The organism is Paenibacillus sp. FSL R7-0652, assembly GCF_038595045.1.
Lineage (GTDB): Bacteria > Bacillota > Bacilli > Paenibacillales > Paenibacillaceae > Paenibacillus.
In genome coordinates this window covers 4,680,972-4,796,314 of sequence record NZ_CP152001.1, presented here as the reverse complement: position 1 = coordinate 4,796,314, position 115,343 = coordinate 4,680,972, and the positions used below count along the sequence as shown (strand labels likewise).

The 115,343-nt window shown below is 44.5% G+C and carries 103 protein-coding genes and 1 other annotated feature (2 of these 104 cut by a window edge); of the genes, 83 read left to right on the top strand and 20 right to left on the bottom strand.

All coding sequences use genetic code 11. The features are described 5' to 3' along the window. The 5 genes from MKY97_RS20975 to MKY97_RS20955 all read left to right on the top strand — a co-directional run. A protein-coding gene (locus MKY97_RS20975) for a type 2 lanthipeptide synthetase LanM family protein (protein ID WP_342552207.1) crosses the window boundary here: on the top strand, nt 1–3,136 show its 3' portion. 29 nt of this gene lie to the left of the window's left edge; only the last 3,136 of its 3,165 coding nucleotides appear in the window; its start codon lies beyond the left edge, outside the window; the stop codon is at nt 3,134–3,136. A 98-nt stretch (nt 3,137–3,234) separates the two neighbouring features. Continuing rightward, entirely contained in the window at nt 3,235–5,379 is a 2,145-nt protein-coding gene (locus MKY97_RS20970; RefSeq protein WP_342552206.1) for a peptidase domain-containing ABC transporter, read from the top strand. Then, nucleotides 5,348–6,100 (top strand): response regulator transcription factor, encoded by a 753-nt coding sequence (locus MKY97_RS20965; protein WP_342552205.1) that lies wholly within the window; start codon nt 5,348–5,350, stop codon nt 6,098–6,100. The genes MKY97_RS20970 and MKY97_RS20965 overlap by 32 nt, the downstream gene beginning before the upstream one ends. Nucleotides 6,101–6,102: 2 nt before the next feature. Next, nucleotides 6,103–7,047 carry a HAMP domain-containing sensor histidine kinase gene (locus MKY97_RS20960; RefSeq protein WP_342552204.1) on the top strand — a complete coding sequence of 315 codons (945 nt, stop codon included), beginning with the start codon at nt 6,103–6,105 and terminating at the stop codon, nt 7,045–7,047. Nucleotides 7,048–7,894: 847 nt separating this feature from the next. Beyond that, the gene (locus MKY97_RS20955; protein WP_342552203.1) at nt 7,895–9,448 is read left to right on the top strand and encodes an acetamidase/formamidase family protein; all 1,554 of its coding nucleotides are present in this window, start codon (nt 7,895–7,897) and stop codon (nt 9,446–9,448) included. Nucleotides 9,449–9,656: 208 nt separating this feature from the next. Here MKY97_RS20955 and MKY97_RS20950 read toward each other — a convergent pair whose 3' ends face one another. Further along, complete coding sequence (locus MKY97_RS20950; RefSeq protein ID WP_342552202.1) at nt 9,657–14,630, bottom strand: discoidin domain-containing protein; 4,974 nt, start codon at nt 14,628–14,630, stop codon at nt 9,657–9,659. A 592-nt stretch (nt 14,631–15,222) separates the two neighbouring features. Between MKY97_RS20950 and MKY97_RS20945 the strand changes: the two genes are divergently transcribed. Then, nucleotides 15,223–15,906 carry a hypothetical protein gene (locus MKY97_RS20945; protein WP_342552201.1) on the top strand — a complete coding sequence of 228 codons (684 nt, stop codon included), beginning with the start codon at nt 15,223–15,225 and terminating at the stop codon, nt 15,904–15,906. A 255-nt stretch (nt 15,907–16,161) separates the two neighbouring features. Here MKY97_RS20945 and MKY97_RS20940 read toward each other — a convergent pair whose 3' ends face one another. Both MKY97_RS20940 and MKY97_RS20935 read right to left on the bottom strand, forming a co-directional pair. Continuing rightward, nucleotides 16,162–17,007 carry a sulfurtransferase gene (locus tag MKY97_RS20940; protein ID WP_342552200.1) on the bottom strand — a complete coding sequence of 282 codons (846 nt, stop codon included), beginning with the start codon at nt 17,005–17,007 and terminating at the stop codon, nt 16,162–16,164. 131 nt (nt 17,008–17,138) lie between these two features. Further along, a complete protein-coding gene (locus MKY97_RS20935) occupies nt 17,139–18,083 on the bottom strand; it encodes a DMT family transporter (protein ID WP_342556409.1) in 945 nt (314 codons plus the stop codon). A 290-nt stretch (nt 18,084–18,373) separates the two neighbouring features. On the opposite strand from MKY97_RS20935, the gene MKY97_RS20930 reads away from it, so the two are divergent. From MKY97_RS20930 to sigK, 8 genes are all read left to right on the top strand, one after another. Continuing rightward, nucleotides 18,374–19,276, top strand: a complete 903-nt coding sequence (locus MKY97_RS20930) for a polysaccharide deacetylase family protein (RefSeq protein ID WP_342552199.1) — start codon at nt 18,374–18,376, stop codon at nt 19,274–19,276. Nucleotides 19,277–19,406: 130 nt separating this feature from the next. After that, nucleotides 19,407–20,063: a YkyA family protein gene (locus MKY97_RS20925; RefSeq protein ID WP_342552198.1), complete on the top strand. Its 657-nt coding sequence runs from the start codon at nt 19,407–19,409 to the stop codon at nt 20,061–20,063. 230 nt (nt 20,064–20,293) lie between these two features. Beyond that, a complete protein-coding gene (locus tag MKY97_RS20920; RefSeq protein ID WP_342552197.1) occupies nt 20,294–21,187 on the top strand; it encodes a hypothetical protein in 894 nt (297 codons plus the stop codon). Nucleotides 21,188–21,713: 526 nt separating this feature from the next. Beyond that, nucleotides 21,714–22,658 carry an ADP-ribosylglycohydrolase family protein gene (locus tag MKY97_RS20915; protein WP_342552196.1) on the top strand — a complete coding sequence of 315 codons (945 nt, stop codon included), beginning with the start codon at nt 21,714–21,716 and terminating at the stop codon, nt 22,656–22,658. A gap of 106 nt (nt 22,659–22,764) precedes the next feature. Beyond that, nucleotides 22,765–24,048: an MFS transporter gene (locus MKY97_RS20910; RefSeq protein ID WP_342552195.1), complete on the top strand. Its 1,284-nt coding sequence runs from the start codon at nt 22,765–22,767 to the stop codon at nt 24,046–24,048. A 395-nt stretch (nt 24,049–24,443) separates the two neighbouring features. Next, on the top strand, nt 24,444–25,391 hold the full coding sequence (locus MKY97_RS20905; RefSeq protein ID WP_342552194.1) for an alpha/beta hydrolase-fold protein: 948 nt from the start codon (nt 24,444–24,446) through the stop codon (nt 25,389–25,391). Between the two features lie 298 nt (nt 25,392–25,689). Further along, nucleotides 25,690–25,869 (top strand): hypothetical protein, encoded by a 180-nt coding sequence (locus MKY97_RS20900; RefSeq protein ID WP_342552193.1) that lies wholly within the window; start codon nt 25,690–25,692, stop codon nt 25,867–25,869. 165 nt (nt 25,870–26,034) lie between these two features. Beyond that, complete coding sequence (gene sigK / locus MKY97_RS20895) at nt 26,035–26,733, top strand: RNA polymerase sporulation sigma factor SigK (RefSeq protein WP_090915017.1); 699 nt, start codon at nt 26,035–26,037, stop codon at nt 26,731–26,733. Between the two features lie 100 nt (nt 26,734–26,833). Here the strand turns inward: sigK and MKY97_RS20890 are convergent, their stop codons facing one another. Beyond that, complete coding sequence (locus tag MKY97_RS20890) at nt 26,834–26,995, bottom strand: hypothetical protein (RefSeq protein WP_342552192.1); 162 nt, start codon at nt 26,993–26,995, stop codon at nt 26,834–26,836. A 453-nt stretch (nt 26,996–27,448) separates the two neighbouring features. On the opposite strand from MKY97_RS20890, the gene MKY97_RS20885 reads away from it, so the two are divergent. After that, complete coding sequence (locus tag MKY97_RS20885) at nt 27,449–28,804, top strand: amino acid permease (protein WP_342552191.1); 1,356 nt, start codon at nt 27,449–27,451, stop codon at nt 28,802–28,804. A gap of 90 nt (nt 28,805–28,894) precedes the next feature. Here the strand turns inward: MKY97_RS20885 and MKY97_RS20880 are convergent, their stop codons facing one another. Then, nucleotides 28,895–29,554 (bottom strand): ArsR family transcriptional regulator, encoded by a 660-nt coding sequence (locus tag MKY97_RS20880; protein WP_342552190.1) that lies wholly within the window; start codon nt 29,552–29,554, stop codon nt 28,895–28,897. 241 nt (nt 29,555–29,795) lie between these two features. Here MKY97_RS20880 and MKY97_RS20875 point away from each other — a divergent pair, with 241 nt between their 5' ends. After that, on the top strand, nt 29,796–30,101 hold the full coding sequence (locus MKY97_RS20875; RefSeq protein ID WP_342552189.1) for a helix-turn-helix domain-containing protein: 306 nt from the start codon (nt 29,796–29,798) through the stop codon (nt 30,099–30,101). A 27-nt stretch (nt 30,102–30,128) separates the two neighbouring features. Continuing rightward, nucleotides 30,129–30,488: an iron-sulfur cluster assembly accessory protein gene (locus MKY97_RS20870; RefSeq protein ID WP_342552188.1), complete on the top strand. Its 360-nt coding sequence runs from the start codon at nt 30,129–30,131 to the stop codon at nt 30,486–30,488. A 71-nt stretch (nt 30,489–30,559) separates the two neighbouring features. On the opposite strand, the gene MKY97_RS20865 is transcribed toward MKY97_RS20870, so the two are convergent. Together MKY97_RS20865 and MKY97_RS20860 are read right to left on the bottom strand one after the other, a co-directional pair. Then, nucleotides 30,560–31,381: an alpha/beta hydrolase family protein gene (locus tag MKY97_RS20865; RefSeq protein WP_342552187.1), complete on the bottom strand. Its 822-nt coding sequence runs from the start codon at nt 31,379–31,381 to the stop codon at nt 30,560–30,562. Nucleotides 31,382–31,433: 52 nt separating this feature from the next. After that, nucleotides 31,434–31,784, bottom strand: a complete 351-nt coding sequence (locus MKY97_RS20860) for a MarR family transcriptional regulator (RefSeq protein ID WP_342556408.1) — start codon at nt 31,782–31,784, stop codon at nt 31,434–31,436. A 477-nt stretch (nt 31,785–32,261) separates the two neighbouring features. On the opposite strand from MKY97_RS20860, the gene MKY97_RS20855 reads away from it, so the two are divergent. The 17 genes from MKY97_RS20855 (at nt 32,262) to MKY97_RS20775 (ending at nt 51,817) form a co-directional block, all read left to right on the top strand. Next, nucleotides 32,262–32,501 (top strand): helix-turn-helix transcriptional regulator, encoded by a 240-nt coding sequence (locus MKY97_RS20855; protein ID WP_342556407.1) that lies wholly within the window; start codon nt 32,262–32,264, stop codon nt 32,499–32,501. Continuing rightward, a complete protein-coding gene (locus MKY97_RS20850) occupies nt 32,491–32,820 on the top strand; it encodes a hypothetical protein (RefSeq protein ID WP_342552186.1) in 330 nt (109 codons plus the stop codon). The genes MKY97_RS20855 and MKY97_RS20850 overlap by 11 nt, the downstream gene beginning before the upstream one ends. Before the next feature lie 15 nt (nt 32,821–32,835). Then, a complete protein-coding gene (locus tag MKY97_RS20845; protein ID WP_342552185.1) occupies nt 32,836–33,762 on the top strand; it encodes an ABC transporter ATP-binding protein in 927 nt (308 codons plus the stop codon). After that, complete coding sequence (locus MKY97_RS20840) at nt 33,746–34,489, top strand: ABC transporter permease (RefSeq protein WP_342552184.1); 744 nt, start codon at nt 33,746–33,748, stop codon at nt 34,487–34,489. Before MKY97_RS20845 ends, MKY97_RS20840 begins: the two co-directional genes overlap by 17 nt. A gap of 431 nt (nt 34,490–34,920) precedes the next feature. Beyond that, nucleotides 34,921–35,127: a plantaricin C family lantibiotic gene (locus MKY97_RS20835; RefSeq protein ID WP_342552183.1), complete on the top strand. Its 207-nt coding sequence runs from the start codon at nt 34,921–34,923 to the stop codon at nt 35,125–35,127. A gap of 59 nt (nt 35,128–35,186) precedes the next feature. Next, a complete protein-coding gene (lanM, locus tag MKY97_RS20830) occupies nt 35,187–38,210 on the top strand; it encodes a type 2 lanthipeptide synthetase LanM (protein WP_342552182.1) in 3,024 nt (1,007 codons plus the stop codon). Between the two features lie 102 nt (nt 38,211–38,312). Then, nucleotides 38,313–40,463: a peptidase domain-containing ABC transporter gene (locus MKY97_RS20825; protein WP_342552181.1), complete on the top strand. Its 2,151-nt coding sequence runs from the start codon at nt 38,313–38,315 to the stop codon at nt 40,461–40,463. Nucleotides 40,464–40,622: 159 nt separating this feature from the next. Beyond that, nucleotides 40,623–40,802 (top strand): class II lanthipeptide, LchA2/BrtA2 family, encoded by a 180-nt coding sequence (locus MKY97_RS20820; protein ID WP_342552180.1) that lies wholly within the window; start codon nt 40,623–40,625, stop codon nt 40,800–40,802. 114 nt (nt 40,803–40,916) lie between these two features. Continuing rightward, nucleotides 40,917–43,757, top strand: a complete 2,841-nt coding sequence (lanM, locus tag MKY97_RS20815) for a type 2 lanthipeptide synthetase LanM (RefSeq protein WP_342552179.1) — start codon at nt 40,917–40,919, stop codon at nt 43,755–43,757. A gap of 39 nt (nt 43,758–43,796) precedes the next feature. Continuing rightward, nucleotides 43,797–45,932, top strand: coding sequence for a peptidase domain-containing ABC transporter (locus MKY97_RS20810; RefSeq protein WP_342552178.1), 2,136 nt, complete (start codon nt 43,797–43,799; stop codon nt 45,930–45,932). Between the two features lie 81 nt (nt 45,933–46,013). Next, the gene (locus tag MKY97_RS20805; protein ID WP_342552177.1) at nt 46,014–46,682 is read left to right on the top strand and encodes a ribonuclease H family protein; all 669 of its coding nucleotides are present in this window, start codon (nt 46,014–46,016) and stop codon (nt 46,680–46,682) included. Between the two features lie 210 nt (nt 46,683–46,892). Next, a complete protein-coding gene (locus MKY97_RS20800; RefSeq protein WP_342552176.1) occupies nt 46,893–47,762 on the top strand; it encodes an alpha/beta hydrolase in 870 nt (289 codons plus the stop codon). Nucleotides 47,763–48,102: 340 nt separating this feature from the next. Further along, a complete protein-coding gene (locus tag MKY97_RS20795) occupies nt 48,103–49,092 on the top strand; it encodes a serine/threonine-protein kinase (protein ID WP_342552175.1) in 990 nt (329 codons plus the stop codon). Nucleotides 49,093–49,273: 181 nt separating this feature from the next. After that, the gene (locus MKY97_RS20790) at nt 49,274–49,855 is read left to right on the top strand and encodes a hypothetical protein (RefSeq protein ID WP_342552174.1); all 582 of its coding nucleotides are present in this window, start codon (nt 49,274–49,276) and stop codon (nt 49,853–49,855) included. 44 nt (nt 49,856–49,899) lie between these two features. After that, a complete protein-coding gene (locus MKY97_RS20785) occupies nt 49,900–50,805 on the top strand; it encodes a nucleotidyl transferase AbiEii/AbiGii toxin family protein (RefSeq protein WP_342552173.1) in 906 nt (301 codons plus the stop codon). A 16-nt stretch (nt 50,806–50,821) separates the two neighbouring features. Beyond that, nucleotides 50,822–51,262, top strand: coding sequence for an Imm48 family immunity protein (imm48, locus tag MKY97_RS20780; RefSeq protein ID WP_342552172.1), 441 nt, complete (start codon nt 50,822–50,824; stop codon nt 51,260–51,262). A gap of 18 nt (nt 51,263–51,280) precedes the next feature. Beyond that, nucleotides 51,281–51,817, top strand: coding sequence for an RNA 2'-phosphotransferase (locus MKY97_RS20775; RefSeq protein ID WP_342552171.1), 537 nt, complete (start codon nt 51,281–51,283; stop codon nt 51,815–51,817). A gap of 161 nt (nt 51,818–51,978) precedes the next feature. Here MKY97_RS20775 and MKY97_RS20770 read toward each other — a convergent pair whose 3' ends face one another. Continuing rightward, nucleotides 51,979–52,836, bottom strand: coding sequence for an SDR family oxidoreductase (locus MKY97_RS20770; protein WP_342552170.1), 858 nt, complete (start codon nt 52,834–52,836; stop codon nt 51,979–51,981). Nucleotides 52,837–53,353: 517 nt separating this feature from the next. Here MKY97_RS20770 and MKY97_RS20765 point away from each other — a divergent pair. From MKY97_RS20765 to MKY97_RS20750, 4 genes are read left to right on the top strand one after another with little or no spacing between them, the layout of a single operon-like run. Continuing rightward, the gene (locus MKY97_RS20765; RefSeq protein ID WP_342552169.1) at nt 53,354–55,687 is read left to right on the top strand and encodes an FtsX-like permease family protein; all 2,334 of its coding nucleotides are present in this window, start codon (nt 53,354–53,356) and stop codon (nt 55,685–55,687) included. Nucleotides 55,688–55,699: 12 nt separating this feature from the next. Continuing rightward, nucleotides 55,700–56,467, top strand: coding sequence for an ABC transporter ATP-binding protein (locus MKY97_RS20760; protein ID WP_342552168.1), 768 nt, complete (start codon nt 55,700–55,702; stop codon nt 56,465–56,467). Between the two features lie 60 nt (nt 56,468–56,527). Next, complete coding sequence (locus MKY97_RS20755) at nt 56,528–57,169, top strand: TetR/AcrR family transcriptional regulator (protein ID WP_342552167.1); 642 nt, start codon at nt 56,528–56,530, stop codon at nt 57,167–57,169. 31 nt (nt 57,170–57,200) lie between these two features. Continuing rightward, the gene (locus MKY97_RS20750) at nt 57,201–58,529 is read left to right on the top strand and encodes an MFS transporter (RefSeq protein ID WP_342552166.1); all 1,329 of its coding nucleotides are present in this window, start codon (nt 57,201–57,203) and stop codon (nt 58,527–58,529) included. Nucleotides 58,530–58,594: 65 nt separating this feature from the next. Here the strand turns inward: MKY97_RS20750 and MKY97_RS20745 are convergent, their stop codons facing one another. The 4 genes from MKY97_RS20745 to nirB all read right to left on the bottom strand — a co-directional run bounded on the left by MKY97_RS20745 (nt 58,595) and on the right by nirB (nt 63,130). Next, nucleotides 58,595–59,227 carry a YfbR-like 5'-deoxynucleotidase gene (locus MKY97_RS20745; RefSeq protein WP_342552165.1) on the bottom strand — a complete coding sequence of 211 codons (633 nt, stop codon included), beginning with the start codon at nt 59,225–59,227 and terminating at the stop codon, nt 58,595–58,597. 244 nt (nt 59,228–59,471) lie between these two features. Continuing rightward, on the bottom strand, nt 59,472–60,257 hold the full coding sequence (locus MKY97_RS20740) for a formate/nitrite transporter family protein (protein WP_342552164.1): 786 nt from the start codon (nt 60,255–60,257) through the stop codon (nt 59,472–59,474). Between the two features lie 58 nt (nt 60,258–60,315). After that, entirely contained in the window at nt 60,316–60,642 is a 327-nt protein-coding gene (gene nirD, locus MKY97_RS20735) for a nitrite reductase small subunit NirD (RefSeq protein ID WP_342552163.1), read from the bottom strand. A 58-nt stretch (nt 60,643–60,700) separates the two neighbouring features. Then, complete coding sequence (nirB, locus tag MKY97_RS20730; protein ID WP_342552162.1) at nt 60,701–63,130, bottom strand: nitrite reductase large subunit NirB; 2,430 nt, start codon at nt 63,128–63,130, stop codon at nt 60,701–60,703. 281 nt (nt 63,131–63,411) lie between these two features. Here nirB and MKY97_RS20725 point away from each other — a divergent pair, with 281 nt between their 5' ends. Beyond that, nucleotides 63,412–64,119: a metal-dependent hydrolase gene (locus tag MKY97_RS20725; RefSeq protein ID WP_342552161.1), complete on the top strand. Its 708-nt coding sequence runs from the start codon at nt 63,412–63,414 to the stop codon at nt 64,117–64,119. Nucleotides 64,120–64,513: 394 nt separating this feature from the next. Here the strand turns inward: MKY97_RS20725 and MKY97_RS20720 are convergent, their stop codons facing one another. Both MKY97_RS20720 and MKY97_RS20715 read right to left on the bottom strand, forming a co-directional pair. Continuing rightward, nucleotides 64,514–64,723, bottom strand: coding sequence for a hypothetical protein (locus tag MKY97_RS20720; protein ID WP_342552160.1), 210 nt, complete (start codon nt 64,721–64,723; stop codon nt 64,514–64,516). Between the two features lie 197 nt (nt 64,724–64,920). Continuing rightward, a complete protein-coding gene (locus tag MKY97_RS20715; RefSeq protein WP_342552159.1) occupies nt 64,921–65,994 on the bottom strand; it encodes a M42 family metallopeptidase in 1,074 nt (357 codons plus the stop codon). Between the two features lie 645 nt (nt 65,995–66,639). Between MKY97_RS20715 and spoVAC the strand changes: the two genes are divergently transcribed. The 17 genes from spoVAC to leuS all read left to right on the top strand — a co-directional run bounded on the left by spoVAC (nt 66,640) and on the right by leuS (nt 83,571). Next, a complete protein-coding gene (gene spoVAC / locus MKY97_RS20710; RefSeq protein WP_342556406.1) occupies nt 66,640–67,092 on the top strand; it encodes a stage V sporulation protein AC in 453 nt (150 codons plus the stop codon). Next, on the top strand, nt 67,089–68,105 hold the full coding sequence (gene spoVAD / locus MKY97_RS20705) for a stage V sporulation protein AD (RefSeq protein WP_342552158.1): 1,017 nt from the start codon (nt 67,089–67,091) through the stop codon (nt 68,103–68,105). Before spoVAC ends, spoVAD begins: the two co-directional genes overlap by 4 nt. A gap of 5 nt (nt 68,106–68,110) precedes the next feature. Continuing rightward, nucleotides 68,111–68,461: a stage V sporulation protein AE gene (gene spoVAE / locus MKY97_RS20700; RefSeq protein ID WP_090914950.1), complete on the top strand. Its 351-nt coding sequence runs from the start codon at nt 68,111–68,113 to the stop codon at nt 68,459–68,461. 180 nt (nt 68,462–68,641) lie between these two features. Further along, on the top strand, nt 68,642–69,598 hold the full coding sequence (locus tag MKY97_RS20695) for a MoxR family ATPase (protein ID WP_342552157.1): 957 nt from the start codon (nt 68,642–68,644) through the stop codon (nt 69,596–69,598). A gap of 66 nt (nt 69,599–69,664) precedes the next feature. Next, entirely contained in the window at nt 69,665–70,849 is a 1,185-nt protein-coding gene (locus MKY97_RS20690) for a DUF58 domain-containing protein (protein ID WP_342556405.1), read from the top strand. After that, entirely contained in the window at nt 70,846–73,059 is a 2,214-nt protein-coding gene (locus MKY97_RS20685) for a transglutaminase domain-containing protein (protein WP_342552156.1), read from the top strand. The genes MKY97_RS20690 and MKY97_RS20685 overlap by 4 nt, the downstream gene beginning before the upstream one ends. Nucleotides 73,060–73,168: 109 nt before the next feature. Next, complete coding sequence (locus MKY97_RS20680; protein ID WP_342552155.1) at nt 73,169–73,696, top strand: YqeG family HAD IIIA-type phosphatase; 528 nt, start codon at nt 73,169–73,171, stop codon at nt 73,694–73,696. Continuing rightward, on the top strand, nt 73,693–74,820 hold the full coding sequence (yqeH, locus tag MKY97_RS20675; RefSeq protein ID WP_342552154.1) for a ribosome biogenesis GTPase YqeH: 1,128 nt from the start codon (nt 73,693–73,695) through the stop codon (nt 74,818–74,820). Before MKY97_RS20680 ends, yqeH begins: the two co-directional genes overlap by 4 nt. 59 nt (nt 74,821–74,879) lie before the next feature. Then, nucleotides 74,880–75,755, top strand: coding sequence for a shikimate dehydrogenase (gene aroE / locus MKY97_RS20670; RefSeq protein ID WP_342552153.1), 876 nt, complete (start codon nt 74,880–74,882; stop codon nt 75,753–75,755). 68 nt (nt 75,756–75,823) lie between these two features. Then, nucleotides 75,824–76,117 carry a ribosome assembly RNA-binding protein YhbY gene (yhbY, locus tag MKY97_RS20665; RefSeq protein ID WP_342552152.1) on the top strand — a complete coding sequence of 98 codons (294 nt, stop codon included), beginning with the start codon at nt 75,824–75,826 and terminating at the stop codon, nt 76,115–76,117. A gap of 14 nt (nt 76,118–76,131) precedes the next feature. Next, on the top strand, nt 76,132–76,722 hold the full coding sequence (locus MKY97_RS20660) for a nicotinate-nucleotide adenylyltransferase (RefSeq protein WP_342552151.1): 591 nt from the start codon (nt 76,132–76,134) through the stop codon (nt 76,720–76,722). Then, nucleotides 76,706–77,272: a bis(5'-nucleosyl)-tetraphosphatase (symmetrical) YqeK gene (gene yqeK, locus MKY97_RS20655; protein WP_342552150.1), complete on the top strand. Its 567-nt coding sequence runs from the start codon at nt 76,706–76,708 to the stop codon at nt 77,270–77,272. Before MKY97_RS20660 ends, yqeK begins: the two co-directional genes overlap by 17 nt. Before the next feature lie 17 nt (nt 77,273–77,289). Next, nucleotides 77,290–77,637, top strand: coding sequence for a ribosome silencing factor (gene rsfS, locus MKY97_RS20650; protein ID WP_342552149.1), 348 nt, complete (start codon nt 77,290–77,292; stop codon nt 77,635–77,637). Continuing rightward, the gene (locus MKY97_RS20645; RefSeq protein WP_342552148.1) at nt 77,634–78,539 is read left to right on the top strand and encodes a S1-like domain-containing RNA-binding protein; all 906 of its coding nucleotides are present in this window, start codon (nt 77,634–77,636) and stop codon (nt 78,537–78,539) included. The genes rsfS and MKY97_RS20645 overlap by 4 nt, the downstream gene beginning before the upstream one ends. A 216-nt stretch (nt 78,540–78,755) precedes the next feature. Beyond that, nucleotides 78,756–79,526, top strand: a complete 771-nt coding sequence (locus MKY97_RS20640) for a class I SAM-dependent methyltransferase (RefSeq protein ID WP_342552147.1) — start codon at nt 78,756–78,758, stop codon at nt 79,524–79,526. Between the two features lie 202 nt (nt 79,527–79,728). After that, the gene (locus MKY97_RS20635) at nt 79,729–80,685 is read left to right on the top strand and encodes an aminoglycoside phosphotransferase family protein (RefSeq protein WP_342552146.1); all 957 of its coding nucleotides are present in this window, start codon (nt 79,729–79,731) and stop codon (nt 80,683–80,685) included. 115 nt (nt 80,686–80,800) lie between these two features. Further along, nucleotides 80,801–81,053 (top strand) — a binding site (T-box leader). Between the two features lie 73 nt (nt 81,054–81,126). After that, entirely contained in the window at nt 81,127–83,571 is a 2,445-nt protein-coding gene (gene leuS / locus MKY97_RS20630) for a leucine--tRNA ligase (RefSeq protein WP_342552145.1), read from the top strand. Here the strand turns inward: leuS and comER are convergent. Beyond that, the gene (gene comER, locus MKY97_RS20625) at nt 83,552–84,397 is read right to left on the bottom strand and encodes a late competence protein ComER (RefSeq protein ID WP_342552144.1); all 846 of its coding nucleotides are present in this window, start codon (nt 84,395–84,397) and stop codon (nt 83,552–83,554) included. The two genes, leuS and comER, sit on opposite strands and share 20 nt — an antisense overlap. Nucleotides 84,398–84,580: 183 nt before the next feature. Here comER and MKY97_RS20620 point away from each other — a divergent pair, with 183 nt between their 5' ends. The 3 genes from MKY97_RS20620 (at nt 84,581) to MKY97_RS20610 (ending at nt 88,921) form a co-directional block, all read left to right on the top strand. Beyond that, the gene (locus MKY97_RS20620; RefSeq protein WP_342552143.1) at nt 84,581–85,240 is read left to right on the top strand and encodes a helix-hairpin-helix domain-containing protein; all 660 of its coding nucleotides are present in this window, start codon (nt 84,581–84,583) and stop codon (nt 85,238–85,240) included. Nucleotides 85,241–85,285: 45 nt separating this feature from the next. Continuing rightward, nucleotides 85,286–85,807: a cytidine/deoxycytidylate deaminase family protein gene (locus MKY97_RS20615; protein WP_342552142.1), complete on the top strand. Its 522-nt coding sequence runs from the start codon at nt 85,286–85,288 to the stop codon at nt 85,805–85,807. Between the two features lie 183 nt (nt 85,808–85,990). Then, the gene (locus tag MKY97_RS20610) at nt 85,991–88,921 is read left to right on the top strand and encodes a ComEC/Rec2 family competence protein (protein ID WP_342552141.1); all 2,931 of its coding nucleotides are present in this window, start codon (nt 85,991–85,993) and stop codon (nt 88,919–88,921) included. A gap of 101 nt (nt 88,922–89,022) precedes the next feature. Here the strand turns inward: MKY97_RS20610 and MKY97_RS20605 are convergent, their stop codons facing one another. Both MKY97_RS20605 and MKY97_RS20600 read right to left on the bottom strand, forming a co-directional pair. Continuing rightward, nucleotides 89,023–89,229 (bottom strand): DUF5316 family protein, encoded by a 207-nt coding sequence (locus tag MKY97_RS20605; RefSeq protein ID WP_342552140.1) that lies wholly within the window; start codon nt 89,227–89,229, stop codon nt 89,023–89,025. 209 nt (nt 89,230–89,438) lie between these two features. Continuing rightward, a complete protein-coding gene (locus tag MKY97_RS20600) occupies nt 89,439–89,741 on the bottom strand; it encodes a hypothetical protein (protein ID WP_110898026.1) in 303 nt (100 codons plus the stop codon). Nucleotides 89,742–90,091: 350 nt separating this feature from the next. On the opposite strand from MKY97_RS20600, the gene MKY97_RS20595 reads away from it, so the two are divergent. The 3 genes from MKY97_RS20595 (at nt 90,092) to holA (ending at nt 93,205) form a co-directional block, all read left to right on the top strand. Then, nucleotides 90,092–90,640, top strand: a complete 549-nt coding sequence (locus tag MKY97_RS20595) for a sigma-70 family RNA polymerase sigma factor (RefSeq protein ID WP_342552139.1) — start codon at nt 90,092–90,094, stop codon at nt 90,638–90,640. Beyond that, nucleotides 90,637–91,932: a zf-HC2 domain-containing protein gene (locus tag MKY97_RS20590; protein WP_342552138.1), complete on the top strand. Its 1,296-nt coding sequence runs from the start codon at nt 90,637–90,639 to the stop codon at nt 91,930–91,932. The genes MKY97_RS20595 and MKY97_RS20590 overlap by 4 nt, the downstream gene beginning before the upstream one ends. Nucleotides 91,933–92,188: 256 nt before the next feature. Then, complete coding sequence (holA, locus tag MKY97_RS20585; protein ID WP_342552137.1) at nt 92,189–93,205, top strand: DNA polymerase III subunit delta; 1,017 nt, start codon at nt 92,189–92,191, stop codon at nt 93,203–93,205. 194 nt (nt 93,206–93,399) lie between these two features. Here the strand turns inward: holA and rpsT are convergent, their stop codons facing one another. After that, nucleotides 93,400–93,672, bottom strand: coding sequence for a 30S ribosomal protein S20 (rpsT, locus tag MKY97_RS20580; RefSeq protein ID WP_090914815.1), 273 nt, complete (start codon nt 93,670–93,672; stop codon nt 93,400–93,402). 174 nt (nt 93,673–93,846) lie between these two features. Between rpsT and gpr the strand changes: the two genes are divergently transcribed. From gpr to MKY97_RS20550, 6 genes are all read left to right on the top strand, one after another. Beyond that, nucleotides 93,847–94,848, top strand: a complete 1,002-nt coding sequence (gene gpr / locus MKY97_RS20575) for a GPR endopeptidase (protein ID WP_342552136.1) — start codon at nt 93,847–93,849, stop codon at nt 94,846–94,848. Between the two features lie 173 nt (nt 94,849–95,021). After that, the gene (locus MKY97_RS20570; RefSeq protein WP_342552135.1) at nt 95,022–96,314 is read left to right on the top strand and encodes a stage II sporulation protein P; all 1,293 of its coding nucleotides are present in this window, start codon (nt 95,022–95,024) and stop codon (nt 96,312–96,314) included. Nucleotides 96,315–96,363: 49 nt separating this feature from the next. Beyond that, nucleotides 96,364–96,723 (top strand): DUF3679 domain-containing protein, encoded by a 360-nt coding sequence (locus MKY97_RS20565; RefSeq protein ID WP_342552134.1) that lies wholly within the window; start codon nt 96,364–96,366, stop codon nt 96,721–96,723. A 147-nt stretch (nt 96,724–96,870) separates the two neighbouring features. Next, a complete protein-coding gene (lepA, locus tag MKY97_RS20560) occupies nt 96,871–98,685 on the top strand; it encodes a translation elongation factor 4 (RefSeq protein WP_342552133.1) in 1,815 nt (604 codons plus the stop codon). Nucleotides 98,686–99,105: 420 nt separating this feature from the next. Continuing rightward, nucleotides 99,106–100,290 (top strand): radical SAM family heme chaperone HemW, encoded by a 1,185-nt coding sequence (hemW, locus tag MKY97_RS20555; RefSeq protein WP_342552132.1) that lies wholly within the window; start codon nt 99,106–99,108, stop codon nt 100,288–100,290. 117 nt (nt 100,291–100,407) lie between these two features. Then, nucleotides 100,408–100,878, top strand: coding sequence for an N-acetyltransferase (locus MKY97_RS20550; protein ID WP_342552131.1), 471 nt, complete (start codon nt 100,408–100,410; stop codon nt 100,876–100,878). Between the two features lie 258 nt (nt 100,879–101,136). Here MKY97_RS20550 and MKY97_RS20545 read toward each other — a convergent pair whose 3' ends face one another. Continuing rightward, nucleotides 101,137–101,442, bottom strand: coding sequence for a hypothetical protein (locus MKY97_RS20545; RefSeq protein WP_342552130.1), 306 nt, complete (start codon nt 101,440–101,442; stop codon nt 101,137–101,139). Nucleotides 101,443–101,467: 25 nt separating this feature from the next. Between MKY97_RS20545 and MKY97_RS20540 the strand changes: the two genes are divergently transcribed. The 15 genes from MKY97_RS20540 (at nt 101,468) to MKY97_RS20470 (ending at nt 115,230) form a co-directional block, all read left to right on the top strand. Further along, on the top strand, nt 101,468–102,061 hold the full coding sequence (locus MKY97_RS20540) for a hypothetical protein (protein ID WP_342552129.1): 594 nt from the start codon (nt 101,468–101,470) through the stop codon (nt 102,059–102,061). A 263-nt stretch (nt 102,062–102,324) separates the two neighbouring features. Continuing rightward, nucleotides 102,325–103,050 carry a response regulator transcription factor gene (locus MKY97_RS20535; RefSeq protein WP_342552128.1) on the top strand — a complete coding sequence of 242 codons (726 nt, stop codon included), beginning with the start codon at nt 102,325–102,327 and terminating at the stop codon, nt 103,048–103,050. Next, on the top strand, nt 103,047–104,399 hold the full coding sequence (locus tag MKY97_RS20530) for a HAMP domain-containing sensor histidine kinase (RefSeq protein WP_342552127.1): 1,353 nt from the start codon (nt 103,047–103,049) through the stop codon (nt 104,397–104,399). The genes MKY97_RS20535 and MKY97_RS20530 overlap by 4 nt, the downstream gene beginning before the upstream one ends. A 173-nt stretch (nt 104,400–104,572) precedes the next feature. Next, the gene (gene hrcA / locus MKY97_RS20525; protein ID WP_342552126.1) at nt 104,573–105,604 is read left to right on the top strand and encodes a heat-inducible transcriptional repressor HrcA; all 1,032 of its coding nucleotides are present in this window, start codon (nt 104,573–104,575) and stop codon (nt 105,602–105,604) included. A gap of 12 nt (nt 105,605–105,616) precedes the next feature. Next, nucleotides 105,617–106,210 (top strand): nucleotide exchange factor GrpE, encoded by a 594-nt coding sequence (gene grpE, locus MKY97_RS20520; RefSeq protein WP_342552125.1) that lies wholly within the window; start codon nt 105,617–105,619, stop codon nt 106,208–106,210. A gap of 148 nt (nt 106,211–106,358) precedes the next feature. Next, complete coding sequence (gene dnaK / locus MKY97_RS20515) at nt 106,359–108,197, top strand: molecular chaperone DnaK (RefSeq protein ID WP_342552124.1); 1,839 nt, start codon at nt 106,359–106,361, stop codon at nt 108,195–108,197. A 132-nt stretch (nt 108,198–108,329) separates the two neighbouring features. Continuing rightward, complete coding sequence (gene dnaJ, locus MKY97_RS20510) at nt 108,330–109,448, top strand: molecular chaperone DnaJ (protein WP_342552123.1); 1,119 nt, start codon at nt 108,330–108,332, stop codon at nt 109,446–109,448. A 191-nt stretch (nt 109,449–109,639) separates the two neighbouring features. After that, nucleotides 109,640–110,008 carry a hypothetical protein gene (locus MKY97_RS20505; protein WP_342552122.1) on the top strand — a complete coding sequence of 123 codons (369 nt, stop codon included), beginning with the start codon at nt 109,640–109,642 and terminating at the stop codon, nt 110,006–110,008. A 22-nt stretch (nt 110,009–110,030) separates the two neighbouring features. Then, entirely contained in the window at nt 110,031–110,210 is a 180-nt protein-coding gene (locus MKY97_RS20500; protein ID WP_123062588.1) for a YfhD family protein, read from the top strand. Further along, complete coding sequence (locus tag MKY97_RS20495) at nt 110,203–110,595, top strand: hypothetical protein (protein ID WP_342552121.1); 393 nt, start codon at nt 110,203–110,205, stop codon at nt 110,593–110,595. The genes MKY97_RS20500 and MKY97_RS20495 overlap by 8 nt, the downstream gene beginning before the upstream one ends. Nucleotides 110,596–110,789: 194 nt before the next feature. Next, complete coding sequence (prmA, locus tag MKY97_RS20490; RefSeq protein WP_342552120.1) at nt 110,790–111,755, top strand: 50S ribosomal protein L11 methyltransferase; 966 nt, start codon at nt 110,790–110,792, stop codon at nt 111,753–111,755. A gap of 2 nt (nt 111,756–111,757) precedes the next feature. Further along, a complete protein-coding gene (locus MKY97_RS20485) occupies nt 111,758–112,441 on the top strand; it encodes a site-2 protease family protein (protein ID WP_342552119.1) in 684 nt (227 codons plus the stop codon). Between the two features lie 135 nt (nt 112,442–112,576). Then, complete coding sequence (locus MKY97_RS20480) at nt 112,577–113,341, top strand: RsmE family RNA methyltransferase (RefSeq protein ID WP_342552118.1); 765 nt, start codon at nt 112,577–112,579, stop codon at nt 113,339–113,341. 2 nt (nt 113,342–113,343) lie between these two features. After that, complete coding sequence (mtaB, locus tag MKY97_RS20475) at nt 113,344–114,690, top strand: tRNA (N(6)-L-threonylcarbamoyladenosine(37)-C(2))-methylthiotransferase MtaB (RefSeq protein WP_342552117.1); 1,347 nt, start codon at nt 113,344–113,346, stop codon at nt 114,688–114,690. Between the two features lie 102 nt (nt 114,691–114,792). Then, the gene (locus MKY97_RS20470) at nt 114,793–115,230 is read left to right on the top strand and encodes an NUDIX domain-containing protein (RefSeq protein ID WP_342556404.1); all 438 of its coding nucleotides are present in this window, start codon (nt 114,793–114,795) and stop codon (nt 115,228–115,230) included. A gap of 65 nt (nt 115,231–115,295) precedes the next feature. Here the strand turns inward: MKY97_RS20470 and MKY97_RS20465 are convergent, their stop codons facing one another. Then, nucleotides 115,296–115,343 carry the 3' end of a Na/Pi symporter gene (locus MKY97_RS20465; protein WP_342552116.1) on the bottom strand. The gene runs 954 nt beyond the window's last position, so 48 of the gene's 1,002 nt are visible here — the last part of the coding sequence; its start codon lies beyond the right edge, outside the window — the gene reads right to left on this strand; the stop codon is at nt 115,296–115,298.

The window sequence follows — 115,343 nt, the reverse complement described above, 5'->3', positions numbered from 1 at the left end:
TATTAGGGAGAGAGAATACAGCGGAATTTCATACAAACCAGACCATCAAGCATATGATTATTGGGAGAATATTTTAGGACAGGAGCTCATCACTTACTTAAAGGATGATGAGAAATTAGATATAGATATGCTGTACAGCTCAGAAGATTATTGTGTAAACCTTCCGAACTATTTTGAAGAATTAAATGAGATTTATAATGCTTATATGATGGACGAGCATCAAGAAATGCAGCTTTCATCTTCTTTTTTAGAAAGTACTGATATTGTGTTTAAACCTTTGTTCGGGGATTTACTTAAACTAGGGTTGTATTGGTTTAATAAGAAACTTGATTTATCCCATATACAATTTTTGAATCGAGTGGTAGAGGAGAGCTTTCTCGGTACTCTCTTTGCAAAACTATCTAATGTATGTACAAGAACACTTATATTAGAAATGTATATCAGTAAAGAAGAAGGGATGCTTCAGGGGGATAATTCAAGTGAGGAGTATGAGTATTACTTAAACAGGTATCTGAGCGATAAGAGCTACATTTCTCAATTGTTATCCTTCTATCCTTGCTTGTGCAGATTAGTACTTGAAAGTATTAATATAGTTGTTATTAATTATGTTACTATATTACAACGTTTACAGCAGGATAGAGATCTTATTATTGATGAAATATGTGGGGGGGAAAGCTTTAACCAAATTGATAAAATGAGTTCTAGTGTATCTGATTCACATAAAGGTGGCAGTGCAGTATATAAATTTGAATTAGATAATAAAATCAAATTAATCTATAAGCCTCGTTCTCTGAAAGCAGAGGAAGCGTATCAAACCTTTGTCAGTGATTTGGCACATAACTGCAATATGATGATGCTTAATTACAAAATTATTAATATGGAGCAATATGGTTGGGTAGAGCAGGTAGAGTATAGCTCATGTTCTTCAATAGAAGCACTACAGCGTTACTACTATCGGTTTGGAATTACAATTTTTGCGAACTATATCCTGCATACAAGTGATATTCATTTAGAAAATATTATAGCCTCTAATGAATTTCCTGTTCTTGTTGACTTAGAAACGATCATGGATAATCGACCAGAAACACTAGATAAAACAGCACTAGATGCTGTTTATTCTCAACTATCTGATTCGGTGCTGCATTCAGGTATGCTTCCGCATCATAGCTGGGGGAAAAATGGAGAAGACGGCATTGATCTAAGCGCAATTAATGGAGTTGAGAACCAAGCACTTCCTATAAAGGTTCCTCGACTTGTTGATCTGCAAACTTCATCGATGCGATATGAGTATGTTAATCCTACAACATCAACCAATAAAAATTTAGCTAAGCTTGAGGATGAATTTATCCCACCCTCTAAATTTATTAAGTACATCATTGAAGGATTTAGAGCAGCGTACATATACGCAATGGAGAACAAAGGTACGCTTCTAGAAAAATCAGTTTTATTTGAAGAGATTGAACTGCGCCATATTGTGAGGGAAACGCAGCATTATGCAATGATGCTTCATGCTTCCTATCATCCTGACTTTTTACAAAATGGACATGCCAGAGAACTTTTTTTAAAAAGCTTGTATAAGTATATTGATGTAACTGACAAAAGAATGATTGAAATTACTAAATACGAACTCCAGGATCTTTTAGGAAATGATATTCCTTATTTTTATTACAATTCTTCTGAAAGAACACTTTATAGTTCTGCCCATGATGGAATTAAAGATTATTTCGAATACAGCAGTATGGATAAGCTGCATGATAAAATCGCGAAATTAAGTGAAGACGATCTTAAGCAGCAAACTCTTTATATCGTACTTTCATTATATACTCAAGATAAATCGAAAGATTTAACAGGCAATCATCATTACAGCTTATCAAGCTGCGCACAAGAAACAGATCAAGTCCTTGATAATTCAATCTATATTGAAGCGGCACAAACGGTTGCAAGGGATATTATGAAGAAGGCGATTTATAACAGAGATGGGAAGGATGTAAGTTGGATTAATATTTCACTGATGGGCACATCTAATACAATGTGGAATATAGCTCCGATGACTTTTTATCTGTATGAAGGGATTGCTGGTATTGCGGTGTTTATGAATGCACTCAAAATGATGACACACGACGGTGAGTATGATTCGATATGTGAAGCGCTGGACCAAACTATATTTAATTACTCTGATACAGTAACAGAAAATCTAGTTATGCTGCCGAGCCAGAGTAACGGTGCATTTTCTGGTGAAGCTTCGTTGATGTACACTTTTGAATTGCTATTTTCAATAACAGGTAATAAAAAATATTTAGATTATGCCCAAAAACATTTTAAAATTGTAGATTTTCTAATTGAATCTGATGAGAGTTTCGACATAATGATGGGAAGCGCAGGTACGATTCAAGTTCTTTTGAATCTTTATGAAATGACAAACGAACAAAAATATCTTGATTCTTCGATTCGAGCTGGAATGCAGTTATTGAAGCATAAAATTCAGCTGCCCGAAGGAATAGGATGGCTTCCGTCAGAAGCAAGTAATCCTTTAGGAGGATTCTCGCATGGTTCTACTGGAATTGCAATGTCTTTGCTGCGATTATGGAAATTCACCCTTAATGAAGAGTTCCTTCAGGCGGCGATGCAAACAATAGATTATGAAGATGCATTATTTAATCCACAAGAACAAAATTGGGGAGACAAGCGAGTATTCGATGGTCAATCCAATGATGAGTTAGGTTTGTATCCTGTTGCTTGGTGTCATGGCGCAAGTGGAATCTTATTAGGCAGAATGCAGATATTAGAACTTGTACCTCCTTCGATTAAAGATAGGATTGAAAAGGATATAACAACTTCTGCTAACACTACGATTTCGAAAGGGTTTTGTGGAGATCATTCTTTGTGCCATGGCGATTTAGGTAATTTGGAGATTTTACTTCAGTATGCAAGCTATTATAATAAATCTGATTTAATGAAGTTATGTGAAAATGTAAGTAAAGAGATTGCAGTCATGGTTAAACAAGGGCATTGGAGGTGCGGGTTGCCTGACTCTCATGAGAATACCAGCTTTATGGTGGGTACTTCTGGTATAGGCTATTCTTTATTAAAAATGGTTAAGCCATCGCTGCCATCTGTAATTTCAGTTGGGGTTTAATTAAATACGTGAATAAAATGGTTATATGACGACCAGTCTCATGGATTTCTTGAGCAGGTCGTCTTTAATCTATAATAATTCAGGGGCGTGTGATTATAATGATGAAAAAAATGAGGCTAATTCGGCAATTAGGAATGACCGATTGCGGAACTGCTTGTTTAACCATGGTATTTAATTATTATCACTATCGTTCAGATTTAACAGCAATATCTTCACTTGCTAATGTAGGTAGAGATGGGATTTCGTTGGAAGATTTGAAGCGAATAGCCGAACAGCATTTTTTTCAATTTAAAGCTTATAATTATGCCAACAATGAACAAAATCTAATTGATAATTTACCCGTTATTATGTGCTCCAATAAGAATCATTATATTGTAATAGAGAAGAAAACCAGACATGGATTCCAAGTGTTAGATCCTGCAAAAGGAAAAAGAGTACTTTTATTTTCAGAAATTGTTGAACAATTTTTAAGTATCATTGTGGTGATTCGACCAAGCAAAGCTGTAAGGGAAATTCCTCTACAGAAATCAGCTAATATAAAATTTAAATTAGATTGGGTTAAAATACTTATTAGTATCTTACTAACAGTTGCCGCCCAGTTAATCGTATTGATTATCCCCAGCATCATACAGAATATAATAGATATTTTAAGCATAGACAATGCAGCGTTTAATGTTAGCAATATTCTAGGTGCTGTTTTACTTATTGCTGTGACATATTTCGGCGTTGCTTGGTTACGAAAACGTTTAATTCTTATGATTCAAAACTTGCTCTATAAAGATGTTATTCTTCAAATGTTGAAAAAGGTGTTTAAAATAGATACACGTTTTTTCGAAAGCCACACATCCGGGGACATTGTGAACAGATTCAATAACATCAGTATGATAAATGAGTTTTTATCTAGTGTTGTGGTTACTGTCTGTATAGATGTTGTAACAGCGATTGTTTGTGGAATAGCCATGTTTAATCTATCAACATCGTTATTACTTGTTGTATGCATTGTAACATTAGCGCAGCTTACTATCATTCTGCTGCTCAATGGGGTAGTGCAAAAAAAGACCAGTACATATATGGCTAACCAAGGGCTTCTACAAGGTGAATTATTTAATTTGGTAAACAATATTATTCAGATTCGAAACATGGGAATCGAAAAGATCATGTTTGATAATCTTAATCAAGGTTATTCTAAAGCGATACTTCTTCATAAGGAACGGACACAAACCAGTGATCTTATGGAGTCGGCCATTAGTTCTATAAATATAGTAACGTCACTGTTATTGTATGCGGTAGGAGGGGGCTTAGTTGCTTCTGGTAACTTGTCGCTTGGACAACTAGTAGGGTTTATTGCTTTGTCTGCTTTTTTTATCAATCCAATTCGCGCATTATCAACTATGCTTCCTCAACTTAATACGCTAAAAGAGGTGTTCATACGTGTCAAAGAATTGCTTAATTACAGTGATATTCCACCCTCAGGTTCTGTAGAAGTAAATACATTTGAAATCATGGAGTTTTCAAATGTGAATTTTAGTTATTCACGTAAAGAGGATCGTAATTTGCGTAATATTAATTTAAAAGTAATAGCCGGACAAAAGGTTGCGATTGTCGGTAGTTCAGGCAGTGGAAAAACAACAATAACCAAACTAATTATGAATGCACTACACAATTATGAAGGAATAATAACAATCAATCACTATAATATTGTTGAAATTAATAAAGAGCATTTCTACCAAAAAGTTGCCGTCGTGACACAGACACCTTTAGTAATTAATGGTACAATTAGAGAAAATATAGATTTCACAGGAAAAATGTCTAACGAACAGATATATGCTGCGTTGCAGAAGGTTGAAATGGAAGAGTACGTTAAATGTCTGCCATTGCAGCTAGAAACGGTCATGGGTGAAAATGGACAGAATCTTTCTGGAGGACAGAAACAGAGAATTGCAATTGCAAGGGCTCTTGCTTCAAAACCTTCAATAATTATTTTTGATGAAGCTACAAGCAATCTAGACCCAATTACAGAAAGAAAAATATTCGCTAATTTAGATAATGAACCAGTCACTTTACTAATGATCACACATCGACTTAATGTTCTTCAAAAAGCGGATCATATTTACGTGCTGGATCATGGAGAAATCGTGGAGAATGGGACGCATAATGAGTTAATGGATAAAAAGATGTTTTACTATAAAAGTTTTTATGGAATCATTTCTGATGAAGTTAATGAAGCTGTACTTACGAAGTAGAGGGGGATCTCCCATTAAACAAAATCGAATTTTAATTATAGATGATGATGTAGAGCTATGTCAGCTCCTTAAACGCTGTATGGATAATAACGAGCATACACAAGCAGATTACTGCCATGATGGATCAAAAGGCTTAATTATGTTGAATGAACAGGACTATCAACTCGTTGTACTTGATGTCATGCTGCCAGAAATTGATGGCTTTGAAATTCTTACAGAAATCAGGAGAGCGAGCAGTGTTCCGGTATTAATGCTCACAGCTAGAGTAGAGGAAAGCAGCAAGGTGTACGGTCTTAGACTAGGTGCCGATGATTATTTGTCTAAGCCCTTTAGTATTAATGAATTTTTAGCTAGAGTTGATGCACTTGTACGCCGATATACAGCGCTAAACTATGCAATCAAACCAGAGACCATGCAGTTAACCTTTAAGGGTGGACTGCTCATTGATATGCTGGCAAGATCAGCTTCTATTCATGGAAAAGCTATAACATTAACACCGAAGGAATTTGATTTATTGTACTATCTTGCAGCTAACAAAGGAAAAGTGTTTACTAAAAAACAATTGTATATTCAAGTTTGGCATGATCAATATGCTTTTGATGATGGAAACATAATGGCGTATACAAGTAAAATCAGAAAAAAGTTAGAAGCTGCAAATAAAGAAATCAATTATATTGAAACAATTTGGGGAATAGGTTACAGGTTTAATCCGGAGGTATGATAATGGTACTCATGTCGCTAACAAATGTAGTTATAATGGTTTTGGCTCTGATCGTAACGTATCTGTTCTTCTATATCTATCGTTTACGAAGCAATTTATCTGAAATGATGCTAGTCCTTGAAGATATTATTCGGGGGAATACGAATCGAAGATTGCTTATACCTCACCATGATATTTCAACTCAAATTTGTTATAAAATAAATGAAATTGTAAAAATTAATAATGAAAAGCTATCAGGCTTAAAAAAGGCAGAACAATCGAATAAACTCTTAATGACAAGCCTCTCCCATGATATAAGAACACCACTTACCTCATTACTGGGTTATTTAGAAGCTATAGATAAAGGCATTGTTGATGGAGTGGAAAAAGATGAATATATACAAATTGCAAGGGCTAAGGCACAGGACTTGAAGGAATACATAGATATTTTGTTTGAATGGTTTAAACTAGATGCTAAAGAACAAACTTTTCATTTTGAAGAGGTGGAAATTTATGAGTTAACACGTAATATTGTGGCAGGATGGATTACGGTTTTTGATAAGCACCATTTCCAATATAAACTTGATATTCCGAGTGATGAATTGTGTATGTACGTGGATAAAAATGCTTACAGTCGTATCGTCAACAATCTGATTCAGAATGTGATTACACATAGTGGTGGAAACTTAATCGAGCTGGCAATGAGCTATAGGGAAGAGCAAGTGAAAATTACAATTACAGATAATGGACGTGGGATTTCTGAAAAGGATTTACCCTTTGTATTTGATAGGTTATATGTATGTGATCCATCTAGAAAATCCAAGAGCAGTGGGCTTGGGTTGTCCATTGTCAAGGAGCTTGTCAAAGGGCATAATGGAAAAATCTTTGCTGAAAGTCGATCTTCTCAATATACACAATTTATTGTTATACTTCCGCTAAATATAGAGGAAGCAGAACGGAGGTCGTAGAAAACACGAATGGCTAGATGAATTTCATCCTCGGACACTTCAAAGTCAACCCCGTGTTGGTGGTAGGCATTTTCCCATTTTACAGATATAAAAATCCCGATTCCATATTTGGAAACGGGATTGGATCACAGATGTTTTTCCTCGTGTTAATTGTGAGATATAGTAAGCGCTGCGCAAATTAGTGCTGCTTTCGAATACCAGGACTTTACCTTCCACCTCGTACCAGCGTACCATTGGTCCTCCAGTCTTGGTTGCATTCGGTGTTCCATAGACTGCAATGACGTGCATCAGTTTATCTAAAGCAGCCCCCACGTAAGACTGTCAAAGTTGTATCTCGAATCTGCCTGCATGAGGAGCGAATTGGCGACCATGAGTTTTTTATGCTGGACCATATAAATATCTTCAAACCTATCATTTCAAACGAATTTTACGAACTATGCCGAAAAAACAAGCTCAACCTGAATGTTACAGAAGTAAGTGATGTAAGTATCTAAAAATGGTGCATCAATATAATGCAAGCACAGAGAAGCCCTCGCATGACGTGGGCTCTTTAGTCTTTATTCTACCCCGTCGCCACCGTATTTTCCTCATAACTGATCCAGTCGCTTCAGTTCAATATTTCGATTGTGCAAATTTCTGAAGGTCCTTAAGTTTAGTAAATGTATTTAAATCACGTCGCTTTTTTATGTCAGGTATATTGACGTAAATTTGAATTCATAGGTTTTTTTCTTGGTTTATATCTTTTAATGTGATTTTTATTTACATAAATGTATTGTTGTTCATATACTTATATGGTAATGTGTTTTTATGAGTTACATAATATAACATTATATAGAGGGGGGACGTCATGTTTATTAACCGAGCTGTTAGGAGATTTGGAGTTTCAATAGGGATTGTTGGTATATTTACATTTGCTCTACCTTCAGTGGGCTTGAGTATGCCGCTGCAGCCAACAACCCTTGATAAGGTAGAAGGTGATTATTATGTAACGTCTGCGATTGAGAACATTCGCTGGGGGTCACTGCCTAATCGAGATAGCTCTCCTATTCTTACAGTACCATCAGGAAGTGCTGTAACATTTGACACGGTATCGCATGAGGGACTGATCGAGGATCAAGGGAGAAATCCAGTGGAGTACTTCGGCAAATTTGGTATCTCACCTGATGGAGTGTTGGATGATGCGAAGGTAATTGCGACTTCTGAGATTAAACATGATTATGTAAAAGACGGACCTCATATTATCACTGGACCAGTAGCGGTTGAGGGAGCGATGCCAGGAGATGTCCTTAAAGTAGAAGTCCTTTCGCTGCAGACTCGAGTTCCCTATGGTGTTATTTCTAACCGTCATGGTAAAGGTGCCCTCCCTAACGAATTTCCAGAAAATACAGGTCCACAAGAGGGAGCTGGCGCGGCAAAACCGGAATTATATAATAATGTATCTATCTTTACGCCTATTGAAGAAATCAACGGCAATTGGTATGGTTTATTACCAACAAAAGCTGGCAAGAATGTACGTTTCCCAATTAACCCGTTTCTCGGTGTTATGGGGGTTGCGCCAAATACCAGTGAAGTTGTGAGTTCTATCCCGCCTATTGAAACAGGAGGGAATATGGATATTAATGAGTTAGGTGTTGGTTCAACTATTTATTATCCGATTCAAGTTAAAGGCGGGCTATTCTATACTGGAGATCCACATTTTGCTCAAGGAGATGGAGAAGTAGCATTAACTGCATTGGAAGCATCCTTAAGAGGTACAGTTCGGTTAACAGTGTTAAAGAAAGGTGATCCATCAATACCACATCGTGGAGAATTCACGCAGCCCTTTGCTGAAACAGAGGATTATTGGATCCCAATTGGACTGGATCCTGATTTGGATGAAGCCATGAAAGAATCAGTACGTGAATCGATTCAATTTTTATCCGATAAGCTTGATATGGATAGAAGTGTGGCTTATGCATACCTATCGGCCGCAGCGGATTATGAAGTATCTCAGGTCGTAGACCGAACCAAAGGGGTTCATGGACTCATTCGAAAGACTGATTTTCTTGAATATGTTGACGCTGCAATGAATGTAGGTGGTACCTTAATCAAGCCGGTTGTTCATAACGATGAGTTCTACGTACCGATTCGAACCATTTCGGAGCTGTTGGGCGGAACAGTAGAATGGGATATTAAGACGCGTACAACGAAAATCAAATTAGGTTCCAAAAATATAAATGCTCAAATTGGTTCAGATGTATATTCAATTAACAATAAATTAGTGTTTAATACTAAAGTACCTAAGCTTTTAAATGGCGAAACCGTAGTTCCAGTTTCTATTATTAATGAAATACTAGGTGCTTATGTAAACTGGACGACGATCGACAAGACCCTAACAGCAAATGTTTCGTTAAGTAAATAGCAATAATGTTTCTTTATTCAACCGTGGTGGACAGGTCCATCACGGTTTTTGGTTATCATGAATCCAACAATAGAAGCGGGTTATTACCAAAAACCACCCCTGTCCCGCAAAATTAAGGGAGAGGGGTGGTTGGCTGCATGAACGATATTTAAATCTTAGATTCATGTTTTTTAATTCGCGCAAGATGGATGCTTTATAATTCAGCGTATCATCGGTACAGCTTCAACTCAGCAATAGACCACCACCATTCAGCATTGTCCGAAGTCAAAGCAATTTTGACATATCGTGCCTGCTGGTTCGTGAACATCGCGGAGATTAGAGGATCGGTTCCCAAAGCATCTGAAACTAAATTCCATTGCTCTCCATCCGTTGAAGTGAAGATTGTAAAACTACGGGCATAGTCATTCGTACTGCTGCCTGAGTCCATAGTTAACCGGCTAAAATTTTGGATGCTCCCCAAATCAATCTGAATCCACTGGTCTGTTTGCTGTCCGGACGCAGAGGTCCAGCGTGTGTTCAGATCATCATCGAGCAGTGCGCTAACGTCTTCAGACGTGGAAGCTGTAACTGTCCAAGACGTCCGATCCAGTTCGGTAGGCAGCAGCTCATCCTGTTCTCCAGGTGTCCATGGCGTCTGATCAGAGGTATAAACCGCAATTTCAGATACAGACCACCAGTGAGAATCCGTTCCGGTCTGAACGATCTTGATATAGCGAGCCTCATGGGGAGCGAAAGCAATAGAAAGTACGGCATTTTCCCCTTCACCCGCAGCTGCAGCTTTACCCCAATCCATGCCATCCAGTGAGGTGAATACTTCATAGCTGCGAGCATAATCCTCACTGCTATGAGCACTATCCAGTACAATCCGGTTCACCGTCTGTGAATGGCCCAGATCCAGCTGAAGCCACTCACCACCTATTTGTGTCTGACCGGAAGTCCAGCGTGTTTGGTCCGAGCCATCCAGTATCGCCGCTGCAGCTTCATCACCAGAAGACGCTGTGACGGACCATCCATCTGGCAGGAGACGTTTTTGTTTTCCTGTTCCATAGTGCTGAACGAACAACTCAGAAACCGACCACCATTGGTCGGATTCACCCGTCTGCATAATCTTCACATAACGGGCTTCCTGCTCAGGGAAGGTGATGGAGAGACGTCCTGTCACGCCTTCGCCTCCAGCAATAGATGTTCCCCAGTTCTGCCCGTCATCGGAAACGAAGATGCGATACTGTCGTGGATAGTCATCCTTGGCGTTCCCCGGGTCCAGTTCTACCGCATCAAAAAGACTCGTTTGCCCAAGATCAATCGTGATCCACTGTCCTTTGGATTGCTTTCTCCCGTTCGTCCATAACGTCTCGTTTTTTCCATCCAGCATATGAGCCGTGATATCCGTTCCTTGTGTGGAGGAAGCAGTCACGATCCAAGTTGACCGATCGGGCAGCGGGGCTGGATTTGGATGTTCAGGTGCTTGAGCCAATTTACCAAATCGGGCGAGCTTGAGTTCCGAGATGGACCACCAGCTGTCTGCGGGAGCAGTCAATACAATTTTAATATAACGTACACTCTGCATCCCCAAATCGACGGACATGCTCGGAGATGAGCCTGTTCCCTGTGCAATCGGCTTGCTCCAATTCTCATCGTCCTTCGAAACGTAAACTTCATACCCGTGGGCATAATCACCCCCGCTGCTGCCGGAGTTCATGAAAAGGGTGTCCATCATCTGCTCGCTGCCCAGATCAATATGGAGCCAGTCTCCAGGCTGCTGCGTTTGTCCAGATGACCAGCGGGTGGCCAAATCTCCATCAATCATGCGTTTCACTGCTTCCGAACTGGAAGAGGCGGTGATCGTCCATGCGCTGCGATCCAGATAAGTGACGCCTTGTGAAGCATCCGGCTGCTTAACTACCGTATGCTCCAATGGATTGACCTTCACTTGAGCCTTCGCATAGACGGCAGCCGAACCCAAAGCCCCGCTCGCATTAAAGAAGCGAACCGTCTTGGTGGTATCCGACGGATTCCAGATTTGTGCCGTGTAGACGCCATCCTTTTCGTAGACAGTTACTGCCGGAGAATCAGCCCAAATATCCATTGTACGTGTTCCTGTGGATGCCATACTATGCATGAACCAGTAGGCGTTAAAGACTTCGTTTTGCTGCATGTCTTTTGTATTCCATTTCGCAAGAGCAGCCTGCGGGTCCCCGATGGATTGGAAGGGCCAAATGATGTGCTGCCATGTGCGCTCCTGCTGACCACCAAGATCCTTGATCATCCCGTTGTATAGTGCGGCAGTATTCTTCGGATCACGGCCGTAATAGGTCATCCACTCCGCCGGCGGCAGCCAGTGAATGCCGTAAATATGTTCTGCGTCGTTGGAGAAGTACGTGCCATACAGGTAAGCACTGCCGTATACATGCCCTACGGTAGCGTGTTTGTATCCTTCCAGCCAGTTGTCCCCATCATAGTTGAACCAATACTGCTCGGCCGCTTTTTCTTCGGTGACGAAGCCCCAGATGCCTGTATCACGATAGGCTTTATTCCCTGTTACTTCGCCCCACATATATTGTCCGACCCAACTGAACAGAGCTTCACCTGCCGCTTCCTGATTGTTTCCGCTGCGATTGTCGGCATAACCTCCTGCCCAGGAATGACCTGAATAAGGATCAAAATTACGCATCCATGGGAATTGATTGTCTGTACGCGAAGGATTGGCATAATCCCGGATCAGCAGTTCAACCATATCGCCATAATCTTCTACAAACGTTGGATCATACATGGCCAGCACCGCAGATGCAAAAACGTAATAGCCATACGTAAAATGATGATCCGTCAGTCCGGTGTTGACACCAAACCCGCTCCCATAAGGGAAGATCGTTCCCCATTGATCCGAGTAATAAAAATAATAGGAGTGCAGACGTTCATCCGGTGAAAAGGTGTACCAGTCGGTCAAAATGGTTCTTAACAGGGACAGGTAGTGGTCCCGACGTTCGTGATCCCCAAGCTGATCGCTAATGAGCACACCCAGTGCAAGCGGATGAAGCTTTTTCCCCTGCCAGTATGGATCTTCGCTCATTAAATTACCCGACGTATCTGCATCAAGCTGATCCAGATAACTGATTAATTGCGCGCGTGAGTATGTCGGATCGTCCGGCTCTACAAATTGCGGAATAATACCGTAGAAACGATCCTTTGTCGTAAAGCTATTGCCTTCGCTCACTTTCATCATCCCACGAATGGAAGGATACGTGAGCTCCGTGAGTGGAGTAGTTGCAAGTTTCCACTGATGAGGGAACAAAGCCATTAATGTGTTCGCAGAGAAGTTGGCACGCTTCGTTTGTGTAACGGAGCTGAAGGTCGTTGTAACTTGGGAAGTGCTCTCGTTATAGTCGTAATCGACCTTCGTATCCGTTACAAAAGCATAGGCATGCTGGTAATAGTATGCTAATTCTGATGCATTCGGCAGGGTGGCTAGCGATAAATAATTTTCGCCTGATCCCAGCTTGATCTTAAGTGTATTGCCAAGCTTTATAAATGTGGTTCCTTCAGGCGCATAAAGGCCGTAGTTTCTTGTAAAGGTTTGCGGCGAAGGAGCCCTGTCTTGATTGGTGACTTCTACACCGATATGATCGCTTGTCCATGATTCCCCGTCCTGCAGCACAATCTCGCGGTCTTGATCATCAAAGAGACGTGTGATGTTCGGTGAACGGAGCAGGATCGTGTCCGGGTTCTCGAACGTGTTGTACAGGAAAGGGGAGCCTTTGACAAAGGTTGTGTTGACCTTCGCCGTGTCATCATCACTCATGGTGATGTTTGCGGAGTAATCCCCGTACCCTGCCACCTTGGTATTAACCTTGGCTGGGTTCATACTGCTTGTTGTCAGGATAAGGTCAGCTTCACCATCGGCATCCATAGAGCTGCCGTCAGCAGAAACGTATCCAGCACCAGGGTTCAAAATATGAAGCCCCTGCTTGGTGTATCGGTTTTTGAACGGCAGCGTGACCAGACTGTTTCCATCTCCTAAATCCGAAACAAGAATCGACTGCCACCAGTCATTAGATGGAATCGGGGCAGTGATGTCAGCTGTACGATTCTTTGGGTTTTTCGGCTGCAGCATTGTAATGTCGTTAATGGCATAACTGCCAGCCCCAACCTGTACTGAGCTCATCTCAGGGATAGCCGGAATGGTGTAGACCGGCTTTTCATCACCTTGAATATACTCATATACATCAAAAGCATAGAGCGAATATCCGTTGGTTGTACCTCTGCCAAGCCCTGCGAACTTTACATATCTGGCTTCTGCATATACAGCAATGTCATCTCGTCCGCCGTTACTGTGTATCTCCCGGTACAGCGTAGTCCACTGCTTTGCATCGTTGGATACCTGAATGTCATAAGCACGTCCAAACGCATTCTCCCATTGTAGAGAAATTTCTCCGATTTCATGACGCTTTCCAAGGTCCACAACAATCCATTCCTGATCCTTGTATATGGAAGACCAGCGTGTGCCTGGATCACCATCCGTCACATTGCGCGCCTCATAATTGCGTTTCTCCATTTTGGCCTTGTCTTCGGCGGAGCGGCTGGGTTCATCAATCTCTTCTGATGATGCCATGACCGATTTACCCAGAGCGAGGTTGGCGGCAACCGGTTTTGGAGGAGAATTTGCTCCACCCGTTCCATAAACATCGAACGAGTAGAGAGATACACCATAGGCTTGCTGTGCCCGTTCGTGGCTAAACAAACGCACATATCGTGCGTTGGCAGAAACCTCGACTTCCGTCAGACCGCCTTGGCCCTTCGTTGTGGAATATACTTGCTTCCAGTTCACCTCGTCATCTGATACTTCAAGGTCGAAGGCGGATGCATAAGCATTTTCCCACTCAATCGAGATATTCGAGATGGACGCCGCTGCGCCCAAGTCAACATAGATCCACTGAGGGTCCTGCTGCCATACACTTTCCCATCGGGTATTTTTGTTTCCATCCACGGCATGATCGGCTGTATTCCCGCCAAGGGATGAGGAACTATATACCGGTCTGTTCAGGGATAAGAGATATGACCCTTCTACTGCTGCGTTTGCTGCTTTGCTTGGCCAGAGTGGTACACTGCTGATCAACAACAGCATAGATAACAGCAAGTTCACGCAGATGCTGCGCTTGTTTCGTTTGTGACTCGTTCGTCCCTTCATCTCTTCTTCTCCTTTGTTAGCTCTTGTCTGTTCACAAGACAGAACTTTCTCTTTTCCTAACAACCTGTTATATGTATGATTCTGTTCTCCCGTGCCGCATTCCTGAGATCAATTTCAGAATGTAAACATGGGATATGCGGATGCTCATTTGTTGTATATCGATCATTTAGATTGGATTATAAAGCTTTTTTAAACGTTTTCGCAGAAAAAGAGACATATGTCCTACAGGCGGAAAGCATGGTGTGCAACTATGAAATGCCGAATTGGGATTACGGTCTGATAGAGAGGGTTTGTTTACAGGGAAGTCAAAAAGCCCGTTTGTCGCGAGCTTCAAGACTTTCTATAGGGGATCTGGCTGACAAATTTAGTTCTTGGTGCATTGGTTACTGGACGTTCGGCGAAAAACGTTTATAATGAATACCAAAAAGCGGAAGAAATGTATCCAAGGGAGAGCAAAAGAGTCATAAAATTGACTGGGTACTATAAATAAAACCATGGAATGGTCCCCCTCTCAAACTTTTTGTATTCAGATGGGGATTCAGACTGATTGCTATGTCATCGAATCGAATAATAGTTTACTGGAGGAAATACAATGAAACGTGTATATCTTTTATTCTTATTAGTTATTGTATTTACTCTTAGTGCATGTCAAGAGACTGAACGTAATATGGGGATAAGTGAGGAATCAACTGCGGTTGCGGTAGGGGACAACCATACCGAAAATGATGAGGTTTCAGATAGCTTATTGAGTGTGAATAAATCTAATGATTCATCTAATTTTTTGACTATAGAACCAAACAATCTGTCAACATTGGATTTCGAGAAAGCATATAAATTATGTACAGAGGCCTTATCAGGATATTATAAGTCCATCTGGAACGGAATTCAGATGGACGTCAGCAAATATATTGATAATCCGAATCTTAAGCAGTATACGGAAAAAAAGATCACCTCACAACATAATCTGTTTCGCAAAAATAACCTTACCTCTAATCAAATAAAAGAAATCAAGATTGGCGCTGAAAAAGTAGATTATGTTGAAGGTGACAACAGTTTTTTCTATCTAAAATTAAATGCACGTATTACGAAGGATGTAGGGAGCTATGCTGAACCTACTGAATTTCTGGTACAAAATATGAATGGGAAATTAGTGATTGCAGACTGGTACACCTTTGGAAAGGATAGTTACGATTCCACTGTCCGAGGAGAAAATCAAAATATAAATAATCCATATATATGGAACGAAAGAGAATGGGTAGATAAAATTAAACAGTGAATAATACTCATCTATTATTATCAAACCTTACTACAGAAGCCCTTGTTAGTGGGCTTTTTTTGTTTTTCTAAAAAAAGCATAAATTTTGTTAACCTTATATAACCTTTTGATGTACTTGTTTATCTAAAAGCTATATAGAGTCTTTAAAAGGAGATGTTCCTGCTCATCCCTCGATTGTGATTGTACAAGCATAGTGAAATGCCGCCTGAAGCTTTTAGACTCCATGCGGCCATCGCCCAATTTATACATTCAAGCTTAAGTCGAGCTATCATCCCCCGTCTCCACCGAATTCTCCTCATAACTAATCCAGTCGCTCCAGCTCCCGGAATACAGCTTCACATTCGTATATCCTGTCTCCTCCAGCGCAATCACGTTCGGGCAGGCGGAGACACCTGAGCCACAGTACACAATAATTGCATCATCTTTCCCCAGCTTCACGAACCGCTCTTCTAATGCCTCAACACCAGACCAGTGACCATCTGCACCAAGCACGTCTTTCCAAAAATAGTTCACCGCTCCCGGAATATGTCCGGCCTTGGCATCGATCGGTTCCTCCAGCCCCGCATAACGGCGGGCATCACGGGAGTCGATGAGCACGGCGCTGCCGCTGTCTGATGCTTGCTGCACATCCGTAACACCTGCCAGCATTTGCGGTTGCAGCTTCACGTCAAATGAAGACGGAATCTGTACCGGTACGTCCGTTGTCACCGGGAACTTGGCGTTTTGCCAAGCGGTGAAACCTTCGTCCATAACATATACTTGTTCATGACCCATATAACGCAGCAGCCACCACAGACGCGAGGCGTTCATACCGCCTTGATCGTCATAAGCAACAATCCGACTATTGGAGCCGATGCCAGCTTTGGAGAGACGACTTGCGAGCACAGCCGGATCAGGGAGCGGATGGCGCCCGCCATGCTCGGTTACTGGGGCAGAGAGATCCTTTTCGAGATCAAGGTAAACGGCCCCCGGAATATGTCCAGTTTCATAAGCGAGCCGCCCGGCATCGGGCTGTCCCAGCAGGAAACGGCAATCTGCGATGACGACATCTGGTTCGTACATTCTGGCGAGCAGCCAGCGCATGGATACAATATTTTTCATAACAACACACCGCCTTCATATGTAATAAGCTGTACTCAATGCAGCCGGAGTCTGCTTCATGCGCGCCCCGGTGTTTGTTTATCCATCCATATCATTTTCTTAGAAAATAAAGTTAAATCAATGAAAAGCTGTTATACTATTTTAGGTTCAACAGGACCTGAAGCCGTGATGGGCGCATCAGCCGGAATGGGCTGGGGTTTGGTTTTGCCGTAACGAATGAAGACCCATACGCCGAACAGGATGACGACACCAGCTGACATTTGAAGTGTGCTCAGTGACTCTCCCAGAAGTACCCAAGCCAACAGGGATGAGAATACAGGTTCTCCGAGAACACCCATCGATACAGTCGTCGCGTTCATATACTGCAGCAGCCAGTTAAATAGATAATGTCCGAAGATCGTAGGTACGATAGCAAGCAGCAGGAAGATCCCCCATTCTGAAGCCGCATAACCCCCGAACGGATGACCCATGGCCAGATTGTAAACGGCGAACGTACAGGCTGCGACGAGAAACACCCAGAAATTATATGAAAATGCACTGAGTCCTGTTCGCAAAAATTGACCCAAAAGCATATGCACAGCTACCGCCATCGTGCCGAGCAAGGATAGAATGTCCCCCTGCAGCGCAGTGCCTGCCACCTGGAAATCTCCAGCACCAATGATGATGGACCCTAGCAGAGCAATACCCATACCAATGAGCATCATGCGGTTGATTTTGGCTTTGAACAGCCATACCGAACCTGCGAGAATCAGAATGGGCTCCAGAGCAAGGATCACAGTGGAACTTGCGACACTGGTCAATCTGAGCGATCCCATCCAGAGCAGAAAATGCAGGGCCAGCATCACGCCGGAAGCGATCAGTAAGATCCACTGGCGGAAATTCAGGCGCATCATCTCATGTCTGTGCGGCCAGATGAACGGAAGCATAAGCAGATTGGTTAAAAACAAGCGATACATGGCAATGACCGCAACATCTGCGTCAGACCAGCGTACAAAAATAGAGGAGAATGAAATTGCAATTATGCCGACAACAAATAACACATAAATGGATCTGCCGACACGGTTCAGGCTTGTCATTGGTGCAGCTCCTTTAATAAAAAATAAGATCACCTAAATCACCTCATTATACAGTAGAAGATCAGCACAGGGAAGATGTCCACAGCGGAAAGAATGCCAGATTACGAATGAGTGCAGCTGTACTGCGAAGTTAGAGGAATATAAGCAAGAGATAAGCAATTTGTAACCGGGCTTGTAACTATTCTGTCATTCACAGAGCCTGGTTTTCTATTAATCTTCTATATATAGACATGAATCGAGAGAATATTCCATTCATCGGGAAAAAATGAAAGTTAGGAAGTGGCCAGGTCGTGAGAGTACAACAAGAAACAACGCGAGAGTATGGAAATGCAGTTCGCAGCGTAAGTCGCAAACAAACCCATAGAAGAAGAAAAATCCGCTACGGCAGATTAAGTGCGGCGCTTATGCTGCTGATACTGCTTGTTACGGGATTAACATATGCGTTTATCGGTATGACTCATTGGATTAAATCGGTGGCAGCCCCGCCGCCCATTGCTGTAATTGAACAACCAGCCAAGCTGGGTATGATCCAGGTTACACCGGAGGCGAAGGAGGAACCGGCACGGTTTCTGGGGCAGGTTCGCAAAGTGGCATACATAACATTTGACGACGGGCCAAGTAAATTTACAGATCAGCTGCTGGATATTTTGAAACAGCATGAGGCGAAGGCAACCTTTTTCATGGTTGGACGCCAGTTGAATGAGCACCCGGATGCAGTGAAACGTTTGTACAAAGAAGGCAGCTATCCTGGGCTTCACAGCATGACCCATGACTATAAAAAGCTGTACAAAAGCGGAAGCTCCGCTAATTTTGTGAATGAGTTCAAAAAAGAGCAGGAAAAGGTAGAGAAACTGATCGGATACAAACCGCATCTTATCCGTGCTCCTTATGGAAGCAGTCCGCAGATCGGTGAAGCTTTCAGGGGAAATATCGCGGCGGCAGGATTCAAAATGTGGGACTGGACAACGGACTCACTGGACTGGAATCTTCCAGGTCAGCCAGACAAAATTGTAGACCGGGTGAGCAGCAGTGTACACCGGGATAAAGAAGTTATTTTGATGCATGAACGGGAACAGACGGTGCAGGCGCTGCCGCGCATTATGAAACTGCTGGAAGAACGGGGTTATGAGTTCGAAGTGTACGATCCGGATGCCCACTGGGTTGTCAATTTCAGTCATGATACTCGTCTGTAATGGATGAACGGCAAACATTACACAAACAAGATCGGGCCTTATGTAACTTTTGTGAAAATAAAATGCATATAATTTCAGCAAGACGAAGGCATAGGAATTTTATACGGTTAGGGTAAGAGAGGGAGAACAAATGGTAATAACGAGTAAAAAAATAGCATTGGCAGCATGCAGCTTACTGCTTGTGCTTCTGCTTAGCGGATGTGGAGAGCCGCAGGAGCCTGCAGCCAACCAGGTGGATCGATTGGTGCAGGGGGGGCAGGGGATTGACAAAAGTCTGAAGGAATTGTCTCGCTATGAAGAAGAGGATATGGCACTATATAAATCCATTTTAAGCAAAGGCCAGAATAAAAATAGCGATATTGAAGCACTGCTGGATCAAGCACAAGCTCATATTCAGGAACGAAGAGCACTGCTGGAGAAGACCCGTAAGGAAATGCAGGATACGGATGAGAAAACCGAAGCGCTGCGCCATTCTCTTAAGGAACTTACCATTGAGAAAGAAGAGACGCTTGCCCACGCGGGAAAAGTGCTGGATCAATATGAGGCAAGGGCCAGAACATTTGAGCTGTTTACTGCCTCTTACGGACACAGTCTGGACGCGGAAGAGAAGCTGTACGGCCTAATGCGCGCAAGTTCGAAACCAAATCTGGCTCAAATTAAACGTGCTATTCGGACACGCAATGAAGAGTACGCCAAACTGGCTGAAGTGCGAAAACAATTCAACCTGCAGACTCAAGCGTTTAACGCGGCTCATGCACAATTGGTGAAGCTGGATCAAGCAGGTTGAGGATGGAAGCCAGGCCCACGAATACCGTTTATACGTGATTGAGCTGTCTGCCTTCCGTGTAAGTAATATTAAGCGAGGCTGTATAAATAGAACGAATCTTTAGTCTTTGCACAGGAGCGGCGATGGGTAGGCTGCTCTGTTATGGAAGTGATTGTGTGAGGCATGGTTAATTCCACGTGTACAGCGGCATGGATAAGCAGCATTGCGTATAAGCTAACGGAGGTGTTCATATGCGAAAAGGGAATACAACAAAGGTAAGCACCACACTGGTGGTACTGCTAATGGGATTCTCGCTTGTGGCTTGCGGGAGCACTGCACCCGAAATTCAGCCATCTGTGAACAATACGAAAGAGTCGTCACCAGTACCGGAGCAGCAGACGGAAGAACGTAATGTCATCGAAGCCGAGGGTATTCTGACTGGCTGGGCAGATCCACATACGGTCGAGATTCGAGTGAAGGACCAAGCAATGTCCTTCCAGGTAGAGGAAGAGATGCAGAAGTCATTAGATGATATCGATGATGAGGATTCGGTTCGTTTCAAATATGTAGAAAGATCGGTGGATGCATCGACCAAACAGCTGGTGCTCACCGGAATTACGAAAATTGGCTCACCTGCCAAGGATAACAGTGGTGCTGGGGAGGAAGATGCGGTAACCTCGGATCGCCCCAAAACGTCAGAGCTGGAAGTCACTGTGGAAGGAATCACCGAGAAACGGCCGGCAGCCTTGGCACAGGCTGAGGGATATTCGTTTTATATTTTGGAGCCCATGGCTTTTGATGCAAAAGAACATGAGTTAACGATGAAGGTTAACCCCGCGTACAAGGTAGGGATCGAGAAACTGCCTGCGGATTTCAATCTGGATAATTTGAAAATGAATGCGAAAGAAGAATTATCGAAGACCGGAGAGGTAAAACAAGTAACAGGTGAACAGCTCAGCAGCGGACCTATGAAAGATGCGAGACTGTTCATGATGTCGCAGAACGAGAAGAAGACGCAGTATGTTATCGTCAAAGAATTGGACGGAAATGGATTTATCTTCCATGTTAATGCGCCGGTTGGTGAACCTTCTGAAGGATTCCTTCCGATGGTGTATGCTTCGGTGAACACGATTATGAATGAATAGACTAGATCATCCATCATAGTGAACAGCGTGTTTCCTTACAAAGGGGAAAGACGCTGTTTTATTTTATGCAGCTTGACGACATGAAGAGCTGGAAAGAACAGAGCTGCCGTGCATAGGTTCCTCCCGGCTCTTTGTCGTATACATGATACTGTTGGTTGGATTATATGCTGCATCCGTAGGTTGAATGGCAAGTCAAGTGAGTGCGGTAGTAGACAGCCTGTACCCTTGAAGTTCTTGATAGCGGGTATTATCTGCTGATGAACAGAATGCGCTTCAAGGATAGCCATGCGTTCACGGATGGGAGCAGCAGGGCCGTCTTCACGAAAGAGATACTGCAGCTTCGCTCGATATAGGGTTCCTTATAATGAATGAAAGAATTGAATAAGCTTGTGATGTTTTATTCGCTTTACGCCGCATCAGAACATGTGGGAAAATGAGAGAATGCGTGCGCGAAGCCGTAAAAAATGCATTGGAAGTATAATGAGGCCATTGGTAGAAGCATGAGGAGCAGAGGAGGAAGTGGAATATGCTGCAAAGAGATCGTTTTGAAGGAAGTCTGATCGGACTTGCCGTGGGAGATGCGCTGGGCACTACTGTTGAATTCAGCAGCCCTGGCAGTTTTGAGCCTGTTACCGATATGGTGGGCGGCGGCGTTTTTGGATTAAAAGCGGGGGAGTGGACCGACGATACGTCCATGGCTTTATGTCTGGCGGAAAGTCTGGTGCGTCAGCAGGACTTCGATCCTGCGGATCAGATGCGCCGATACACGAACTGGTATAAGGTGGGGTATATGAGCAGTACGGGCAGCTGCTTTGATATAGGCGGAGCTACGCGAAGTGCACTGGAACGTTTTGCCCGAACCGGAGAAGCCTACAGTGGATCAACGGACCCGATGACAGCAGGCAACGGCTCTATTATGAGACTTGCTCCGATTGCTATGGCTTATGCTGACCAGCCGGAAGATGCTGTTCGTTATGCAGGACTGAGTTCCCGGACAACACATGCGGCTGTAGAAAGTGTAGAGGCCTGCGAAGTGCTGGCAGCTGTTCTTGTGGCAGGATTTCATGGAGCGGAGAAGACCGATATGCTGGCACCAGAGACGATGAAGCGCTGGCGGACGGAGAAGGGATCGTCTTTTTCGCCTGCGATTGAAGAAGTGGTTATGGGATCATATCAGCATAAAGAGCCGCCAGAGATTCAGGGCAGCGGTTATGTGGTACGTTCTCTGGAAGCTGCGCTGTGGGCGTTTGCGAAATCATCCAGCTTTTCGGATGGGCTGCTGCGGGCAGTGAATTTGGGAGATGATGCGGACACAACTGGTGCGGTATATGGTCAGATTGCGGGTGCATATTACGGGCGCAGCGGAATTCCTTCACATTGGCAGGACAGGCTGGCGATGAGAGATACGTTTGATCGATTAAATGATGCGTTATGGCTGAAAGCGGCAGGTCATGGCGTACAGAAGAAATAAAGCATAGTCAAAGTAAGAAAACAGAACGAAAAACAAAAAAAATACAAAACAAAAGAATACAGAGTAAAACAATAGACATATGAAAGACAGGAGAAGAGATCACATCATGAGCAGGACAGGACGTTTAAACGAAGAATCAACGGATACATCGGCAGAACATAGGGGGACGTCACACGTTTCAGAGCCTGGCAAAAGAAAGGCATTTCCTTTGTCTCTGCTGTGTTTGACAATCGGGGCATTCGCTATTGGCATGACGGAGTTTATCATTATGGGTCTGCTGCCTAATGTGGCAGCTGATCTAGATGTGAGCATTCCACAAGCGGGACAATTAATTACGGGTTATGCACTTGGTGTAGCCGTAGGTGCGCCAATACTAACGGTATTTACGCACAAGATTCCGCAGAAAAAACTGCTGGTGCTGCTGATGTGCATTTTTATCGTTGGCAACGCATTGTCAGTCATTGCCCCTACTTACGGGCTGCTTATCTCGGCACGTATCCTGACGGCATTTGCTCATGGTACGTTCCTTGGTGTGGGGTCAATCATGGCAACCAAGCTGGTGACACCCGATCGAAGAGCTGGCGCTGTATCGGTAGTGCTTGCCGGGCTGACCATTGCCAATATTATTGGTGTTCCATTTGGCACGTTTATCGGTCAACAGCTCGGCTGGCGTTCCTCGTTCGGGGCGATCACCATTCTGGGCATCATTTCACTGCTGGGGATTATTCGTTTTATTCCGGTTATTCCGCAAGGAACACCGGCTGACCTCGGACAGCAATTCCGCAATTTAATCCGCCCACAGGTGTTATTAGTGCTGCTTATCGGTGCTTTGGGCTGCGGCAGCTTATTCGCGGTTTTCACATATATTACGCCAATGCTGGTGGATATTAGCGGTTTTGCAGAACAAAACGTTACCTGGATTCTGGTACTGTTTGGCTTTGGAGTGACGCTGGGGAATATGGTCGGTGGCCGTCTTGCAGATTGGAAGCTTATGCCTTCGCTTATCGTTAACTTTGGCATTCTTGCCGTGCTGCTCGCTGCATTAACGCTGACGCTGCACAATCCATTTTTGGCGGTAGTCACCATATTTTTCTGGGGTGTTGCGGCCTTTGGCATTATGCCTGGACTTCAGATTCGTATTATGAATATGACGCGAGAAGCTCCGCTGCTTGCAACGACATCGAGCCACTCTGCATTTAATCTGGGGAATGCGGCCGGAGCTTATATTGGCGGATTTGCCATTACGCACACGGGACTGCTTTCAGTGCCGCTCTATGCCGCTGTGATTGCAGCGCTTGGCCTTCTTGGACTGCTGCTCAGTCTGTTAATGCATGACAAAAAGGGCGCGTCTGAAGGTGGAGATGTCATTCATCCCGTGTCGGCACAGTAGTTCAGCGCATTGTAAGGAAGTCTCCGGTCCTCTATAAAAAGAGAACTGGAGCTTTTTTTTACATAAGTTCGGAAGCGTTCTAAGAGCAAAAGCATGAAAACACTTTTCCACTAAAAGGTATATTTTTTGAAGTGAAAAGTATGATTATTCAAGTTTTTTGATCATGTATATGTCAATTAAGGTGATATAATGGAGTTGCAATTGGAATTGTTTGTAAAATTTGTCGGATGGATGTTTTTTTATTGTGCACCAAAGACTTTGGTAGAGACATGATTAGGTACAGAAGGGAGGAATTATATTTCATTATGTAAGGGCTTTCAATTTGGTTGTTGTTGAAGGGCTGGACCGTAAGGTGATTACGATTTGAAATCGAATGTTAAAGGAGAATGATATTGATGAAAAAACGTTTGTCTCGTATTGTGAGTCTTTCAATTGCTGCTGCACTCCTTGTGCCAACCATGGCATCTGCCGCAGAAACGGGTGAAAGTGCAGCTGCGGGCCCGACTCAGGCTGTTATTGATCTGGGAACGGAGAACGCTGCTGCCAGCAATGGACAAAATGCTCTGGCTAACAGTCAGGTTGTACCGGCACCACCGGGTTATGATGGCTATCGCAATAATATTCCGCATGGGAATATGAACCTCATTACCTATAATTCAACGACGGTTGGCAATGCACGGAAAGCGATGGTGTATACGCCGCCTGGATATTCACCTAATAAAAAGTACAGCGTGCTGTACCTCCTGCATGGTATTGGCGGGGATGAGTACGAGTGGGCTAATGCGATGAAGCCGAAGAACATTCTGGACAACCTGTATTCGGAAGGCAAACTGTCTCAGATGATCGTGGTTATGCCGAATGGCCGTGCAATGAAGGATGATCGCCCTGTTGGTGACATTTTTGCACCCGATAAAGTGGCGGCATTTGAGCGTTTCGAGCAGGATCTGCTGAAGGACCTCATTCCTCATATTGAGGCAAACTATCCTGTTTACAAAGACAAGAACAATCGTGCACTTGCCGGTCTGTCCATGGGTGGCGGACAATCTCTCAACTTTGGGTTGAAGAATCTGGATACGTTCGCTTATGTAGGTGCCTTCTCGGCAGCACCGAATACGAAGCCTGTGAACCAATTGATCACGAATCCTGGACAGGCTGCCAGCAAACTGAAATTGCTCTGGATATCCTGCGGCGGAAGTGATGGCCTGTTGTGGGTGAGCCAGAACTTTAAAAATGGTCTTAGCAGTATGAACGTTCCACACATTTGGTATCAAGATGTAGGCGGACATGAGCCAAAAGTTTGGAACAGCGGCCTTTATCAGTTCTCGCAGCGTATTTTTAAATAGTTCACAATCTCCATCTAAAAGTATCATTCGAAGGTTCAATTTCAAGCATTCTCTGTTATTATGGGTGCATGCGTTCGAATGATGATCAGCCTCAGGCCTGTCTTGTGCAGCGCCTGGGGCTTTATGTATTTTTATTCGACGCAGATGCTGACGCTGGTAGGGCGGAAAGAGGTTACGCCGGATTAAGATTAAGACGACTTCAGTCCTTGTGGGGCAGCAGCAGATGGGAAGGGTAGATAGTATAGTATACAATGAAATGTACATAGACATATACATGAAAGAGAGGCATGCAATCACGATGTTTTATTATAAAGGGGCATTTCGGGAAACAGACAATGTTATCTATTTCAAAAGCGAGGTTCCGCTGGCGCAGCATGACGTAGTTCTGTTTGGGGAAAGAACATATTTTATTGAAAGCGTGGAAAAAGAGTTTCTGCTGCTGCAGCGAGTAGGTTCCATCATTACCGTGAGTGTGTGAAATAGATTTCCCTTAAGGTATGTGTTCTTCTGCAAGTTTCGTTTATTTCCAGACAGATTTAAATGTACGTGCACTTCTGGGCCCCTGCCCACATACAATAGATCGACCCTGTTCCCTCATGAGCTCAGGCCAGATCGCGTTGTAAAACTGCAGGAGGTGTCATCTGTGCCCGGATTGTTTACCGCAATAGCCCTGTTCATTAAAGAATTAACGTTACTCGTTTCGTATGTCAAAAATAATGCGTTTCCCCAGCCGCTTGCTGAGGATGACGAAGCCAAACATCTGCGCCTCATGGCTGAAGGCAATGCCCACTCGCGCAATCTGCTTATTGAACACAATCTGCGTCTTGTGGCGCATATCGTCAAAAAGTTTGACAATACTGGCGAAGATCAGGAGGACCTGATTTCAATCGGGACGATCGGTTTGATCAAAGCCATCGAGAGCTTTCAGCAAGGAAAAGGTACCAAGCTGGCCACATTTGCTGCGAGATGTATTGAAAACGAAATCCTGATGCATCTAAGATCACTGAAGAAAACACGCAAAGACGTATCTCTTCATGATCCTATCGGTACGGATAAAGAAGGAAATGAAATTACATTAATTGATATCCTCGGCACCGAAGCGGATGATGTGGTAGACCGTGTGCAGCTCAAAATCGAAAAGAGTAAGATTTACCGCAACCTCGACATTTTGGATGATCGGGAGAAAGAAGTGGTCATTGGGCGTTTTGGCCTGGAAGCTGGCGGAGAAGAGCGTACCCAGCGCGAGATCGCCAAAGAGCTTGGCATTTCACGCAGTTATGTTTCGCGGATTGAAAAGCGTGCGCTGATGAAGCTGTATCATGAATTTTATAAGCAGAAATAAATGTAACGATCTATATGCATAAAATCAGGAGGGCTGCTTTTCGTTTGTGAGAAAGGCGGCCCTTTTATGGGGACTACCTAATTCACGTATATAAGCGAGGTCACGCCCTTTTTTTAGAGAGAAAATAATAACTCAGTGTAATAATCAAAATGCCTGTAATGGAATATACCCATTGAAAAGTACCATGTCCGAATCGAGTGACAACACTACCGCCGATTGCAACAGACAGAATGATCAGGCCAAAAGGAATTTTGTTTTTCATATGGGGACCTCCTCTTTGCGTTTACCGCACAAGTTTCTATGGCGCGAAATGTAATGAGAACCAAATCTTGATGCATTTATATTCTCTAACAATTTTAACAACGAATGCAGCACTCTTTTTATAATACTCAAAATAGTACTTGTCCATATTTTAATTCAAATGAAGGACTTTGTCTGCTAATTATGGATTGTCTTCCGCACAGATAAATTTAAGCGTTATAGATTAACTGCTTAATGCTTATAATATCAGTTTATAAAATCAGGCTCACCAAAGAATTTTCTTTGAGGTTTAATATATCCGCAGCGAGCAGACCGTTTTCGTTGAATAGGGTCTTTTTTCCATACGGATTTATGAAAAGTAATGATAGGTATTCTGGACAGATTATTATATATTTAATGGTATATTATTTTTGCATCACAGAGAGCATGCGCAGAAAGAGAGTGGTGGTGTACCATGCAGGAAGAAACATTAACAAGAGGACTAAAGAACAGGCATGTGCAGTTGATGGCTATTGGAGGAGCGATCGGAACCGGGCTATTTCTTGGGGCAGGCAAAACCATTCAACTCACCGGGCCTTCGATTCTGCTGGCGTACATTGTCACAGGCATTGTATTATTCCTCATTATGAGGGCGCTCGGGGAGCTGCTGCTGAGCAATTTACAGTATCACTCATTTGTAGATTTTGTTCGTGATTACCTGGGAAATATGGCAGCATTTATTACGGGCTGGACCTACTGGTTCTGCTGGATTTCTATTGCGATGGCAGATATTACGGCAGTTGGCCTATACACGCAGTTCTGGTTTCCGAATGTACCCCAGTGGATGCCTGGATTGATTGCGCTAGTCATCCTGCTGGTGATGAATCTGGCTACGGTCAAGCTGTTCGGGGAGATGGAGTTTTGGTTTGCCCTGATTAAAGTGCTGGCTATTCTGGCTCTTATTGTGGTCGGTTTATATATGATCTTTACAGGTTTTACAACCAATCAGGGTCCTGCAAGTTTCACCAATCTGTGGAGTCACGGAGGCTGGTTCCCGAATGGAATGCATGGTTTTATCATATCGTTTCAGATGGTTGTATTTGCTTTTGTTGGCATGGAACTTGTAGGACTGACCGCAGGAGAAACGGAAAATCCGGAAAAGGTTATTCCCAAAGCCATTAACCAGATTCCGATTCGGGTACTGCTTTTCTATGTAGGAGCGCTGCTGATTATTATGAGTATCTATCCCTGGAATGCGATCGTGCCAACCGAAAGTCCCTTTGTGCAGGTATTTGCAGCGGTAGGTATTGCTGCAGCAGCCGGTGTGGTGAATTTTGTTGTGTTGACGTCTGCGGCATCGGCATGCAACAGTGCTATTTTTAGTACAAGCCGGATGGTATATTCCATGGCGAAAGATCATAATGCTCCCAAATCATTTGCACGTGTAAACAATAGGAAAGTTCCAGCCAATGCACTGTTCTTCTCTACCGTTGTAATCTTTGCTGCGATTGTGCTGAACTACATTATGCCGGAAGGTGTATTTACACTAATTACGAGTGTATCCACAGTATGTTTTATTTTCGTCTGGGGCATTATGGTGATCTGCCATCTGCGCTATAAGCGTACACAGCCTGAATTAGCAAGTCAAAGTCGGTTCAGACTGCCGCTGTACCCCTTGTCCAATATTCTAATTCTGGCATTCCTGGCCTTTGTCATTATCGTATTGGCGCTCGCAGAGGATACCCGGGTAGCCTTATTCGTTACACCAGTGTGGTTTCTGATTGTATCCCTAATTTACATGTTCAAAAAGAAGAAGAGAGATCAGGAATAACTCTTTTCACTTGAAGAACAATTTCTAATGAAGAACAAAGGTATAGACGATATGGCAAAAGAGCAATCTCCAAGGAGGTTGCTTTTTTAATTACTTTTTAACAGGGACAACGGTATAAATGCAGTTTCTTCCTCCCGCCAACATATATTCTCCCCGTTCAATCTGAACCTCATTTCCTAGAACCGTCCTGAATAAATGCAGTTCATTTTTGCATAATCCGGTACATACCGCGGCAGCTGCACAGATTGGACAGTGCTTCTCAATGAATAAAAGACGGCCATCTTCCTGTTCTTTCACCTCTGCCATGTAACCCTCGATCGTTCGAATCTCGGCCAGCTTCTCCAATTTCTCCCTGACATTTGCTGCACCTTCAAGATGCTGGGCATATTGTTTCTGAATCTTTTGATTGCGGACAGCCAGCAGTTGATTGAGCCCCTCCTCCCCAAAAGCTTCTTTCATGGATTGAATCAGGCTGACAGATAAATCCGAATAACCGCTGGGGAAAAATTGATCTGCTGCAGGTGTCAAAATCCATCGTTTGGTCGGACGACCCATAGGCCGCGTTTCTTCCACATGAGTGACAAACCCTTCCTCTTTCAGGGCATTAAGATGCTGACGAATAGCCATGCCAGACAGGGAAAACTGAGAGGAAAGAGAGGTGACATCCATGCCCCCTTGGTGCTTCAATGCATCAATGATGGCCCGCCGTGTTCGAGTCGAGACGTCTTTTTTCGTTTGGTTTTCGTTCATAAGGTACCTCCTTTGTTGAAGCATGAAACGCGCGTTAACCCCTACATTTTAAACAAAAATGTTGACAAAGTCAAAGCTTCACGATAGTTTATACATTATAAACAAAAATGTTTACTAAGTATCCGGATACGCTGTATACATACTATTTAAGGTTCAAACATTTATGAAATAGACCATATTTGGATATCCAGACATTTAAACGAAATAGGAAGGACGGCTTACCAAAGGAGGTTTCCGATCATTGCCGCATGAGGAGACGGAAAAACATTTTACAGCTTACCGCATCATTGGAACGAAATGGACCATTCATATTTTATTTACGCTCTATAAAGGACCAAAAAAGTTCAGTGAACTTGCCAGAAGTATACCTTTGATCTCGGAGATGGTCCTTACCCGACGTCTGAAGGATCTGCAGCAGGACGGATTAGTCCGGAAAATAAGTTGTACAGAGCAGAGACGGATTTTCTATGAACTTACACCTAAAGGGGCCGCCCTTGCGAGCTTTATCCCTTGTTTAATCGAGTGGACAAGGCTGCATAATTTTTAAAACAACTTTAACAAAGGAGGAAAAAAGATGAACATCGAGGTCACTCCGAGTGCTTCCATTAAAATGTTGCAAATCTTGTCCGATGCCAATATGCAGGCTTCATTTCTTCGTGTCGGCGTAAGTGAAGGAGGGTGCAGCGGTTTATCCTATACACTTGTAGTCGATGATCAGCAGACTGGAGAAGATATCGTGCTGCACAAAGATGGATTCGGCATCATGGTTCACAGGCACAGCGTTCCTTATATTGACGGCCTGGAGATTGACTATGAAGAAAGCGGCATGACTGGAGGATTTACGATGAACAATCCAAATGCCAAAGTGTCATGTGGATGTGGGGCCAGCTTCAGAATGGCTAAAGACCGCGGCAGGGTTCAAAAGTGTGATTAACATTAGACAAGAATAGGAACTGTCCCAGGCAGAAGTTGGCCAGTAAGGGACAGTTCTCTGTATATATTTGATTAACCAAGCCACTCCAGGATTATATCCACCGCTTCCTTGTACCGCTGACCAACAAGCAGGCCTGTATGTGTGGTATCCCAGAGTCCTGCATAACTTGCTCCAAGCTGATCGGCAGTCAATCGTCCTCTCTGGTTCTCATCCTCCGACAATACCGCTTTGATGACCAGACTGGGACAAGCGATTCGGCTGCCATCGATCGATATGCCTTCAGCCCCGCAGAGGACGGAAAAGGTACGGAAGGCTTCAGCAGACTCCATCTGCAGATACCGGCGCTGAAAAGCGATATCTTCTGCCGTCTCATCGATCGTTTCCGACTCCTCACGTAAAGGTGCCGGCATAATGATCCCCGGATTAATCCGGTCCTGAACAGGATAGGGAAGGGCATTATGGACTTCTCTGCTTATGCTGGAGTCAATGACAACTAAACCTGCCAGGTCAGCCGTCTCTGCAATCTTTTGGCTGAGTATTCCGCCCATGCTGAAGCCGATCAGTATAGGAGGTGCAGCAACAAAAGACAATACCTCCCGTATATCCTTCATGTAATCGTCAACCGTAATACGGCTCAAATCCATCACCCGGCTCTTATAATGACTTCTCAGATTCAATGCACAGCAAGTCCACCCATGCTCTACAAAATGGGGAATATACCTGCTCCACATCCAGCTGCCTGTGTAAGCTCCGTGGACAAATAGAAGGGGGGGACGCGAGACGGCTGCTTTGGAGCTGGCTGCCGGATTTCCCTGGTACAGTTCAACACATAAATCGTTCTCTCCAATCTGATATATTTCGTGTGCAGGCAGGAATTGCGTATAATCAGTCATAGTAAATTCTCCTTTTGATTAGTTTGATATCAAACTATTAATCCAAAAAAAATTAGAAATTGTCGTGAATTTTAATTAAAATGCGAAGCAGTTCTCTTCTCTCATCATCTGTAATCCCGGCATAAAAAGTATCCAGCATCCGCTGCGATATATCTTCAAAAGCCGGCTTTAATGCTTCGCCTTTGGCTGTCAAAGCGACATGAACAATACGTGAATCAGCTGCATCACGCTCTTTGAGCACATATCCGGTTCGCACCAGCTTATCCACAAGCGCGGTTACGGTTGATTTATCCTTACGGATCTTCTTGGCGATCTCCGCCATCGTCATTCGCTGATGGTTATAGAGCGCATAGATAATATCACCATGAGAAGTCGCGAGATCATGGATGCCCTGCGAGGCCATTTCTGTCAAAATAAAACGACTGGTTTTCTCTTTTATTTTGGATATAAGTGAAACTGCATCTCTTGTTTTCATATCTGTAATATAGTTTTATATCAAACTAATGTCAAGAGCAAAGCTTCTTAAGTCATTTATGAAAAATGTATAGTAAAGAAATTTGTGCTAATCTTTTCCTTCTTAAAGTACGAAAGAATGTACGAAAGAATGATTCTTAGAGAAGTGGTATCAGACAATTACCTCAACGTGAATGAACCAACTCAATCCCACTCCGTTCCAAGATACGAACAAGCCAACGTTTACCAAAAGAATGGATGAGATCCATACCTATATACGGAATCATCCAGCTTCTGGTTGAATTTTATACCTTATAGGATTTTTTGAAAATCTTATAGGTCTTTTTCTTTGATTAACTTCATAAAGTATAATCAAACTTTACTTTTTTAAATAAATACTTTACAATCGGAATGGAAGGGGTGATCAATATTGGAAAATAAATCTGATCAAATCTTAAACAAAGTTTACGAGTTCAGGGTTTTGAGAAAAATGTCCCAAAGTGATCTTGCAAAAGTTGTGGGAGTCTCAAAACAAACAATCTTTGTTATGGAAAAAAATAATTATTCTCCATCTTTACTTTTGGCGTATAAGATTGCTGATTTTTTTGGGGTAAGTGTTGAGGAGATTTTTATATATAAAAAGGGGGAATCTGGGGATGATGAATAACTTAGATCGCTGGTTAGATGTTAGCAGCAATTTCAACATTTTTATAGGTGTAATTACATGTATAGGAATAGTGAGTATAGTCATTTACACTTTATTTTTGAACAAAATTGGAAAAAAAGATGAATATAGTTTACAAATCCGGCTCAATGTGACGAATAAGATGTTTATTTCACTTATCATTTTATTCACTCTGTTTGTTTTTTTAGTCCCAAATAATATGCTGCATTACAAGCAAATCATTTATATGTGCTTTGCACTCACAGTTCTCGTTGGAGCAGTATCAGCCGCTTATTACTATATAAGGGACTTTAAAAACTGAGAGGGGCGAAGAACGATGACTACATTAATCAAAACAGAAAATTTAAATAAACATTATCGTAATACATTGGCTTTGAATAATGTAAACCTAAGTATTAACGAAGGCGATATCTATGGATTAATTGGAAAAAATGGGGCCGGTAAGTCCTCTTTGCTCCGAGTTTTGTGTGGTCAATCTACTCAATACTCAGGCAGAATAGAATTGTTCGGGAAAAACCTCAAACAAGGTTCCGAGCAATGGGGGGACATTGGTACTTTGATAGAATATCCCGCATTTTACCCCGAATTAACAGGTAGGCAAAATCTAGAATATTATAGAATTCAAAAAGGAATCAAAGAGAAAAATCGCATTGAAAAAATACTAAATGACTTAGATTTAATAAAATTTGCGGATAAAAAGTTCAAACAATATTCTCTGGGGAACAAGCAAAGACTCGGAATTGCTCTTGCTCTACTAAATAATCCTAAAATTTTAATTTTAGATGAGCCTACAAACGGATTAGATCCTATAGGAATTAAAGAAATAAGGAGATTATTGCTGGAAATAAACAAAAAATCAAAGACGACTATACTAATTTCCAGCCATATTTTGTCTGAGTTAGAACATCTGGTTACAAAAATTGGATTTATTGATAACGGTAAAATTATTGAGGAAATCAGTGTGGAGGATTTCAGGAGTACTGCTAAAAATTCAATTATCATAAAAGTTCTGAATTACAATAAAATATTCCCGATTTTGAAAGATACCTTCAAGAACAACGAAGTAACGCTTCTAGACAATATGGATATCAAAATTTCTGGTAAGCACATCGATATTTCAAGTATATCCCAAATTATCCTGCAGGCTGACGAAAAAATACAATCTATTCATGAGAGAACGGACTCTTTGGAAGAATATTTTATTAATTTAGTTGGGGGCATGGATAATGAAAAATTATCTTAAAAGTGAAGTATACAGAATAAAATCTAAAAAGCTTATATACTTTCTGCCTTTTATTATAGCCGCAATTCCTATATTTGGAGTCTTTCTAGTATGGTCCGTTGGGCTTTCCAATCCTGATTTCGAATATAATAATACAGGTTTTATATATCGATTTTGCAGGCTTTCTTTTAACAGTCTTATTTTACTCATTCCTTTTCTAACCATTTATTTGTTCTCGAGTGAGTATTCCAATGGTACGTTTAAAAATGTGGTTTCTTCAGGAATAAGCAGGAGAAGTATGTATATATCAAAATATATTATCATACTTGCTGTATTAATTTTAATTAGTATTATTGATTTGCTTCTTATTGTTTTTACTATTGAGTCACTTATAGTACATAAAGATCCCAATGAACAAACGATTTTTTTTAAAAGTATAGTTCAAACCATTCCTCTTCTTATCGCAGCGTTTTCAGTATCTGTTATGCTTTGTTTTACAGAAGAGAAAATAATTTCCAATTTAATTAAATACTATCTCTTATTATATGTTATACCTGTTTTCTTTGGGAATTTTGAAAATTTAATTCCTATAATCAAACCTTATTTGAATGTATTTCCTGTTATTAGAATGACTAACGATATATCTTTTTCAGCTGGAAGTGTGTTGTTTAATTGGTTAGAAGCTATAATTTATTTTTTGATCACATTTATGATAGGGAATTCAATTTTCAACAAAAAAGAAATATAATCCAATTGATCTTATTTGGTTAAAACAGCATATTGTGAAATTTAAATAGATCCACAGCAAAGCTGACGACGGTAGTCTAGATTACCGAAACCTGTTTTGCTGTGGATCTTTTAAGGTTGTATGACCAAACATAATTCTTACAATTTTCATAGTGACTTTTGAAAGGGTAACAGCAGCGTGGTTCGAGTTAATTATTGTCCCTATAGTCACGAGATGTTTTCAATTCTGCCCGATTTAGCAGTCTTTTTAAGAAAAAGATTTTGTTCAAAATGATGCGTAAAAGATGAAATAATTCTCATAATGTGTCGCAGAGAAATGGAATTTATTCCTTAAAAATGTGAATGTAAACAAAAAAACTATTGATAAAGTAAAAAAATGACTTATAATGTAAGTCAGCTGGGTATATATTCTAAAAACTGGGAGTGATTGTAATGGTTAACGATAGAAATCCTTTTGTTGCTTTTAATAAAAAAGAAAATTTAGAGTTTTTATCTCCTGTGTTAGCAGAAGAGATCACTGAAGTCGATATCAGTATCCAAGGTGGATGCACGACGAATACGTTTACACTCAGCAATTTCTTAGGTAATCAAGGCGGATGGTGTACTTTGTCGAAAGAATGTCAACGCGCTTGTAACTAAGTGAATTAGGCTATACATATACCCAGCTAATTTTATCAAGATCTTAGGGAGGAACTATCGTGAATTTGACTAAAGAGGATGTAATACCATTTTGGAAATCAATACTTAATATTCAAAATGAAAGCGATTTAGAGTCGCATCTTAAACATTTTTTCGGTGATGATATAGATAGGTTAGTTGAAAAAATTAATAGTGAGAATGCACATAAAGAAATCAATATCGAATCTGTTAAATCAGATCAAGAGAAACAAGATTTTTTCAAGAAAGAGTTTGATCTATTCTTGAGTAGATTGAATAACATTATTGGGTCTTGTGAATTTCTAATGGACAAAGACAAATTTAGTGAATCGCAGCATCATCAGTTGGAGAAAATCATAGAGAATGATTTGTGGTATTTTCTAATTGATGAAGCCACACTTTATTTTAAGGAAAATAACACCAAATTTAAAAAAATAAATGGTGAGAAAGCTCTTCAAATCTTTATCGAAGAAGTTTTCCATACCAAACGTTTTAGAAGTCAATGCGAGATATTATATCCTGACTTGTTCGCTCTTATTAATTTAAGGATTAACCACTATTTGGAATACATTGAAGAAATCATTAGTAATATAACAGGAGACTTTAACAAAATACAATCTTTATTACCTTCATCTAATTCATCTTTTAAATTGAAAGATATCAAGATCGGAAGTGGTGATACACATTCCAATGGTAGAAGTGTAGCAAAAGTTGAATTCGATCAAGGGAATGTTTATTACAAGCCGAGAACCGGAGAGCTTGATATTAATTTTTTTGACTTTATGGACGAATTGTCTACATACAATGAAAAATTCAATTTTAAACGGGCAGAAGTGATCAGTGAACTTAAATATTCTTACTTTAAGGAAGTAGAACACAAACTCGTTGAAAATCAGGAAGAAATGGAAATATATTATGAGAAATTAGGCTATATCTTATGCATTATGTATACATTGAATGGAACAGATTTTCACAGTGAAAATATCATTGCGCACGGGAAAGATCCTGTTTTAGTTGATCTAGAATCACTTTTTCACTCCAATATATTTTTAAATGAAAATTTGTATGATCATGGCTTTTTAGAAATTATCAAATCTTCTGACCCTACTGTACTGGATGTAGGAATACTGCCAAAAAAAATTGTTAAAAATTATGACTCAGACGATTATTCTCTTGAAATCGGTGGGATTGGTGCAGAAAAACAAAAAACTTCACCGTTTAAGTTCTCGGAATTTAGCATTGACGCAGATGGAGAACCAAGGCATGTCAGGAAATTTGGATTCAATGGGGTGAGTGAGAATAATCCAATCAAAGAGATTGATGATTCTACAATATTTGAAATGAATATAATAATGCAAAAAAGTTTCGAATATTTTTATAAATGGATTCTGAATAACAAGACCGTTTACCAAAACATGGTATCCAAATATTTCAGTAATCAAAAAATCAGAGTGATTCTGCGTCCAACTTTTTTATACTCAAAATTATTACTTTTAAGTAAAAATATTTATATTATAGGCAATAAAACGAATCGAGAAATACTCTTCTCTAAATTGTCTTTTGAACGTGAGAATCAACTATCTTTTGTGTACAGTGAGTACAATCAATTGATGAATTACGATGTGCCTATATTTTATACGAATACTAACAGTTTGGAAATAATGGACTCTGATAATAATATTTTAGGTGTACTCTCAGACAAGACTCCATTGGAAAGCTCACTTCAAAAAATAAATAGGATGTCCTTGGATGACCTAGATAATCAGAAAACTTTGATTGATCAAGCAATGCGGCTAAAGGAATACAAGGGGGATAAAACAGATATTGTTTTTGGATCTTTAGAAGGTGAAAAAAATAGTATTGAGTTGGAGAGAGCCGAAAAACTTATCGAAAATATTGGCGATTTATTGTTGAAAAGAGCAATTCATGCTAATAAAGAGTCTGTTACATGGATTAGTACTACGATTCTAGGTAAAGAAGAATCCGAATTTGGTGTTGGACCTGTAGGGAATGATGTTTATTTGGGTAATGCTGGAATTGCTCTCTTTCTCGCTCAACTTTATAAATTCTCAGGAAATGAAAAGTATAAAGAGATTGTTAACAAAGCGATAAATTATAATATTAGATTTTTGAAACAAGAAAAATTGTATGAAAATGGTAATACTGGTTATTACAACGGGACTAGTGGCTTGTTATTAAGTATAGCGGTCATTAACAAAATAATACCTATTGAAGGTTTTCAAGAGATTATGTCTACATCGCTGCAAAGGCTGAATAGATTAGTGAAAAAGAGTAATAATTATGATCTTTTCTCTGGTTCTAGTGGTTTAATCACATGTTTGATTGCTTTAGATAACATATATCCTGATTATCGGGAACATATCCGCCCACTGTTAGAAGAATCCTACTCGAATTTGTACACGAATGCTGTACGTAAGGGAAATACTTGCTATTGGGAAAACAAAAACACATTAGCCTATGTTGGCTATGCTCATGGTAATGCAGGAATATTAGCATCATTAATAAAATTAAAATCAATTGAGAATGAAATTCTAGGTTACGAACTTGTAAATAGCGATTTTTTACATGAGATATCCAATTATATAGATACAGCGTATGATGATGAGTTGAATAATTGGGAAAATATACCTGGATCTAAAAAATATTCATATGGATGGTGTCATGGAGCACCAGGCTTGTTACTAACACAAATAACAGCTAAAGAATGCAATTCAAAAATGTTGAAAGATGAAAGTTATATAAGAAATTTAGTTGATATTGTCATCAAAAAAGGATTTGGAGCGAATCCATCTTATTGTCATGGGGATTTAGGAAGCTTAAAAATCATTCAAAAATACGCAAAGGTATTTGGAGATAATAAACTTCTTGAACAATGTAATACAACGTACACCAGTATTTATCACAAAACTATAGATAAAAAATGGGAAAAACAAGTACTATCTCATTCAGAATCCTTAGGGTTATTGATCGGTGTAGCAGGTTGGGGATATTCGGTATTGGATCATTTGTACCCAGAGGAAACTTTTGACTTTTTTACGCTATAAATATTTAAGCGATGCTGATGAAAAGCTCCAAAGGATAAATTAGCGTGAATTGCACGGCTTCATAAAAAGGTGAATAAAAGATTGCTTCTATGAGGTATCTAAATGAAGAGAATCAAGGTAATAAGACAATTACAACCTAACGAATGTGGGCTTTGCTGCTGCAAAATGGTACTGGATTTCCATGGCTGTAATGTTCAATTAAGAGATATCCGTAATGAGATTGGTTCGATTAGAGACGGAGTTAATATATTTCATATAAAGAAATATATTGAAAAGTACAATTTTAAGGCTAGAGTGCTGAAACTAAAGACTTCAGATGTGTCAGACACATTAAAAAAGTTGAAACTTCCAGCTATTCTTTTTTGGGACAATAGACATTTCGTCGTCTTAGAAGGTATAAAAAATAATCGATATTCCATAATTGATCCTGAATTGGGTAGAGTTTCATATGCTGAAAAAGATATACTTGCTCATTTCAACAACATATTATTGGAAGTTCATCAATTAGAAGACTCTTTGAAGATCTCTGATATCGGATTTTTCAAAAAATGGTATTTCTTTATTTTCTCTTTGAAATCATCAGCAGGCAAAATAGTATTAAGTGTTGTACTATCGATCTTTATGTATCTAATCACTATTTTTTCAGCAGAGTTTTCAAAAATAATAATTAACCGTATGTCGGGTTTAACAAATGGTACTAATCTTGAACAGCATATAGGAACTTTTAATGATTTTCTGATCGTTTTATTGTTATTTTTTGTAGTTGTAGGTGCAGCCGTGTTCATTCGTGAAATTATCTCATTGTCTCTTCGTGTGGATACCGAAAAAAAAATAGTGTCTGAAGCATTTAAAAAAACATTGAGCTTACCGTATTCATTTTTTGAATCACGAACTAATGGAGAGTTAATGACCAGCTTAGGTAGTGTGAACCTCCTAAAAGATTTTCTTTTGGATAAATATATAAAGATGTTCTTTGATATTGGATTATTTATAATTTTAATTGGATATGTCTGTTCAATATCAGTGAAATTATTCTTTATACACATTGTGTTATTAGTACTGAACCAAGCTCTTATTATTAGTTTATCCAATAAAATCAAAGAATTGGGTCATCAAGAATTTACGTTGAACTCACAATCTAATGGTATCCAAATAGAGACACTGCACTCGATTCAACTGACAAAGGTAATGCGGTCTGAAAATGAAATATATTCAAAATGGGAAAATATTTTTTCTGAGCTGCAGAATATTAGGAAAAGAAAACAATTTTACCAGGGTATTCTCGCTACATTTGGAAATACCGTTAACATTATAATTCCGTTACTGCTGCTCGTTGTTGGATTTTATTTGTTTATACATCAAGAAGTAACCCTAGGCGATATTATCATAGCTCAAACTTTTACCATTATGTCGATTTCTTTAATAGCTCAAGTGCTAAACACATATAGTGAATATATTGTCAATTCAAGTTTTATAGAGAGAATAAATGATATTGTGCTGCATCCTGAAGAAATTCAAGGAGTTAGAGAAATAGATAAAATAAAGAAAATCGAGATAAAAAATTTAAATTTCACGTATTCCAAGGATGCAAATCTGGTTTTAAAGAATATTAATCTCTGTATTAATAGCGGAGAGAAAATAGCTTTTGTAGGTTCGACCGGTTGTGGTAAAAGTACACTAGTGAAATTGTTGTCTGGACTGTATAGAGAAGAAAATCTTCCTATTTTTTATAATGACGTGCCGGCTAATGAAATAGCTGCTGTTTCTTTAAGTAAGCAAATCTCCTGCGTTCTTCAGGACATGCATATATATGCAGATACGATTCTTGAAAATATACGTGCACAAAGACATGGTTATAATGAGGCAGACGTAAAAAAGGCAGCAGAGGCTGCTTGCTTAGATCAAGATGTATCCAAATTTCCTATGCAATATTATACAGTCCCTACAGACTCAGGTATGGATTTATCTGGTGGCCAAAAACAAAGAATTGCTATTGCAAGAGCTGTATTAAACAATCCAACTGTTCTGATATTTGATGAAGGCACAAGTTATCTTGATTATATAACTGAAAGAAAAATAATGAATAACATTCTCGGTCAAGAAAATATTTCTATTATTGTTGCTCATCGATTAGATAGTATAAAAAATTGCGATCGTATTTATTTTATGGAAAACGGAGAAATAGTTGAACAAGGAACCCATTATGAACTTATGGATCTTAAAGGTAAATATTATGACTTATATTCCAATTAGATAGATTGAGTAATATTGTGCACAAACCACCGTCTGAATTAAAGAAAAATATCATTGCTTAATCAGGCGGTGGAAAGTGAAAATAATTATGGGTACGACTTTGACAAAAAGTTAACATAGTATAACTAAAAAATATGACACGAAGGGAAGTACATTCAAATGACAAAACGCGAAATTAGAAAAGAAATTTTGGAGAACAACACTTTTATTTGTGAAAAAGAAGTCGGTGAACTGCATGATAAAGTGGGAGCTGCAGTTCCGATCACTACATCGTCTTGGATCTGTGGTGTAGTTACTGCAGCATTATGTCCAACAACAGCTTGCAGCAGTAAGTGCTAATCTTTTGAAATTTTAATTTTTTAGAAAAGAGCAAATTAGTCAAAGTCGTACTAACACTTGATAATTTGCTCTTTTTGTATGATTAAACTTATTCATGAACGACAAGGAGCTGAGATGATGAATAGCGTTACCTTCCCGATATTAAAAAATAATAAAGAGCTGCTAAGCATTCTTCAAGACTTTTTTGTTGTGAAGGAGAGAATGGGTTCAGAATCTGATGAATACTTCTATACTTTTTATAATCCTTTTAGATATTTAATAAAACGCCTGATTGAGAGTGAATTTGCAGCAATTAGGAATTCGACTAAAATTAATTACAATTACTTCGATATCATTCAAGATGAATTTATAAATAAGATTAAAGAAATTTGTTCAAATATTTTATTAACAGAGTTGAATATTAATCGAGTAACTGGTTCGCTGCTCGGAGAAACAAAAGAAGAACGTTATTCCTTTTTTGTAGAACAAATATTAGGTTCTAAGAAAGGTTTTTTTGAGATTTTAGAAGTATATTCAGAGTTAGTCCCATTAATAACGATTAATGTAAATCAGATCTTGGAAGAACATGTCTTTATACTTACAAAAATAGAAGAAGATTATGAAGAGATTAAGAATGTTTTTTTTGACAATAATTTCACAATATTAGGGTATAAATTTGGGATGGGTGATTCTCATAGAAAAGGAAAAAGTGTAAAAATAATAGAAACTTCTGTTGGGAAGTTTGTATACAAACCTAAGTCACTTAGCTTAGAGAAGCACTTTAATGTACTATTGAATTGGATTAATTCTAAAGGGATCACTGATAATCAATATTTAAGGTGTCCGAAACTCATTGATAAACGAGAGTATGGGTGGCAAGAATATGTTAGTAATAGAGACTTAGAAAGTCAAGATTCGGCTTTTGATTTTTATTATAGACAGGGTATGAATTTAGCTCTTATGTATGTGCTCAATGCTAGTGATTTTCATTATGAAAATTTAATAGCAGATGAGTCATACCCTGTTCTTATCGATATCGAAACATTTTTTTCAAATATAGAACTTTCTGAAGGGGACGAACTTACGGCTTCATACCAGTCATCTGTATTGTCTACGATGATGCTTCCTATGGATTATGGAAAGTTATTAGATTTCGAGATAAGTGGATTATCAGGAAAAGATGGACAAGTATCTAATATACACACTGATCTACAGTTGATGAATGCTAATAGTGATGAGATGCAGTTTGCCAAAAAACCATTTGTAGTAACGGGTAAGAAAAATATTCCATCTTTCAAAGGGGAGAAAAAAGAAGCATTTTATTATGTTGATGAAATCTGCGAGGGGTTTACATATTTATATAATTTAATAAGGTCTTCTAAAGATGAATTTACAACGCTTCTTGAAATTTTCAATATGGATGAAATAAGAGTGGTTTTAAGGCCTACTCAAACATATGCTGAGTTTCTTGCAATGTCCAAATATCCTAAATATTTAGTAAGCAATGAAAAGAGGAAAGAGCTTTTTAATTTATTGTTCGATTCGGATTCTCAAAAGTTCCCCATTGCTGCTATAAAAGAAGAGATAAAAAGTTTGGAAAATGAAGACGTTCCCTATTTTCATACTTTAATAGGACGTAAATTTTTGAGGATTAATAATATTCAAATGGATGATTATTTTAAAGAATCACCACTCTCCAATGCAGTTCAGAAAATTCAATCACTAAATAACGCTGATTTGAAATTTCAGGTTAAAATTATCAGTCTATCTCTGAAATTCGAATTAACAAAAGCGGATGTTGACTCTAAATATATAGCTCCAGAAGAAACGCTGAAAATACACGTTGAAGACAAAGCTGCTGTTAAGGAACAAATAGATTATTGGGCAGAGCACATATTAAAGAATTCTACAAAGCTGCCAAGCGGTCGGATTCAATGGTTTTCACACATTAATGATGGTGATCATAAAGCTAAATTAGGCTACATGATGTACGGTTTATATGATGGCATTTCAGGAATGTGTATTTTATTTGGTTTGCTTTCTAAATATGTTAATCATGAAAAATATGAACCCTTTTATTTATTATTACTTGAGGACATTATAACCAATGAAGAGAAAATACTTGAGCATGAAAATAGTATATGTGGATTTGGTAACACCGCTTCTATTATTTTCACATATCTCTATTTGGGGAAATTAAGAAATGAAGAAGCTTTAATATCTAAAGCAGGACAGCTGGCAGTCCGATATTCCAATAAAGTAATACGTATGATCGAACCGGATGAGGTGGAGATCGATTTTACGAGTGGGTTAAGCAGTTTGTTGGTGGTTTTGTGCAGAGTCAACAAAAATTCGGAAAATAAAGAATTGAGTAAAAATATAGAAGAGATTGCGCAGTATATTATAAATGCTGTAAAAGTTGAACTGTCCTCTGGGGAGTACCGTACAGGTTTCGCTCACGGCTATACAGGTATTGCCTTTGCGCTGGATACTGCTTCAGCACATAGTAATATTCCTCAAGATATAATTGTGGCACTTATCGATATGGAAAACGAGAAATATGATCCAATTATGCACAAGTGGCATGATACTAGGAAAAATGATAATAAGTATAGTGAGGACTACTGGTGTCAAGGTTCTATAGGTATGTTGTATGCGAGGAGTGTAATGAAATATAATTTACCTGAAAATAAGTTAATGCTGGAAGAATTGAAAAGTAATTCTGTAAACTCGTATGGAAAGTTTACTAATTATTCCTTGTGTCATGGGTATCTTGGAAATTTCCTGATTCTGAAGCATAAAGATGTTATAAGTGATAAAGAAATTAATTTCCCCAAAAATGGAGATGCTTACATTGGTGGTTTGGGAGCAGATGCTGAGTCTATGGGGCTGTTCTTAGGGGAAGCAGGCTTGGTATACTTTTTAATTTCTATCTTAAACGATGATGTTCCTAATATTCTTTATTTAGAAGTTTGATGCCGTTCATTAATTACTAATATATTGGGAGAGCCTAAAGTGAAAAGAAGAATAAAGATGGTTGGACAAATCCATCAGACAGAATGTGGATATTCTTGCATAGCCATGATATGTGATTTTCACAAGTACAGCGTTACTCTTAAAGAATTGAGAGAAATGGGCAAAACAGGCAGAGACGGATTGAGTTTGTTGAATATTATGGAAATCTTCGAGGGGTTGAATTTCGAAGCAAAAGTTTTTCAAATTGAAGCAAGTGATACTAAAAGTTTTGGTTTACCCTGCATAGCTTACTGGGAAGAAAATCATTTTGTGGTTATTGAAAATTTTGATAAAAAAGGGGTTTGGATATTCGATCCAGGATTACCGGATAAGGTTAGAATACCCTATGATGAATTTAACAGCAAATTTAGTAACTACATTATAGAAGTTAGCACAACTGAAAAGACGGAAGTTCGGAAAAGGGAGAATATATGGAATTCTTATTTTAAGTATATATTTATGAATAAAAGATCCATGATGATTTTTTTAATCTCCTCATTATTGTTGTATGGGATAACGCTAATATTAAGTTACTTTATACAAGAGATTATCAATCGGTTAAGTAACGATGGAATTAATATAAACAGTATATTAATTGCTGCCTTGTTGGTTGTAGCTTTCCAAACTATTATAAAACTAGTGCAGGGAAAATCAGTATTATATATTAATAATAATGTCGATCATAAATTCATGGACGATTTCTTTTCTCATCTATTGAAACTGCCGTATCACTTTTTTCAATTTCGTTCATCAGGAGATATTTTATATAGTGCTTCCAGCATAAGGATTATTAGGAGTACACTCTCGACAGAAGTGATTACAAGCGCAATGAATTTATTTTTTCTTGCTTTTATGATTGTCTATATGTTTTTTTTCTCCCCAACGATCGCATTGTTTTGTTGTGTTTTAATTATAATATACAGCTTACTTTTGCTAGTTAATAGGACGTATTTATCTAAATTCACTAATAATGAAGTAATGAATACTTCGAAGCTGCAATCCTATCAAAATGAAATGATATTTAATATGTTTTCCATAAAAATCAACGGGATTGAATCAAAAGTTTATATGGAATGGAAGAAAAAATTAGATAATTTCATTGCATCGATTAAAGCAAAAGAAAATTATTCGAATTACATGCAAACTTTAATAGGGGCATTTGAAACTGCTTCTCCATTACTTGTTATTGGACTAGGAGGCTATCTTTATTTTCAAGGGACAATCAACATTGGAGTAGTTGTAATGCTGTATTCTTTATCTATTCAATTATTTGGTATATGTAAGTCTTTATTTCAGCTATATTCTTCTTTTGTTGCATCAACTTTGTATTTAAATAGAGTCCATGATGTTTTGGTTGAGGACGAAGAAATAGGAAACCGAGAGGGGATAAAGCCTGAATTAAAAGGAAATATATGCCTCGATAATATAAGCTACAAATATGGAAAAAGAAATGTTTTGAATGGAATAACATTACAAATAAACGCTGGAGAAAAAGTTGCGTTAGTTGGAGAAAGTGGGAGTGGAAAAAGTACATTAGCTAAAATTATAGTTGGGCTGTACCCACCAACCTCCGGAAACGTGTACTTTGATGGATATGACAGTCTTGAGATGGAGACCAGTTATTTGAAAAGTTTAATTGGAGTCGTTCCACAGGAAATTACTCTTTTTAACAAAAGTATAAAAGAAAATATTATACTCCATGGTGACGTGGTAGACGAGGAACATTTAATCAATATCTCTAGAAAAACTAACATTTACAATGATATTATGAGTATGCCTATGAAGTTTAACACATTAATATCTGAGTCAGGTACCAATTTATCGGGTGGACAAAGGCAGAGAATTGCTATTGCAAGAGCACTTATAAATAATCCTAAATTCATCGTTTTTGATGAAGCGACAAGTTCATTGGACTATAAAAATGAAAAGCAAATTGATGATTATCTAAAAGAGATCCATTGCACTAGAATCATTATCTCACATAAGATTTCATCAATTCGAGATGCGGATAAGATTATTGTATTGAAAAATGGAGAAATTGAGGATATTGGCAATCATGAATATTTGTTAGAAAACAATGATTTTTATAGAAATTATTTCGATTTGCTAAATTCGACCTCGATAATGTACCAGTAGAAAAAGATTGAAACCTATCAATTACCTCTCCTAATCGTTTACAATAAGGTATTGATGCAGTGAATAAAGGAGCGTTTACGCATGGCAAAACAAAAATATTATGTTGTATGGGAAGGAAAGCAGCCGGGCGTATATGCAACATGGGCGGAATGCAAAGCACAGACGGATCAGTATGCCGGAGCCAAATATAAATCGTACGAATCGAGAGAAGCAGCCGAAGCGGCGTACCGTGCGGGTTGGAAAGGGAACTGGGGTTCAAGTGCGGGAGGAGCAGGCGGTGCTTCGAAGTCCAAGTCGAAGGCCAGCAGCAGCAGTAGAAGTGCCGGGATGGAAACATCGGAGGAAATTGAGTATGACAGCATCTCCGTTGATGTAGGGACACGCGGTAATCCAGGACCAGTCGAATACAAAGGGGTGGATACCCGCACAGGTGAGGTGCTTTTTTCCGTTGGACCAATCTCGAAAGGCACCAATAATCTGGGTGAATTTCTGGCTATTGTGCATGCACTGGCTCATCTTAAAAAAGAAGGCAGCAGCAAAACGGTATACACCGATTCGGTTAATGCAATGAAGTGGCTTAAACAGAAGAAAGTCGCCACAACTCTGCCGCGGGACAGCTCGACTGAGGAGATCTGGTTGATGATTGATCGGGCTGAGCAGTGGCTTCGTTCAAATACGTATACCAATAAAGTGCTGAAATGGCAAACGAAACAATGGGGTGAAATCAAGGCGGACTACGGCCGGAAGTAACACATTTTATCCCTTCAAAAAAAGAACCAGGCTTGTCTATTAGAATCGATATTTACAATTTCCAATTTCCATTCTATAATCATCAGCATATGATAAGTCGCACATATGGAGGAGCCTGTCATTCACAGGCCCTCCTTATCTTTTAGGCCGGGGATTGTCCCGGTCTATCACTGGAAAAGGTGATATGAGTACACATTGCAGGAGGCAGACATGAGTTCCATTTATAGAAGTGAAGAAGGAAAGAGCAGTATTCTCGAAGAGTACGAAATTTATTTGAGTGAGTTGGGTGAAGGATTTACAAGAGAGTATGTGGAGACACGTTTCGGAAAAACGCATGTTTTGTTAACCGGACCGGAAGGTGGCAAGCCATTATTTATTCTTCAGGGCGGCAATTGTGTGAATCCGATGACACTGTCCTGGTTCTCTTCCTTATTCCAATCCTATCGGATCATTGCACCGGATACGATTGGCCATCCCGGGTACAGCGAGGAAGCGAGCATCTCGGCACGTTTTGACAGCTTGGCCTTGTGGGTATCCGATCTACTGGACCATTACCAGATCGAACAAAGTGCATTTATTGGTCCCTCTTTTGGCGGCGGCATTATTCTTCGACTGGCTACTTATATCCCAGAGCGCATTGCATGTTCGGTTTTGGTGGCGCCAGCGGGTCTCGCTCTCAATTCGAGAATGAAAACTGCTCATGATATTACACTTCCACTCGTCAAGTACCGTATGACTTCTTCGCCAGCTTCTTTGCAAAAGATCACGGATAATCTGTCATGCCATTGTATGAAGGAAGCAGATAAAAACTTGATTGGTAAAATTTTCAAATACGTCAGTCTGGAGCAGGATTTGCCTAAACTTGCGGAACGAGAAGAGCTTATCAACTATAACTCGCCGACACTGCTGCTGGTAGGGGAGAAGGATGTCTATTTCCCGGGGGATAAATGCATTGATCGTGCCCGTCAGATTATTCCGAACGTACAGGCAATCAAGTATGATACAGGGCATTTTCCGTCTCAGGATGTGCTGCAGGAGATGAATGCCGAAATTCAGCAATTTTTAAGCAGGCACTACTAGAAGCAGTACCGATTGTTTGCAAAATGACTTAGAAAGATCAATAAAACGCAGCGTTGAGAACACGGGGCAGTTCGCATTTTTGCGAATGAATTAAAGAAACTGCCCCTTCTGTCGATACTATGTATAGAAGAGTGTGCAGACACATCTTCGGACTGGATTATGGAAGCTTGAACGAATGAAGACTTTCTACGAAGAAATGTTTCAAACTTCGTGATTTGGTTTATATAGATGGTTGGCGATGAACGGCCATCCGGTTGGACTCATCCATGATGAGTTGATGGATCAATAACAAAGTCATGCGGCAAGTCTTCCGATCGACAAGGTTGAAAAGAGGTTTGTTATGAGAAAAGATAATTGGAATATGGCACTGCAGCGCAATGTCATTTTAAATGATACATATCAGGTACGGCAGGTTCTGACCTGCAGTGAGCTGGCGATTGTGTATGTTGGACGGAATCGGCATACAGGTACAAAAGTGGCCATCAAGGAGTTTTTCCCTGAGCGAATCGCTGCACGTCAGACGGATAAACGCAGGGTGTACTGTGCATCCCGAGGATATGGCGGACAATTTCAGGAATTGCTGTCTGCGTTTCTTCAGGAAGGGGAGCTGCTGTCCTCGCTAAACCATCCGCACATTATTTCGTATGTGGATCACTTTGAGGCTAATGATACCGGGTACCTGGTCACGGAATACTGTACCGGCTTGATGCTGACAGATTATTTGAATGAGCGCAACCATGCACTTCAGGCAGAATTTATTACAGATACGCTGCTGCCGCTGGTGGACACACTGGATTACATACATAAACAAGGCATTCTTCATCGGGATGTCAAACCATCCAATGTGATGGTGATGGAAGATGGTACGCCGAAGCTGCTGGACTTTGGTTCAGCTGTCCGCTGGCCGACACAGACCGGAATCAAGCAGGCTATTTTCACCTCCAAAGGATATTCGCCGCTTGAGTTTTATTCAGAAAGATCCGTGCAAGGGCCGATGTCAGATATTTATAGTCTGTCCGCCCTGCTTCATTACTGGACCTGTGGTCAGCCGCCGATGGATGTTAAGCAGCGATTGTTCCAGGATGAACTGCCATCGGTGCGCAAACACAATGAATATGTGAATCCATGGCTTGCCCGGGTCATTCATTGGGGGCTAGTGGTTCGATCGGAGAAGCGCTGCACCTCTCTGTCCTGGGTGAGAAGATCACTGCGTGTTCAGGCTTTGGTGTGGAAGGTTCGCAAGCCTGGGCCAGTGGAGTGGCTGCTCGAAGAGAACGAGCATACTCAGGTCTACGAGCCGGAGCCGAAGAACCAACATGAGACGGCCTGACCGTGGTGAGTTTCAATGAAAGCGGAGTAAGACTGTGTTGCGTATAGCTGTGGTGTTTAAAGGAGACCAAATCGACTCTATCTGCAGAGAAGATTTGGTTTTTTACTATTTTGGGTTTTACTATAATAAAGGTAGAGTTAATCTAGTATAAGCACGTTGGAGGAAAGAGGGTTGTGAACGAATGGAGTTTGAATTTCATGTTACCCTAAGTGATCTGAGCCAGCAGGAAAAAGAAATCTTTATCCGTATCTGCAGCGAAGAGAATGTAAAACCGGTCCTGATCGAGCTCGATCAGGGAGAGCACATCCATCAACCCATGATTACGAGCATTGTCCATAGCGAGGATTTTCAGGATGTACAGCGTGTCATTGAAGAGATTTCAATAACATTTAGGAATAACGGGTTTACTGTGGTACGTACAAAAGTAGAGATACCGGCTAAGGAGGAACGGTTTTTCAAACAACCGATGGTGCCTCAGTCCAGACCCTATTTTGAATGGCATGGTAAAGTGCAGGTGGATGATGTGCACAGACTGAAGCAAATATGTGCGGGTACAGGCGGTCATATCTCCCGTAATTCTCTTCATAAGGATGGTAGTATCCGATTTGTGACTGTGCGAGAATATGAACATGCGGATCACTTTTATCGTAGCGTCGAGGAAATTCATAACATTTTGCAAAGCAATCAAATTGAACTGATCAAGCAACAATATGAGCTGTGTATATATGATAGTCGGGAAGAGTTGGATCGGGGCTGGATCTGATTGAACCAGCTTGATGTGTTTAAGATAAGATTGGAGGAAAAGTTGTGACGAGAAACGGGAATGACATACCCATCCATTGCTTCAATGAAGACGAGAGATTAATTATTGTTTTGGAAGCGCTATTGAAACGGGCTGCGCTAGTCCATTCATCCTTTATTTTGAAAGGTAGCCTGTTAACGAGACAGTACTTGGATAATCCAAGTCTGCGCTATGCTGAGGATATCGACTTTTTGTATAAAGGTACGATTGAACATGCGGATCAGGCCAAGCAGATTTTTACGGATTGGATGATTCAGGTGACTGAACTTGATCTGAATGATGGAGTCCATTTTCGCAGCTTTCAGGAGAATGCATTCTGGCGTGAAATTGATTACGCAATGGATGATGACTTTCCAACGGTGAATACCGATATTGCCTATGCGATCCAGAGTGAGTCCAGTGAAGGGAATCGGTACGAAGATGAGCTTTTTCTTGATATTTCATTTAATCTGAAGCTGGATGCAGAGCCTGTGGAGTTAAACTACCAACCGTTAAGAGGTGAGCCTTTTGTAGTTCCCTACACAGTTCAGCTGTCCACTCAAGTCGCTTGGAAGCTGCATCAGACGATTGTGAGACCGAGGTTTAAGGATCTATATGATCTGCAGTATCTCGTATCTCACCTGTCCTATGACAACCAGGCTGTAGAAGATACGTTACAGACCCTCGTTAATGAATGCAGCATGACGGCTAGGATTACGAGTGAAGATATGAAGAAAATATTAGTCGAAGATTTGCATCCACTGTATCAAGGTCTGGAAAATGATTATCTATTGAAGCAGCTTGCAGGGGATCGGGTACCTGAAATTTATTTTATGGAAGTTGCTACTCGCTTGCGAAAAGCGCTGAATCGTGCGGGTATCCATCAAGAGTCTTTCAAACATCTGCCGTCCCCGATATGGAATAAAGGATAGAACGGAGAATATGGATATGAATGATTTTATGAACAAGGATGATAAGAATGATGTTATTTTGGGCACAGCAGCCCATGAACTGGAGCAGATGGTGGAGCAGGTCTGCGAACTGATTGGCACACCGCTCCCAGAAACGACAGAACTGCAGCGTCAAGTGCTTGCGGCTTTTGGTTTTGGCGCAGTATACAGCATTACTCATCGGGATCGCCTGGCAGAAGCTCAGGCGCATGCACTAAGTATTCGTATGCTGATCAAGCCGTTTAATTACAGCGAACAGCAGGCGGTTGATTTTGCCGATGATCTGATTCGGGTTGCATCGAATGAAAAGACTCATCCAGTGATGAATACAATTATTCATCGAGGGATTAACGGGCATATTCAATTTACTCAGGAGGACTTCGAAGCGCTCGCACGCAACATTCAGGAGATTTTGGCGGCAGTACAGGAGCAGAGTTAGAATTAGGGGGTGAACGCCATGGACTACATGAAATTGAGCAAAGAGCTTTCTTATGCATTGCGGCATGCTCCATGGGAATACGAGCTTGAACTGGATGAAGAGGGTTGGGTGGAGATTTCGCAATTGCTTATCGCTCTGAACGAAAGCCCGCAATGGCGTGACGTTACAGAGGCTGATCTGACACAGATGATTGCAGGTTCAGAAAAAAAGCGGCACGAGGTGCATTCGGGGCGTATTCGTGCGCTCTATGGCCATTCCACACCGCAGAAAATTTCCAAAGCAGCTGCTCAGCCCCCGGAGATGTTATACCACGGTACACCTGTGCATGCCGTGGCTTCTATTCTGAAGCAAGGTCTGCAGCCAAGGCAGCGGCAGTATGTACATCTGTCTGCTGATATGAATACGGCACGCCGGGTTGGAAAAAGGCGAGATGCTCAGCCTGCCATTCTGCACATTCATGCCGGACGTGCCGCACGTGAGGGTATTTTATTTTATCATGGCAGCGAAAATATTTGGCTGGCTGATGCTGTTCCTGCACGTTATATTGAGCAGTGACAAACCAGCTGCAGGTTAATCTTCATCATCGTATGCTGCTCAGAGTTCAGACTGGGCCTAAAACATGTAAAAAGGGCTGTTCCCCGTCATCCTATGACGTATGGAACAGCCTTTTTTAGATCCCGATTGGATCGACGAGTGCAGATCGCAGCACGGTTAGTTTATTTGCCCAAAATCGCTTTAAAGCCTTCGCTTAGCGGTTGAACTGGACGACCAAGCAGTATTTCGAGTGTGTCACTCTCTACAGCCAGTGCACCTTGACGGATTGCTCCCTGCATCTCAACCAGCATGGATACAACAAAGTCAGGCAGTCCTGCACCTTTCATGATATCCGCGTAAGCAGCGTCGTCCACATTTTGTACGTTGATTTCCTGTCCGAGTACTTCACCTGCAATGGCAGCAAGCTCAGCCTGTGTACGCAGTTTGCCAGACAATTCATATACTTTGTTTTCGTGTCCTTCGCCTGCAAGTACGGCAGCAGCAGCTTCAGCATAATCACGGCGGGCAGCCCAGCCAACTTGACTGTCACCCGTCGCATGCACCCAAGGAGCGCCATGGGTAACAGCCTGTACACTGCCAGCTTCGTTTTCAAGATACCAATTGTTGCGCAAAAAGGTGTAAGGGATACCAGACTCACGAATGGCTTGTTCGGTCTTACGGTGTACCTCGGCGAGAGAGAGCGGGTTATGGTCCGCATTGACAACACTTGTATAAGCGATGTAACCGACCCCAGCTTTTTTAGCAGCTTCAACAGCAGTCTGATGCTGACGAATGCGTGTCTCATTATCTCCGTCTGTGGAGATGAGCAGCAGGCGATCTACACCTTCAAAGGCTTTCTCCAGTGTTTCCGGCTGATCGAAATCACCTTGACGAACATCTACGCCTTGGAAGCGCAGTGTATCTGCTTTCTCCGGTGAACGCACACTAACTGCCAGATTCGAGGCGTCCTGCGTTTGCAGAAGTGCTTCAACGACCAGTGATCCTAAGTGACCTGTTGCGCCTGTAACTAACCATTTCATTTTGTTTCCTCCTTAAGGATGTATATAGGGCGTGTCTTGAAACCCGCTGAAGTGCATCTTTTACCCCCTTTTCGCCCCCTGCTGCGTCACTTTCCCTTGACGTGCCCCGGCACGCCTGCGGGAAACTTCCTGGCATGGAACAAAAATTCGGCAAAATTGGCTTTCTTCAGCGTTTTCAGACACACCCTAGATGATCCATTCATTCGTTAGTTTATTCTTTTTCTTCTTTGTAACTATAATAGTTACAACATAATAGGAAGTCAAGTTTATTCTTTTGATTAACGTTACTTATGAAATGAATTGACAAATACGAGCTTGAATATATAATTTGGAATAACTACATAGATTTACACAAGAAACAAATCGTTCCATTCAAAATGAAGCAAGGAGTGATGCCTGCCTCTTCTCATAACATTGGGTCATGATTTTTTGCCTCTCCCTCAATCTTTATTAGACAAAAAATCGGCGGCTTATGCCAATGAAACAACCAAGTAGATGAGAGGAGCCATGTTCGTTTATGCTGCTGCGAATGCTCAGAAACGATTTAATGAGGAAAAAAGGAATTACTGCAGCACTGTTTATATTTGTACTGCTTGCTGCTTTGTTAGTTTCATCCGGTTCTCGCATGATCATAGAGCTGACAAGTTCCATTCAGTACCTGTTCTTTGAGTCCAAGACACCTCATTTTGTGCAAATGCATGCTGGAGAACTGGATCAGGCCAAGGTGAATACCTGGGCTGAAGGAAATACAATGGTTAAACAGCATCAGATTGTCGAGATGGTTAACATCGATGGAGCTGACATGTACCTCGGCGCTGAATCGGAAAAGAACACGGTTATGGATATTGATCTGGTTACACAAAATCAGCAGTTCGATTATCTACTGAATCTGAACAGTGAGATTATTCAGGTTCGTGACGGTGAGATCGCAGTACCCGTCTATTATTTGCAGCAAAACAAATTAAACATCGGTGATCAGGTTCGGATTAACAATGGAGCGTTTGAACGTTCTTATACCATTGTTGATTTTGTACGTGATGCGCAGATGAATCCGTCCGTTGTGCACTCCAAACGATTTATCGTTAGCCCGGCGGAGCTGCAGCAGTTGAAACAGGGTGTCGGGGAGATGGAGTATCTCATCGAGTTCCGTCTGCATGATCCTTCCAAAACCAGTGAGTTCACGCAAGCCTATCAAAATGCAGGACTGCCTAATGCTGGTCCGGTGGTGACATACGGTTTGTTCCAACTGCTCAATGCGATGACTGACGGAATTATTGCTGCTGTCATTATTTTGGTCAGCCTGGTACTGATTCTGATTGCCATGCTGTGTATTCGTTTTACGATGCTTGCAGCCATTGAGGAGGATTACCGCGAGATCAGCGTGATGAAAGCCATCGGTATTGCCGAGAAAGAGATCAAGCGGCTCTATCTTGCCAAATATGTGTTCATGGCAGGTGTGGCCTGCATATTGGGATATACGGCTTCGCTTGGATTGAACCAGCTCTTCATATCCAATATCATGCTCTATATGGGAAAAGCACCGACTGCTCTGCTGCATTTCGTCGTGCCTCTGCTTGCGGTGGGTTTGATCTTTGCCATGGTTGTCCTGTTCTGCCGCGCAGTGCTGCGTCGTTTTCGTTCGATTTCTGCTGTGGAGGCCCTTCGTACAGGAAGTCTGGGCGATACCCAGATGGCTCGAAACCGGCTAAGATTGTCATATAATCGCTGGTCTTCCGTACCTGTTTTTCTCGGGATCAAAGACGTCATGCAGCGTGTTAAAATGTTCCGTTTATTATTATTCGTGTTCATCATCAGTTCGTTTATGATGATTGTACCGCTTAACTTTTTGAGTACACTGCAGGCTTCAAGTTTCATTTCCTACATGGGTGTGGGGCAAAGTGATATTCGAATCGATCTCAGGCATACAGATGATGTAGAGCAGCGTTATGCACATCTGCTGAACCAGATTAAAAATGACGCAGACGTTCAAAAGTACTCACCTCTCGTAACAAGCCAGTTCAAAATTCGTAATGCAGAGGGCAGCTACGATAATCTGAGCGTGGAAAGTGGAGACTTCAGCATTTTTCCTTTGTCTTACCTAAGTGGAAATGCTCCAGCGAACCATCAGGAGATTGCGCTCTCGGATGCAAACAGCAGTGAACTCAAGCTCAACACGGGTGATCAGTTAACCTTGCGGGTCAGTGGTAAGGATAGGGTGATGACGGTAAGCGGTATCTATCAAGATGTGACGAATGGCGGAAAGACGGCGAAGGCGCTGCTGCCTTATAACCCAGATCGTGTGCTCTGGTACGTCGTCAGTGTGAATCTGAAGGACCGCGAAGTTATGGATGCGAAAATTGCAGCGTATGAGAAAGAATTTTCGCCAGCGCGCGTAACGGATCTTCGAGGATATTTGAATCAAACCCTTGGCGGTACGATACAGCAATTAAAATTGGTGACGACACTTGCGCTGACTATTGGTGTCTTCATATCCATTTTGATTACTTCACTATTTCTGCAGATGATGGTTGCCAAAGATAACCATGATATTGCAGTAATGCGGAGTCTCGGATTTGCTTTATCTAAGATCAAGCTGAAGTATATGGTGATGTCACTCACCATTCTGATTATAGGTGTGGCAGCAGGTACGGTCCTCTCCAATACACTCGGGCCGAAGCTTGTTAGCGGTATTATGTCATCGTTTGGTGCTTCTAAGATTGTGTTTGTCATCAATCCGGTGCAGGCATATGTGCTGTGTCCTTTATTGCTGGCAGGAACGATCACCGTTACGGCCTGGATCAGCATTCAGTCGATTCGGGAAACCAGCATTTCGAAAATGATTGTGGAATAAGGAGGTGCAGCAGTGACAGCGATACTTGAAGCAAGAGATGTGAATAAGTCTGCAGGTGTGGGTGAAAATGAGGAGCAGTATATTTTGAAAAATATCAATCTGCAGCTTGAAAAGGGAGAATTCGTTTCGATTATGGGCCCATCGGGCTCGGGCAAATCGACCCTCCTGTATACCATCAGCGGAATGGATCAGATCAGTACAGGCAGCGTGTATTTCAATGGCAGGCCCATATCAGCATTTCCGGAGAAAGAGCTGGCAAGTCTGCGCTTGACTCAAATGGGTTTTATTTTTCAGCATATCCATCTGCTCAAAAATTTGAATCTGTTCGATAATATCATCCTTTCCGCTTATCTGGCTAAGCACAGCAGTAGAGATGCCATTAATCGACGTGCGATGTCTTTGATGAAAAAAATGGGGATTGACGGGCTGGCCGAGCATAATATCACCCAGGCTTCAGGGGGACAGCTGCAGCGGATCGCAATCTGCCGGGCATTGATCAATAATCCGGATATTATATTCGGAGATGAACCGACCGGAGCACTGAATTCCAAATCTACACACGAGATCATGGATATTCTTGGTGATATCAATGCTTCAGGTACAACAATTTTACTCGTGACGCATGATGTCAAGGTTGCAGCCCGCTCGGAACGAGTGCTGTTTATGATGGACGGACAGTTAGTGGCAGACAAAAGGTTCGGTAAATACGAGAAAGAACGAGAAGATTTAAAAACTAGAGAACATCAGTTAGGACAATGGTTAACAAGTATGGGGTTCTAAACATAAAACATAATGACTAAAATAGACCGACGGTCGGTCGATGAGGGAGAGGCTTCACCTATGAGAGTGATGAAAAATCCAGAGGAACGTAGAAACGAGATTCTAGATGCTGCCGAGATGTTGTTTGTGACCAAGGGCTATACCAAAGCAACCATCATGGACATTCTTAAGGCATGTGACATAGCTAAAGGCACATTTTATTATTATTTTCAGTCCAAAGAAGAAGTGATGCATGCAATCGTCATGCGTTTTATTATGAGCGGTGTAACTGCAGCAAGGCGCATTCTTTCCAATTCGGAACTGAGCGCTCATGAGAAAATTTTTCACATCATTACGGCCCAGAATCAACCTGACGAGCGCAAGCTGGGAGTCATTGAGCAGCTTCACGATGTCCAAAATGTAGAGATGCATCAAAAAAGTCTTGTTGAAACGGTGCTTCAATTAAGTCCTATCCTGGCTGAGGTCGTAGAGCAGGGGATTCAGGAAGGCGTATTTAATACGCCAACACCTAGGGAAAGCATCGAATTTTTGCTGGTGTCCTCACAATTTATTCTGGATCAGGGTATCTTTCAGTGGGAGGAAAAGCAGTTCATGAAGAAAATCGAAGCTTTTGCGGATATCATGGAACGTGTTTTGGGAGCAGCGCCAGGAAGCTTTGCTTATGTTACCCGCTTATATTTCCCATATCAAGATCAAGGTTAGTGAGGAAGAGGACAGAAGGGAGTAACATCCGATGGAAAACAGGGTACAGCATTCATTCCGCAAATTCCTGATCGTTTGGTTTGGTCAGCTGATCTCGATGATCGGAATCGGACTGACCGCATTCTCACTAGGAGTGTATGCTTTCGAAAAAACAAACACGGCAACCAGCGCAGCACTGATTACGTTATTTACGTTTTTGCCTAATATTCTGCTTCGCCCTGTTGGAGGGGTGCTTGCTGACCGGTTTGACCGCCGTACGATGATGATCATCGGGGATCTTGGCTCAGCAGCCGGGCTTGTTTTTATCCTGTCTATTATGCTGGCCGGGGATATTCAATTATGGCATATCTATGTGGGGGTGGCGTTCAGTTCCGTATTCACGGCGCTGCAAAGCCCGGCATATAAAGCATCAGCCACAGACCTGCTGGATAAGGATCAGTTCTCCAAAGGCAGCGGACTGGTGCAGCTGGCGGAATCCTCCAAGTTTTTGTTTTCACCTATTATTGCAGGTATACTGCTCAGCGTTACAACGATTGAAGTTATCATGATCATTAATATCGCAACGTTCCTCATTGCCATTCTGGCCGTGCTGGTTATTCGCAAGAGCATGAAGGTAGAGCGGGAAAACAAGGAAAATCACAGCTGGTTAAGCGATATACAGGAAGGCTGGAGAGAGGTCGTTACGAACAAGGGCGTGCTGCTGCTTGTCATTATTATTTCTCTCGTCACCTTCTATCTCGGGTTTCTGGAGACGCTTATTGGTCCAATGCTGCTGTCGTTTACCGACGCCAAAACGCTGGGGACTTTTCAGTCCGTTAGTGCCATCGGAATGCTGATCAGCAGCTTGTGTATCGGTATTTTTACAGTGACCAAGAAATATGCAAGTGTGTTGACTGCAGGTTTAGTGATGTGTGGTCTGGCTTTCTCGCTGCTGGGTGTATCAACGAATATTTTCTTTATTATCTTTGCGGGTTTTTTGTTCCTGTCATCACTGCCGTTTGTGAATATGAGCGCTGACGTGTTAGTCCGCAACAATATCGCCAACGACAAGCAGGGAAGAGTGTGGGGAATTATCGGTATTTTGTCTCAGCTTGGCTTCGTTATCGCGTACAGCTTGGCTGGATTTTTGGCGGACCACGTGTTTAATCCACTACTGGTGCAGGGGGGCATGCTGGCATCATCTGTAGGCCAAATTATCGGAGTTGGACCAGGCAGAGGCATCGCTTTGCTGTTCATTATTGCAGGCTTGTTTGTTATACTGATCGGTCTCGTAACGTCACGTCTTAAAATGATTAAGTCACTGGAGCAGCAGGGTAACATGACGTCACCACCTGATGTAGGCGGGTTGGCACACGATTAATATGGATCACAGATTGAAACAGCAAAAAGCTCAGTCCATGGATAAAGTCATCCGGTGGGCTGAGCTTATTGCTGCAGGAGGGCTTCTTCGGTTATTTTGCGGATATCAAACGGGGAGCGGATTCCTTCTTCGATAATGTCAGGCAGGATGTGGTTCAGAAAATAACGAACACAGTGGAGATCGATGTTTTTGATCTTGATCAGTGCATAGCGATACATAACGATGAATTCTTTTTCCGTATTGCCGCGCTGCAGTTCTGCGAATGCTTCATACACTTGATCCATTTTGTCAGCAACTTCAAGAATAAGCCCTTCAACAGAGTTATCTTTGCCTTCGCGAAGCTGTCTGCGGAAAATATCCTGAAACTCCGGCGGAATATTCTCACTGATAAAATGAGATACCATGCCTTCTTCCACCTGCTGCAGCATGGAACGAAGCTCTAGCGAATAGTGTTTGACCGGCGTTTTGATATCACCAATGAAAATTTCGCCATAATCATGGCTGCTGGTGATCTCGTATAACTTTTTCCAGTCAATGCTCACGCCCTGCTGCTCTTCAATATCGGCAAGTGTTTTAGCATACTGCACCACTTTCCAGGAATGAGCGGATACACAATGTTCTTCAAATTTGAATTTGCCGGGGGTTCGAATAATACGCTCGAGATCGTTGAGTGACCGGAAGTACGTATGGATTCCCATAGATGTGATCATCCTTTGCAAGTTTGGGTAGTCGATACACCGACTATACTGGTGTTATGTTAACCCGAGATTAAAGATGTATGCGCCCTTTGTTAATTTGTAAAATGAAGATCAAAAAGCCACGAGAAGCTGAAGATGCAGCATTCCCGTGGCAGTGAGAAGAAAGAAGGTATAGGATATTCCAATCCCGCCTCAGCAATCAATGAGTTCGATTGAACGCAGTGGAACTGGACAGAATGTTAGGTTATTTCGCTTTTTTACGTACTGGTGAAGTGTACCAGTAAGCCATACCGACAAACAGGGCGCCGCCAATGATGTTACCAAGTGTGACCGGAATCATGTTGTGGAACCAGCCTGCCAGAGAGATTGTATCCGGGTGATTAGGCAGCAGCCATGCCAGGGACAGAAGGGTCATATTGGCTACGCTGTGCTCATAACCGCTCGCGATAAAGGCATATAGACACCACCAGATGAGAACCAGCTTGGCGATATCCTCTTTGGAACGGGAGGACATCCAGATCGCCAGACAGACGAGCCAGTTACAGAGAATGCCGCGGAAGAAAAGTTCAGTCACTGGAGCTGCCATCTTTTTGGCCGAGACAACGAACAGCAGATGCTCCGGAGTGGCTGCTTTGAACAAACCGCTTCCTACAATCAGCAGGCTGAGCAGGACAGCACCGATCAGGTTGCCGAGAAAGACAAGTCCCCAGTTTTTCAGCGTATCATTCACTGTGGTCCGTCCGGCAAGGGTGCTCATCGTAAAAAACATGTTGTTGCCTGTAAACAGTTCAGACCCGGCAAAGATAACCAGCGTCAGGGCGAGTCCGAAGGACATGCCCATCAGCATCGTCTGCAGCGGCGATTGTGCCGCGAGCAGCGGAGCCCCGATACTAAAGATCAGGATAATACCCAGTCCTACATATGCACCTGCCATCAAGGCCGCGACCATGTATCGCGGCAGGCTGGCATTCATCTGGTCTCTTTTTTTGACGGCTGCTTCAATAATTCCCTCAACACTTGGTGTATACATCACGGTTTCCCCCATTAATCAACATCTATCTCAAATCTATGGATGTTACAGTTTGAATCTATACAGCGATCCAGACCTGACCATGTTCCACTTTGACAGGGTACATCTGTACTTGACCTTGGTCAGGTGCCTGCACTTGGCCTGTCGTCAGATCAATTTTCCAATCATACAGCGGATCATATAGATAGTGTCCTGAGACAATGCCTTCAGCCAGCGGCCCACCCTTAGGGTGGGGGTTATGGTTGTCAGCAGCGAAGATGGTGCCGTCCGATGCACGGAAAACCGCGAGCTGCAGATTTTCAATCTCTACAACTCTGCCGATGCGGGGTAGAAATTCATCTACAGCTCCAGCCGGGAAGTACGTGCCTGTTTGTTGGGTAGTCATCGTAAACCACTCCTTTATCCAAATTTAATTTTATCTACTTTATTGAATCTATTCCTGCTTATGGGCGAGCCGAAACTTCAATGCTGTGGAACATTTTGCTTTGGCCTTCCTCATCACGAATCGCTTTTTGCCATGGCTCTTCCACCTGTTCAAGGGCGAACTCGATCCGCTGCATCAGCGCTTTACGTTCTTCAAGGTTATCGACAACTACCGAACGGATATGCTCCAGTCCCATGCGTTCGACCCATTCGGAAGTACGTTCCAGATAATTACCTGTTTCGCGATAATACTGCATTATGGCTCCGCACAATTCGATCAGCTCATCATCCGTTTTCACTTTACACAGCGAGTCCGCGAGTCTTGCTTTGATACCGCCATTACCCCCGATAAAGATTTCCCAACCGCCGTCGTTGCCGACGATTCCAATATCTTTTGTGCAGGCTTCTGCACAGTTCCGAGGACAGCCGTTCACCGCATATTTGAATTTGGCTGGCAGATCCAGCCGCTCGAATTTGCGTTCGATTCTTGCACCCATCGCCATCGAATCCTGTGTGCCGAAGCGGCAGAATTGGGAACCAACACATGTTTTAACGGTACGAAGCGATTTTGCATAGGCATAACCTGAAGGCATATCGAGTTCAGCCCATACTTTTGTCAGGTCTTCTTTTTTAACACCGATGAGATCCAGACGTTGACCGCCCGTCACTTTAACTGCCTTAATGTCGTATTTGACTGAAACATCAGCGATCCGTTTCAGATCGGCTGGTGTGGTTACCCCGCCGTACATCCGAGGTACAACGGTATAAGTTCCGTCTTTTTGAATGTTTGCGTTCATTCGTTCGTTAACAAACCTGGATTCTTTTTCATCCTCGTGTGTGTCTGGATTGATCATGCCCAGATAGTAGTTGATGGCCGGACGACATTTCGAACATCCCTCAGGCTGGCTCCAGCCAAGTACGTTCATAACCTCTTTGGTCGTCTGCAGTCCTTTTTGTTTAATCTCTGCTACGATTTCATCACGCCCCATAGTGGTGCATCCGCAAATTCCTTGTTTGGTACTGGTGCTGAAGCTGTCTCCAAGCACGTATTGCAAAATCTGTTCCACCACCGGTTTGCATCCTCCGCAAGAGCGGGTTGCACCCGTGCAGGCTTTGATCTCATCAACTGTAGTCAAACCTTGATTGGTAATGACATCAACGATAGCACCTTTGGTTACGCCGTTACATCCGCAGACAATTTCGTCTTCGGGCATCGTTTCAACAGAGGTCGTTTTTTTGTGACCGCCGCAGCCTGTGCCCATGAGTGAACTGTACAATTCTTCTGTCATTTCGGTCTGATTCTTGATCAGTTTTTGCAGTTCAGCGGAGTCCGTAATGTCACCGAAAAGTACAGCACCTACCATTTTGTTGTCTCGAAGCAGAATTTTTTTGTACGTCCGTTTCCAGTCGTCTTTCTGTGAAATCACGGTATGTTCAGTGCTGTCGATGAATTCGCCAGTAGAGAAAACATCCACACCCGAGATTTTCAATTTGGTCGATACAACCGAGCCTTCATACGGAGCAGTTTCGACGCCGCAGATATGTTTCGCAAGAATCATGCCCTGTTCGAAGAGAGGCGCAACAAGCCCGTAACACACACCGCGATGTTCGTTACATTCTCCGACAGAGTAAACGTCTTTCAGCGAGGTCTGCATGTAGTCATCCACAATGATGCCCCGGTTGACTTCGATACCGCTTTCGCGGGCTACAGCTGTATTTGGCTTGATTCCAACAGCCATCACTACGAAATCAACATTCAGCACGGAATCGTCAGCAAAACGAATACCTTCAACCCGTTGGCCGCCGAGCAGTTCAGCAGTTTGTGCTCCCATTTTGAACTTGATTCCCTGGCGTTCCAGTTCGGCTTTCAACATGGCAGAAGCTTGCGGGTCCAACTGGCGTTCCATCAGATCGTCCATCAGGTGAACAACGGTAACATCCATACCCAGCTGCACAAGTCCTTTAGCTGCTTCCAGGCCAAGGAGTCCGCCACCGATGACCGCCGCTTTTTTATATTCTTTTGCAGCTTCGAGCATGACGTTGCAGTCTGCAATGTCACGGAATCCTACAACGCCTTGCTTGTCATGTCCGGGTACAGGAAGGATGAAAGAACTCGAACCCGTTGCAATAATAATTTTGTCGTACGGAGTGCGCTGTCCATCTTCTGTTACAACTTCACGACTTTCTGCATCAATGCGGGCAACCGTTGTTCCTGTGTGAAGAGTAATACCATATTCCTCATACCAGTGAAGATCATTCAGTACGATATCATCAAGCGTTTTGCTGCCTTCCAGTACATACGACAGCATAATCCGATTGTAGTTAGGATAAGGTTCTGTTCCAAAAACCGTAATATCAAAGCGTGAAGTTAATTTTAAAATTTGCTCCACGGTGCTGATCCCGGCCATACCATTGCCGATGACAACTAATCTTTCTTTATTTCCGTTCATGTGTAGCCCTCCCTTGGATAAATACTGCGAGAATACCAACATTTTTAATTTCTTATATTTTATATTTTAAACTATAACACGTATTTCCAGTTAATAAATGTGATTTATTTCACTAATTACGATAGATCATTCATATAAAAATAAGTGTGATGAGCATCACGAATATAAAAAAAATTTTGAGAAATGAGAAATACGAACTATTGTTCTTGTTTTTCTTTCGTTGTATGATCAGATCGGGGTCGGAACTAATCCCTATTTCTTCGAAAGGACGTTTTTGCAACATGATGGGAAGATCCCACCTCATTATCGGTACAGGCGTTTCACTATCCGTTCTGCAGCTGCTCGGAATGCCTGTTACGGCTCCAGCTGTAACGGCTGCCTTGATTGGCTCACTGCTGCCGGATATCGATGAACCCAATTCATTGCTGGTATCCAAAGCGCTGCCTAACAGCCTGATTCGGCTGCTGCAGACGGTTCTTTTGCCTGCGGCTGTATTTGTATATTTTTACGTCCCAGCAAAACCGTGGAATCTGCTTCTCGCCATTCTCATCGGGCTTGTGTCGTTTCTGCCATCGCGATCGCTGCGTAAAGTGCTCATGTTTGCCATCGGGCTGGGCCTTGTTTTTTATGGTCATGCTTTTGCACCGTGGAATTGGATAGCGGGCAGTCTGCTTATGCTGTGTACAACACTGACGCACAGGGGATTGACGCACACGCTGTACGGAACGGCTGTGTGGGCAGGACTGCTGTACAGCACAACGCAGGTGCAGGGTCCGGAAATCTGGGTTGCAGGAGGTTCTGCTTATGCCCTCCATTTAATTGCGGATTCGTTGACGAATCGGGGGATTCGCCCTTTGCCGCCGTTTAAGCTCCGGATCCGGGCAAACCTGATGAGTACAGGGACCAAACATGGAGCGGTCGTAGAGAACGTGTGTGTGGTATTGACACTCATTTTAGCTTGGTTTGCGTTCTCGCCTTTATTTCTGTAGAACAGCAGGAAACGCCAGCCCATTTCATATGGACTGGCGTTCTTCAATCAACAAGTTGTTTTTATCACGCAGGAGAGAGTCAATGGCGACTGCCTCGGAACCGGCTGCTCAATACCCTGTAAGGAGACAAGCAGGATCAAACTTTTGTAGGTGTACCGCTAAGCGTATCGATATCTGTAGAACCAAACACAAATAAAACGACAAGAATAAGTACAATTAACGTCTCGGCAAATCCAACTCCATCAAACTCAGACATCACAGCCACCTCTTTTCTTGCCTGCATTTAGGAATTCATGCGCTGCTGAAAAGCCTGAATCACATCATTCAGGGTCATATCGCCGCCCGTTTCATCCAGGAATTGTACCAGTTTATCTGAATTGGACGGTTGTACCTTTTAAAGTGTTTTATACTGGCCTACTAATTCTACAACTAAGGTAGCTTCTCGAAACAGCGTGACCGCATCCACTCTTAACTTCCCGCTGACCAATAACGCTGCAACAATCAGTTCCAGTTTCTTTCCATTCATATTGCCACCTAGAAGGGTACTCGCAGCATTGGTTTTTCTAGAACCTTTATTTGATTTACCATTCCTTCCTGCTGCCATATAAAGGTCCCCCGCTAATTTATATTTAGTGATTTCATAACTGGTTATGGGTCTTTCATTAAGCTATCTTATGTAATTGATCTCCAACATGTTCTACGATCCAGCTATTTATGAAACCAATCGAAAGAAAAGATACCCTCGAAGAACTTCGATAAGGTATCTCTGCAGTTAAGCTCTACATATTTTCTTAGCATGGATCAAGCATTATTAATAATTGTCTCCATCGTTGTACGGTCGAGACCCTTCACCAGCTTGACGATCAGCTCTTTGGCAGCATCATAGTCATCCGTGTGAATGATGGAAGAAGAGGTGTGGATGTACCGACCGCAGATGCCAATAACGGTGGAAGGTACGCCAATACCGCTCAAGTGGACCTGACCTGCATCGGTGCCGCCCGGCGAAATAAAGTACTGCATTTTAATCTGATTGGAAGAGGCTGTGTCCTGAACATATTCAACGATCCCACGATGTGTGAACATTCCCGGGTCGAATATGCGAAGCAGTGCACCTTGACCGATATGTCCAAAGGACTGCTTATCTCCAGTCATGTCATTGGCTGCGCTGCAGTCCAGGGCAAAGAAAACGTCTGGCTGAATGAGATTGGCTGCAGTACGTGCACCGCGCAGTCCCAATTCTTCCTGTACCGTTGCTCCCGAATAAAGGATGTTGGGCAGCTTCTCCTGATGCAGTGCTTCCACAAGTTCAAGCGCCAGCCCAACACCATAACGATTATCCCAGGCTTTAGCCATAATTTTCTTGGGATTTGCCATCGGCGTAAATTCACAGATCGGTACAATCTGCATTCCCGGATGAATCCCCCATGATTCTGCCTCGGCACGATCATCTGCACCAATATCCAGATACATAGAATTCAAGTCTACCGGTTTGCTGCGCTGGGATTCATCCAGCAGATGCGTAGGCGTAGAACCGACAACACCGATAATCCGACGTTCAGGAGTTATGATCTGAAGACGCTGCGACAGCACAGCTTGACTCCACCATCCGCCAAGTGGACGAAATTTAATCATACCTGTTTCCGTGATACCCGTTGTCATAAAGCCCACTTCATCAAAGTGTCCGGCGACCATCACTTTCGGTCCAGATTCATCTCCCCGCAGAACACCGAAGAGACTGCCCAGGCGATCTTGTACAAATTCATCGGTATACGCAGACATTTGTTCCTTCATCCATCCGCGCAGTTCACGTTCAAAACCGGAAGCGGAAGGGAACTCCGTTAACGTTCGGAACATGTCCATTGTTTTTTCATTCATGTGTCCAACAACTCCTCTGTTGATATGTATATCAGGTCACAGCAGAACGGCTGCCGGCCTGATGTCCTCTCTTGAGCAAAGGACTTAATTATTAACCACTGGTCACATTATAGTATGAACCTTGTACAAGTGATTGTCCATGTTTATGTTACGTTTTTAAGGCATGAGTTTGCTGGGCCCAACTTCATTTTCCGTCTGTATTTCCGCGATTGTCCCAAGCCTGCAGCCGCTTTCCTGAATAAGATTATAGAAGGGGAACTCGTTCCTCTGCATGCATTTTGTTCTGCTAAGCTTAGTACCGCATGGGGAAGGAGCAGGGATATCAGATGAAGCCTCCTGAGGAAGGTCATGAGAAGGTGCTGTTCATTGTACTTTTTATTTTGCTCGTCATCATTCTTCTTTATTTATAGATTCGAAAGATTGTAATCATTACTGCGGCGTGATCTCCTATACATTCCCCATCTCCCCCATTTTGGAAACATATGCTGTTCCTCGCCGGATACATAACCTTCCCGAAAATAACAAACAATGAATAGAAGTGATTCTCATCGGCATTCAGCTGCCGCTCTAAACATTCACATAAAGGAGGTCCTGTGCTTGCCAGAACAATCTGCAGCCGGAAAAAAGAAAACCTCATCGCTGTCGATGGATGAAAAGGAATATAAAAAGGTAGCCAAAAAACATGAGCCTTCACGCCCCATTTTGAAAAACTGCATCAAAGCTTTCCTCGTAGGGGGAACTGTCTGTTTGATTGGACAAGCCATTCAGGAAGCCTTCATGGCCGGTATGGACATGACGTCCAAAGAAGCTGCCAGTCCTACCGTGGCCGTCATGATTCTGATTTCGGTTATTCTGACCTGTCTCGGTGTATACGACAAAATCGCACAGTGGGCGGGAGCGGGTACGGGAGTGCCCGTGACGGGATTTGCCAATTCCATGTGTTCGGCTGCGCTGGAGCATCGTGCTGAAGGGCTTGTGTTAGGTGTCGGAGCAAACATGTTTAAACTTGCCGGTTCCGTCATTGTTTTCGGTGTTGTAGCCGCGTTTATTATCGGGATTGTGTATGCCTTCCTGGGGTTCGGGGGTGGGCATCTATGAAACGACTGGGCCGCCAGACATGGGAATATGATCATCAGCCTCGAATCATTGGCAGAGCAACCGTTGTAGGACCGGATGAAGGGAAGGGACCCTTATCTTCTGATTTTGACTACATCTATGACAATCTGGAGATTGGTGAGAAAACATGGGAAAAAGCGGAGCGTAAACTGTTCGAACAGGCTTCCCAGCTTGCATTGATGAATGCCAATCTCACAAAGGAAGAGCTGCATTATTTTGTTGGTGGCGATCTGATGAACCAGATCATCAGCAGTTCATTCTCTGCACGACAGCTTGGGGCTCCTTATCTAGGCGTATTTGGTGCCTGCTCAACTTCGATGGAAACGCTGGCGCTGGCTGCCATGATCGTGGATTCCGGTGCCGGAGATTACGTGCTTGCCGGAACCGTAAGCCATAACTGTACGGTGGAGAAACAGTTTCGGTATCCGACGGAGTATGGCTCTCAAAAACCGCCATATGCACAGTATACCGTCACAGGTTCTGGATGCGGTGTTATTTCTCGCACGGGTGAAGGGCCGGTGATTGCGAAAGCAACCGTTGGCCGAATTATGGATCTTGGCATCAAGGACCCGTTTAATATGGGAGCTGCCATGGCACCGGCAGCAGCCGATACCATTATTTCGCACTTCAGAGATACCGGGCTTGAACCCGGTTATTATGACCTGATTGTTACAGGAGATTTGGCCTCCGTTGGTCTGCCTATTACCAAGGAACTGCTGCATAAGGAAGGCATTCCGATGGAACAGACGGTTTTCAATGATTGCGGATTGATGATCTATGATCGTGAAAAACAGCCTCAGGTTGTTGCTGGAGGAAGCGGCTGCGGGTGTTCCGCGACCGTGACTTACGGTCACATTCTGAACCGGATGCAGAAGGGGGATTTGAAGCGAGTGCTCGTCGTTGCAACAGGAGCGCTGCTTTCGCCCCTCTCCTACCAGCAGGGTGAAAGCATTCCTTGTATTGCACATGCGGTAGCTATTGAACAGGGGGGGTGACATACATGCAATTTCTATGGGCTTTTATCGTTGGTGGTCTGATCTGTGTTATCGGACAGCTGTTGATGGACGGTGCAAAGCTGACGCCTGCACATACGATGAGTACTCTTGTGGTAGCAGGTGCGGTAGCTGATGCATTTGGTCTATATGACCCTTTGGTGAAGTTCGCAGGTGCAGGTGCATCCGTGCCCATTACGAGCTTTGGCAATTCCTTGGTTCACGGAGCATTGACCGAATTAGAGAAAGAGGGCTGGATTGGCGTAATTACCGGTATTTTTGATTTGACGGCTGCGGGAATATCGTCGGCGATTATCTTTTCTTTTCTCGCGGCGCTGGTTGTTCGCCCCAAGGGTTGACCTTTCAAATAAGCAAGGGCTTCGGATAAATTTATCCGGGGTCTTTTTGTCGTTTTCATGCGATAACTGCGGCGAATCCGACGACTGGAAACAAATTGTGAGTTCCTTCGAGTGTACTCGTGAGTCTGGATCATGTACAATAAAAGGAAATCTGTATGCTTTTTTAGGAGGTTAGACCACATGCCTGTGCGCAAAGAGTCGATCCAAATCATATCTGCAGTTCGTTCTAATCTGGAATCCTGCATTATGGGGAAATCCTTTGAAATTCAACTTTTACTCACAGCTTTGCTTGCAGGCGGACACGTTCTGATTGAAGACGTACCGGGAACGGGCAAAACACAGTTAATCAAAGCACTGTCCAAATCGATGCGCGGAGAATACCGCCGTATTCAGTGTAATCCTGATATTTTACCGAGCGATATTACGGGGGTATCCGTTTTTCATCCGAAAGATGAGCGTTTCTATTTCCGGCCCGGCCCGGTTATGACCAATATTTTGCTGGCGGACGAAATCAACCGTGCAACGACCAAAACACAGTCCGCTCTGCTCGAAGTCATGGAAGAACGCAGTGTAACTGTAGACGGTGATACCTACGATCTGCCTCATCCTTTCATGCTGTGCGCAACTCAAAATCCGATTGATTTCGAAGGAACATATACGCTGCCTGAAGCACAGCTTGACCGTTTTATGTTAAAGATCAGTCTAGGTTATCCTGACAAGGATATTGAAAAAACACTGCTGAAGCAGCATCAATCCGGTCAGCCTGTGGACCGGCTGCAGTCGGTAACCCATATGGATCAGATTTCGGCGATTCAGCAGGAGATCAAGGAAGTGTTCATCGGGGATCCTGTAATGGACTACCTGCTGGACGTTGTTCGCCACACCCGCTCCCATCCGTCTGTACTGCTGGGTGCCAGCCCAAGGGCAGCTATTTCCTTTATGATGGCCGTGAAAGCTTTTGCCTTCCTGCAGGAGAGAGACTACGTGCTGCCGGACGATGTGAAAACGATGGCTCCGTATGTCATATCTCATCGTATCGTACTTCGTCCGGAATCCAGACTGGACAGCATGAGCTCGGAGGCCGTTCTGAATTCCGTGTTACAGCAGGTTCGCGTACCTGTATCGATGGGGCAATAGTTGATGAGACCGCTTTTGACTACAGTCAATCGAAATCTGCGCCACCCTCGCGTATGGGGCATCGCAATGGTGTGGATGTGCTGTCTCGCGTACGTTTTGTTTCAGGGAGGAAAGACCTCGCTCATGCTCCTGTCTATGGTGACGCTGATCTGTGTTTACCTGGCGATCGCCGGATTCAGTGGAGTCAAACGGGCTCAGGGGGTGCGCAAACTCTCTTCTGGCCAGGATCATGAAGAACTGCTTCATGCTGGCGATCAGGTCCAAGTGAGGCTGAGCCTGACCATTCCCGGTTTTCTTCCTCTGCCTTACGTGGTTGTTCGTGAGATGCTGCATCGGCATAACGGGGAATCGTGGTCTTTTAAAGAAAGTCTGATCCCCAGTATGCGGGGATCTGGTGAGCTGTCCTTCCAGACACCGCCGCTTGAGCGGGGGAAATATGTTTTTTCAGAGACGGAATGTGCCAGCGAGGATATCTTCGGGCTGATTGAACACCGCGGGACTTTCAAAGCTATCGGAGAATTCCGCGTACTGCCTAGAACGGTATTCATTCCTTATTGGCAGCTCTATGATCGCAAGTCGCGTTTGTCAGGTCCGCAGACGGCATTGACACGTTCACGCAGAGAAACAACCCAGATTAACGGTGTGCGCGACTATGTGTATGGGGATCGTCTTTCCCGCATTCACTGGAATGCGACAGCAAAGACAGGGAACTGGAAGTCCAAAGAGTTCGAACACGAGTCTGTGCCGAAAACCATTCTCGTTCTGGATGCAATGGCAGGAAGCTATCCGCACGGAGAAGCATTTGAATTGGCCGTTTCCACCACAGCTTCCCTGCTGGATTACGGCACGAGGGAACGTATGGGGATGGGGTTGTTAACCTTAGCTGAAAAGTCGTCCTTCATGCCTCCGAGTGAGAGTCCGATTGAGCGGCAAAAGATGATGCATCATCTGGTGGACATACAGGATAACGGTCAAGATGCGTCCCTGCTGCCGGGTGTGGAGAAAATAGCTCGGCAATTCCCGCAAGGGGCATACTTTGTTGTCATTTCTCCGCAAAAAGACGAAAAAATACTTGAGGTGCTCCGCTGGGCAGATACCCGCGGCATGACCCCATGTCATATACTGATCGACCCGGCGGAATCTCGTCGAAGCTCGGAATGGAATGCCATGCTGCGCGGCAGAGGCACGAGATCATTCACAGTTGCCCATCTGCAGGAGCTTCCAACGGTTATGGGGGGAGGTTCGGTATGAGCGGCAGCAGACATGATAATTTGGGATTGAAAAGATCTTGGTACCACGCCGCATCCCTGCTCTGGATATTTCTGATTGCTCTGCAGTGGATATCGTTCACCCAGGAATCCTGGTATACCGAGACAACCTCGCTCGTATTGTGGACTCTGGCAGCTGTAAGCATTCTGGAGGTTGTTCTCCCTCTCAAAGTGCTGTATCGAGCGATCATCAAGGCCGTTGTTGTCGTATACATCTTGCATAAAACGTTGATTGATTACAGTGTGTATATTCCTTACGGCACGTTAACAGAGCGCATAGAGCAGTTTATTATGCATATGCCTCCGTATATCTGGTTTTCTTTGTGTGCATGGGTGATGTTAGAGGCGGCGATTCGCCTTGTGAATACAACCCGCCGGATTCTTGTGTTCCTGGGTGTTAATATTATATCCTTGGGCATCCTGGATTCCTTTACTCAGATTCCACTGTGGGTGGAGATTGCCTGGGTAATGTTTGCGGGCATGGGCTGGCTTGTATGCCAGCACTTCCGTAATTATCAGCTGCAGTATCCGCAGGGATGGAAACGGTTGATTCGGTATCCTTACAAAATACTGGCGAATATTGCTATCATCTTTTCATTAATCATTGTGGCCAGTGTAAATATGCCGGAAATTCCGCCAACCTTGACGGACCCGTATACGGCATGGCGGAATTACACCGGAACAACGTCGAACCAAGCGGGGAACGGCGTACTGGATATTCCGGCTGCAACCGAGTCTGGTTACAGTCGCGAGGACAATCAGCTTGGCGGAGGATTTAACTTTGATTACACGCCTGTGATGTCCATAACGACCAGTGACCGCAGCTACTGGCGCGGTGAGACACGTTCGGAGTATACAGGAACAGGCTGGGATGAGCCCGGACGTGCGTCCATGGAAAATGTGTCAGCCAGTCAGACGCTGGCCAATGAGCAGGCCGGAAAAGTGAATACGAAACAGGTCACACAGAAAGTGACGATGTTGAATGATACAGTATATCCGATCATGTTTGGAGCGTACTCTATATCGCAGGTAAGCTCGGTGAACGGTGAAGAGCGCGCGAGCCGTATGCTTTGGAATGCAGAGCGGGCTGAACTGCATGTTGTAACGACACGGCAGCAGCCGCAGTATCCTAAAAACTATACGCTTGTGTCAGAGGTGCCGATTATCGTAGAAGATGAGCTGCGTACCAAATCATCTGAAGCCCTCTATTCCAATAATCCGGCTGAGGACAAGTATTTGCAGCTTCCCTCCCGATTTCCTGAGCGGGTAAAAGACCTCGCTTCCGAGATTACGGCATCTGCAAAAACACCGTATGAAAAAGTGGCATTACTGCAAAACTATTTACAACAAAACTTTAATTACACCAACAATCCGGATCTGTCCCGAAAAGTGAGCAGCGACTTTGTCGAAGGTTTCTTATTTGATATTCGCGAAGGGTATTGCGATTACTTTTCTACTGCACTTGTGATGATGGCCCGGTCAGAAGGTATCCCGGCAAGATGGGTTAAGGGGTATGCACCTGGACAGATGTCGCTGAATTCCGATATGCAGGCTCCTCGTCAGCCTGGTGCACCTATCGAAACGACGTACACGGTAACCAATGCGGATGCTCACTCTTGGGCTGAAGTTTACTTTGGCGAGTACGGATGGATTCCGGTTGAAGCAACACCGGGATTTGATATGCCGCTGCTGACCGAAGCACCGGAGGTGCAGCCAGCTGACCAGCCGGAAGAACAGCCAGAGGAAGAACCGGTTCAAGAAGAAGAACAAACGCCGGCTCCCGAGCAGACGACTGCGGCGATTCCGACCTTTGTCATCTGGATTGCCGGTGCTGTAATCGTATTGTGGGTAGCTTACATGTTCTGGCGCAGCCGTCTTTCCCTGCGATTCCTGCTGCTCCGCCTGCGAACAGGCGGACCGCTGACACCTGAACAGAAGGTGCTGGCTGAGACAGAGCGCTGGATTCGTTATGCGAGAAGACGAGGCCTGACTCGCAGCGGGGACGAAACGCTCCGCGAGTCTGTAAACCGCTGGGGTCAGCTTAAACCGTCCGCTCGCGAGACATTGGAACAGCTGCTTATGAAGTTTGAACAGACCCGCTATAGTCCAGAGGCGGTAACCGCTGATGACTGGAAGGTTGTCTATCAGGCAGCCTTGAAGCTGCGGAAGGAATTGAAAGCGGAACGGGCTTAAGTACTGCCCGTCCCGTTTTTCCTTTTTTTCATAGCCATAAAGGCTGTTTGCATTTTCAGGAAAGACGGATTTGTGATATAGTGTGTCGTATGAAACTGAGGTGACTTCTTTGTTTAAAATGTTACTGCCCAAGCTGCGTGTAGACACAGTTTTTGACATTAATCTGGAAGAGCTGTACGCTCAAGGGTATCGTGGAATCATAACTGACCTGGATAATACGCTTGTTGGAGCAAAAGCACCTGATGCCACACCCGAATTGATCGAATGGTTCGCGCGTGTCAAAGAGGTGGGATTCAAGCTGATGATTGTGTCCAATAACAATCTGAATCGGGTGTCCCTGTTTGCGACTCCGCTGGATATCCAGTTTGTGCATAGTGCACGCAAACCATCGAATGTACCGTTTCGTAAAGCAATGAACATGATGGAGCTGCCTCCCGAGAAAACCATTGTTGTGGGGGATCAAATGCTCACCGACGTTTACGGAGGGAACAGACTTGGACTATATACCGTTCTGGTGCTGCCGATTTCCATCGGAGATGAGGGATTCATGACCCGCTTTAATCGGAGAGTAGAACGAATTGCCCTGTCTAATTTGCGGAAGAAAGGCTTATGGCTTGAGGAGGAAAAGAAGAAATGACAGAACCGCATAACGGCAGTATTGCCGTAAGATGCAGTGGATGCGGCGTGAATCTGCAGACGGAAAATCCGGATCTGCCTGGATTTATTCCCGAGAAAGCACTTGACCGTGAACCGGTCATCTGCCAGCGCTGTTTCCGTATCAAAAATTATAACGAATCATCATCTGTCACAGTGGATCAGGACGAGTTCCTGGCTCTGCTCAGCAAAATCGGGGATAAGGATGCTTTGGTCATTCATATCGTTGATTTGTTTGATTTTGATGGCAGTATTATTTCGGGCCTGCAGCGCTTTGTTGGAAACAATCCGGTACTGCTAGCCGTGAACAAAACGGACTTGCTCCCTAAAGTAACCAACTGGAATAAAGTTCGGAACTGGGTGCAGAAGCAGGCGAAAGAACAGGGACTGCGAACGGTAGATGTTGTGCTGTGCAGTGCGAAGCAGAATCAAGGTTTTGATCGTCTGCTTGAGCTTGTTGGTACGTACCGTGGAGATCGGGATGTGTATGTGGTCGGCGGAACCAATGTTGGTAAATCGACACTGATTAACCGCTTGATCCGAGACTACAGCGATCTGGAACAGGAATTGACAACATCGCGTTATCCGGGAACAACGCTGGATATGGTGAACATTCCGCTGGACGATGGAAAATATATCATTGATACGCCTGGAATTGTGTATCCATGGCGCTTCAGCGAGATCGTATCTCGTAAGGACCTTGCAGCGATTATGCCGGAGAAACCGCTTAAACCCGCGGTATATCAATTGAATTCCGGTCAGACGCTGTTCTTTGGCGGTATGGCCCGGTTTGATTTTATTGAAGGCGATCGTCAATCGTTTACCTGCTTCATCAGTACTGCGCTGGATATTCATCGGACAAAATTGGAGCGGGCAGATGATCTTTACCGTGATCACCTCGGAGAATTGCTTTCTCCGCCAACCCGTGAGAATGCCGCGGAGATGCCTGAATGGACGAGACATGAATTCCGGATCAAACGCGGCAGTCAGTCAGACGTATTCATCTCTGGTCTGGGCTGGATCAAGGTTAACGGAGATAACGGTGCTTTGGTGGCTGTCCATGTACCAAAAGGGATTCGAGTACAGATTCGTCCTTCCCTGATCTAGTTTCTAGTTTGGGTACAAGCTTTACATTCAAACAAACGGATCAGATCGGAGGCGAGTTCATGTCGACAGAGAACAAGTTCAATTCTTCACTTCCGGTGCTGCTTGGTGTGATGGGTGACCCAATTGCCCATTCCAAGTCACCGGCGATGCATAATGCGGCGTTAAAGGCAGCGGGTGTGCATGGAATGTACATGCCGCTTCATGTGCACCCCGATCAGCTGGAAGCTGCTGTTCGTGGAATCACTGCACTGGGCTATCGTGGTGTTAATGTCACGATTCCGCATAAGGAGCAGGTGATGCAGTATCTCGATGTGATCGATGAAAGTGCACGCTTGATCGGGGCAGTGAATACAATCGTGAATGAAAATGGTACACTGACAGGGTACAATACAGACGGAATCGGATATGTACGTTCGCTGAAGGAGGAGGCTGTTCCTCAGATTGAAGGGAAACGAATCGCAGTTCTCGGAGCAGGCGGCGCCGCAAGAGGTGTCATCTATGCACTTGCACTGGAGAAACCCGGACAGATCAGCATTCTGAATCGAACAGCGGACAGAGCGGTCAGTCTTGCTGCCGATTTGCAAAGTTATGATTTGGGGAATATTTCCGGAGGTGGAATGCAGGATGCTCAAGCTGTACTTGCTGCTGCTGATATCGTAATTAATACGACAGCAGCTGGTATGCATCCAAACATGGATGAAGTGCCTGTTGATCCTGCATGGATTCGTGAAGGGGCAGCTGTCAGTGATCTGATCTACAATCCGCTTGAGACTCGTCTGCTGCGTGAATCCCGTTTACGCGGCTGTACGGTACATGGCGGGCTGGGAATGTTTGTTTATCAAGGAGCTGTCGCATTTGAACACTGGCTCGGCATCTCGGCTCCGGTTGATACGATGAGACGAGCAGTACTAAAAAGTTTTGAGAATAATAATTGAACGGTCAGGTCCCTAAGCGGTTCATACGCTTAGGGTGACCTGCTCAACATAAGGAGTATGGAGTATTCATGTTAACTGGTAAACAAAAGCGTTTTTTGCGGTCACAAGCACATCATCTGACCCCTGTTTTTCAAATTGGCAAAGGGGGAACCAACGATCACTTGTTCCGCCACATTGAAGAGGCGATTGAAAAGCGTGAGCTGATGAAAGTGCAGGTGCTGAACAACAATCTCGATGATAAAAACGAAATTGCTGCAGAGGTTGCTCGTGAAACAGGCAGCGAGCTTGTGCAGGTCATTGGAAGCACCATCATTCTGTACAAAGAATCGCGTGATAATAAACAAATCGAACTTCCAAGATAAGGAGCGTGGCACGGGTGAAGATCGGCATCATGGGCGGTACGTTTGATCCGATCCACATGGGGCATCTGCTGGCAGCCGAAGCGGCACGGGATTCGCAGGCATTGGATGAAATCTGGTTCATGCCCTCCCATGTCCCGCCTCACAAACCAGAAGCAGGTGCAGCTGGACAGCAGCGTCTGGAGATGACAAAAGCGGCTGTAAAAGATACTCCCCAGTATGAGGTATTAGGTATCGAAATGGAACTGGGAGGCGTATCTTATACGATCGATACGATGCGTGAATTATGGCGGCGTCACCCCGAACATGAATTTTATTTCATCATCGGAGCAGATATGGTGAATTATCTTCCCAAATGGGAAGAGATTAAAGTACTGGCCTCCAAAATGACCTTTATCGGTGTTGGACGCCCGGGCTTCCAGCTGCATCTGGACGATTTACCGGATGAACTGCAGGGACGGGTTCTGCTGGCCGAGATGCCGCTTGTCGATATCTCATCCACAGCCATTCGCAGACGTCTTGCGAGTGGACATTCGGTGCGGTTTATGATCCCGGATGCAGTTCATCAATATATTGTTAGGAGCGGTTTATATGGCACTAAGCCGTGAGGAATTAATAGAGGCTGTCTCCGCACAGATGCCAGCCAAGCGCTGGAAGCATACCCAGGGTGTCATGGAATCAGCAGTCGCTTTGGCAGAGAAGTATGGTGCTGATCCCGTAAAAGCAGATGTGGCAGCGATTCTGCATGACGTGGCCAAATATTGGCCGGTAGCGGAGATGGAAGCGGTCATTCGTGATAACGGATTAAATGCAGAACTTCTGCAGCATGATAAACAGCTCTGGCATTCGGAAGTGGGTGCTTTTGTAGCTGAACGTGATTATGGTGTGTCGGATTCTGAAATTATTCATGCGATTCGGTGGCATACTTCTGGTAGGGTAGGCATGAGTCTGTTAGACAAAGTGGTATGCCTTGCCGATTATATTGAGCCGGGACGTGATTTCCCGGGTGTAGAGTATATTCGTGAGCAGGCACAGCGCAGTCTGGAGGAAGGTTTGATCGCGGGGTTTGATTCGACAATCAGCCTGCTTCTTTCCCAGCGCCGTGTCATCTATCCGCTGACGGTGCTCTCACGTAATGACTTGATTGCACAATTATAGATTATGGAGGTTGGTTCATGACGGTATCATCGAAAGAACTTATGAATATGGTGGTTGCTGCCGCTGACGATAAAAAAGCATCGAACATCGTAGCGCTTGACCTGAATAATATCTCGCTCGTTGCCGATTATTTTGTAATCTGCCACGGTAACTCGGATACACAGGTGCAGGCTATTGCTGCCGAGATCCGCAAACAGGCTCACGCTGCCGGTGCGGTTATTAAAGGTATTGAAGGTATGGACTCTGCACGTTGGGTCCTGATGGATCTGGGCGATGTGGTCGTTCACGTCTTCCATCGCGATGAGCGCGAGTATTACAATATCGAGCGTCTCTGGTCTGATGCCAAAGTGGTGGAAACGGTATGAGTTTGATCGCAGGAACAGTCGTCTCGCTGCCGGTTTCACGCGAAGTGTCTCCTTTTGGCTACTTTTTGACGACAGGATCGGAAGATGTACTGCTTCACTATACCGAGCTGACTCGGGAGATCAAGATTGGTGAAACACTGGAGGTTTTTGTATTCTTCGATACAGAAGATCGCCTCGCTGTTACGATGAAAAAACCTTACCTTACGCTGGGTGAGATGGCTAAACTGGTTGTAGCCGATGTGCATCCGCGTCTCGGCTGCTTTCTGGAGATGGGACTCGGTCGTCAGCTGCTGCTTCCGATTCGTGAACTGCCTGAACTCGAAGAACTTCGTCCTCAAGTAGGAGATGAAGTGTTCGTGATCATGGAACACGATAAACAGGGACGTCTGCGTGCCAAATTAGCCGGAGAACGGGAACTTGCACCTCTTGCCTTCCATGCTCCAACTACGTGGGTGAATGAGTGGGTGGAAGCGCTCGTGTACAAGCCGCTGCAGATGGGTACGTTTGTACTTGTAGACGGCGGAGTACTGGGCTTTGGGGCGATTGGTATGATCCATTCCTCCGAGCGCAGTCATATGCTGCGTTTGGGTGAGAAGGTGAAATGCCGGGTTACGCTCGTGCGTGAAGACGGCCGGGTGAATCTGGCTATGACGCAGCGTAAAGAAGTTGGGCGTAATGAAGACGCAGACAAGCTGCTTGCATTCATGAAAGAACGTCCTATGGGCGGCATGCCGTATTCTGATGCGACTCCGCCTGATATTATCAAGCAGCGCTTCGGCATCAGCAAATCCGCGTTCAAACGTGCTCTCGGTAAGCTGATGAAGGATGGCCTGGTAGTACAAAAGGAAAGCTGGACGTATCTGTCCGAATCTGCGCCCAAACCACAGCAGGAAGAGAAGTGAGTTTGGCGCAAACAGAGCAGTATGTATTTATTTAAGAGTGTTAAATGATTGCTCTGTACGAAGTAAATATAAAGTATTCGTTTCATAACCCCGAAGCATGATGCATTGGGTCGAGCAAAGCAGGGCCAGACTGGGTAAACACCGGATGCCCTGCTTTTTCTTTGGATTTGGATATCATCCGATTGAGGAAAATGAAATTGAAAGTGCGGTGCCGACATGTCTTACCGGAAATTTGCCTACGTTTACGATGAATTAATGGAAGATATGCCTTATCCGGACTGGATAAGGTTTGCAAGAACAGCCTGGGAACAGCATGGCATGCCTAAAAGTGTGGCGGAGCTTGGCTGCGGAACGGGTTCAATCACCATTCCGCTGGTGAATTCCGGCTTTGAAGTGACGGGCATTGACCTTTCGGCAGATATGCTGTCGGTTGCCCGCAGCAAGATGGAAGCAACGTCTCAAGGACATCGGTTGTACCGGGGAGGCAGCGTGCGCTGGGTGCAGCAGGATATGCGGGAGTGGAGAGTGCCTGAACCTGTGGACTCGGTCATATCGTTCTGTGATTGTGTGAACTATTTGCTGGAATCAGAAGATGTGATTCGTACATTCAGGCGAACATATGAGATGCTGAAGCCAGAAGGTACGTTTCTGTTTGATGTGCATCATCCGAACACACTCATTCGTTATGATGAAGAGCAGCCTTTTGTACTGGATGAGCGTTCCGTGTCTTACATCTGGACATGTGATCTGGACCAGGAGCGGTGTGAAATCGAGCACCATCTAAGCATTTTCTCGCGTATTGAAGACGGCAGCAGGGATACGTACCAGAGATTTGAGGAAGTTCATGTGCAGCGTGCTTATGATCCGGATTGGATGAAGCTGGAGCTGTGCAAAGCGGGCTTCCGAGACGTGAAGGTGTATGCGGACTTTGAGTGGCAAGAGGCTGGAGACAGTGCGCAGCGTTTGTTCTACGTGGCTGTAAAATAAATAAGCAGCTCGTATGTACATGGTTTGAAATACGATGGTTAGCTGTCCTTTGGCTGCATGTGATCATGCTGCCAAGGACAGTTTTTTTAACTGATAGGATAAAAGGTATTGCTGCTGGAAGGAAAGAGAGACATAATAAATTTAATTCGGAAAGCGTTTTCCGAAATGAGATGAACTATTCAATAACGGGAGGATGACAACGATGGAAAGTACATATAAAACGAGATTATCCAAAGAGCAGCTGGATCAGATCATTACACATCAACTCGCTGCGGCCATTCAGGAATGTGAAGAAATGATTGACGGATGGGCAAACCATGCCTATAAAATAGTGCTAAGTGACGGACGAAAAATTGTCCTTAAAATTGCGCCCTCGGCTGCAACCAATCTGATGCGCTGTGAGCAGGATCTGATGACAGCAGAAGTGGAAGCACTCCGGCTTGCTGCCGGTCTGAAGGATGTTCCTGTGCCTCAGGTGCTGGCTTATGATGCTTCGCTTGCTTTTGCACCTGCACAGTATTTTATTATGGAATACATGTCCGGGACGCCGTATAACCAGGTAAAAACTCAACTTACAGTGTCAGAGCAGGAAGAAATTGAGCAGCAGTTAGGACAATATAACAAGCGAATCAACGAGATTAAGGGGGATCGATTCGGTTATTTTTCGGGGAAGGACAGACAGCGCAGCACATGGAGAGAAGCATTTTTGATGTTGATGGAGGATATGCTTGCCGATGGAGAAAAGGCAAAGATTGATATTGGTATTGACTACAATGAGCTGCGGCGTCTGATCGAGGAAAGATCAGATGTACTGGATGAAGTGACCGAACCCATGTTGATCAGCTGGGATCTGTGGGATGGTAATGTGTTGGTGCAGGATAAACAGATTACGGGCATTATCGATTTTGAACGCTCGTTGTGGGGTGATCCGCTGATGGAGCACTATTTCAGTCATTTTAACTATACTCCGGGATTTTTGAAAGGGTATGGCCGAGAGATTGTGACGGAGAGTGAGCGGAAGCGCAGAAGCTTGTACGATTTGTATTTTGATCTTGCACTTCGAATTGAATGTGATTACCGGCAGTATGATAATCAGGAGCATATCCAATGGACGATTCAGAATCTGAAGAAGGGTATTGAACGTTTTCGGAATGTTTGAAGAAGCATCATTGTAGTCGGGGAGCACGGAAATTATATCATCTGAGAAGGATGAATGTGAAGTGTCATATTGACTTTGAGCCTGCATTTTTATATAATGTTCCCGATATTGTATACATATTTCGATGATAAGGATCAGTAGTAAATTCTGTACATGACAGAGAGTCGGCGGGTGGTGCAAGCCGATTGACAGTACTTTGCGAACTCGCCTTGGAGAAATGCGGTGACTACACCTTTCTATGCCTTCTGCATTGAATAGGAAATCCGCATCGGTTAACCGCCGTTACAGGTCTAGAGGGAGTGGATGACGAAGCACGTTCGTCCGCTAACTAGGGTGGTACCACGGGAATTCAACCTCTCGTCCCTAGCGCTGCAAACGCTACGGGATGCTGAGGTTTTTTTGTTGTTATCAAAGCGCGTATAACCTGAAGGAGGAATATAGATGAGTGAGAATCATCAGCCGAAGCACGGCTATCAACCGCAAGTGATGGAAAAAAACTGGCAGCAGTATTGGGATGAAAACAAAACATTCAAAACAGGTGAGGACCCGTCGAAACCGAAGTTTTATGCTCTGGATATGTTTCCTTATCCGTCCGGTTCCGGACTGCACGTAGGTCATCCGGAAGGATATACAGCAACGGATATCGTATCCCGTTACAAACGGATGCGCGGATACAATGTACTTCATCCGATGGGTTGGGACGCGTTCGGTCTGCCTGCAGAGCAGCACGCACTGGATACGGGGGAGCACCCGCGTCATATTACATTCCGCAATATCGACAATTTCCGTCGTCAGATCAAATCTCTCGGATTTTCGTATGACTGGGATCGCGAGATCAGCACAACGGACCCGGAGTACTACAAATGGACACAATGGATTTTCATCCAGCTGTACAAAAAAGGTTTGGCTTATGTAGATGAAGTGCCGGTGAACTGGTGTGAGGCATTGGGTACGGTTCTGGCGAATGAAGAGGTTATTGACGGTAAAAGTGAACGCGGCGGCCACCCCGTTGTACGTAAACCGATGCGTCAATGGGTGCTGAAAATTACGGAATATGCGGAGCGTTTGCTGGAGGACCTGGAAGAGCTGGACTGGTCGGAAAGCATCAAGGATATGCAGCGTAACTGGATCGGCAAATCGACAGGTGCTGAAGTGGTTTTTGCCATTGAAGGCCGTGAAGAAGTGATCAAAGTATTCACAACTCGCGCAGATACATTGTTTGGTGCAAGCTTTGCAGTTCTCGCTCCAGAACATGAACTGGTGGACGTGATTACGTCTGAAACAGAGCGTGAGGCAGTGAAAGCTTATCAGGAGCAGGCTGCGCGTAAGAGTGATCTGGAACGTACGGACTTGGCCAAAGAAAAAACAGGTGTGTTCACAGGGGCGTATGCGATCAATCCGGTTAACGGAGCAAAGCTTCCGATTTGGATTGCGGATTATGTACTGGCTGGTTACGGTACAGGGGCTGTTATGGCTGTCCCGGGGCATGATGCACGTGACTGGGAATTTGCGAAGCAGTTTGACCTGAATATCATCGAAGTCATTGAAGGCGGCGATGTCACAAAAGAGGCGTATACAGGCGACGGTGCACACGTGAACTCCGATTTCCTGAACGGATTAAACAACGAAGAAGCTGCGGCGAAGATGATCGCTTGGCTTGAAGAGAACGGTAAGGGACAAGGTAAAACAACATATCGTCTGCGTGACTGGTTGTTCAGCCGTCAGCGTTATTGGGGAGAGCCGATTCCGATTCTGCATCTGGAAGATGGAACAATGAAGACGGTGCCGGAAGATCAACTGCCGCTGCTGCTTCCTGACATTGACCAGATCAAACCTTCAGGTACAGGAGAATCTCCACTGGCTAATGTGACAGATTGGGTGAATACGGTCGATCCGGAAACAGGCATGAAAGCGCGCCGCGAAACGAACACGATGCCGCAGTGGGCCGGAAGCTGCTGGTATTATCTGCGGTTCATCGATCCTCACAATGACAAGGAACTGATCTCGAAGGAGAAACAGCAGCAGTGGCTGCCAGTGGACTTGTACATTGGTGGAGCAGAACATGCGGTACTTCACCTGCTGTATGCTCGTTTCTGGCACAAAGTGCTGTATGATCTGGGCGTTGTACACACGAAAGAGCCATTCTACAAGCTGGTCAACCAAGGTATGATTCTGGGTACCAACAACGAAAAAATGAGTAAATCCCGTGGTAATGTGATTAACCCGGATGAGATAGTTAACGAATTCGGTGCAGATACACTGCGTCTCTATGAAATGTTCATGGGACCTCTGGAAGCGACCAAACCTTGGAACGCCAGCGGGGTCGAAGGGATGTATCGTTTCTTGTCACGTGTATGGCGTCTGTTCATCAACGAAGATACAGGTGCAGTTAATGAGAAGATTACAGTAGATGGCGGAACGGATGAATTCAAACGTACAGCGCATAAAACAATCAAAAAAGTGACGGAGGATCTGGAGCATCTGCGTTTCAACACCGCGATAAGCCAATTGATGATCTTCATTAACGATGCATACAAAGCGGATACACTGCCTCGTGAAGCAATGGAGAACTTTGTTCAGCTGCTGTCACCTTTGGCACCGCATATGGCGGAGGAACTGTGGAGTCGTCTTGGATATGAGGGTGGAATTTCCTACGTGGCTTGGCCTGAGTATGATGAGTCGATGACCGTGGATGCAGAAGTGGAGATCGTGGTGCAGGTCAACGGCAAGATTGTAACTCGCGCAACAATTTCGAAGGATCTGGATGCACAAGGAATGCAGGGCTATACGATGGAACTGGCACCTGTGAAACAGGCGCTGGAAGGCAAGACTATTCGCAAAGTCATTGCCGTTCCAGGCAAACTGGTTAATATTGTTGCCGGTTAATTTCACTGGCACGAAACACCTCATCCAGCTTGACTAAATCTTCATCATATTTCTCATGTGTCGTATGGATCAGGCTGTCGAATACACCATCCAGGTTGTTTCGCAGCAGTGCAAGTGCCTGAGCGGTTATTCCGCCAGGTACAGCGACACGAGCTTGAAGTTCTTGCGGTGTGTAACCTCCTTCGGTGAGCAGCTTGCCTGTTCCCAGAAGCATCTCGCCGGCAAGAGCACAGGCGTCTGCTCGTTTGATACCTGTCAGGCGTACAGCACTTTCGATCCATTGTTCCAGAAAGAATGATATAAATGCAGGTCCGCAGCTGGAAAAGTCCGATGTGATTCGGGTGCAGGCTTCATCCACTTGGTAAGGCTTGCCGATATGACTCAGCAGACCTTCCAGCACTTTGCGGTCTTCGGCCGTCATTCGCTCGCCATGGATGAACAGAGTTGCTCCGCTGCCGACCTGGTGAGTAACGCTGGGAATAACCTTGGAGACTTTGCAAGGAAGTGAAGATTCCAGATGGCGCAGCTGCACGGGACTGGTGATCGAGACAATGATATGATTGGGAGTCACGACAGGCAGGATATCATCAATCACATGTCGGAATTCCAGCGGCTTCACACACAGGAAGATGATGCTGCTGCGAATCACCGTTTCCCGATTGCTCTGTGATTCATGCAGTCCAGGGTAACGGAGGGATAGCTGACGTACTTTGGAAGGGGTGCGGTTGCTTGCTGCAATCTGACGGGGTTCGAGTGCACCGGATTGAATCAGGGCATAGATCAAGAGACTGCCCATGCTGCCGGTTCCGATAAATCCAACCTTCATTGGTTCAGGCCTCCTTTCATGCTTTACGGTAATGGCGCAGTATCTTCTATCTATTGTATGCAGGGGACTCTGGTCCACATGACATGAAAATATGTAATTTATATACGCTATAGCATGAAACGGTTCGGAAGCACCGCCCGTGTTCGAAATGATTTTTATTTTGAATATGAGGGAGTGCGGAAGATGAGATGGAACAAAACGATGTCCATTGCTGCGGCAGTGGTTGGAAGCGTACTGATATTATGGTCGGGCAAAAGTGAACAGCCACCTAGCGGCTGGGAACCGATGCGGCTCGGCGCCAATCAGCCGACAAGTGAGCAGGACCACTCTGCTGCACCGTCGGCTGCTTTGGTTAGAGAGGATGCAGCTGCTCCAGCAAGTGATAGGAAAGAACATCACCCCGCTGCAGCATCTGAAGCAGGAGCAGCGCAGGATGCACAAGTTCAAGTTGAGACGTCAGGTGATTCTTCGCCTCAGTCACAGGTTCCTGTTAATGAGAATCGGATCCCTGCAGCCGAACCAGCCGGGGCATCGGCCGATGAAACGACCGGAGTGAAGACGAAGGGCTCAGGTGCAAGTCTTTCAAGTTCAATCGAAGCGGCTGCTGTTCCCCATCCGTCCAGCACGGGCTCGGAAGCAGCAGGCAATGACAGGATCGATGTGAACACGGCGTCAGTCTCCAAGCTCACAGAGCTTCCAGGGATTGGGCAGAAGAAAGCTCAGGCTATTGTGGATTATCGGAATGCCCATGGCCCTTTTACTAGAGTCAGTGAACTTACCAAAGTGAAGGGCATAGGCAGCAAGATGCTTGAGAAAATGGCACCATATTTACGGGTTCGCTAGGGACAACAGGATAAAAATGGATTCAAAGCGGGAGGAGGAAACTGTATGGGTACAGTAGAGCTTCGCAAGGATTGGGATACGTATTTTATGGATATTGCTTATATGGTTTCCACGCGTTCCCGCTGTCCGCGCCGGCACGTAGGGGCTGTTCTGGTTCAGGGAAAGAAACTGCTGGGGACAGCTTATAATGGTGCACCGATGGGGGTGCCGGATTGTTCCGAGGCCGGCTGCATGATCGCAGAAGAATACGAACTTGTAGTAACGGACGACCACGAGGAAATGGTTAAAAAGCAGCGCTGTATTCGTACCATTCACGCGGAGCAAAATTTGCTTTTGTTCACAGATCGTATTGATCGTGAGGGCTCCTCTGTGTATGTTACGGATGAACCCTGCTGGACCTGTGCCAACATGCTGGCGAACAGCGGTGTTACTGAAATTGTTTTTCATCGCTCGTATCCCAAGGATACAAGCAAAGTGAAGAATATGATGCAGCAGAAAGGCATTTCGTTCCGCAGACTGGACAGTTACCAGCCTCCTCGGGAGACGATGATGACGGTAAGTAACTAAATAAAGCAACTAAACTGAACAGCGGATCGCGGCAGTTAGGCAGGAAATGTTTCAAGTGATGAGTGGCTGTATCGAAAAGAATATACATGAAAAAGAAAAGTACGGGGAAGAACCTCCGGCAAGCCTGATTGGGCTTCCGGAGGTTTTTTGTGTATTCATAGGTGTGAGAGAGGAGGGGCCGCAGTGAAAAACAGACCGCTGCTTCGCTTTACAATCTTTTGGCTGTGTGGAAGTGGAATGGCATGTGTGCTGACAGGCTGGAGTCTATTATGGGGAATGATAGGGGCGGCAGCTTGTCTCCCGCTTGTATTGCGATTTTTGAATATTCGGGGATGGCCTGTCCTTCTGCTGCTCATTGCGTTTATAGGCGGGGCGGTGCACTGGCAGTGGAATGATGCTCGTAACTACAGTCATGTGCCGGAGTACTTCGATATGACTGCTGACGAAATCCACGGGTTAAATGGAGAAATTGAAGGGGAGCTAGTATCGGACGTCCGGGTAGATGGGGATCGGGCAGGTTTTGAGATGGTCATTTCATCGATGACAGCGGATCAAGAAATGCATCCAAAAACAGAAGATTCAGATCCAAATCATGTTTTATCGCCAAGAACGTCTGAAACACTAAAGCTTCCGTCCAGAGTAAACGAACGAATTATCGTGCAGGTTCGACTGATGGAAGAATCAGAACAGCAGACAGCAGCCTCCTGGAAGCGAGGAGACAAGCTGACGCTGTCAGGTTCTTGGGCTTTACCTGGAGAAGCCAGGAATTTTGGTGGATTTGACTACCGCAGTTATCTCAAAACGCAGTATATTCATTGGATGTTTAAGGTGAAGGGGGCTGATTCTGTTACTGCGGTGCCTCCCGAAGGATGGGAACGAATCAGTATACTGCGATGGACAGATGCCGCAAGGCAGCTGCTGGGTTCAGCGGTAGACCAGCTGTTCCCCGAACCGCATGCCGGATATATGAAGGGGCTTATCATCGGCATGGCAAAAGATATTGATCCGGGTACGTACGGTCAATTCTCACAGCTCGGATTGACGCATATTCTTGCCATCTCTGGAACACATGTTGCTGTATATGTTGCATCACTATTGATGCTCATGTCATGGCTGAAACTTACGAGAGAGACTGCCTTAACTGTGGTACTGTTTCTGATTCCGGCGTATGTACTGCTTTCGGGCGGTTCCCCTTCTGTAATTAGGGCAGGCATGATGTCTATGATTGGTTTATATATGGCGAAGCGTGGACTGGCGAGGGACAGTCTGCAGATCATCAGTGCAGCTGCTTTGCTGATGATGTGGTGGAACCCCTATTTTTTGCTGAATATCAGTTTTCAGCTGTCTTTTCTGGTGACGGCAGGATTAATGATTTATATGCCGCTCATCAACAGGATATTCAGTACATGGCCGAGATCGCTGGCGGCGACAGCTTCGGTGACGGTGACGGCGCAGCTGATCTCTTTTCCGGTGACCATTCTGTACTTTAACCAGTTTTCGCTGCTCTCTTTTGCGGCCAATTTTCTGCTGGTGTCCCTCATTAGTGCGGTGGTTTTACCTCTAGGAACGGCTGCCATGATGGTGTCATTCTTGTGGGATCAGGCTGCAAAGCCGCTTGCATGGATTGCGATTCAGTTAAATCAATTAACCTTTCTGAGCGTGGAATGGATGAACGACCTGCCCGGTTTTGTGATGATCTGGGCCTCCCCTTCTCTGGTATGGATTGCAGCCTATTATGCGATTTTGTACGCACTGCTTCATTTGCTTCATCAGAGGAGCGCCAGTGAGAAGCCGCCGTATATACATGCGGAAGAAGAGGATACAGCTCCGCTTGATATTCACGGACGAACTGCTGCTCCCACGCGCAGCATGTGGGGAACGGTGAGGCCTTCTTCTCGTTTTGAAGGTACGGATTCAGTTAATCCTGTGCAGGCCCATACTCATAATCGTTTGTCCCTCACAGCACACCATGCCCTTCCTGTCCAGACAGCAGAAGTAGGTCAGGGTTCACTCGCTGCCCTTGGTGCGAGTATTGCGTGGCCGGAGTACGCAGGTGCATTTACAGCCAAAGGTGCGGGATATTACAGCGAAGTACGAATGAGCAGGGTTCAGCGCTGGTTATGTGGTGTGCTTGCCGTAAGTTTTGCAGCCGGATTATGGTGGGCTTATCAGACTCCTCGGCCTGCCGGAACAGGAGTGGTTCAATTTCTCGATATTGGGCAGGGAGACAGTACTTTGATTACAACGCCAGAAGGCAGACATATTCTCGTAGATGGCGGAGGTACAATTGACTTTGGCGGCAGTAAACACTCGTGGAAAACAAGGCGTGACCCTTACGAAGTGGGGGCGAAGGTGGTCGTTCCTTTATTGAAAAAGAGAGGTATTCATCAACTGGACGCGGTGATTGCGACCCATGCCGATCAAGATCATGCAGGCGGACTGCAGGCTGTTCTGGAGCAGATTCCGGTGAAACGCTTCATGTTTAACGGAACGACAAGTGGAAAAGAGAAGTTTGATCAGCTGATACATACAGCGGTGGAGCGCCAAATACCGTTATTCGCGATTCGTCAGGGCATGATCTATAAGCCGGATCAGGAAACGTCGTTGTATTTCGTTTCACCGGACTTTAGTGATGAACTGGATGATATGTCGGGAGGCGTACCTTTTCATGAGAATCAGAACGCTGCGTCGGTTGTCTTTTTGCTGGAGATGGCGGGAACGTCTATGCTCTTTACGGGGGATATGGATGCGGCAGCCGAGCAGGACGTGCTCTATGCTATTCAGGATGGTTCGCTGGCAGTCCCTATGTCAGACCATACGGGTCAAGATTTCCAAGGAGGTGGGATATCGATAGACATCCTCAAGGTTGCTCACCACGGCAGTAAAACATCCTCCTCAGACGCATGGCTCAGGTACTGGAATGCTAAAGCTGCACTAATCTCTGCGGGTGTAAACAATACTTATGGCCATCCCAACCCGGGGGTAATGCAGCGTCTGGAGGCGACGGGTTCGCGGATTTATCGAACCGACCAGATGGGCGAGGTACAGATGAGGGTGAAAGATGGCAGGGTGGATGTTCGGTATAAGCTGACTGAGGACATAAAACGAAATTAGCAGCTTAAAGTAGGAGATCCATTGTTGGGCCTTATTTCCGCAAAGTTCATTCAAGAATCCAACGTTAAAATATTCGAGGAATGATTGATAAAGCTTGCCTGTTAGCTTAGTAAATACATCATTCCAGCAGCTGCAAACGAGCAGACACCTGCTAAAGTAGACCATGCAGCGACTTTCTTCTTTATTACACGGTCTCTCTTGGACTCTGAATAAAAATTACCTCTTTGTTGGTAATCTGTTGTCCATGCTCCAATGCACAGTCCGGAAATAAAAATGAGAATGATTCCTAGATAGATAAAAAAAGTCATATTTCATCTTCCTTTCCGATTCCTTTAGTTCTTAATAAAACGTTTATCTCAGGGAAAGGTTCCAAGCGAACTCTTATGTCGAATTACTATAATGTAAGAAAACACAAGAAAAAAGCCCTCTCTCCAGAATTCTCTTCAGAAGAGAATTTCGAGAAAGGAGCTTTTTTCATAACCGTTCGTATTGCTGAATAAGAATGAGGGGAAATAGTTTATTCCACGCCGTCCTTGAAATGTTTGCTCCAGTGTTTGTCACCTTTATGCAGAATATCTTCTACTGTTTTTTCCAGGGTCATCAGAAGCTGTGCTCTTACATCAAGTACCGTTTCTCTGTACAAGCGTTCTTCCGATCCGACGATTTTATCGCCGTATAACGCCTGTGCAGCTACATATTTCCGATGTTCCTCAACCAGTGTATCGATGGATTCCAAAGCGTGCTCCACAAAGTGGGAGATGCTTTGGTATTCCTTTGGCATTTGTTCTTTTAATTCTTGAATTTTCGCTAGAGCTGGCATGCTCATCACCTCGTCTTATGAATGTAAATTTACAATACACCATTTTCATGAAAATTGCATTAAAAAAACCTTAAGTTTTGGACAAATTTCGACTTTTTTTGTTTTTGGCCCCTAAATAGTACTTAACCATAATGTATGCCGTTGCATTTGTTTTGAGTCGTGTAAGTACTGGAATCTTATATGTCAGACGTTTGGTGACTACGTTTGCATTTTCTGTTATTCTAAGATAAGATTCGGCGGCCACTGTACATAAGCCGTTATTTTGTGATGGAAAATTAAAATATACTTAACTTTGCAACAATTTTATCGATGACTACGTCAGTAAGGTTGCAGGGAGAGGGGGATCCTTTGTGGTAGAGCCGGAACTCATCAGAGCCGCTCAATCGGGCGATCGCGACGCTCTAATTACCCTATTGCGGGAGATTGAACAGCATGTTTATCGTACCGCATATTACATTCTAAATAATGAACAGGACGCCTTGGATGCTGCGCAGGAAGCGTTGATCCGAATTTACACCAAGATTAATTCTTATGAAGAAAAAGCCCAGTTCAAAACTTGGGTGCAGCGCATTGTGACCAACATCTGTATTGACAAGTTTAGAAGAACCAAGCCATCCGTCTCTATTGATGAACATGAAATGGTTTTTCAGGATAAACAGGATGTTGAGCACGAAGTGATGTCCACTTATGTGGCAAGGGACATTCAAGATGCGATCAACAAGCTGCCGGAGCATCATCGGACCGTCATTGTTCTAAGATATTTGCAGGATTTATCTTATAACGAAATTGCGGATTGTCTTGATCTTCCGCTTAATACAGTGAAGTCTTACTTATTTAGGGCTAGACAACAATTACAAAATCTACTACAGGAGTATCAGAAAGGTGGTGTGACAGGATGAAATGCGAAGAGGTGGTGGAATGGATGCACCGGTATCTGGATCATGATCTGGGCGAGGCGGAAACGACGCAGATGCTGCAGCATGTGGCCAAGTGTCCGGAGTGCGCCGAAAATTTTAGTATGCTCAGAGCTCTATCCAGGGAACTGGAAGATTTGCCGCAAGTAAGCCCCAGATTCAGTTTGGTTGATGCCATTATGCCTCAGCTGGATGCAATTGATGAAGCGCGTAAAGAACAAAGCAGTACCGTGCAAGAAATGAGTCCTGTCCCTGCGGCGTTTGAGAATTTGCAGCGTTCCAAGCCAGAAGAACGGAAAGCGAAGTCCAGATGGTTTAACTCCATGGCTGGTCGTATGTCCGTTGGTGCAGCAGCTGCGGTTGTCGTATTGGGGTTTGGCATCTGGGGATATGAGCCTCAGCAGATAGAGAATGCAGAATCGATGATGAGCAGATCTGGCGCACCTCAGGAAAGTGTTAACAACGATCAGTCTGAGCTGAGCATGGGAGTGAATAATGATCAAGCGGATCCGACTCCCCAAGACGAAGGCAGTGTGATTGCACCTGATCAGCCTGATGATTCGGGGACTGAACCATCAGAACCGCCGCAAAATGATCAACCCGATGAAATCAAAGGTGTTGAACCTCAGATACCAAGTAATCCAAAAGATCAGACGCCTCCAGAGCCTTCAACTGGAGAAGGATCTGTCCCGGATCAGGGCAAGCAGGAAGATAAGTCTTCTACAGACTCAACCATTAATCCAAAGAACACAAACCCGAACCAGCGCACGGAGCAGCAGCCGGATACTCAAGAAAAAGACGGCGCAGCTTCGAACAACCCGGAACAGGGCCAAACGCCTGAATCTAATGATCAAAACGAAAACTTTTCAGCACAAACAATCATTCCTAACGAAGACGCACCAGCACGTGGAATTACGAATAATGATTCCGGGAGCGGAACGGGAGCAGATGTTGGTGACCAACAACAATCCCAGGGTCTTGTGGCTCCTGATGAAGGAAGCACAGGAACGGAAGCACCCACAGCCAAAGAATGGAAGTCACCTGACGGCTCTTATGTTGTTATGCTGACGGGGGACCAGTTAAGTGTTTACGCGAAGTCAGCGAATGATCCGGATGTTCTGAATTTAATCGAGCAGCGGAGTGTAGAGGGCCCGGTAAAGTCAGGAAGTTGGTCTAAGGACAGCATGCAGTTTAATTATGAAGTGGATAAAGATGGAACGACGACCAAGAACTCGTTTAAAGTGAATACGGCATCAAATGTTTCACCTGCAAAATAGTTATAGGTATGCGTTTGGTCTTGAGAAAAAAAAGAACCTTTTGTAATGACAAGCATATACTGCAGCTAACTACAGATCTTTTATGCTGAATGCAGCATCTGACGTCGTATGACCGCAGGCCGGGTTATTTCTAGAATGGCTGGTGCCTGCGTTTATATAGATGCAGAACAGGGGACCTTTATCCATAACCGGATGAAGGTCCCTTTGTTGTCACACCTTTTTTCTGGTAGGATATAGAGATAAGGAGGCACGGCGAATGGATGTAAAAAGCGCAACAAAGGCAGTACGCAGCGGAGACACGGCCCCAATCTATGTGCTGTATGGAACCGAGAAGTATCAGATTCAGCAGTTCACGGAAATGTTAAAGACACATGTCATTGAAGAGGAACATCAGGATTTTGCTGTGATCCCTTACGACCTCTCCGAAACGCCCATTGAAGCAGTCGTAGAAGAAGCAGAAACGGTTCCGTTTCTCGTTCCCCGTAAATTAATTATTGTAAGGGACACCAGTTTGTTTACCGCGGGAAAAGAATCAAAAATAGAGCATCAGGTCGATCGACTGATTACATATATGGATAATCCAGCTGATTACAGCACGATCGTATTTTTGGCGCAGGGAGACAAGCTGGACGAGCGAAAAAAATTGGTTAAGGCGGCCAAGAAGCAGGCCGTTGTTCTGGCATTTGCACCGCTGAACGGTGAAGAATTGATTCAGTGGATCGTTAAACTTGCCAAGCAGCACGAGGTTGCTTTTGAAGCGGGAGCGGCAGACACGCTGATCAGTTATGCCGGAACGGGACTGCAGGCCTTATCCGCTGAAGTGGATAAGCTTTGTCTTTTCGCGGGAAACGGAGGAACGATTCGCCGGGCGGATATTGAATCGCTCGTGGCTCGCAGTACGGAACAGAACGTATTTGCACTTGTGGAGGAGCTGGCTAATTTGAGGCTCGAAAAAGCACTAGGGCTGTTCTATGAGCTTTTGAAACAGCGGGAAGAGCCTATCAAGATTGCTGCGTTAATTGCCCGGCAGTTTCGCATCATGATTCAGGTCAAAGAGTTGGGGCAGCAGAGTTACTCCCAGCAGCAGATTGCCGGTCAGTTGGGGCTGCATCCGTATGCCGTGAAAATTGCCGGGGAGCAGGCTCGGAAATTTGATGCTGACCGTCTGCGAAAGATACTCAGTCACTTGAGTGAGCTGGATTATCAGATGAAAACAGGAGCTGTAGATAAAGTGCTCGGACTTGAACTGTTTTTATTGCGACTCGGTGCCTAACTGAAACAGGCCATTTAACTGAAAAAAACAACCTGAGAAAGCTCCATATGTTTGATTTGTCATCCAACATACAACTGGAGCTTTTCGGGTTGTTTTTTTGCTGCTTAGCTTTTACTCGACGGAACAGATGCTAAAAAATCCTGAAAGCCTATGCTGTTCAGGATTTTTCCATTGGTTCGTATAAGTAACGCTTCTTACGCTTGTGCGGAAAGAGCGTTCAGTTTTTTCGCCAAGCGAGACTTTTTGCGTGCAGCTGCATTTTTGTGAACCAGACCTTTAGTTACAGCCTTGTCCAGCTTTTTGGAAGCAGCTTGAATCGCAGCTTTAGCAGTTTCAACTTCGTTGCTTACCAGAGCAGCATCAGCAGCTTTGACAGCTGTACGGAGTGCAGACTTCTGAGAAGCGTTGAGTGCGCGGCGCTTGTCGCTCGTTTTTACGCGTTTAACAGCGGATTTGATGTTTGGCATTACATTCACCTCCTGTAAGGCATTCGCATGAATACAAACGTTTCACAACTTAAAATATTCTATCACGCTAGCATGTAAATTGCAACAGATTTTGCATCGTTGTTCAGCAAGCTGCATAAAGCAGGCCTTTTTCCCACACAATATGCTCAAATGTAACAAGGGAGGCAGGGACAGATGACACTCGATTTGCAAAATTATACCGTGCGCACCGACTTGGCCATCGATTCGAAAGAAATGGCACAAGGCAGCCAGAGACAGACTATTCCCGGATTGCGGGAAGATGTAGATAAGAAAGATGGCATTACCATTACCCGGATTGATGTGTTGAATGATGAAGCAGCCCAAGCGATTGGGCGTGTAAAAGGTCACTATGTCACGCTTGAGGTACCTTCCCTACGCAACGGTGATACCGAACTGCAGGAGCGGGTAGCCGCTGAATTCACACGCGAGATGGAAGCCTTTATGACCAAGGCGGGTATTGGCAAAGATTCAAAGGTACTGATTGTAGGACTCGGCAATCTAAACGTTACGCCAGATTCCCTCGGTCCGCTGGTGGTGGAGAATTTGATGGTTACCCGGCAGTACTTTGAATTAGTACCGGATCAGGTGGCACCGGGTTATCGAGAAGTCAGTGCTATTGCTCCAGGTGTGCTGGGTACAACGGGCATAGAATCGAGTGACATTGTGCAGGGCATTGTTGAACGCACCCGCCCGGACGCCATTATCGCGATTGATGCGCTGGCCTCCCGGTCTCTGGAACGTGTGAATACAACGATTCAGGTGGCGGATATCGGTATTCATCCAGGTTCGGGCATTGGAAACAAACGGCGCGGATTAACAAAGGAAATTCTGGGTGTTCCCTGCATTGCCATCGGCGTGCCCACCGTCTGTTATGCCTCAACCATTGTGAACAACGTTATTGAGATGATGCGCTCCCATTTCCGCCAGGAGACCGATCAGACGAAACAGATCATGGGTATGCTGGATGACATCGGTGAGGCAGACCGTTTGAGTCTGGTAAAAGAAGTGCTTGAACCGCTTGGCCATGACCTGATCGTTACACCGAAGGAAATTGACGAATTTATAGAAGGCATCGCCAATGTAATCGCAACAGGACTTAACGCAGCCCTCCATGAAGCCGTTGACCCGGGTAACGTTGCGGCATACACCCATTAAGTCTGTCGTTTACCCTTTGCTGTTGAGCAAGGAGTAAACGACATCTAGAAGGTCCGAATCTATCGGACTTTCTTTTTTTTTTCACTTATCTCTCTACTTCCTGTTCTATCAAATCGGACACGCTCATAGAGTTGAAGTATAAGAGTTGTTCTGCAAGGGAAGGAGACATAAGAATGAACAAGATACTGGCATGGAATATTGGCAGGTGGAAAAAAAGATGTCTGCACGTGCTGGCTATGGGCCGTACACTGCTGCTGCTTATGATGATATCCGCCCTTTTTTTTGCTGTACTCGGGCTTGGGGGATTGGCGGAGAAAAAGCTGAATAATTCGCCTGTCTCTTCGATGAAAGGATTTGCAGGTTCGGTCTCCAGTCGTTTCTTTGTAGACATGCTGGGCATGGAGATGCCCCACCTTACCCGAAAGGAGCAGAATGCTGCGATTTCCGGTGAAAACCTGACCTCTTTTGTATTTCAGCTGCTGACGAATGTAAATCCTCAAGATCCCAAAAGTTTAATCGCACGTGAAATGCCGGGCATGGGCGCAAATCAACCTGTGCTGCTCCGGCCGGGGTCGGGTAATGCCAAAGCCGAAGCACCTGAAGATTATCAACCGGGCCCCGGACTTACGGAAACAGCCTCTTCGGGTGGGGGCAAGTCCGGCAGTGAGCTGCATGTTCCCCCGGGCCAGGATGAACCAGACGTAACCGGCGAGGATGATCCTAAGAAAGGTACAGTAGATGAAGATCCACCATCCAAGGGAAGCGGGCCGGATCAAGGCAGGCCGGCTGTGACCCAAAAGTCTGTACTGATCTATCACTCTCATCCGCGTGAAGGATATAATCCGTTACTTGGTACGAATAGTGACAACCCTTCCTCTGGTAAGCCGACCGGGAATGTTTTTCAAGTGGGGAGCTATCTATCGGACAGTCTGGAGAAACTGGGCGTCGGTGTAGAGCATGCCCAGGAAGATTATCAGACCAAGATTAAAGACTATAACTGGAACTTCTCATATAAGTATTCGAGACAGACCGTCAAAGCGGCGCTTGCTCAGAATGATAGTCTGACATATCTGATTGATATTCACCGTGATTCACAGCGCCATAAAAAAACGACAACAACGATCGGTGATCAAAGTTACGCCAAGGTGTATTTTATCATCGGACACGAGAATCCCAATTGGCGTAAAAACGAAGCTTTTGCCGCAAAAATCCACAAAAAGCTGGAAGCAAAGTATCCGGGAGTGTCACGAGGGGTATGGGGTAAAAATGGCGGAGGAGGAAACAATGGAGAATATAATCAGACGCTCTCGCCGAACAGCATTTTGATCGAAATTGGTGGTATTGACAACACGGCGGCTGAGCTGAAACGGACCTCCAAAATTCTAGCGGATATGATCGCCGAAGTATATTGGGATGAACAAAACGTAGATAAAGCAAGTGCAAAACCGGTTTCAAAGAATGGATAAAAAATGTGCTGCAGGAGGTACAAATACTTAAAGAGGGGCGGTTTGCGAGATGTCCAGATTCGGTAAAAAAATGCTGTCTGTCAGTGTACTTATGTTACTCGGTGTCCTGCTTGGCATGCAGCTGGCAGGCACCGGTTTACAGGATGATAGACCTGCGGATCGAATTCCGGTCGTCGCGAAGATAGAACCGGCACCAGCCGAAACCAAGCCTGCATCAGCTGAACCTGCCCAAACGGAGGTGATCAAGAAGCCGGTAGTTCCAGTCCAGACTCCAAGCCAGGTGCTCGGGGCAGACCAGAACAAAGCCGCGGTGGATGTTTTGGCCGAAAAAACAGCAGGTTTACTGCAAAACCTGTCTAACAGCGGCATCAAGTGGGTTGTCTCTCTTTTTGGTGGAGTGGATGAATAGAAGCAGATGAAATAAAGGCACACTAAACCTCTGAGACATTCATTAACTGCACTTTTATTATGAAGTTGGAACATCATGGGATTGATGCACTCTGCAGCAACTGTTATAATGAAGTGATTGACACTAGGCTGTTTCTGGGGGTAAGGAATGACTGACATTCGGGAAAGACAACGTAAAATTCGTAACTTTTCAATTATTGCACATATAGATCACGGTAAATCGACACTTGCGGACCGGATCTTGGAGTACACAGGTGCGCTGACATCACGTGAAATGCAGGAACAAGTGCTGGATCAGATGGATCTGGAACGTGAACGCGGAATTACAATTAAACTGCAGGCCGTTGCTCTCAATTACAAGGCGGACGACGGCGAAGAGTATCTACTCAATCTTATCGATACACCGGGACACGTAGACTTTACGTATGAGGTCTCACGAAGTCTTGCTGCATGCGAAGGGGCTCTGCTTGTCGTTGATGCGGCTCAAGGGATCGAAGCGCAGACACTGGCTAACGTATATCTTGCGCTGGACAACAATCTGGAGATCCTGCCGGTCATTAATAAAATTGACCTGCCAAGTGCTGATCCGGAGCGGGTAAAGCAGGAAGTTGAGGATGTTATCGGACTCGATACCAGCAATGCTGTGCTGGCGTCGGCCAAAGCAGGCATCGGAATCAAAGAGATTCTGGAGCAGGTGGTACAGAGTGTACCTGCACCTGCAGGTGATCCGGATCAGCCGCTTAAAGCGCTGATTTTTGACTCTCACTATGACCCGTACAAAGGAGTTATCGTGTATGTGCGTGTAATTGACGGCAAAATCAAAGCGGGTTCCAAAATCAAAATGATGGCGACAAACAAGTCGTTTGAAGTGATCGAAGTGGGCGCGTTCAAGCCGCGCATGACTATTGTGGACGAGCTGAACGTTGGTGACGTAGGATTCATCGTGGCGGGTATGCGTCACGTTGGCGATACACAAGTCGGGGATACCGTTACCGATGCTAAAAATCCGACACCTGAGCCGCTTCCAGGTTATCGTAAAATTAATCCAATGGTTTACTGTGGTCTGTATCCGATCGAAACATCGGACTACGTAGACCTGCGTGAGGCTTTGGAGAAGCTGCAGTTGAATGATGCTTCACTGAGCTTTGAGCCGGAGACATCCAGCGCACTGGGCTTTGGATTCCGCTGCGGATTCCTGGGACTCCTGCACATGGACGTTATTCAGGAGCGGATTGAGCGCGAGTTCAACATCCCGCTGATTACGACGGCTCCAAGCGTAATTTATCACGTAACGCTGACGAACGGCGAGATGATCCAGATCGATAACCCTTCGAACTATCCGGAGGTAGGACGGATCGATTATGTTGAAGAACCATATGTCAAAGCTTCAATCATTGTACCGAATGATTATGTAGGAACGATTATGGAGCTGTGCCAGAACAAACGCGGCGAATTTATTAATATGGAATATATGGACACAACACGGGTTACGATTACATATGAGATCCCGTTGTCCGAGATCGTATATGACTTCTTCGACCAGCTGAAGTCCAGTACCAAAGGGTACGCCTCCTTTGACTATGAGCTGTCCGGTTACCGCCAGTCCAATCTGGTGAAAATGGACATCCTGCTTAATAGTGAACAGGTCGATGCCTTGTCCTTTATCGTTCACAGAGATCGCGCATACAATCGCGGACGCATCATCTGTGAGAAGCTGCGCGAACTGATCCCGCGGCAGATGTTTGAAGTACCTATTCAAGCGTCGGTAGGTACGAAGGTAGTTGCTCGTGAGACAGTTAAAGCAATGCGTAAAAACGTACTAGCCAAGTGTTACGGCGGTGACATCTCGCGTAAACGGAAACTGCTTGAGAAGCAGAAGGAAGGTAAGAAGCGGATGAAGCAGGTGGGTAACGTAGAGGTGCCGCAAGAGGCATTTATGGCCGTACTGAAAATTGATGATTAATAATTTAATTTCGGGTACAGCACAGATTGTGTGTATCGAAATTAAATTCTAAAAATGCATTTTCGGGTACAGCACAGAGTGTGCGTACCAAAATTAAATTCTAAAAATGCATTTTAGGTACAGCACAGACTGTGTGTATCGAAATTAAAATACTGTTAATTAAACTATATAAGGTGAAACTATTTTTACAGACTAACGGAGAGGACAGAAAAAACCTGAAAAAGCGGAGCGTTCGCCTTTATCACCGGAATTTTCCCTTTTGGGAAAGGGAATCAAAAAATCTGGGGATAACAGCGATTGGAAGGTTATTCTGTCATGGAGTGAACTGTGTAAAAGGTTAGTTCACTTTATATAGATTAACATTTTAGCTGAAAGGGAAGCCAACTGGCTTTCCTTTTTTCAAATCAAGGGGGACTTGTCGTGACACTTGCAGCAAACAGCCAGAAAACAGGTGCACCCCAAGCGGTGTATCTGCACATTCCATTTTGCACGAATAAATGTTTTTACTGTGACTTTAATTCTTACGTTCTGAAGGATCAGCCGGTGATGCAGTACTTGGAGGCGCTGGAACGGGAGATGGAACATACCGTCAAAGCGAATCCGCCTGGCGAGATTAAAACGATCTTTGTCGGTGGCGGTACACCAACCGCATTGAAACCGGATGAGATGGCATATTTCCTACGTTCAGTCAAAACCTATTTTCCGAATTGGGCAGAGGACATTGAATTCTCAATGGAAGCCAATCCGGGAACAACAGATGCCGAGAAGCTTGCAGCCATGAAAGAAGGCGGTGTTAACCGTGTCAGCTTTGGTGTTCAGGCATTTCAGAATGATCTGCTGACAGGTATTGGACGTATTCATAATACAGACGATGTATACCGCAGCTTGGAGAATGCACGTAAGGCGGGATTGGATAACCTGTCGATCGATTTGATGTTTGGCCTGCCAAATCAGACCGTAGAGATGCTGAACGAAAGCATCGACAAGGCGCTGGAACTGGATTTGAAGCATTATTCCATCTACAGCCTGAAGGTGGAGGAGAATACCCTTTTCCATACCCTGTATCAGAAAAATCAACTGCCTCTCCCTCACGAAGATGATGAGCTGCAGATGTATCTTCTATTAATGAAACGTATGAAAGAAGCGGGTTATAAACAGTATGAGATCAGCAACTTTGCCAAACCGGGCTTCGAGAGCCGTCATAATATCACCTATTGGCGTAATGAGGATTACTACGGACTCGGTGCTGGAGCGCATGGATATGTAGGTCGTGAACGCCATATGAACATCAAGGGCATTAACCCTTACGTAGAAGCCTCGCGTGCAGGACTGCCTCGTCTGGATCATTTCGAGATTGGGCGTGCAGAAGCGATGGAGGATTATTTGATGGTAGGCCTTCGTATGCTGGAGGGGGCTTCATCTTCTCGATTCCAGGACCAATTTGGAGAGTCGATGGAAGATGTCTTTGCCAAACCGCTCGGCAAAATGCTGCATGCAGGATTGCTTGAGCGGACAGCAGACGGCTTTAAACTGAGTGAACAGGGTATTTTGTTCGGCAATGACGTTTTTGCCGAGTTTATCGGCTCCATATCGCTAAATTCGTAGCTTGAAATTCTATACGCTCTGTTGTATATTTATTCATATTGTTTTACAGGGCGTGTCAATTTAAACAACTACGAAGCTGGCTTTCCTCGGAAAGCGTCGTTATAGGAGGAGAGCTGGATGTCGGTTATATGCAGGAAAGCAGTACCGGAAGATGTTGAGCCGCTGTTTGAAATGATTAAGGGATATGCCGAGCGTGGGATCATGCTTCCGCGTTCAAGGGAAGTCCTGCATCGGCAGCTGGAGCATTTTATTGTGGCTGAAGTAGAAGGCGTAGTTGTAGGCTGCGGCTCACTCTGCCGTCTGGGGAATGATTTGGTGGAAGTCAGATCTCTGGGCATTTCTGAGGGATATAAAGGACTGGGCATTGGTTCCCGCCTGCTTGACCGACTTGTTGAAGAAGCCGAGAGACAGCAAATTCCAAAGGTAATGGCGCTCACTTATGAGGTTTCCTTTTTTCTGAAGAACGGCTTTGCTGTAGTAGAGAAGGAAATTTTCCCTGAAAAGGTGTGGACAGACTGCGTTCACTGCAGCAAACAGGATTGCTGTGACGAAATTGCCGTTCTGAAGGAATTGAATGTTTCAGCGTAATTGTATGCTTCGACAATATGCTTCTAAATAGAAAGATCACATGCCGGAAACCTGAGGGTTTTATATGGATGTGGTCTTTTTTTTGCTGTTTATTTTCATATACTTTTCACACACTTCTCCCATTATTCTCACACAACCTCTTGATAAGATGAACTTACATAAGCGATCCGCAGTAAACTCCAAGGCCAAACAGCCGGAGAATACGGACTGGAGCAAAGTTTCAAACTTCTCCGTTACCGAGTAAGCGGATGGCTCAATCTAAAGAATGAGGTGACCAATCATGAAAAAATGGACAAAAAAAGCAGCAGCTTTGGCAGCAGCATTCAGTTTAATTGGCGGAGCAGGAAGTGCTTTCGCCGCAGCGCCTGTCGTCAATTCGGTGAAATCGGCTGAGACACAAAAAGCGGGAACCGCAGCAAAATCAACGATGAATTCTGCATCGACTCCAACGGCCAAAACATCGGCAGCGCCAGCGAAATCGACGGGAACTAAATCAGCGGATAAAACGGCAGCTGCAGCGTCAAGCAGCACTTCAACCAAGACACCTGCTAAAGCTGAGGTCAAAACAACACCTGCCAAAACAACGGCTGTGACCAAGAAAGAAACAACAACTCACAAATCAAATGCGGTAACGCATAAAGCCAAAAAGGTGAAACATAAAGTGAAAAAGGCTGTGCACAAATCAAAAGTAACTCACAGAGCCAAAAGAGCTTCTCATAAAACAACAGCGATGCATCATAAAGGAAGAAAAGCTGCGCACAAAGCAAAAACAGTAACACATAAAGCAAAAACAACGACCCATAATGTAAAAGCAGCTGCCCATACAGCAAAACAGACTTCGCATAAAGCTTCAGCGGCAGCAAAGACTGCTGCACATAAAGCCAAACAAACGGCACACAAAGCGAAAAAAGCCGCTCACAAAATCGCAGCGCAAAAAGTAACAGCAAAGAAAACGGTTGGGACTAAAACGCCCGCAGCGAAGACAACGGTAAACAAAACAACTGCATCAAAAACGGGAGTGAAAAAATCAACAGCGGTAATATCTCCAAAAACAGCGGCAAATAAAGTAACTGTGACTACGACACACAAAACAAAGTCTCCAGAAGCAGCGGCAAAAGCACCGGCAGCATCAAAGGGTACTGATAAAAAAGTGGCAGCAAAATCAAGCACAACCCATAAATAAGAATATGCGCTCTGATGTGTCCGATCTCTACCCTCTCAGCCAATGATTTAATGCATCAGTGACATATGTTAGGCAGCGGCATACAGACGGAGTCCTCTTATGGGAATCTCCGTCTTTTCCATGTTAAGCGGTTGTTTGGAGACGGGAATAGGGTGTATTCACTGAAGTTTTGAAAAACAGATGCTGACTCTGTTACATTAGTAGTGACATATTCAATAAAAAACATATCAGAAGTGTTATATTCATGATTGAGGTGACTGCCAATGCCGCGTATTTTTGTAGTCGATGATGATCCGTCCATACTGCAGCTCATTACAGGTTATTTGAAAAAGGAACAATATGAAGTGAACTCGTTCGCGCATGGCAGAGAACTGATTGGGGAAGTTCGCTCCAAAAAGCCGGACTGCCTGATTCTTGACATTATGATGCCAGGCGTGGATGGACTTACACTTTTGACCGAGCTGCGGACCTTTACCGAAATTCCGATTATTATGGTGTCGGCACGGGGTGAGGAAATTGATCGTTTAAATGGTCTTGAACTGGGATGCAGCGATTTTCTGAGCAAACCTTTCAATCCGCGTGAACTGGTTGCAAGAGTTAAAAGTATGCTTCGTCTGATCAGCAGCAGTCGGTTATCCCATGGTAATGATTCTAGGGAAGCGGCTGATTTGCCTAAGGAAGGGTCTTATTTTAATGTGGGTAACGTCCAGATTTCCGAAGAATTCCGGCGCGTCGATGTTCGGGGGGAAGAACTAGGACTAACAGGCAGGGAGTATGATCTTCTGTTGTTTCTGTCGCAGCATCTGGACCGTCCCTTCAGCCGTGAACAGCTGATTCAGCAGGTCTGGAATTATGATTTTTATGGCGAAGTACGTGTGGTTGACGATATTGTGAAACGGATTCGCAAAAAGCTTGTGCAGGTTCAAGCGACGCTGAGCATCGATACCGTATGGGGGTTCGGCTATAAAGCGGCTGTACATGCGCGATGAAGACGATTCGCAGCAAAATGCTGCTCGCCTTGTTTGCCAGCATGCTGGTTACAGCAGCATTTACCGTGATATTTTTTATCCATCTTTTTGATGATATTTTACTCAACCAGGTGAAGCAGCAGTTAAATGATCAGACGAAAAAGGCTGTCAAAGTCATTCGTGTAGATGACCTGGAAGATTTGGATAATGACAGTTTTCGTTTCTTTATCAAGGATATTCTTTTTTATGCAGACTATTTTGTCATTGATGGACAAGATAAGATTGTAGCTTCAAGCAGTTCAGGTCGCGTCGGCATGAAACTGGAAGGGTTTCCGGGTACACACGAAGGTTATATGATTTTGAATGGAAAAAAGGTACTCTATAGTGAGGCTAAGTTGTCACATAAACAGTTTCGGGTTATTTTGTATTCTCCCCTATCTTCACTAAGGGCGATGTATATTCCGTTGTTTCGCACAACGCTTCTGTCTATTGCCGCCAGCTTTGTTGTGATCCTGCTAATCGGCTTATTTGCCGTATGGCGTACAGTTCAGCCGCTGAATCGGCTGAAAGAGGCTGTGAGCAAGTATGAACCAAACATGCCTGATAAGGAGCCATTTCTGCAAGCCGACCATACCGAAATTGGCGAACTGATTCATACCTTTCAACTCATGAGCAGCAGACTCGATGATCATCACCGTCATCAGCTGGAATTTTTGCAAAATGTATCCCATGAGTTGAAGACACCGCTGATGTCTATTCAAGGTTACGTCTATGCAATTCAAGATCAGGTGGTTTCCACTGATCAGGGGCTTGACATTATTGCTGCCCAATCCCAGCGGCTTATTGATATGGTAGGGAAGCTGATCCAGCTCTCCAGACTGGAAACGGTGGATGAGGAATGGCCGATGACCATGATTGACCTGAAAGGCATGGCCGAAGAGGCAGTGTACCTACTTATGCCGACCGCACTGCAGCGGGGAGTACATTTGACAGCCGCCGCCGATTCATTCATCGCTGAAACAGCGGGTGAGCAGTTGTTTCAGATCCTGCTGAACCTTTTGCAAAATGCAGTCCGCCATACCCGGACTCAAGTGAAATTGAGTTTGGAGCACCCGGCCGGTGATTCGGCTGACTGGATTTTTCATATTGATGATGATGGACCAGGATTGAATGAGCATGACCGGCAGCACCTTTTCCGGCGTTTTTATACAGGAAACAATGGAGTGACCGGCCTGGGACTTGCGATCAGCAGGCAGCTGGCAGTACACCTTCATGCTGATTTGGTGTACAGTGACTCGCCGCTGGGAGGCGCCCGCTTTAGTCTGAAACATTATCCTGTTGATAAAGAATTACAGCAGCAGGGCCAATAACCTGCGTTAAAAGTGCAGGTTATTAGCCTATACTATAAATAGATGATTACAATCCGCAAACTCACTTGACAATGATCATGTCAGTTTGGTATTTTTGTATTACCGATTAGCACTCATCTAACCGGAGTGCTAACGACATGGGACAGTACAGTCAGAAGGAGGGAATACTCACCATGTTAACAGAGCGTCAACGAATGATTCTGAACGCTATAGTGGATGACTATATCCGTTCAGCTGAGCCCGTAGGGTCCCGAAGCATTTCCAAAAGAGGAGATGTTGGATACAGCCCGGCGACGATTCGGAATGAAATGGCCGATCTTGAAGAGATGGGTTTTCTGGAACAGCCGCATACATCAGCTGGACGCATTCCTTCACACAAGGGTTATCGATATTATGTCGATCATTTGGTTCCTTGGAATCAGGTGGAGCCGCAGGAATTGGATGATTTAAAGTCATTCTTTGCAGAAAAACTGAATGTTATGGAACAGGTTATTCAGCACGCTTCGAACATTTTATCTCATATGACTAACTATACTTCCATTTTGCTCGGACCAGAGGTGTTCCATACTTCACTTCGTCACTTCCAGCTGCTTCCGCTGAATGACAATGAAGCTGTGGCGATTATCGTAACCAACACGGGTCAGGTGGAGAACAAAACAGTCCAGATCCCCCCTGAAATTTCGGTGGCCGAGATGGAGAATGTCGTTCGTCTGTTAAACAGCAAATTGGTAGGCGTACCTATTTACAAGTTGAAATCACGGCTTTATACCGAGCTTGGTCAAGAGATGGAGCGCCATATCACACGTTATGAGGAAGTTATGCAGGTACTCAACAGCGCGTTTGATAATGAGCATGACAATCGTCTTTTCCTCAGCGGTGCGACCAATATGCTGACACAGCCCGAGTTCAGAGATGTGGAAAAGGTTAAAGACATTCTGGATTTGTTAGATGAGACACCAACATTAATGAAATTGATGATGCCCGTGCCCGGCGGGCCCGGAATTCAGGTGCGAATTGGTACCGAGAACGATCATGAGGCCTTTGCGAACTGCAGTTTGATTACAGCGTCCTATTCATTGGACGGCGAGGCACTTGGGTCCATTGGAATTCTGGGACCAACCCGGATGGATTATGCACGTGTCATCCATATTTTAAATACATTATCCCGTGATCTTACGACGATGCTGACTACTCGCTTCAAATAAGCAGCGGGAATTATGATTCATTTATATAAGGAGGTGAACATCTTGAAAGAGGAGCAAACATTCACAGAAGAGCAAGAGGTAACAGCCGCGGAGCAGGAGCCAGTCAATGAGGCTGCAGCTGCTGAAGCACAGGCTGAGGAAATAACCGATCAGGAGCAGGCTGAGCTGGCGCGTTTGAAAACAGAGGCTGAGGAAAACCAGCAGCGTTTTGTACGTGCACAGGCTGATTTTGATAACTTCCGCCGCCGCACACAGAAGGAAAAAGAGGAGCTTGCGAAGTACGCTTCGATGAAGCTGGTCACCGAATTGGTTCCGGTTTTGGATAATTTCGAGCGTGCTATGGCAACTGTACCGGAAGGGACAGAGACTGAATCTTTTGCCAAAGGAATTCAAATGATTTTACGTCAATTGGAAACCGTGCTGACGAACGAAGGCCTGACACCGATGGAAGCGGTTGGACAACCGTTTAACCCGGAGTTCCACCAAGCGATTATGCAGGTGGAGAGCGAGGAACACGAAGAAGGCATCGTGGTGGAAGAGGTTCAAAAAGGCTACATGCTGAAGGATAAAGTGCTTCGTCCGGCTATGGTTAAAGTCAGTTCTTAATTCTTTTGAAGGAATAAAGACCCCAGGCTGAACAAAGGACGAAGTTTAATATACAGGTTTCGTACACATAGAGCAGTTTACTTACCAGCACAATAAGGCAGACAAACCAGCCTATTGATTTTAAATTGTTGAGGGAGGAAATTTTCCGATGAGCAAAGTAATCGGTATTGACTTAGGAACAACCAACTCATGCGTAGCCGTTATGGAAGGCGGCGAGGCAGTTGTTATTCCAAACCCGGAGGGTGCACGTACAACGCCTTCCGTTGTAGGTTTCAAAAAAGATGGCGAGCGTGTTGTTGGTGAAACAGCGAAACGTCAAGCAATCACGAACCCGGATCGCACGATCATCTCCATCAAACGTCACATGGGTTCTTCCCACAAAGAGACGATCGACAGCAAAGATTATTCACCACAAGAGATCTCTGCAATCATTTTGCAAAAATTGAAAGCTGATGCAGAAGCATACCTGGGCCAGACGGTAACTCAAGCGGTTATCACGGTTCCGGCTTACTTCAATGACAGTCAGCGTCAAGCGACTAAAGATGCAGGTAAAATCGCAGGTCTGGAAGTACTTCGTATCGTCAACGAGCCAACAGCAGCTGCATTGGCATACGGTATGGAAAAATCCGAAGACCAAACGATTCTTGTATATGACCTGGGCGGCGGTACGTTCGACGTATCCATCTTGGAACTGGGCGACGGTTTCTTCGAAGTTAAAGCAACCAGCGGTGACAACCAACTGGGTGGAGACGACTTCGACCAAGTGATCATCGACTATCTTGTTAATGAATTCAAAAAAGATCAAGGGATTGATCTGAGCAAAGATAAAGCAGCGGTACAGCGTTTGAAAGATGCAGCGGAAAAAGCGAAAAAAGAACTTTCCGGCGTATTGACTACAACGATTTCCCTGCCATTCATCACGGTTGCCGATGGCGTTCCTCAGCACTTGGAATTGAACCTGAGCCGTGCGAAATTCGAAGAGCTTTCTGCTGATCTGGTTGAGCGTACGCTTGAACCAACTCGCCGTGCACTGAGCGATGCAGGCATGACACCTAACGATATCGATAAAATCGTATTGGTGGGTGGTTCCACACGTATTCCGGCTGTGCAGGAAGCAATCAAAAAACTGACAGGCAAAGAGCCGCACAAAGGCGTGAACCCGGACGAAGTTGTTGCACTGGGTGCAGCTGTACAAGCGGGCGTACTGACAGGTGACGTTAAAGACGTGGTACTGCTCGACGTAACTCCACTGTCCCTGGGTATCGAAACTGCGGGCGGCGTATTCACGAAAATGATCGAGCGTAACACGACGATTCCTACAAGCAAATCCCAAGTGTTCTCCACTTACGCAGACAATCAGCCTAGCGTTGAGATTCACGTTCTGCAAGGTGAGCGTGAGATGGCTGCTGGCAACAAAACGCTTGGACGCTTTATGCTGGGAGATATCCCACCAGCCCCACGCGGCGTGCCGCAAATCGAAGTTAGCTTCGATATCGATGCCAACGGTATCGTTAACGTGTCTGCAACAGACAAAGGTACAAACAAAACACAAAAAATCACAATCACTTCTTCCAGCGGTCTGAGCGATGCTGAAGTCGAGCAAATGATGAAAGATGCCGAACTCCATGCTGAGGAAGACAGAAAACGTAAAGAGCTTGTTGAAGCGAAAAATAGCGCAGACCAATTGATCTACTCTGTAGACAAAACAATTAAAGATCTTGGTGAAAAAGCAGATGCTGGCGAAGTAGAAAAAGCAAATGCAGCCAAAGAAAAACTGCAAGGCGTGCTGGCTTCCGACAATCTGGAAGATATCAAAGCGGCTACAGAAGAACTGACGGAGATCGTACAGCAGTTGTCTGTTAAACTGTATGAGCAGGCTCAAGCTCAAGAGCAAGCAGCTCAAGGCGCTGAAGAACAGCAGGGTTCCGCAAAACGCGACAACGTCGTAGACGCTGATTACGAAGTTGTGGACGAAGATAAAAAATAATTAATTCGCAGCTGATGCGAGTTAAACATCGGTGACGTTCGGATTAAAGGGAAAGTCATAGCCGGGGCTCCCGTGCTTTGACTTTCCTTTTGTCACGATGTGCGATAAGGTGAATGTTATGGGGGTGGAAGAGTGGCTGAAAAACGTGATTATTATGAGGTGCTCGGCGTAAGCAAAAATGCGAGCGACGAGGAAATCAAGAAGGCATACCGCAAGCTCGCCCGTCAGTATCACCCTGACGTGAACAAGGCTGCAGATGCGGAGGCCAAATTCAAGGAAGTAAAAGAAGCTTATGATGTCGTAAGTGACAGCCAGAAGCGTGCTCAGTACGATCAGTACGGTCACATTGATCCGAATCAGGGTGGATTCGGCGGTGGAGACTTCGGCGGAGGCGGGTTTGGCGACATCTTTGATATGTTCTTTGGCGGAGGCGGTGGACGTCGTGACCCGAATGCACCGCAGCGAGGAAATGACCTGCAGTACACTATGACTATTGAGTTCAAGGAAGCTGTATTTGGCAAGGAAACGGATATTACGATTCCGCGCACCGAGGGCTGTGATACTTGTCATGGTTCAGGTGCCAAACCAGGAACGAAGCCGGAAACATGTTCCGTCTGTCACGGCAGTGGACAGCAGGAAGTCGTACAAAATACGCCGTTTGGCCGTATGGTGAATCGTCGCGCTTGTTCCAACTGCAGCGGAACCGGACAGATTATTAAAGAAAAATGCACGACCTGCAGCGGCAGCGGCAAAGTTCGCAAACAGCGTAAAATTCATGTTCGCATTCCAGCGGGTGTGGATGACGGTGCACAGCTGCGCATGACAGGTGAAGGTGAAGGCGGTCTTCGCGGTGGCCCGGCAGGAGACTTGTACATTGTCATTCGTGTGAAATCTCATGATTTCTTTGAACGCGAGGGTGATGACATCTACTGTGAGGTTCCACTGACATTTGCTCAAGCAGCGCTTGGAGACGAGATCGAAATTCCGACACTTACGGAAAAAGTGAAGTTGAAAATTCCGGCCGGCACACAGACCGGTACGTATTTCCGTCTCAAAGGCAAAGGTGTTCCGCGCCTGCGTGGTATGGGACAAGGGGATCAGCATGTGAAAGTAGTTGTAGTTACACCAAGCAAGCTGAGTGATGAGCAGAAAGACCTGCTTCGTCAAATCGCTGCACTGGATGGCGAACAAACACATGAGCATGAGCAGTCTTTTTTTGATCGAGTAAAACGCGCCTTTCGCGGCGACTGATTAACATATATAAGAGCGTAGTATGGAGACACTTTCGATTATCGGGGGTGTCTTTTTTTATGTGATCATATTTTTTCAAGTAATTGTAGAGTGAGCGGTTCGGTATATTCTGGGCTCCGCTGCGGAAAGATAGCAGGGCGGGAACGATATGTTAAACAGATATGAGAGAACGAAGGAAGCAGGTGGCACAAGTGACGGAAAAAAATATTTTGGCCTATTTTCACAGCCCAGAGCAGGCACAGGGAGCGGCCAAAAAATTGGAGGCACTGCGAGTGGAGGATCTATCCATTAATCGTTTCAGCCGTTATGCAGGTGTCGGCCCAAGCGGAGCCTCCTACAGACCGGGCATCTCTGGAAGTTACTCATCGTGGGTGCCCGATGCGATGCAGACCAATGCCAGCTCGGGCATTATGGCTGCGGCTGACCCTGCTGCCAGCGGAATGAGTGATGGCGGACAAGGCGGTCCTACGGGAAGGGATGTTTTGCTAACTGTCGTTGTAGATGAAGAGGTACATCACCGGGCAATGTCGATCATTGAACAAGCCGGTGGCATGATCTAATTTCAAAAGGAGGAAGAACAAGATGGCTAATCGACAACGACCAGGCGAGATTTTAACGAAAACAGAAAAGATGAAACGGCTGCAGTCCGCTAAAAATGAGGATGTAGAGTTCAGCGCAGAAGCGGCGGATCACGAGGATATTGAAGCATTGCGCCGCAGTGAGGCGGCAGATCGCCGCCAAGGAAGAGAAATTCATGACTGAAGATCGCTCGGCGGTCACACTTGAAGCCGTATTTACGAGTTGGTCTGAAGCAGAATCTGCACGCAGAGTACTGGAGCTGCTGCATCCTAATCAGCTCCGGATCGAGAGTCTGCGCGAACATACAGGGACAGCTGGATCAAGCGGGGGCAAGCAGGATGACAGCTCGCCAACAGCAGTTGTTGGCGGCTTCAGCGGCGAGCTGAATGTGCTTGCTCTAATTAGTGATGAGACCGAGGTTTTATCTGGGGGACAGGTTTATGATGATCCGAAGGGCAGTGCAGCGGGAAGCTCGAAACAGGGCATTCTGCTGACTGTCTCCGTCTCACAGGATTCTCTGCCGCAGGCTGCGGAGATGATTACACAGAACGGTGGTCGTTTCTACTAGTTTATTCGTAATAAGAACCAGCAGGCGAAAAAACAGAGCAGGATATCCGGGCAGTCTGGCTGCGGATATCCTGTTTTGTTTTCTTTTATGTGCAGGCTTTGTGCTCCGGCTTGCTTGTGTAGTACAATAGTTGGGATGTTTAAATTATAAGCAGGCAAAACCATGTTTTAATTATTGAGGAGGCAAAACCACGTATGTTATGGCATGAACTAACAATACATACCACAGAAGAAGCTGTGGAGATGATTTCCAATTTTTTGCATGAAGCGGGTGCTGGAGGGGTATCGATCGAAGAGTCCGGTACTTTAAATAAAAAACGGGATACAACTTATGGCGAGTTATATGATGTTCCGCTCAACGATATTCCTGAAGGTTTTGCTGTTATCAAAGGGTACTTCTCCGAAGGTACAGACATGGATGTGCTGCAGGCAGAAGTTAATCCGAGAATTGAGGAATTATCCGATTTTGGCATTGATGCCGGCAAAGTTCGGTATGAAACACGCACGGTGGATGAAAATGACTGGGCTACAGCATGGAAGCAGTACTTCAAACCTGTTCGTATCTCCGAACGTCTGACGATCAAGCCAACATGGGAGGAGTACACGCCGGAAAGTGCAGACGAGAAGATTATTGAGCTGGACCCCGGGATGGCCTTCGGTACAGGTACGCACCCGACGACAACGCTCTGTCTTCGTACGTTGGAAAAAGTCATCCAAGGCGGAGAAGAGATCATTGATGTTGGTACAGGGTCTGGCATTCTGGCGATTGGCGCGGTACAGCTGGGTGCAAAACATGTGCTGGCGCTTGACCTTGATCCGGTTGCTGTAACGAGCGCTGTGGAAAATGTAGAGCTGAACAACATGCAGCAGCGGATTACAGTCAAAGAGAGCGATCTGTTATCTGTACTAGGGAGTCAAGACCCAGCCTTGGGCGTAAAACTTCCTGTCAAAATTATTGTAGCCAACATTTTGGCTGAAATTATTTTGCTGTTTGTGGATGATGTGTATAACGCACTGGAGTCTGGCGGCATTTATATCGTTTCGGGGATATGGAAGAACAAGGAGCAGGTTGTACATGATGCTCTTGTATCATCCGGATTTGAAGTGCGGGCCATTGAGCGTGAAGAGGACTGGCTGGCGTTTGAAGCCAGAAAGAGGTAACTATGGATTTTCTGGATCGATTCCTACGTCTTCCCCTGGAACAACTGCCGTTTTTTCTGGTGACCATTCTGATTGCATTTACGGTTCATGAATTCGCGCATGCGTACTTTGCTAACAAGTTTGGTGATCCGACAGCGAAGCTGCTCGGAAGGGTCACGCTGAACCCGGTTGTGCACTTTGACCTGCTGGGCGTGCTGCTGCTCGTGATCGCAGGTTTTGGGTGGGCGCGTCCTGTTCCCGTAAACCGTGCAAATTTTGATAAACCGAGACTAATGGGTACAATCGTGTCGGTAGTAGGTCCACTTAGCAATCTGCTGCTTGCGATCATCGGTGCAGTTATCTATGGAATATTGTTTGGATCAGGTGTATTGGGAAACATTGAGAATGAGCGGGTTGCTACAGCCGTGATGACTTTTTTGCCGATGTTCAGCATAACGAACTTCTTCTTGTTTATGTTTAATCTGATTCCACTTCCGCCACTCGATGGTTACCGTATTCTCGAAGATGTGCTTCCGCCATCGATCAGCCGCAAAATGCAGGGGGTAGAACAGTGGTCCATCATTGTATTTCTGCTGATTCTGATTATTCCGCCACTGCAGGCCGTTACGATTCAGCCGTTATATTTGTTTGCCAGCAGTATGTACATGGATTTGGTAGGTCTGGTTATTGAGCTGTACCGATCATGATCTGTCCTGAAAATGGGCTGTAAAGCTGGTCAGAAATGAATAAAAGTTGTATGATCATCTGTGGCGACTGGAATCCTGCCTGTTCTCCTGCGGGGGAATTCCAGTCATAACAGGAAAGAATGGGTGGACAGACATATGCAGCGGTATTTTATATCTGCAGAGCAGTTTAGTGAACATGAAGTGCTTATTACGGGTGATGATGCTCGTCATATCGGCAAAGTCATGCGCGGCAAGCCTGGAGACAAGCTGATCGTCAGCGACGGAAACTCCAGAGAAGCTTTGGTTGCCATCGATAGTATTGAAGCGGGCGAAGTAAAAGCAGTCATTCTGGAACCGCTCGTTATGGATCATGAAGCAAAATTGAGTGTTACTGTGGCACAAAGTTTGCCTAAAGGCGACAAGATGGAAACGGTAATCCAGCGATGCACGGAAATCGGAGCCGTATCATTTGTACCTTTTTTATCGGAACGCACGATTGTACAGTATGATGCCAAAAAAGAAGGCAAACGTCTGGAGCGGTGGCGGAAAATCGCCAAGGAAGCTGCTGAACAGAGCCATCGTAATCGAATTCCAACTGTTGAGCAGCCGCTTTCCTGGAAAGGGCTGTTATCTTCTTTTGGGGACTATGATCTGGTATGTTATTGTTATGAAAAAGAGGACGGCAAGCAGCTTAGAGATGTTCTGAAGCCGTTTGTAGGACAGCTTGCTCCTGATGCAGGGGCGAAAGTGCTGATTGTTGTTGGACCTGAGGGCGGATTTTCCGAAAAGGAAACGGCCCAGGCAGATGAGGCAGGTGCGGTATCCGTTGGACTGGGCAGGCGCATTTTGCGTGCTGAGACGGCAGGTATGGCTGCATTGACATGTGTTCTATATGAATCCGGAGAAATGGGGGGAATGTAATTATGCCATCCGTGGCGTTTTACACCTTGGGCTGCAAAGTTAATTTTTATGATACAGAGGCAATCTGGCAATTATTCAAAAACGAAGGATACGAACAGGTAGACTTTGACGAACAGACAGCAGATGTCTATTTGATTAATACATGTACCGTAACAAACACAGGCGACAAAAAGAGCCGTCAAATTATCCGCCGAGCGATTCGGCGTAATCCCGATGCGATTGTAGCGGTAACAGGCTGTTACGCACAGACATCTCCTGCTGAGATTCTGGATATTCCTGGTGTTGACCTGGTGATTGGAACTCAGGATCGGGATAAAATTTTGCCGTATGTGAGAGAAATACAGGAATCGCGCCAACCCGTTAATGCGGTGCGCAACATTATGAAAACACGGGTGTTTGAAGAGATGGACGTGCCGGATTTTGCGGATCGTACGCGTGCATTCCTCAAAATTCAGGATGGATGCAACAACTTCTGTACTTTCTGCATCATTCCATGGTCTCGTGGTCTGTCCCGCAGTCGTGAGGCAAACAGCATTGTTCAGCAGGCACATCAGCTGGTACAAGCGGGTTACAAAGAGATTGTTCTAACAGGCATTCATACTGGCGGGTACGGAGATGACATGGAGAACTATGATCTGACCGATCTGCTGTGGGACTTGGACAAAGTGGAAGGACTGGAGCGTATTCGGATCAGCTCCATTGAAGCAAGCCAGATTGATGACCGGATGCTCGATGTAATCAAACGTTCGGACAAACTGGTTCGTCATTTCCACATTCCGCTGCAGGCAGGAGATGACACCGTTCTGAAACGCATGCGCCGCAAATATACGACTGAAGAGTTTTATAACAAAATGCTGCGTATACGTGAGGCTATGCCGGATGTTGCGATCACAACCGACGTTATCGTAGGTTTCCCGGGTGAAACGGACGAGATGTACCGTAATGGGTATGATCTGATGCGTAAAATCGGCTTCTCGGAAATGCACGTATTCCCTTACTCCAAACGGACGGGCACTCCGGCAGCACGCATGGAAGATCAAGTGGATGAGGACATTAAAAATGCGCGGGTGCATGAATTAATTGAACTGTCCGAACAGATGCAGCTGGAATATGCACAGAAGTTTGTTGGACAAGTGCTGGAAGTAATTCCAGAAGGTGAAGCCAAAGGCCGCGAAGGCAGCGGCAAGCTGCACGGATACAGTGACAACTACATTCAGCTTGTGTTCGACGGAACACCTGACATGGTCGGTAAAGTGTGCCGTGTGAAGCTTACTGAAGCAGGTGCGAATGAAAGTCAAGGTACGCTGGTTCGTGTATTGGAAGAGAATCTGAAATCTGCTGCGATGTAATCGAGGCGTTAGGAACAAGGATTTCATTTCCTTGGGGAGAGTACCCGGGGAGATGAGGTCCTTCTTTGCCAAGGGAAGAAATTGAAGCGTGTGGGGGAGAATATCATGAACAAAAAGGAAATTTCAGCAGGCGGCGTTGTATACAGAACCGGAGAAGACGGTCGGCTTCAAATACAGCTTATTATGGATCGTTACGGTAAAATAACACTTGCCAAAGGCAAGATGGAAGCTGGAGAAACGATCGAACAGACGGCCCTTCGTGAAATTCTGGAAGAAACAGGTATGGTGGGCCGTATTATCGAACCGATTAATATCATTGCTTATACGTATCAGCATGCCGAATTTGGGCCCGTGGACAAGGAAGTGCACTATTACCTCGTGGAAGCGGAAAGCGGTGATCTGCAGCCTCAGATTGAAGAGATCAAAGGTGTGGATTGGTATACTCCGGAAGAGGCTTGGTCCAAACAGCAGCAGAACGGATACGACAACAACAATGATGTTGTGCGCGCTGGTTTGAATAAACTGGGTGTCAATGTATAAACAGTGAGTATTTCGCTGCATCGATGTCTGCATGTTCTACAAGCCCGGGAAGGGTTGACAGCATTTCAAACCACAGGTGTCTTGGCCGAAGAGGCGATGACAGGTGGTTTTTT

Excerpts from the sequence above, each read along its gene's own strand:
- MKY97_RS20970 (WP_342552206.1), top strand. The coding sequence starts at position 3,235 with ATGATGAAAAAAATGAGGCTAATTCGGCAATTAGGAATGACCGATTGC.
- MKY97_RS20965 (WP_342552205.1), top strand. The coding sequence starts at position 5,348 with ATGAAGTTAATGAAGCTGTACTTACGAAGTAGAGGGGGATCTCCCATT.
- MKY97_RS20960 (WP_342552204.1), top strand. The coding sequence starts at position 6,103 with ATGGTACTCATGTCGCTAACAAATGTAGTTATAATGGTTTTGGCTCTG.
- MKY97_RS20955 (WP_342552203.1), top strand. The coding sequence starts at position 7,895 with ATGTTTATTAACCGAGCTGTTAGGAGATTTGGAGTTTCAATAGGGATT.
- MKY97_RS20950 (WP_342552202.1), bottom strand. The coding sequence starts at position 14,630 with ATGAAGGGACGAACGAGTCACAAACGAAACAAGCGCAGCATCTGCGTG.
- MKY97_RS20945 (WP_342552201.1), top strand. The coding sequence starts at position 15,223 with ATGAAACGTGTATATCTTTTATTCTTATTAGTTATTGTATTTACTCTT.
- MKY97_RS20940 (WP_342552200.1), bottom strand. The coding sequence starts at position 17,007 with ATGAAAAATATTGTATCCATGCGCTGGCTGCTCGCCAGAATGTACGAA.
- MKY97_RS20935 (WP_342556409.1), bottom strand. The coding sequence starts at position 18,083 with ATGACAAGCCTGAACCGTGTCGGCAGATCCATTTATGTGTTATTTGTT.
- MKY97_RS20925 (WP_342552198.1), top strand. The coding sequence starts at position 19,407 with ATGGTAATAACGAGTAAAAAAATAGCATTGGCAGCATGCAGCTTACTG.
- MKY97_RS20920 (WP_342552197.1), top strand. The coding sequence starts at position 20,294 with ATGCGAAAAGGGAATACAACAAAGGTAAGCACCACACTGGTGGTACTG.
- MKY97_RS20915 (WP_342552196.1), top strand. The coding sequence starts at position 21,714 with ATGCTGCAAAGAGATCGTTTTGAAGGAAGTCTGATCGGACTTGCCGTG.
- MKY97_RS20910 (WP_342552195.1), top strand. The coding sequence starts at position 22,765 with ATGAGCAGGACAGGACGTTTAAACGAAGAATCAACGGATACATCGGCA.
- MKY97_RS20905 (WP_342552194.1), top strand. The coding sequence starts at position 24,444 with ATGAAAAAACGTTTGTCTCGTATTGTGAGTCTTTCAATTGCTGCTGCA.
- MKY97_RS20900 (WP_342552193.1), top strand. The coding sequence starts at position 25,690 with ATGTTTTATTATAAAGGGGCATTTCGGGAAACAGACAATGTTATCTAT.
- MKY97_RS20890 (WP_342552192.1), bottom strand. The coding sequence starts at position 26,995 with ATGAAAAACAAAATTCCTTTTGGCCTGATCATTCTGTCTGTTGCAATC.
- MKY97_RS20885 (WP_342552191.1), top strand. The coding sequence starts at position 27,449 with ATGCAGGAAGAAACATTAACAAGAGGACTAAAGAACAGGCATGTGCAG.
- MKY97_RS20880 (WP_342552190.1), bottom strand. The coding sequence starts at position 29,554 with ATGAACGAAAACCAAACGAAAAAAGACGTCTCGACTCGAACACGGCGG.
- MKY97_RS20870 (WP_342552188.1), top strand. The coding sequence starts at position 30,129 with ATGAACATCGAGGTCACTCCGAGTGCTTCCATTAAAATGTTGCAAATC.
- MKY97_RS20865 (WP_342552187.1), bottom strand. The coding sequence starts at position 31,381 with ATGACTGATTATACGCAATTCCTGCCTGCACACGAAATATATCAGATT.
- MKY97_RS20860 (WP_342556408.1), bottom strand. The coding sequence starts at position 31,784 with ATGGCCTCGCAGGGCATCCATGATCTCGCGACTTCTCATGGTGATATT.
- MKY97_RS20850 (WP_342552186.1), top strand. The coding sequence starts at position 32,491 with ATGATGAATAACTTAGATCGCTGGTTAGATGTTAGCAGCAATTTCAAC.
- MKY97_RS20845 (WP_342552185.1), top strand. The coding sequence starts at position 32,836 with ATGACTACATTAATCAAAACAGAAAATTTAAATAAACATTATCGTAAT.
- MKY97_RS20840 (WP_342552184.1), top strand. The coding sequence starts at position 33,746 with ATGAAAAATTATCTTAAAAGTGAAGTATACAGAATAAAATCTAAAAAG.
- MKY97_RS20835 (WP_342552183.1), top strand. The coding sequence starts at position 34,921 with ATGGTTAACGATAGAAATCCTTTTGTTGCTTTTAATAAAAAAGAAAAT.
- MKY97_RS20825 (WP_342552181.1), top strand. The coding sequence starts at position 38,313 with ATGAAGAGAATCAAGGTAATAAGACAATTACAACCTAACGAATGTGGG.
- MKY97_RS20820 (WP_342552180.1), top strand. The coding sequence starts at position 40,623 with ATGACAAAACGCGAAATTAGAAAAGAAATTTTGGAGAACAACACTTTT.
- lanM (WP_342552179.1), top strand. The coding sequence starts at position 40,917 with ATGATGAATAGCGTTACCTTCCCGATATTAAAAAATAATAAAGAGCTG.
- MKY97_RS20805 (WP_342552177.1), top strand. The coding sequence starts at position 46,014 with ATGGCAAAACAAAAATATTATGTTGTATGGGAAGGAAAGCAGCCGGGC.
- MKY97_RS20800 (WP_342552176.1), top strand. The coding sequence starts at position 46,893 with ATGAGTTCCATTTATAGAAGTGAAGAAGGAAAGAGCAGTATTCTCGAA.
- MKY97_RS20795 (WP_342552175.1), top strand. The coding sequence starts at position 48,103 with ATGAGAAAAGATAATTGGAATATGGCACTGCAGCGCAATGTCATTTTA.
- MKY97_RS20790 (WP_342552174.1), top strand. The coding sequence starts at position 49,274 with ATGGAGTTTGAATTTCATGTTACCCTAAGTGATCTGAGCCAGCAGGAA.
- imm48 (WP_342552172.1), top strand. The coding sequence starts at position 50,822 with ATGAATGATTTTATGAACAAGGATGATAAGAATGATGTTATTTTGGGC.
- MKY97_RS20775 (WP_342552171.1), top strand. The coding sequence starts at position 51,281 with ATGGACTACATGAAATTGAGCAAAGAGCTTTCTTATGCATTGCGGCAT.
- MKY97_RS20770 (WP_342552170.1), bottom strand. The coding sequence starts at position 52,836 with ATGAAATGGTTAGTTACAGGCGCAACAGGTCACTTAGGATCACTGGTC.
- MKY97_RS20765 (WP_342552169.1), top strand. The coding sequence starts at position 53,354 with ATGCTGCTGCGAATGCTCAGAAACGATTTAATGAGGAAAAAAGGAATT.
- MKY97_RS20755 (WP_342552167.1), top strand. The coding sequence starts at position 56,528 with ATGAGAGTGATGAAAAATCCAGAGGAACGTAGAAACGAGATTCTAGAT.
- MKY97_RS20750 (WP_342552166.1), top strand. The coding sequence starts at position 57,201 with ATGGAAAACAGGGTACAGCATTCATTCCGCAAATTCCTGATCGTTTGG.
- MKY97_RS20745 (WP_342552165.1), bottom strand. The coding sequence starts at position 59,227 with ATGGGAATCCATACGTACTTCCGGTCACTCAACGATCTCGAGCGTATT.
- MKY97_RS20740 (WP_342552164.1), bottom strand. The coding sequence starts at position 60,257 with ATGTATACACCAAGTGTTGAGGGAATTATTGAAGCAGCCGTCAAAAAA.
- nirD (WP_342552163.1), bottom strand. The coding sequence starts at position 60,642 with ATGACTACCCAACAAACAGGCACGTACTTCCCGGCTGGAGCTGTAGAT.
- nirB (WP_342552162.1), bottom strand. The coding sequence starts at position 63,130 with ATGAACGGAAATAAAGAAAGATTAGTTGTCATCGGCAATGGTATGGCC.
- MKY97_RS20725 (WP_342552161.1), top strand. The coding sequence starts at position 63,412 with ATGATGGGAAGATCCCACCTCATTATCGGTACAGGCGTTTCACTATCC.
- MKY97_RS20720 (WP_342552160.1), bottom strand. The coding sequence starts at position 64,723 with ATGGCAGCAGGAAGGAATGGTAAATCAAATAAAGGTTCTAGAAAAACC.
- MKY97_RS20715 (WP_342552159.1), bottom strand. The coding sequence starts at position 65,994 with ATGAATGAAAAAACAATGGACATGTTCCGAACGTTAACGGAGTTCCCT.
- spoVAC (WP_342556406.1), top strand. The coding sequence starts at position 66,640 with ATGGATGAAAAGGAATATAAAAAGGTAGCCAAAAAACATGAGCCTTCA.
- spoVAD (WP_342552158.1), top strand. The coding sequence starts at position 67,089 with ATGAAACGACTGGGCCGCCAGACATGGGAATATGATCATCAGCCTCGA.
- spoVAE (WP_090914950.1), top strand. The coding sequence starts at position 68,111 with ATGCAATTTCTATGGGCTTTTATCGTTGGTGGTCTGATCTGTGTTATC.
- MKY97_RS20695 (WP_342552157.1), top strand. The coding sequence starts at position 68,642 with ATGCCTGTGCGCAAAGAGTCGATCCAAATCATATCTGCAGTTCGTTCT.
- MKY97_RS20690 (WP_342556405.1), top strand. The coding sequence starts at position 69,665 with ATGGTGTGGATGTGCTGTCTCGCGTACGTTTTGTTTCAGGGAGGAAAG.
- MKY97_RS20685 (WP_342552156.1), top strand. The coding sequence starts at position 70,846 with ATGAGCGGCAGCAGACATGATAATTTGGGATTGAAAAGATCTTGGTAC.
- yqeH (WP_342552154.1), top strand. The coding sequence starts at position 73,693 with ATGACAGAACCGCATAACGGCAGTATTGCCGTAAGATGCAGTGGATGC.
- aroE (WP_342552153.1), top strand. The coding sequence starts at position 74,880 with ATGTCGACAGAGAACAAGTTCAATTCTTCACTTCCGGTGCTGCTTGGT.
- yhbY (WP_342552152.1), top strand. The coding sequence starts at position 75,824 with ATGTTAACTGGTAAACAAAAGCGTTTTTTGCGGTCACAAGCACATCAT.
- yqeK (WP_342552150.1), top strand. The coding sequence starts at position 76,706 with ATGGCACTAAGCCGTGAGGAATTAATAGAGGCTGTCTCCGCACAGATG.
- rsfS (WP_342552149.1), top strand. The coding sequence starts at position 77,290 with ATGACGGTATCATCGAAAGAACTTATGAATATGGTGGTTGCTGCCGCT.
- MKY97_RS20645 (WP_342552148.1), top strand. The coding sequence starts at position 77,634 with ATGAGTTTGATCGCAGGAACAGTCGTCTCGCTGCCGGTTTCACGCGAA.
- MKY97_RS20640 (WP_342552147.1), top strand. The coding sequence starts at position 78,756 with ATGTCTTACCGGAAATTTGCCTACGTTTACGATGAATTAATGGAAGAT.
- MKY97_RS20635 (WP_342552146.1), top strand. The coding sequence starts at position 79,729 with ATGGAAAGTACATATAAAACGAGATTATCCAAAGAGCAGCTGGATCAG.
- leuS (WP_342552145.1), top strand. The coding sequence starts at position 81,127 with ATGAGTGAGAATCATCAGCCGAAGCACGGCTATCAACCGCAAGTGATG.
- comER (WP_342552144.1), bottom strand. The coding sequence starts at position 84,397 with ATGAAGGTTGGATTTATCGGAACCGGCAGCATGGGCAGTCTCTTGATC.
- MKY97_RS20620 (WP_342552143.1), top strand. The coding sequence starts at position 84,581 with ATGAGATGGAACAAAACGATGTCCATTGCTGCGGCAGTGGTTGGAAGC.
- MKY97_RS20615 (WP_342552142.1), top strand. The coding sequence starts at position 85,286 with ATGGGTACAGTAGAGCTTCGCAAGGATTGGGATACGTATTTTATGGAT.
- MKY97_RS20605 (WP_342552140.1), bottom strand. The coding sequence starts at position 89,229 with ATGACTTTTTTTATCTATCTAGGAATCATTCTCATTTTTATTTCCGGA.
- MKY97_RS20600 (WP_110898026.1), bottom strand. The coding sequence starts at position 89,741 with ATGCCAGCTCTAGCGAAAATTCAAGAATTAAAAGAACAAATGCCAAAG.
- MKY97_RS20590 (WP_342552138.1), top strand. The coding sequence starts at position 90,637 with ATGAAATGCGAAGAGGTGGTGGAATGGATGCACCGGTATCTGGATCAT.
- holA (WP_342552137.1), top strand. The coding sequence starts at position 92,189 with ATGGATGTAAAAAGCGCAACAAAGGCAGTACGCAGCGGAGACACGGCC.
- rpsT (WP_090914815.1), bottom strand. The coding sequence starts at position 93,672 with ATGCCAAACATCAAATCCGCTGTTAAACGCGTAAAAACGAGCGACAAG.
- gpr (WP_342552136.1), top strand. The coding sequence starts at position 93,847 with ATGACACTCGATTTGCAAAATTATACCGTGCGCACCGACTTGGCCATC.
- MKY97_RS20570 (WP_342552135.1), top strand. The coding sequence starts at position 95,022 with ATGAACAAGATACTGGCATGGAATATTGGCAGGTGGAAAAAAAGATGT.
- MKY97_RS20565 (WP_342552134.1), top strand. The coding sequence starts at position 96,364 with ATGTCCAGATTCGGTAAAAAAATGCTGTCTGTCAGTGTACTTATGTTA.
- lepA (WP_342552133.1), top strand. The coding sequence starts at position 96,871 with ATGACTGACATTCGGGAAAGACAACGTAAAATTCGTAACTTTTCAATT.
- MKY97_RS20550 (WP_342552131.1), top strand. The coding sequence starts at position 100,408 with ATGTCGGTTATATGCAGGAAAGCAGTACCGGAAGATGTTGAGCCGCTG.
- MKY97_RS20535 (WP_342552128.1), top strand. The coding sequence starts at position 102,325 with ATGCCGCGTATTTTTGTAGTCGATGATGATCCGTCCATACTGCAGCTC.
- MKY97_RS20530 (WP_342552127.1), top strand. The coding sequence starts at position 103,047 with ATGAAGACGATTCGCAGCAAAATGCTGCTCGCCTTGTTTGCCAGCATG.
- hrcA (WP_342552126.1), top strand. The coding sequence starts at position 104,573 with ATGTTAACAGAGCGTCAACGAATGATTCTGAACGCTATAGTGGATGAC.
- grpE (WP_342552125.1), top strand. The coding sequence starts at position 105,617 with ATGATTCATTTATATAAGGAGGTGAACATCTTGAAAGAGGAGCAAACA.
- dnaK (WP_342552124.1), top strand. The coding sequence starts at position 106,359 with ATGAGCAAAGTAATCGGTATTGACTTAGGAACAACCAACTCATGCGTA.
- MKY97_RS20500 (WP_123062588.1), top strand. The coding sequence starts at position 110,031 with ATGGCTAATCGACAACGACCAGGCGAGATTTTAACGAAAACAGAAAAG.
- MKY97_RS20495 (WP_342552121.1), top strand. The coding sequence starts at position 110,203 with ATGACTGAAGATCGCTCGGCGGTCACACTTGAAGCCGTATTTACGAGT.
- prmA (WP_342552120.1), top strand. The coding sequence starts at position 110,790 with ATGTTATGGCATGAACTAACAATACATACCACAGAAGAAGCTGTGGAG.
- MKY97_RS20485 (WP_342552119.1), top strand. The coding sequence starts at position 111,758 with ATGGATTTTCTGGATCGATTCCTACGTCTTCCCCTGGAACAACTGCCG.
- MKY97_RS20480 (WP_342552118.1), top strand. The coding sequence starts at position 112,577 with ATGCAGCGGTATTTTATATCTGCAGAGCAGTTTAGTGAACATGAAGTG.
- mtaB (WP_342552117.1), top strand. The coding sequence starts at position 113,344 with ATGCCATCCGTGGCGTTTTACACCTTGGGCTGCAAAGTTAATTTTTAT.